Source organism: Gardnerella coleohominis (assembly GCF_002896555.1).
Classification (GTDB): domain Bacteria; phylum Actinomycetota; class Actinomycetes; order Actinomycetales; family Bifidobacteriaceae; genus Bifidobacterium; species Bifidobacterium vaginale_F.
Genome location: NZ_MNLH01000001.1, coordinates 115,343 through 230,685, shown reverse-complemented (window position 1 = coordinate 230,685; position 115,343 = coordinate 115,343). Strand labels below are relative to the sequence as shown.

Sequence of the window (115,343 nt, the reverse complement as noted above, 5' to 3'; positions counted from 1 at the left end):
GCAAAATAAATTCCAATTACTACAGACAATAGAAAAGCAATAATAGTTACGGCAATTTCAATAAGTGACATGGCATTACCTTTCTTAAGTAGCAGCAATACTTTTAGTTTACCATCGTACTAGCATCACAATTATTTGTTTTTCTAACAAACATATTAGTCTTTTATGCTATTTTCTAACTATCTACTAACTATCTACTAACTATTTTCTTTAATAAAAATTTTATAAATCTTCATCGTTTTTCGTTACATCTTTATTAGCGTTAGACAATATTAGATTGTTATTGATGTTATTTCGTTTACGTTTTTTATGAATGCGAATTTTAGGAGTGCTTACTTTAATTGGCTTGGTTCTTTTAGCGGCTCCCAATAAAGTCAAATCGAATTTTACTGAGATAATTCGCATAACAACTACAAGAAGTACAATGCACGTATCGAGAATCATTTCTGTTTTAACGTCAAAAGTTCTACTATGCGCGCCTTTCCATACAAAAACAGTTAAAATGCAACCTATTGCAGCTGGGAACGCATACCAGTGTTTATCTCTTACAACAACTGGAACTTGGTTAAGCATCATATCTCTAATAAGTCCACCTGCTAGAGCTGTAAACATGCCTAAAAATACGGATGCCATTCCAGACATTCCAAAATCCAAAGCTTTAGCAGTACCATTAACAGCAAAAAGCCCAAGCGCTAGAGCATCAAGAGTTAGCATAAGCCATTTCCATTTGTCTATCTCAGGATGCGCAATAGCTACTAATAATCCTGCAGCTAATCCAGTGAAAACGAATCCTCTATCTGCAATACCAACTGGAGGTAATGCTCCAAGCAGCACATCACGCACAATACCGCCGCCCAAAGCAGTAATCCATGATGTTGTAATAATTGCAAAAAGATCATACTTCTTACGTATTGCCCACATTCCTCCAACCATGCCACAGCATCCCATAGCAATATATTCAACGACAAGGAAGAAAATGTTATCGCCTAATGCTCCTTCCACAAGGCTCCTTTCGAAAGAAATATTTCTGATCTTATTAATAATCTTTTAGCATACAATAAGCGCGCCACCTACAAGCTTATACCTTTTGCTAATACGCATTGCTTATATTCTTATAGTTTGACGCGCTTTTTATTCCATTTTTATTCTATTTTTTGTTTTACTTTTACTTTTATTCTATTTTTTGAAATTGCTAAAGTTATGAAAACTCGAGTTTTAAAATTCTACAGTTTCAAAACTTTATAGTTTTATATCCCGTAGTTCTATATTCTATAGCTTTATAGCTCTAGATATTTATAACTAATTGCAAACTTTCCACATCCAATTATGAGTATCTTCTACTTCACCAAGTTGAATGCCGAGCAATTCATCTCGTAATTCTTTTGTAAGTTTGCCAACTTCGCATCCGGAAACTTCAACCTCGAATTTTTCTGATTTAAATCTTCCGATTGGAGTAATAATCGCGGCTGTACCGCATGCGAACACTTCAGTAACTTCACCAGAGCGAATATCTTCGAGTAATTTCTCTAACGGAATCATAGTTTCTGTAACTTCATGACCATGATCTTCCGCAAGTTGAATAATTGAACGTCTAGTTACGCCAGGCAAAATATTTCCTGTTAACGAAGGCGTTTCTAAATGGCCATCCTTATGAAGTGCAAATACATTCATTCCGCCTAGCTCTTCTAGGTATGTCTTAGTTGCAGCGTCAACAAAGCATACTTGCTCACAGCCATGTTCAATACCTTTATATTCGCCAAGTAGAGAAGCTGCATAATTCCCGCCGCACTTAGCAAAACCGGTACCGCCAGGGCCTGTGCGGAACCACTGATCTTCAACCCAAATGCTAACAGGCTTCAAACCGCCCTTGAAGTATGGGCCAGATGGAGAAGCAATAACACAGTACTCAACTTCGTGGGCTTCACGCACGCCAAGGAATGGTTCAGAAGCAAACATGAATGGACGCATGTAAAGTGTGTACTCGCGACGACTTGGAACCCATTGTCTATCTCGCTTTACTAAAGCTGCAACTGATCCAATAAAATCGTCAACTGAAAGTTCTGGCAAATACAAACGTTTAGCAGAATTTTGGAATCTTGTAGCATTAACGTCTGGGCGGAAAAGCCAAATAGATTCATCAGTACGCTTATACGCTTTCAAACCTTCAAAACATTCCTGAGCGTAATGTAAAACGGATGCGCCTGGATCCATTTTCAATGGACCGTAAGGCTCTACGCGACGATCAGACCATCCTTCGCCTTTAGTCCAAGACATGTGGGCCATATTGTCTGAGAAAATCTGACCAAAAGCAGGCTTATCGATAAGCTCATTCCGCTTAGCGTCGCTTGCAGCATTCGGATTAGGTAAAACTGTAAATTTACTTACAAGATCATCTAAATAGTTTGTATCACAATGATTTTCTTGCATTACTAATGAATTTGCTTCTTCCATTGAATCAGTCATTAATGCCTCTTTCTTTCAGCATGTATTTTATAAATGCATTATTATAAAACATTCTAAGCACTAATTTTGAGTATTCGAAAATCAGACGCCTAACTCTCATATGTCTTAGCATCATTCACAATATCATTATTAATCTTTACACGCATATAAGTTATATATGATTAGCAAAAATTATTATTCGAATTCGATATAACAATATATAAGGTATAGATACTGTATACAAATACAGATGATATACGTATATTACAGGTATCACGAGTATTGCGGATATCACGGATATAGATAGATACGCGAATACATACGAAGACACATATATAAAAGAATAAAAAAAGATTTACTTACAACAAATTAAAGTGACAAAAAGATAAAAAAATTAGGCTCGCATAAGATTTACTTACGAGAGCCTAATTAACTAGATTTTCTAGATTACTAGATAACTAGATTAACTAATCTTAATTTTAAAACTGTAAAACTGTGAGATTTAAGCTTAAAATTTAAGATTTACAAAATTTTACTTAGCGTCTGCAGCTGGAGCGGCATCAGCAGCAGCGGCAGCGTCGGCTGCTGGAGCTGCTTCTTCTGTAGCAGCGTCTTCAGGAACAACAACGCTTACAACGGACTCTTCGCCATCCATATCAAGCTCAGCACCCTCAGGAAGCTTTACATCCTTAGCAAACACCTTGGTACCGTCAGTTAAGCCATCAACGTTAACAACCAAGCGCTCTGGCAAGTTAGCAACATCAGCGCGAACCTTAAGTTCCTGAACGTCAACAAATGCAACAGCAGCACCCTTTGGAGTACCTTCAACGAAGACTGGAACTTCAACGTCAATCTTTTCTCCAGCCTTAACTTCGTAGAAATCAATGTGCTCTACGATGCGCTTTACAGGATTGCGCTGAACGTCCTTAACAACTGCGATACGAGATTCGTTGCCGAACTTAATAGTGAACAAAGCGTTAGCGTGACGCAAAGCCAAAGTAGTTTCCTTCATTGGGAGCGTAACGTGAACTGGTTCAGCACCGCCAGCATAAATGCTTGCAGGAATTAATTGAGCAACACGCAAACGGCGAGCAACGCCCTTACCGAACTCATTGCGTTCATTGCCTTCAAGAGTAATCTTTGTAGCCATATCGGTCTCCTTATGGTCTGGTTATTAATCCAGCTTCAGGCGCACCGACGCGCCGAAAACCACCATAAGCTGGCTATCAGCCCAGTCGATAACGGAACTCACCTTTAACTAGCGGTTCCCTCGCCAAAGCAACTTTGCTAGTATAACTAACCGCAAAGACTAAATTTTGAATACAATAAAGTCGAAATTGATTTAATGGATTTAATAAATTTAATATCTGTAATAGCTTGAATATCTGTATTACCTGGAATAGCTACTATATTTGCAATAACTTCACCAACTTCAACAATTGCAATAACGAATATAAATGAACTTATTGTGACAAATTTGAAAATATTTGAAAAAATTTATCACTTTTATTGTAGCAATCATCAATATGCTTGAGCATATGGACTATTATCATATGTATTAGTAATAAAGCGTATTATTTTTGTGCGCTAAGAAGTAGCCGATTTCGGCATGATGAAGGAGCAGATGTGTCCGTCCTTAATACACTCCAGCAGCAGGCATTTAATCTAGCAAGAAAAGCACTGCATATTAGTGGTAACTTTGCACATCCTGTCAGCGATGATCGAGCAGGTGGACCAGATTATCCGGAATTGCATAACGTATCAGAAGGTAGCGTAAATCCGCTCCTTCCAAGAGTTGACGAGTGGGGTCCAGGAATGCCAACCACTACTATGGTTGATCCTGAAACTGGTTTACTGACTACAAGCACTCAAGGAAATCCTCCTTTAGACGATGGAACAAGTATTTACGACTTGTATGCTAATCGTGCATCTCGTATGGGCGATGATCCTCTTTACACTTATAAAAACGGAAATCGTTGGATTACTAAAACAGCTAACGAGTTTCTTTCAGAAGTTCGAGCAGCCGCAAAAGGCTTAATGCATTACGGATTGAAGAAAGGCGATTCTGTATCTCTTATGTGTAAAACATCCTATGAATGGGATGTTATTGATGCAGCTATTATGGCTTGCGGAGGCGTTTTAGCTACTATTTATGACACTGATTCTGCAGAGCAGATTCGCAATATTGTAAATAATTCTGATTCAAGGTTCTTAATTGTTGGAACCACTGAAATGCGCGATAAAGCAGATGGAGCAATTGAAGATTGCCCTACATTGGAAAGAATTATTTGCATTGAAACGGGCGGATTGGCCGAACTTCAAGCTTTTGGATATACAGTTAGCGACGAAGCTTTGGATGCAAGAATTGATTCTGTAAAGAAAACTGATTTATGCTCTATTGTTTATACTTCCGGATCGACTGCAGCTCCTAAAGGCGTTGAAATGACGCATGAGCATTATTGCACTACAGCTCTTAATCTTCCAACTTATTTGCCTGAACTTTTAAGCGAGAAAAATGGATCTGTTTTGCTGTTCTTACCGCAAGCTCACTCTTTTGCTCGTGCTATTAACTACATTGTTGTAGCAAGTTCTTTGCGAATTTATATTGCTCAAGGCATTTCTACTCTTATTTCTGATTTGCAAGTAGCAAAGCCAACCGTAATGATTGTTGTTCCTCGTGTGCTTGAAAAAGTTTATAACGCCGCTTCACAAAAAGCTGGTCACGGCGTAAAAGGATTGGCATTCCAAGGCGCAGTTGTTACGGCTCAGCAGTATATGAAGGAAATTTCAAAGTACGGCAAGGCTAAAGCAATCACTCAAGCTCGTCGCGCTGCGTATGATCAAATGGTTTATCATTCTATCCGACAAGCTTTGGGTGGTCGCGCGCATTGGATTGTTGCAGGCGGAGCCCCATTGGATCCTGAGCTTCTTTCATTCTTCCGCGGTGCTGGAGTGCCTGTATATGAAGGATACGGCTTGACTGAAACTACTGCACCATGCGCATTTAGCCCTCTTGGAGTTCCATTTAGAGAAGGCTCAGTCGGAATCGCTTTCCCTGGATTTACTCTTAGGATTGCTCATGATGGTGAGATTCAGATTAAAGGCACATGCGTATTTAAGCGTTACCATAAGAATGCTGAAGCTACGGAAACATCATTCACTGAAGATGGATGGTATGCTACAGGCGATCTTGGCCGTATTGATAATGAAGGATTCCTTTATATTACAGGCCGAAAGAAAGATTTAATCATTACAGCTGGCGGAAAGAACGTTGCGCCAAGCCCTATTGAGGAAATAATTAAGCGCTGTGAGATTGTTTCGCAAGCTTTAGTACTTGGAGATAAACGTCCATTTATTTCCGCTTTAGTTACTTTAGACGAACCAACTTTGCGTACGTGGCTTAAGAACAAGGGTCTTGACGCTAATATGACTATGGAAGAAGCTGCTCGTAATGCTGTTGTTCGCGCTGAAGTTCAAAAGTTCGTTGACATTGCTAACGAAGGCGTTTCACGCGCAGAATCTGTGAGAAAGTTCATTGTTCTTCCTGAAGAGTTCACTCAAGAGAATGGATTGCTAACAGCATCTATGAAGGTGATACGTCCGCGTGTTATTAAACGATATGCCACGCTTCTTAACACCCAAATGTACACTACGCGCAAAAAGTAGTATTAACTTATGTAATACGTTAAGTTTATTACTTTAGTTTATTGTGCTTTAACTTATTGCTTAAGTTTGCTTTAACTTAGGCGATATTGCGCATTATACTGACCAATAAAATAGCCGCGGTTTGACTTTGTAATTCACTGTCTGCCGCGGTTTTTGTTTATTATATTAATTCTCAAATTTATCCATGGCTATTTGTTAAAATCACAGAGAAAAACTTGATACCCCCCCCCCGTAGAAGAATACAATGTTCTACGTGAGCAAGATTAAAGATAAGATTGCAGCATTTTCAATAATAATGTTGCAGTCTTAACGAATAACTTGCCGAGAGAATATGAAAATCTTCTAATTTACATAACGATTAAGAGGAGAGGTTTTATGAACGCCAAACTCGCAGTAGCAATCTCATTAGGCGCAAGTTCCCTTGCATTATTTGGTATGGCAAGTGTTGCCAATGCTGCAACTACTGAGCCACCATCTAATCCACCATCTGACTCGAATCCTCCTGCAGTGCAGCAGGGAGAAAGTGCTACAGATAAAGCTAAAAAAGAAGCTAAGCAAGCTATTGAAGATGCTAAAACACAGAAAAGCAAAATTGATGAGGACGTAAATAAGGCTGAAAGTGAAGCTAGTGACGCTAATAGCGAGGCACTTCAAGCCAACAAGGAAGTAACTGAAGCTCAGACTGAATTAGACAATAAGAAAAAAGAAGTACAAACAGCTGAAGAAGAAAAAGGTAAAGCTGATAAGGAATTATCTGAGCATCAGACTGCGGTAGATAAGGCTAACGAAGGTGTTAAAGATAAGCGAACTGTTCTTGATCAAGAAACAGCAAACCAGACGGCTGCTGAAAATAAACTGAAAGCAACTCAAAAAGAAAAAGATGCAAAAACTACAGAGCTTGGAACTGCAAACGAAGACGTTCAAACTAAAACAACAGAACAGACTAAAGCTGGAGAAAAAGTAAAAACTGAAACAGGTAATCTGCAAACTGCCAATACTCAGCTTGAAAAGGCTAAGCAAGATAAGAATAAAGCTCAGGAACAAGCAAATCAGCTTTCTGCTACAGCAACTGAAAAAGAGAAAGAGCAAACTGCTGCAGAGCAAGCTGTAAAAGCTAATACAGAACAGCAGGAAAAGATTCAAAAAGAAATAGATAATCTGAACGCTGCTGGTTCCGGATCAACAAATGCCGAGGTGCAAGAGCTAGAGAAGAAAGCAAATGAAGCTAAGCAAGCTTATGAGCAAGCAAATACTACAGCAACTCAAACGGCTCAGGAAGCTAAAAATAAGAAAAACGATTTAGATAACGCTGGAAACAATCTCAACTCAGCAGAAAAAGATCTTGAAAATAACCCAGATGTTAAGAAGTTGGGCGATGCAGAAAAAGCTGTGGAAGCTGCTAAGAAAGCTGCAGATGCAGCTGCTAAGAAAGATACTTCTAAAACTACAGCGAACTTTGCAGGATTCTTGGATTATGTGATTGAAACTTATAAAAATTCTACTAGCAAAGAAGATAAAGCTCTTCTTGAAGACGCTCAGCGCGCTAAGCAGATTTTGAACGGTAAAAGAGTCGAAATCATGAAGCAAGTCCAGAACAAAGGCAAAACAGAAAACGTTCTAGACCGCGTTATAGAAGTACCTATGTGGTATAAGGATCTTGTAAAGCTCGGCAAAGTTGGCGGCGCGGATTCATTGCAAAACATGAAGGAAGCTGCAACTTACTACGATTCGCTCAACAAGCTACGCAAAGAAGATAGCGATAAAAACAGCGCAAATACTGAAGAGAAAAAGGCGTTGGGCGATGTTAACGTGCGTCTTAGCTTGATTGCTGAGTCAATTGTAAACTCCTTCTATTCTGGTGCAAATCATGATCATGCAATAAACCACCCTGGTTATGAGGGTAGCGAAGTGATGGAAACCACACCATACAAAACTGCAGAAAATCTTGCGTGGGGCAATTACGACGGCGATTCTACAAATCACAAGGATCAGGAATATAGCAAGTGCTATGTAACAGTAAATGGCAATACGTCTTGTTCTACTAAATATGGAGAAAAGTATAACGCTCTTAGCGGATGGTACACGGTTGAAAAAGAGCGTTACGACAAGGCTGTTGCAGGAACGTTTGTAACTGGCGAAAAAAATAATGAAAAACATAAGATTTCTGATGCTGGTAAGGAAATGCTTAAGCAGCATCGTTATGATTTACGTCAATACATGTGGCAGCATCCAGAGATTAAGTTGTTTGTAGATGATGCTGATAATAGTAAACTCAAAGATATTTTCTTGGAATCTGTGGGTCATTACACGAATTTTGCTAGCAAAGATATTACTGCTGGCGGATTCGCTGAAAGCGACTTGAGCTTGGAAGAAGCTACAAGTATAACCACAGTAAACGGAAAGTCTACAACTAGCAAAGAAGTTGTCGCGGGAGATGTGGCTGTATGGCACGGAAGCGACGAATCTTCGATTAGCGTTGCTAAATATAAGCAGCTTCTTGGAGATTATGAGAAAAGCCTTAGTGACAGCGCTAAAGAAGAGCTGAAAGAGGATGACAATATCAACAAGCTGAATGCTGAAGCAAATAAAGCAAACTACGATTTGTTTGTTAAAAAGTATGAGCTTCGTAAATTGCATTATGACTTGAATATGAGCGATGCTAACAACTTAGACGCTGCAAATGCCGCTAAACCTGAAGTTGGTTTGCAAGATCAGGAAAAGAACGCACTTGATGTTCTTAAGCAAAAAGCTCAAGAACTTGTTGCGTACTATAGCCAAACTGGCGTAACGTGGGCAGCTCCGCAAGAAATTGTTAATCTACTTCTTAATCAAGCAAGATCTGAAGTGCAAAGAATAGAATCTAAAATTACTGATATTACTAATTCAATAAGCACTGCTGATTCCAAAAAGTCTGAAATTGAGAATCTTAAGAAGGCTGTTGCAAGCGCAAATACGACGTTTGAACAGGCTAAAACTGCTTCTCAGGAAGCAAATAAGGCTAAGGAAGAGGCTGCTAATAAGGCTACTGAGCTGAAGAACGCTTGGGATACCGCTAAGAATGCATACGAAGCTGCTAAGCAGCAAGCTGAACAAGCTGCACAGCTAGGCAAAGAAGCACGCCAGCAACAGATTAATCAGCTTACAACCGAACTTAACGGATTGAAAGAAAAAGCGAAGACTCTGAAGTCACAAGCTGAAACTGCAGAGCAGACTGCTAAAGCAGCTCGCACTGCTGCCAAGGCACAGCGAGCAAAAGTTGATGGCGAAATTACCAATGCTATTACAGCTGCTGAAGCTAATGTAGAGTCAGCCAAGCAGGCCGTCAAAGCTGCTGAAGCTGCCAAAACTAAGGCTGATAAAGAGCTTAAAGTTGCTAATGAGAAGGTAACTACGCTGACTAAGAAGATTGGCGAGCTTACAACTCAGATTGAATCTGAGAATCAGAAAGTTGAAAATGCTAAGAGTGAAGTTCAAGCTGCTCAGACTGCTCTTCAAGGCGCTAAAGATACTCAGAACACAGTAACAGCACAGCTTGAAGCATTGAAAACAAAAGTCACGAAGGCTGGTGAAACCTTAACAAACGCAAATGATGCTGTTAAGACTGCAAAAGAAAATGTTGTTAAGAAGATTCAACTTGCTCAGACTGCTGTAACAAATGCTCAAGCTAAGGTTAAGACTGCTCAGGAAGTTGTAGAAGCTGCTAAAACCAAGATTGAAAAGATACAGAATGATCTTAAGACTGCGGAAGAAAAGTTTAAGGCTGTTGTTACTGACGCAACAACTCAGCAATCCTTCATGCAGTCAACGTTCTTGGCAGCTTATCCAGAGTTTGAAAGCTTCGTACAAACTCTGACAGAAAAAGTTAATACACTGAAAACTACTGCTGCAACACTCACCGAGTCTGCAAAAACACTCGCGACACAGCTACCCGAGTCTGTTGTTACACCATCTGTTGTACCACCAGTTGTACCACCTGCACCAAAGCCACCGGTTGTTGAACCAAGTCAGGGAGGAAGCGACCACAGCAACACTGGTAATACAGGAAGCACAAACAATACCGAAAACACTGGAAACACTGGTAACACTGGAAACAGTAATGTTCCATTCACACCACAAACACCACATGTTAGTGTTCCTGCTGTTGATGTTGAACAACAATCTAACGAGTTCGCTTCAGCTACCGCAGAAAATTACGCTACACAGGCTGTTGTTAAGAGTGAAACTGGAAAGTCTACTAAAGCAGAGCATGCGAATGAGAAAGCTTCAGTGAAAAACACTAAAGCAAACACGCAGCATACACAAAGCACATCTTCTGCTACAAGTACATCTGCAAATCAGAACAGTGCTCAATCACATGATGCAAATAAGTCTGCTGAGAATAAGAATGCTGAAAACAAGAAGAACTCTGAGTCAAAGCAAGAAGATAATAAGCAAGAAACTCAGGATTCTAATAACAATAACAGCACTCAGAACAAAGAATCGCAGAAGGAAGAATCTAAGAATTCTCAAGCTTCTGGAAATCCTGGACAAGCTCAGCAGGAAGGAAATAAGACTCTTACTGTTGCTGCAATAGTCGCATCAGCAATAGCAGGAATCGCGGCAATCGGCGGAGGCATATCTTTCGCACGTCATCGTCGCATGTAGTTGAAAATGTAGGTTCACTCCATAAAAATTGAGTGAATTCATAGAACTAAAACAAAACTAAAACAAAAACCGCAGTCGAAATTATATCGGCTGCGGTTTTTTATAAGCGCTACGCAAAACGCGCGCGTCAAAACACACTAAGTAAAATTAGAATCCCAAACGCTCAAGCTTCTTAGGGTCACTCTGCCATCCTTTTGCAACCTTCACATGCAATTCAAGCACAGCTTTAGAACCAGTAATGCGATTTACTGCCGTGCGCAAACGCTTCTTAACGCGAACTAAATGCTCCGCACGATGCCCAATAATAATCGGCTTTTGCGAATCACGCTCAACATAAACAGACACAAGCACATGCGCTTTGTTGTCTTCGTATTGAGTGCCCTCGCCGCCACCCGGATACACAATATCGTCAACTACAACAGCTAAAGAATGAGGCAACTCGTCATCCAATTCTTCCAAAAACGCTCCACGAATAAGCTCCGAAATCATACTTTCTGGACTTTCCTCGCTAAGCTGATCCGCCGGATACATTTGTGGACCTTCCGGCAAGTTTTGAATCAAAACATTCTTAACTTCGTCGACATTGTCGCGTTCCAACGCACTCACAGGCACAATATCCGTAAAATCAGCAAACTGCTGAATTTGAAGCAAATGCGCAACTAACTCGCTGCGGTTAAGCGTATCGATTTTCGTAACAATACCGATAAGCGGAACTTTCCAAGTCCAATTGCCCTTATCATCTTTTTTAGCAAAATCGGAGCGAAGACGGCTCAGGATTCGCCTGTCTCCTGGTCCTATCTCCTGGTCTGCTGGAAGCAAGAATGCAATCGCATCAACATCTGCAAGCGACTCGTCAACAATATCGTTCAAACGCTGACCAAGAAGAGTACGCGGACGGTGAATACCCGGAGTATCAACCAAAACCATTTGCGCATTATCTGTTGTAACAATTCCGCGAATAGCCTTACGCGTAGTTTCCGGGCGAGAAGACGCAATAGCAATTTGCGTACCAATAAGAGCGTTCATAAGCGTTGATTTACCAACGTTTGGCCTACCAACTACAGCTACGAAACCGGAACGATAACCGTGAAAATCAGGAGTAGAAATCGTTGCGCGAGTTGAAGCATCTAGATTTGCAAACATCTCGTCGTCGAAGTCATCAGTATCGTCAAAGTTGTTATCTAAATCACTATCTACGTCACTATCGAAATCATTATCTAAGTTATCGTCGTTAGCGAATTCACTATCGTCTTTAAGATCACTCATAATTAATCCATCCAAATTCAAAATATTCCATAAAATCAAAACACTACATAAAACATTACATCAAATAAAGCATTACATAAATATTATCTGTTAATATCAAACTTTAGATTTTATTATTTTATTATTCAATTGTTCAATTAGGCTACTAAAAACGATTAGTTTACTAGCCTACTACCCTATTAAGTTAGCCAATTTTATTATTCAATTAACCTATTCAATTAACACACTAACTTCAAAATTTTTAGAATATAAAAGAAATTTCAAATTACGCATTATCTACGCTTCCTCAAAATTCTTTTAAAAATTTTCGTAAAAATTTTAGTCAATATTTTTACTAATACCTTCTGGAATAATTTTCCAATAAGCCTAGATATTAATCTTCTCATAACTTTCAATCCTCCGAATAAAAGCTTCAATATTATTAATATTATTAATATTACTTATCAGAACTACTGGTATTAGTATCTTCACGATTCTCTTGCAAACCCTGCAAATCTCTTTCAACAACTATTGTTGAAACTTTCTTACGCCTTCCAGCAGAATCAACAGCAGTTAGCTTAAGACCTCTTGTTACAGCACTAGATCCAACAATAGGAACATTGCCTAAAAGCTTCGTGAGCAATCCAAATACAGTATCAACATCGTCTTCGTCAATATGTACTTCAAACAAATCTTCAAGATCTGCTATAGGCGTACGCGCAGGCATTCGCCATACTCCATCGCTTATTTCTTCAGGATCAGCGCGTTGAGTACGATCATGCTCATCTTCCAATTCGCCAACAATTTGCTCAATCGCGTCTTCAATAGTAACTAAACCAGCAATACCGCCATATTCGTCAACTACAACAGCAACATGCTGACGAATGCGTTGCATTTCATGGAATAAATCATCCACAGGCTTTGATTCCGGAACAAGCATTGGGTCACGAGTAATCGTAGAAACAGCTCTGCTAGAAGCGGCATGATTAAATACAGTTGCTCTAACAGCATCTTTTAAATACGCTATTCCAACCAAATCATCTACAGAATCACCGATAACCGGTACGCGAGAAAATCCTGAGCGAGAGCATAACTTCAAAAAATCTTCTAACGTTTCGCTATTCTTTACGCAAATCATATCCGTACGCGGAACCATAATTTCACGAGTTAAAGTATCTGAAAGCGTAAGAACATTCCGCATCATTTCTGAAACTTCTGGATCGAAATCATTAGCTTCAACTAAACGATCTATACTAGCTTTTGCCTGATCTCTTTGAATATCCTCTAAAGCTTCATCATCTGAAAGATCAGTATGTTTTTTACGAGATGCCATATCAACATCGCTTGCAACTCTTACACAAGGATTTAAAGCTATTGCGATTAGCACAATACGCGATAATCTCATAAGTTTTGCAACAGGTTGAGCAGCTCCAACAGATCTTGGACGAACAAGAATAGAAATAACAGCGACAATTATTGATATAACAACGCCAATAAGAATAGTCAGCCATAAAGGTGATTTAAAAACACTAGCTATAGAAGCTACTAAAACACCATCTAGCAGATTGCATAATATTCTCACAAAAGCACAAGCACTAGAAGCAGCATAACGATCTGCAATCAATCTTTTCACTCTATGGATTCGGGCTATTTTTCTCATGCGAACTATAGTGCTAACATCATCCTCGTTAGTTTGAGCTTCAATCATCATATTATTCAAACTTGCACGAGTAACTCTAGGTATAGCACCTTCAGCAGCAGCCATCGCTAATGAAAGCCATACTAAAAGCACAGCAACCAAAAATGAAACTACAACAACCGTCCACATTTGCACAGACAATTCTGGAAGCTCAGGAATTTTAAAGCTTTCAAACAAGTTCGTCAATTCTCATCATCGCCTTTGACTGTTATTTTGCCGCTTACTTTGCACGTTATTTTGCACGCTTACTTTTTTCTAGAGTCTGAATGATTTTTATCGTATAAATCTAATTCATTCACAGCGCCTTCAGGAAGAGTTGCGTCATAAAGTTCTCCAGATCTAGCTGCAAAGAAAGTAAGCAATAGCTGACGTTGCAAACCAAACATTTGCTTTTCTTCATCCGGCGTAGTGTGATCATATCCAAGAAGATGAAGCATGCCATGAATAGTTAATAAAAGCATTTCTTCCATTGTGCTATGACCTGCAGCTAACGCTTGCTGCTGTGCCACCCAAGGGCAAATCACTAAGTCACCAAGCATGCCTTCAGATACTTTATCATCGCTTCCAGGAGTAAGCTCATCCATTGGGAAACTCATGACATCTGTTGGTCCTTCTAAATTCATCCATCGCTCATGCAAGCTAGCGATTGGCTCAGGATCAACAAAAGTAATTGATAAATCAGATTGCGTACTTACACGCATCTTTTGTAAAACCCACATTCCAAGATCAGAAAAAATTTTAGGATCAATATTCCATACTGTTTCATTCATAACATCAACGCTCATGATTACTCATTATTCCTCTCGTGAGCACTTTCAGAAATTTTAGATTCAATATTTACATCACCGAGCTGTTCAATATCATATTGTTCTTGAACACGCTGCATATTAGGATCCTGCTCATTATCGCGCTGTTCATGTACGCTCTGGGCATTAAAGCGATGATCATTAACTCGCTGATCTTCTTTTTTAAAAGGCGCTTTTTGATTGCGCTCAAGTCTTTTACGCTCTACAAATGAATCATATCGATCATATGCTTCTACTATACGTCCCACTAACGCATGGCGAACAACATCATCAGCATGCAAATGAACAAAAGCTATATCTTTTACACTGTCTAAAATGCGCTCAATTGAAAGCAAACCAGATTTCGGAACAGCAAGATCAACTTGAGTTATATCTCCAGTAATAACCATAGTAGTATTAAATCCGAGACGCGTTAAAAACATCTTTAACTGCTGCACAGTAGCATTTTGAGCTTCATCAAGAATAACAAAAGCATCGTTTAACGTGCGACCTCGCATATATGCAAGAGGAGCAACTTCAACAATATTTTCATCCAAATAGCGTTTTAATTGAGATGGCCCAAGCATATCTGAAAGAGCATCATAAAGCGGTCTTAAATAAGGATCAACTTTATCGTTTAGTGTTCCAGGCAAAAAGCCCAAGCTTTCTCCAGCTTCAACAGCAGGACGTGTTAAAACAATCCTACGAACTCTGCCATCTTCTAATGCGCGAACAGCTTTAGCAACTGCTAAATATGTTTTACCTGTTCCAGCTGGACCAATACCAAACGTTACAATATTGCAATCCATTGCTTGTACGTATTGGGTTTGACCAGCTGTTTTCGCGCGCACAGGATTTCCTCCTGCAAAAGTAATAACGCCCTTACTCATGCGAGCTCTTCTACTCATAGCACGGCGATGCGCTTCTTCACTAGAAGGCAAAAATTCGCTTGAATCTCTTGAAAATTCATTTTCTGAACGTGAAGCAGAATTGTTAACGCTATAAGATGATGCACTTAAACTATTTGCAAGCACACCACCATTATGACCAATACGATCAATACGCACATTATGTTCATCGTTGCGTAAAATATCTCGCTCTAGCATTCTTTTTACTTCATACGAATCCATAGGATGCTCATAAGCTGCATCAATCATTCGCTGTAAAGCATACTGTGCCTTCGAAGCATCTTCCTCGCTACGAGCATAATGAGATACGATACGAACATCCTGACCATGAACGCTAATATCTACTGAAGGAAAAGCGCTTTCAACATAACGCAAATGAGCATCAGCAGCACCTAAAACTGCAACTGAATTCAATTCGCTAGGAATATGAACAATGCGCGTAGTATTTTTTGTCACGATTTACAAACTACCTTCTACCAATTTTTCGCCAGTCAGCACATGCGCATGCACATGGAAAACTGTTTGACCAGCATCAAGACCAGTATTAAACACAAGTCGGTAATCACCATGGAATGCATCATTTGCAATATTTTGCGCAACCTCAGCAATATGAGCCAAAGTCTCAGGAGATTTGCTAGCAAGCTCAGCAACATTCTTATAATGATTTCTAGGAACAATCAACACATGCACTTTTGCTTGCGGATTAATATCTTTAAAAGCTACGAGTGTGTCATCTTCATAAACTCTACTGCTTGGAATTTCGCCAGCAATAATCTTACAAAAAATGCAATCACTTTCAGTATGATACTTAATATCACTCATGATTCTCCCCTTATATTTTGCTCATAACACAATCAAATGCTTATGCTTACGCATGAAGCATACTTCTTATTATTCTACACAAAACTACACATTTTATTTATAAATATTTGTATTTATATCAATCATTTATATCAATCATCTACATCAATCGCTCATTTAAATCATCCATATAAATCACTCATAACGGCCTAAAACGCGAGAAAGCAATGAAAGCGCTACAGGACCTGCTGCAGATGCTCTAAGAATATTACTGCCTAACACACAGCTTTTAGCTCCGGCATCAACAAACATTGACACTTCATCTTCGCTTATTCCACCTTCAGGGCCAACTAACACATACACAGTGCGCTCGCGGCCATCGGAAAGACAACGATCTGTAAGATTATTTACATAAGATTCGATTTGACTCCAAGAATCAGTAGCATCTTGATGCAAAACTATAACCAAATTTCCATAAACACATGCTCGTCTGCATATTGCAACAACATTTTTGCTTGATACGCAATCACCTAGCTCAGGAATCCAAGCTCTACGAGATTGTTCAGTTGCAGATTGCAAAACTTGATTCCACCGCTTATCGCTGCGCCCTTGCTTCCATTTTGCAATAGATCTATCTGAGCACCAAGGAATTATCTCATCTACTCCAATTTGAGTTGCCATATCAATCGCCTGCTCATCATGACCTGTTTTAGCCAATGCTTGAACAAGAGCTAGACGAGTAGTTGTACGAGGCTCTCTTAAAAATGAATTAACCTTAACTAAACCATTTTCTTCATCTGTAACTGTAGCGTGAATTCTCAAACCTTTTCCGTCAGAAAGCTGTAAAGCATCTCCAGATTTTAACCTCATAGCAGATATAGCATGACGTTTTATACGAGCTGGCAATTGTAAAGTCCAGCCCTCCTCAATGCCATTAGCCAATATAGGCGCATCATCATGATCGATATCTAATAAAAATAAAGCGTCAGTCATAGTTCAAGCCTAACCTTAAGGCTGCACCAACTCTAAAAATGGTTCTGTGCAAGTATTGTGGCAAACTAGAATAGTACGTATTGGAGGTAAAGCGCAATGACTGATAATTTTAGCGATAGCACTGCGCTTGTTACCTTACGTATTTCGCGTTTTATGCCATTTTCTCAAGTAAATGATGAAGATGATAATACTCAAAATGTGCGCAAACGTAGAGAAAGTCCTTTTGCTCGCAGAAAAAGAAGCAATCCTTTTGCAAAAGTGGATTCTTCTGAAAAAAATATAGATGAATCTTCAGAATTTTCTAAACCTTCTGCAAAACGTATTCAAGGCAAGCATTGGACTCAAGATTATAATTTACGAGTTCATTCAACAGATACAATTCTTGACTGCTTGCTTACTATTAAACGCACAATCGATCCAACTCTAGCTTTTCGTTACTCATGTGGACACGGAGTGTGCGGCTCAGATGCAGCAAACGTAAACGGTATGCCAACGCTTCTATGTAGCGCAACAATCGGAGCAAACGCACGTCCTGAAATAAACTCTAATGTACAATCTCGCGGATTTAGAAAAACAGGCACTACAAGCAGTAATGCGCAGGCGGAAAAATCGCCAATTTTGCAGCAAAAATCTAAAGAAGCTATTTCCGCACAAAATAACAGCTTTGGCATTATTGAACTATCTCCACTTTCGGGATTTAGCGTTCAACGCGATCTTATATGCGATATTTCACCTATGATTGCGCAAATAAAACGTTTAGAACCTTATTTGCAAGCTGCAAACATTCCTACAAGAAATAACGAAGGAAAACTCGAGCTTATTGAGTTCTTGCAAAATCCTGAAGAACTTCAAAAATTTGAACTTTTAAGCAATTGCATTATGTGCGGAGCATGCGAAGGAATATGCCCAATTTATGCAGGCGGAGAAGCATTCATTGGTCCAGCTGCTTTAATTAATGCAGCACGATTCATTTACGATTCTAGAGACAGCAAAACAGAGCACCGCTTAGATTTGATTGACGGCAGCGATGGAATAAGCGCATGCCAGTCGGTTAGAGCCTGCTCTAGACAGTGCCCTCGCGGAATTGACATAGGCGAAGAGATTTGGCAGCTTACAACACTTGTAAACGAACGTAAAGCTCAAGATTAGTTAATTAATTTGCTAGCAAAATAAATAACTATATAACTCATATTTCTTAACGCTACTTTTGCTGCTATTTCCTACTTCTTACCACTATTCATTAACTCTATTTCTTACTTCTCAGCTTCGGAAGCATCGGCTCCGGAAGCAATGCGCACAGCCTCTATAGGATCATCAGTAATAGCTAGAAGATTCGGATCAATCGAAGAAATAAATCCTCTACTCATAACACTATTTTTCAGCCAATCTATAAGACCATTCCAATATGAGCTACCAAAAAGAACCACAGGAACTTTTGCAACTTTATGCGTTTGAACAAGTGTTAAAGCTTCAAACATTTCATCCATAGTGCCAAAACCGCCCGGACATACAATAATTCCAGAAGAATATTTCATAAACATGGTTTTGCGCACAAAGAAATATCTAAATTGCATTCCTAAATTAACCCACTTATTCAAGTTTTGCTCATGTGGAAGTTCAATACCAAGACCAACTGAAGTTCCGCCAGATTCAGCAGCTCCACGATTAGCAGCCTCCATAATTCCAGGACCGCCACCAGTAATAACCGCGAACCCGCGTTTCACTAATTGCTCACCCATAAGTCGAGCAGCAGAATATTCAGGCTCATTTTCTTTAACTCGAGCAGAACCAAATATGCTAACAGCTGCACCTAAACCAGAAAGAGCATCAAAACCATCAACAAACTCTGCTTGTATGCGCAAAGCACGCCAAGGATCAGCATTACGCCAGTATTTCTCGCAATTATTGCAGGTATCGAAATCGTGCTTTAATAATATTTCAGTACTACTCTCATTAGGAATCATAGGACCTTTTAATATCGCAGCTCCACGATAATACGTATCGTTCCAAGGCGGTACATCTTTAGAAGAATTTTCCGAAATCATATTATCTGCTTCCAAAACATTCACTCCTTAGATTTTTCCATTCGCTTTGATTGACTATACAGAAGTGCGCCTGAAACTCCTGCAGCAATAAGAGAAGCAACAAGTACTCCAAATCTTGCTTCTCCAGAAAGATCAGCGTCAGAATAAGCTAGAGAGGCTATAAGAAGTGACACAGTAAATCCTATGCCGCAAGCACACGCAGTAGGTAATAAATCGAATACTTTTAAGTTATCTGGAACTTTTAATCCAATAAAGTTCTTAGCGACAAAAGCTGTAAGCATAATGCCCAAAGGCTTACCAATAACTAAAGCAACAGTTATTGCAATAACAATAGGAGAAATAAATAATTGCCAAGTTAAGGTTTCAAAATGGACACCAGTGGCAAATAGTGCGAATATTGGCAAAGCGAAAAGCGAAGAAAGAGGCTGGATCTTTTCACGATATCGTTCAGCTCTCAAAGACTTTTCCCCATGAACCAAATGTGCAGGAGTAAATAAGCCAACCATAACACCCGCCAAAGTTGGATGAACACCTGCCTGATACATCATAATCCACGCAAGAATACCTACTATTGCAACTAAAATCCATGGAACTTTTTTAAGACGAACTAACATAGTCCAAACTAATCCGCAAAGAATTACGCCTACAAACCAATACCAATCTTTCAACGATGAGAAGAAAATAGCTATTAAAGCAATTCCCAGAAGATCGTCAACAGTAGCCAAAGTCATTAAAAAGGCTCTTAAAGCCTTAGGTAGTGCTTTAGCAAACAGCGCCAAAACAGCTAAAGAAAATGCGATATCTGTTGCAGTAGGAATAGCCCAGCCATCTCTTACCATTTCAAGAGATGGAAGAGCGCCAGAAGTAAGACGCATGATTTCTTGATCTGCATGAAACTCTGAAAAAAGCGTAACTGTGCACACGAATAATATTGGAGGCATAATCATACCGCCAACTGCACAAATCATAGGCATTGCAGCTGCGCGAGGATCAGATAACGATCCAGCTACTAACTCATGTTTCAGATCCAAGCCAACAGTAAGGAAGAAAATAGTAAGCAAACCGTCTTGCACCCAATGGCCAATAGACATGTTGATGTTGGTATAAGGTATGCCAACATTAGTGTGCGAGATTGCTTCAAAAACAGGCGCAGTTATAGGAATATTTGCCAACAACAAGCCAGTAAGAGCAAAAGCTAGCATAATTAAGCCAGATAATCGCTCATTATTAGCTATATTGCGAACTATTCTCCAACTGCGTAACATATCTTAACTATTCCCTTCAAACCTATTCGCTAAATAATCAAATTTACAGCACTTTTTAGTATAACTTAAAGGGATAAACCGAGCGAGTCAGTAACATGATAATAAAAAAATCGCGGCACAAACGCACCGCGATTAATTTGTGCGCCAGACAGGATTCGAACCTGCAACCTTCTGATCCGTAGTCAGATGCTCTAATCCGTTGGGCTACTGGCGCATGTTTCCAGCCTCAAGAACCATGTCCTTGTTTCCGGCAACTTGACTAATATACAACTTATAAAACAAAAACACAAACCCCGGCGTGTCGCCAGGATTTGTGTTCATAGAAATCTTCTAACTTTTCTCGCTATTTAGATTCTATTATTAAAATTTGAAGTTAGAAGTTATCACGAGTATAGCTTTTATCTCTATGCTCTAAAACTTGATCGACAATGCCATATTCTTTTGCTTGAGGAGCAGTCAAAATAGTATCAACCTCAATATCTTTACGAATACGATCAATATCCTGACCAGTATGCTTAGCAAGAGTATTTTCTAACCATTCACGCAACCTAAGCATTTCTTTTGCTTGCAACTCGATTTCTGTAGCCTTACCGAAATCTTGCCCCATAGCTGGTTGATGAATCAAAACGCGTGCATTAGGCAAAATCATACGCTTTCCAGAAGTACCTGCAGCAAGCAAAATAGCTGCAGCAGAAGCAGCTTGACCTAAGCAAACTGTTTGAACATCAGGACTGATATATTGCATCGTGTCATAAATAGCAGTCATAGCAGTCATGGAACCGCCTGGAGAATTAATATACATCATCACATCACGATTAGGATCCATGCTTTCCAAAACCAAAAGCTGAGCCATAATATCGTCAGCAGATGTATCGTCCACTTGAACGCCCATGAAAATAATACGATCTTCAAAAAGCTTAGTATACGGATCCTGAGTTTTCATACCATAAGGAGTTTGCTCTCCAAATTGCGGTAAAACATAACGATTCGTAATTCTCTGACTTGAAGAAATACCGCCAAAACCAGCTAAACGTTGTGCTCGCGCAACGAACTTTGCTTCTTCACTTGCCATAATAACTACTCCTCACCTCGCATTGAAGCCGGTGTGGTCACAATCTTATCAACGAAACCATATTCCAAAGCTTGCTGTGCAGTAAACCAATGGTCATATTCGTTATCTCGATATATTTCTTCAACAGTATGGCCAGTTTGCTGTGCAGTAAGCTCAGAAAGCGTCTTCTTCATATCCATAATCAATTCAGCATTGATTCTCACATCAGTAGCTGTACCACCAACACCACCAGAAGGCTGGTGCATAAGCACGCGAGCATGAGAAGTGATAAAACGCTTTCCAGGAGTGCCAGAGCTTAACAAGAACTGACCCATAGAAGCAGCCATACCTACAGCAATAGTTGCAACATCTGGTTCAATAAGTTGCATTGTATCGTAAATCGCCATACCTGCTGTAATAGAACCGCCTGGAGAATTAATATACAACCAAATATCTTTCTTAGGGTCTTCTGCTGCAAGCATTAACATTTGAGCGCAAATAACATTTGCATTCTCGTCTTTAACTTCGGAACCAAGCCAAATAATACGATCTTTTAATAACCTGTTAAAAATCGAATCAGTTTGGGATGGCGCTTCACCCTGTTCCATCACAGGAGAAGTTGTAAGCAAGTTGGTCACTTTATCTCCTTCAATTTGTCAATTGTTTCTACATTATCGTGTGCTCGTGACTGTATTAAAACATATTATCCGTGAAACAAACACAATCTTTTACACATATTTTTTACTCATTCTGTTGCCACAAGTATGCAACATTTAGTATATTTTTAGATAACTTATCAACTCATAGAGGAGAAGTCATGGATTCCAACAACTTGCCAAACAATAATTATTCTCCGGATGCAAAAACAAATAACGGCTATCAAAACAACGGTTATCCAGAAAATTCATACCAGAACAATGGGTATCAAAACAGCGAATATCAAAATAACGCTTATCAGAATAACGGATACCAGAACAATGGATACCAAAACAATTCTTATCCAGACAATTCATACCAAAATAACGGGTACCAGAACAATGGGTACCAAAACAGCTGGAATTCAACAAACAGTTACCAGAATAACGTAAATCCTAATAATGGATATCAAACAAACATATATCAAAATAGTCAACAGCCAGTAAACAACTATGCGTCAAACCAATATCAAAATACAGCAAAAACAAGTATTTTAAATAAACGAAATATTTTTATTGGTTTAGCAGCGATAGTGGCAGCAGTAATTGCACTATCAGTCGGCGGATTTTTAATAACGAATATCTTCTTTAAACCACATTACAATTGCTCTGCAGAAAAAAGCGCAAATATTGAAGAATATCTAAATTGCCACCCTTCAGAAGTGAAGGATTTCAATGATAGAATGAGTAATGATAGTGACTTCTCCACAAAAATTGAAGCTAAAGGTGATACGCTTAATCTGACTGTGCAATTCAAATATCACGTACCTGACGAAGACATTTCATTGTTAAGAGATCAAGTTGCTTCATCTTCTAATAACTTCTCAAGAATATTTCCATCAGCAGAAGAAATTAAAAGTAAGATTAGTTCTCCAATACATTTACACTACACTTTGCTAAATGATGATGGCGGTTTTATTACTGATAAAGACTACCTCGCTAATTAGTAAATAATATAATATGCGCCTCTGTTATCATTAAATAAACAAAGGCGCATATTTTTATTTTCTACTAAAAGTTTTTGACAGTAGCATTATACTTTGCGCAGCAGCGCAAGCAGCAGCACAAGCAATAACCATCGGAATAATCATAATAAGCGGAACATTCACTAATTGCGCCACCAGTAAAAGCGCAAACCATAAGGATTTTCTGCTAGCAGTCAATAGGCTTGCAGCGCCAAAAATCGCAGCAATTATCAAGACATTAGGCTGATTTGATATTGCGCTACCAATTAGCGGAAGTTTTATACTTATAACGCCTACAATCAGCCCAATACAAGCGCCGGTTGAAATACTTGGTTGTAGCACGCCTCCAGAAGCACCGCAGCGCAAAACAAGCAAAGTCATAAACATTTTCATCATTGCAAGAAGCAACAAAATAATCATAATGTTAGAGCTATCTACCGCATACGGAAAGCTAGACATAGAAAACGCAAATTGAGAAAGTGACCTACCATTCCCCATAATATGTGGAAACCAGCAAGCTGCGATACCAATAACTAAGCCAGCTACAGGCATAAAACAAAGCATTTTTACGCCGCGCAAAGCATGAGTGCGACACCAAATAATACCCAATCGAAAAACGTAACCAACTAAGCCGCACGCAGCACCAACAACAACAGCTAAAGCACAAATTTGCCAAGAAATCGCACACGAAAATTGCGAAATATTGTAGTAGCTAGAATGATGCATTAAAAATTCAACAACAAGCGTAGCAATATAATTCATAACAAGCGCAAAAGGCAAGCAATACAAGCGCTCCGAACGCGAAATATTTTTAATTACATTAACTTCTACAGGACCATTTTCACGATTTAGCCATGCGTAAAAACCAAGGCCTTGAGTTTTACTAAGCAAACCTAAAGCAAGCACAGTGCCAGCTAAAGGAGCATGATATACTGCAGACAAACCAGCGCCTGCAGCAGAGGCAATGAGTACGCGCTGAGTTTTAGCAGATATATGAAAAATACTACTGTAACGCTGAGCAATCATTGAAGCCAATTCTCGCGGAGCTACTTCCCTGCCGATTGAAATCCCAGAACCAACAATGCCGATTTGTAACAAAACATGCGCGATAGTAGAAAAAATTGGCATATTGCTTCCGTCAACAGCTTGCGGAATTGTGACAATGCGAGGAGGATTTTCTCTCTTGCGCAAAAAATACCAAGCTATGCTAGCAATAGTCATCGCAATCGTGCAAGATAGCACGTAACGATACCACGGAAGCTCCGAAAATACAGTGTTTTTAGCAGATTCAATTGATCCAAAAGCAAGATATTGTACTGCATAAAGAATAAACGTAAGAGCTGTTGCGCCTAAGCCGGTAATGATGCCAATGAAAATAACAGATAAAATTAGGAAAGCAAAATTTATAAACCTAAAAAGCGCTGTTTTGCTATTGCAACTGAGATTCGTTGCATTAGTTTTGCTAGTACTTTTCATTATTTATACTTTCACTAAATTATATGAGATCAAATTTAAGATCACATTTATATGAGATTACATTACAAATATACGAAAACGAATATATAAGTAAAACATATATAAAATAAATAAGATAAATAAAATATAAGTAAGACCCGGCAGAAAATACTTCCGCTAGGTCTTACTCAGAGCTGTTACTTAAGTAACAGCGTAGAAAAATTAGTTATACTTCTACTTGGAAAGCTCGTCAGCGACTTCTGCAGCCTTAGAAGCAGCCTTCACGCTTTCGTCCTCAGAAGGATCTTCTTCTTCAGAAAGGAATGCACTCAAGTCAATTGTTTCACCATTAGAAACAAACTTCACAGCGCGCATACCAGCAATCAAGCCCTTAGAACGAGCAACTTCCTGCACTGCAGAACCAAGCTGACCATTACGGACGATTGCGTTAATGAACTGGCTTGGATCCATACCATACTGCTGAGCAACAGAAATCAAGAAGTTAGTAACATCAGCTTGAGAAACGGAAACATCAAGGCTTTCAGACAAAGCATCAAGAACCATCTGATCGCGAATTTCCTTCTCTGCAGCCTTTTCAGCTTCTTCCTTCTGCTCATCAGTAGCCTTCTCAGGATCTGGAGTCATGCCCTTAAGATGCTCAGAAACGGCCTTATCCTTAACACCCTTTGGCACAGGAATTTCAACTTCTTCCTGAATCTTAGCAATGAAAGCATCGCGAGCAATAGTCGCTTGACGGCCTTCATTAGACTGCTCGCAAGACTTGCGAATATCAGCCTTAAGCTCATCCAAAGTATCGAATTCGGAAGCTTCCTGAGCGAAATCATCGTTAAGCTCTGGCAATTCCTGAGTCTTTACGGAATTAACCTTAACCTTAACCTGAGCTTTTTCGCCTTCATGCTTGCTATTCTTATACTCATCAGTCTCGAAAATGGCTTCTTCACCAGCAGAAAGGCCTTCCAATGCCTCATCCATTGCTTTAAGAACACGATTAGCACCAACTTCGATGCTTTCGCCTTCGCTGCTTGCTACCACATCGTCACCGAACGAAGAAGTATAGTCGATATTAGCAAAATCACCCTTCTGAATTGGGCGATCTACACCAACAAGTGTTGCGAAACGATGACGCAACGCTTCAAGACGAGCGTTTACATCTTCATCAGTTACTTCAGGCTTTTCAACTTCAATTTCGACACCCTTAAACTTGTTCAACTTGAACTCTGGGCGACGCTCGACTGTAGCAACAAACTTTAACTTTTCGTCACCGTTGGCGCTTGTTGGCACTTCTTGAACTTCGAACTCTGGCTGGTCCATAGGACTAATCTTCTTTTCTTCCAAAGCCTTAGAATAAAGCTCTGGGACAGCAGAATTCACAGCCTCACCGGCAACTGCGCCGAAGCCGACACGCTGATCTACAATCTTCCCTGGTACATGACCCTTACGGAAGCCTGGCACGTTAATCTGCTTGGCAATTTCCTGACGAGCCTCATCCAAGTAAGGCTTGAATTCTTCGAGTTCTACGGTAATGGTGAGCTTAACTTTAGTTGGCTCAAGATTCCTGACGCTGATTTTCACGCTTCATGCTCCTGAAATTACGTTTTTCTAGCTTCTGCCATATGGCACAACCGTTATATGATAGCGCGAGTCACGGACTCAGAAATTAAATCGGCCTGCCAATCTCTAGCGCCTTGCTCAATAAGAAATGAATGAACGTCAATATTCTTAGGATTATCAGTCCAACAAAGGCTACGAATTATTTGAGGTTTAATTAGTATATCTGTCGGAGTATGAGTATCTTCAGATATGCTCATAACAACAGCCTTTACTTTTTTCAACAATGCAAAACGTTTAGGATGATGCTCTCGCCAATATTTCATTGACTTTGGCGCGCCTTGAGTCTCTTGTAAATATGAAGACTCAAAATTATTCATATCCTCTTCAGATTTTTCAATAAATTTATCTTCATTATTGTTCTTAAAACAATCACTATCGGCATCGTCAGTTGAAGATTTATTACCGGAACAGCCAGAATTATCGAAATTATTGGTATTAGAGCTACTACTAGAGCTGTTTGAATCAGAATCAATACTCATTGCGTCTATGCCACTTTTAGCTTTAGAAATAGCTTCTTCAATAACGAGCTTCCAAACATTTGGCTTGATTTTACGCTGAATTGGAGCATATCGCTCGAACATCTTATCTTGCTCACACCCAGTATGAATTCGAACTCTCTCATTAAGAATACGAATTGAACGGAAAGACCTGGAATTGTTTGGCTTACGCTTACTTGCTTCAATAATTGCAGCGTCAGAAAGCAATAGCGTTGGAGCAATGTCGTATCGTCTTGCAAGCTCATCTCTTTTTTGCCACAGCTCTTTAGCTATCATTAATCCGATCTTATCGTGCATAAGAACGCTTATATGAGATATTCGAAGCCATGGACGAGGATGCTTAGCTTTCTTTTTTTCTCCAGCTATCAACAAGTGAGCAAATTCTTCTTCAGCCCATAAAAGCTTGCCCTGCTTTTTAAGTTCCGCACGCATTACTTCTTCTAATTCGATTAGCAATTCAACGTCTAAAGCCGCGTAATTTCGCCAATCTCTAGGAAGTGGGCGGTAAGACCAATCCGCTGCAGAATGTTCTTTTGCAAGAGTAAGACCCAAATAATATTCAGTTACAGAGCTTAAACCGAAGCGCTTTCTTCCAAGTAATTTAGCCGCAATCTCAGTATCGAATAAAGCACGAGGGCGCAAACCAATATCAAAAAATCCTGGCAAATCTTGCATTGAATCGTGAATAATCCAAGGCGCATCTCCTACAGCCTTGTTAAATTCATTCCAATCAGCTCCAAGTTTTGTAAGTTCTATTGGATCCAGTAACCCGATTCCTGCACCTTTGCGTTTAAACTGAATCAGCCAATCTTCATGACCATATCTAAAACCGGAAGCTCGCTCGGCATCTGCAGCTAAAGGACCTGAGCCTGCTGCCAACAAGCTACAATAATCTTTATATGCTTCAAGCGTATCAATGACTTCTGGAACTCCTTCTCTAGGCTCTTTTAAAAGCTTTGGTTCCTCGTTCAAGAACGCCTCCCGATTGTACGCTTAGCAAACACATGCATTTAAAAACTATATGCAATATTACACACATAGTTTGCACATTGCTACAGCGAGTAACGCAACTAGCTATCCTAATTACGAGATTTACGCAACAATAGTATTCCTCGCGTAATCGCAAAACCTAATACGCTTATAACTAAGGTTGGAAGCATTGCACTAAGGAAATATGAAGCATCCATATAGAAGAATCTTAACGATATTGAGCCAATACTAAAGCACACGTTCTCAGCTAAATTCTTAGAACCGCATGGTAAACCAAGAAGATGCAAAGGCACTGCAAAACACACTAAAAGCGCGTCATAAATAATACCTACAAGTAACACAATCCATCCGCCTTTGCCAGCCATGGCAGCGCACACGGACACTCCAGCCATAAGCAAGAATGGGAATATCATGAGCGAAATCATAATACCTATTCCATCGCTCAATAGCACGAGTACTGTAGAAGCAATATAGCCAATAACTAAAGTAAACCAGCAGCCAGCAAGAATCTTATGCTTAGAAATCCAACTATCTTCTTTCATAAAATCTGTTTTACTCAAGCAATACTCTTTAACAGCATCCAAAACGTAATATCCAAAGGCGTAACCAACCCAAGTACCAATAATTCCTGCAAAAGCAATAGATAGAAGCACAAGTATTAACAATCCGAAAGAAAGCTTATCTCCTGCATAAGGGTAAAACGCAAGAAAAATGTCGAAAAGTATGCCACATAACACGCTTAATATAGATGTAATTATTGGCAACGTTAAACTTCTAGAACGCAACATAGAGAATAACGATTGAATAACAAAAAATATTACAACAAGTAAAACTGCTGGACCACACGTAACTGAAATACTTAAATTACGATTATGCACCAACGCATATGGAGCGGAAGCAAGAACAATCACATAAAAAATAAGCGAAACAATAACAGCAATCGAGGCCACAGTATGCGCACGATTCCATGTACAGTATTCCTTCAATTCCTTCAACTTCTTCACGATAAGCTCCTTTGCCTATGCAATATTGAATATTATTGAAATACTATCATAAACAAAAAAATATAAATATAGAAAAATACGCTCTTAACAGAATTATTACAACTTACAGAGCAATATAATTTAAACACTTCGGCAATTCAATGCGCATATTTAGATTTAATACACTACGAAACCGTGGTCTTTGAACTGGTTTACAACTCGCTCTTTAAGTGCTTTAGAAGGCCCTTTCTGATTCTCAAGAGGGTACGGAATTCGAAGCTCATGCCACTTTGGGCGGCCTAGTTGATGGAAACCAAGCACGTCAATATGCTCAACAGCATCCCCAAACGAATCGCAAATCTCTGCAACTTTTTCAACATTTTCTTCGCTGGAAGTCAAACCTGGGACAAGTACAAAACGCACCCAAATCTTCTTACCAGCCTTCGCCAATCGCTGACCAAAATCAATAGTTGGCTGAAGCAATCCACCAGTAACTTCTTTATACGTTTCTTCAGTGCCTGATTTAACGTCAAGAAGACAAAGATCAATGTCTTCAATCATTTCGTCAGTATAATTGCGATTCAAAAAACCTGAAGTATCTAAGCAAGTATGAACGCCCATCTCTTTTGCAGCACGAAAGACTCTAGATACAAAAGCTGGCTGCATCATGGATTCGCCGCCAGAAAAAGTGATACCTCCGCCTGTTGCTTTAAAAAGACTTTGATAACGATCCACTTTTTTAATCATCGCATCCAAATAAACCGGCTTACCGTCACGCATTTTCCAAGTATCAGGATTTTGGCAATACTGACAGCGAAGTGGGCAGCCACTCATAAAAACAGTCATACGAGTGCCAGGGCCATCAACAGAAGTGTTAATATCCCACGAATGCACGAACCCAATATCGCCAGTTTTAAGAGCTACCAGGCGATCTTTACGATCCAGACCAATTGGTGACTCAAATCCAGAAAGACCACCCATTAAAGTTTGACGAGCATACTCTTTCGACTCTTTCAGCATATGCTGAGTTGTTGTACGAAACGCTGTATTTTCAACCATCGGGCAGCCCTCCTGAATAGTAGATTTTTTGAAAACCGCCGGGAGTAACACCTACCCCCGGCGGCTCATAAACACTAGCAAATAATTACAAGCGTTTTATTTTACTCTCGTTACTCTTATCACTCTTATTACTCTGTAACAGATCCCTGATGGAATGTACGAGAAATAACATCGAGCTGCTGCTCCTTAGTGAGCTTTACAAAGTTCACTGCATAGCCAGAAACTCGAACCGTAAGATGTGGGTACTTTTCTGGATGCTCAACAGCGTCTTCAAGCTGTTCCTTACGCAAAACGTTGATGTTTGCGTGATACAAGCCGTGACCGTTTCCAGCATCCAAAATACCTACAAGATTACCAATTCGCTCGTCTTCATCGCGACCTAAGCCATCAGGAGTGATTGTATTAGTAAGCGAAATTCCATCGAGAGCGTCATCGTAGTCAATCTTACCAACGGAGAACATGGATGGAAGCATACCGTGTGCATCCATACCATTTTCTGGATTTGCACCTGGAGCATACGGAGTGCCCTTCTTATGGCCAGATGGGAAGGAACCAGTATTCTTACCGTATTCAACGTTAGAAGTAATGGTCAAGATGGACTGAGTTGGAACAGCATTACGATAAACAGGCAAACGCTTTACCTGACCCATAACAGTGCTTACAACCCACTTAGCCAAATCATCGGCGCGATCGTCGTCGTTACCGTAAATTGGGAATTCTCCAACAGTCTTGTAACCAACGATTAAATCGTCATCGCCGCCCTCAATGTACTCGTACTCATGACCTTCAGTAGTCTTTGCATCCTTGTTGTAGATTGGATAAACCTTCGCGTACTTCAAAGCAGCTAAGGAATCTGCAGCAATAGACAAACCGGACATACCGCAACCAAGCGTACGGTAGACTTCCCTATCATGCAAAGCCATCTCAATGGACTCATAAGCATACTTATCGTGCATGTAGTGGATGATGTTCAAAGCCTCAATATAAGTCTCAGAAAGCCATTCCAAAGCCTTCTCGTAATTGGCCTTAACCTTCTCGTAGTCAAGAGTGCCATCAGCTTCTGGACGAATTGGCTCAACAACACCCTTATCGATAACCTGCATGCCAGTCATCTCATCGCGACCGCCGTTAATAGCGTAAAGCAAAGCCTTAGCAGAATTCACACGAGCTGCGAAGAACTGCATTTGCTTACCGACGCGCATTGGAGAAACGCAGCAAGCAATAGCAGCATCGTCACCCCAGTGCTCACGAATGTCTTTATCGGATTCGTACTGGATTGCAGAAGTATCAATAGAGATTCGTGCGCAGAAACGCTTATAAGCTTCTGGAAGCTTTGGATCCCAGAAAATAGTGATATTTGGCTCAGGGCCAGGTCCCAAATGCTCAAGAGTCAAAGTGTTAAGCAAACGGAACGAAGTCTTGGTTACGAAAGTGCGACCATCCTCGCTGAAACCTGCATCAGACCAAGTTGCCCAGTAAGGATCACCAGAGAAGATTGCGTCATAATCCTTAGTACGCAAGAAGCGCACAATGCGAAGCTTCATAACAAGAGCATCGATGATTTCCTGAGCATCGGTTTCGTTAATTAAGCCAGCCTTCAAATCGCGCTCAAAGTAGCAATCAAAGAATGCAGAAACGCGACCAAAGCTCATTGCAGCGCCATCCTGGCTCTTTACGGAAGCAAGATAGCCCATGTAAGTCCACTGAACGGCTTCCTTAGCAGTCTGAGCTGGACGGCTCAAATCCAAACCGTACTCATTACCCAAATTAATAAGCTGCTTCAAAGCTTTAATCTGCTCATCGTGCTCTTCACGGAAACGAATCCAATGCTCAATTTCAGTCTCAGTGAAATCGTTACGGTATGGAATCGAATCCTTATCGCGCTTCTTGAACTCAATAAGCATATTCACGCCATAAAGAGCCACACGACGATAATCGCCAATAATACGACCGCGGCCGTAAGCATCTGGCAAGCCGGTTAAAATCTTGTTATGGCGAGCAATCTTAATGTTCTTTGTGTAAACGCCAAACACGCCATCGTTATGAGTCTTGCGGTAAACAGTAAAAATCTTCTTAATTTGAGGATCTACTTCCTTGCCGGCTTCCTTAATAGCCTGCTCAACCATACGCCAACCACCGTTTGGCATCATAGCGCGCTTGCAAGGCTCATCAGTCTGCAAACCGACGATTACGTTATCGACTTCTGGGTTTTCAATGTAGCCTGCTGGCATTGCATCAATGCCTGCTGGGATATGAGTTTCAACATCGTATACGCGACGCTCACGCTCAACAGCCAAGTAGTTGTCATCAAGATACTTCCACATATGCTTCGTTTTTTCAGTGGCATTTGCCAAGAAGCTTTCGTCACCCTCATATGGAGTGTAATTCTTCAAAATGAAATCACGAACGTCAATATCTTTCTGCCAGTTGCCGGTCTCAAATCCGTCCCACGCCTTGGTGCGAAGATCCTCTTCACTGAGAACGGAAGCATCAACAGATGTCATTTTAAAACTCCTTTTGTACTCGCAACGCATCTTCACGCTGCATTACTAACAATGTTAGAACATAGGCAAACGCATACACGAGCAGTTTTGGAAAAAATCTAGTGAAATACATCACATTTTATTCACGAAATGCTGTTGTTACTGGCATTCTTCTATCTCTACCAAAAGCAATAGAACTAACTTTCGGTCCTAGCGGATATTGGCGACGCTTCCATTCAGCACGATCAACTAATCGCATAACAGTGTCAACTGTATGCTCATCGAATCCATCAGATAGTAAATCTTCACGACCATGAGCAAGTTCAATATGAGCTTCTAAGACTCTGTCAAGCAATTCGTATTCAGGCAAAGAATCTGAATCCTTCTGACCAGGTCTTAGCTCAGCACTTGGAGGCTTAATAATTGAATTTACCGGAATTAATATCCCATCTGCAGGAGCTTTCGAAATTTCTAAATCTTCAGCGCCAACAATTGGCAACATTCCAAGTCCAATACCATTTTTAGCAGCACGATTGCGCCAACGAGAAAGAGCCCAAACCCTTGTTTTAAACAAATCTTTTATAGGAGCGTATCCTCCAACAGCATCACCATAAATAGTAGAATATCCGCATGCAAGTTCTGACTTATTACCTGTTGCGAGCGCAAGCAATCCTTTTGAATTAGAATATGCCATTACGATTACACCGCGTACTCGAGCTTGCAAATTTTCAGCAGCAACACCTTGCAAATCAAGCTGATTCTGGAAAGCTTTAAAAAGCGGTTCAATTGGTTGCACGTCGTAGTGAGAGCCGATTCTATCAGCTAAATCGCGCGCATCGTCTTTAGATCCATCTGAAGAATACATGCTTGGCATTGAAATTCCCCATACGTTTTCACCACCGCAAGCGTCTGCTGCCATTGTTGCTACTAGCGCAGAATCAATTCCTCCAGAAAGACCTAAGCAAACACCTTTAAATCCGTTTTTTCGCATGTAGTCACGAAGTCCAAGTACGCAAGCACAATATACTTCTTCGTCTGGTTCCAATTCTTTTTCAATAGTTGAAATTTTTTGTTTAGATGCAGAAGAATCGATATCAATGTATGAAATATCTTCTTTAAACATTGCTGATCGTTCTAGCAAAGTACCGTCAGAGTCAACTACGAAACTTCCTCCATCGAAAACTAAATCATCTTGTCCACCAACTTGGTTTACGTACACTAGTGGAGCGTTAACTTCAGATGCTCTTTGTTTTGCTAATCTGACTCTAATATCAGTTTTGCCTTCTTCATACGGAGAGCCATTCATAGTTACGAGTACATTAATTTTATTCTTTGCTAATTGTGCTACAGGACCGCCGTCTTGCCAAATATCTTCACAAATAGCAAAACCTATACGCATATCATCAATTTGTAGGATTTCGCACTTATTTCCAGAAGAAAAGATTCTGAACTCGTCAAAAACTCCATAATTTGGTAAGAAGTGTTTATCGTAGTGAAGAATAACTTTCCCGTCGTGTAATACAACTAGACGATTTCGTGGCTTACCTGAGGATTCATCTAAACCAACAGTTCCAACTACTACGTATAAATCGGACAATTCTTCTTCGCATAAACGCTTTGCAAGAGAAGATATAGCATTATTAGCAGCTTTACGAAAAGTATTCCTTAATGCAAGATCCTCAATAGGATATCCAGTTAAAGTCATTTCAGGAAATACGACTATGCTCGCGTTATTTTTCTTAGAATTTTTGCAGTATTGCAAAATCTTTTCACTGTTTGATTCTATATTCCCTACGCAAGTATCAATCTGCGCTAATGCTAAACGAATTACACTCATGCTTATAAGTGTAATCGAAAAATAAAAATCACTAATAATATTGCAAAATTTATACACTTAATATTTTTTAGTTATCCTTTATTTACAACGTTTTCTAACTGGTCATAAGTAATACAAATATTAAAACAGTAGCGTTAAATGATTTTCTCTCATATATTGAGATTTTGTTACTCGCGAAGGGGAAAAATTGCAGAGAAACAAGAGATAAGAAAAAACTTAAGAAGTGAAGACGGGAACAAAAGACAAAAGAATAAAAGAGCAAATTAAAAAGCAAAATTAAAAAAGATTAAAAAATTAAAAAGCAAAATAATTTAAAACAACAAAAAATAAAAGCAATAACTAAGATTTAGATATAAGGAGAAACGCATGAATAGTAAGAAAATTATTGCAGCAGTTATCACTTTAACTTCACTCGTCGGATTAACTTTAGGCGGATGCGGTTCACGTAAAAATGCTCAGGAAGATAATAAAACTATTATAATTGCCGCTTCTCCTACTCCTCATTCTGAAATCTTAAATAAAGCTGTAAAGCCAATTTTGCAAAAAGAGGGTTATAAGTTAGTAGTAAAGGAATTTACTGACTACGTGCAGCCAAACACAGCTACTGAGGAAGGCGAAGTAGACGCAAACTATTATCAGCATCTGCCTTATCTTGATAATTTCAATAAGGAAAAAGGCACTCACCTTGTTTCAGTAGGTGGAATTCATTTTGAGCCATTTGGATTGTATCCAGGAAAAACCAAGACAATTAAAGCATTAGCAAATGGCGCAACTGTTGCAGTTCCAAATGATCCTACTAATGAGGCTCGCGCATTGCTTCTTTTGCAAGATGCTGGATTGATTAAGTTGAAGAATCCAAATGATATTAACGCTACTACAAAAGACATTACTGAAAATCCTAAGAATTTGAAGTTTAAAGAGCTTGAAGCAGCAACAGTTCCTACTGCTATTAAGGACGTAGACCTTGCTGCTATGAACGGTAACTACGCTATTCAGGCTGGTTTCAATCCAATTAAAGACCCACTTGCTTCAGAAAAAGTTGGAGGCGTTGCAGCTAAAACTTACGAAAACATTATCGTTGTAAAGAAGGGTTCTGAAAACTTTAAAAAAATCAAGGCCTTACTTAAAGCTTTGAAGACAAGCGAAGTGCGCGATTATATTACTAAAACTTATAAGGGTGCCGTACTTCCTGTTTTCTAAAAAATACTCACAATGTAGCCATATAATGCCGCAATGTGTATTCTCCATGTACGCTTGCGGCATTATTTTTATAAGAGTGTAATATACGTAATGCGCGCGCTAGTCATAGTGTTAACTAATAAATAAATATAGTTAAATAAATACAGTTAAATACGATGCTGGATAATAACTTGTGCGTAACGTAATATGAAACGCTGGTATATTTCACGCCGAAAACAATAATCTGTTAAGGAAAAGCATGATTCAGATTGAACATCTTCACAAAAGCTACGGCAAAGGTAGCGAAACGAATGAAGCACTACATGATATTAATTTCACTATTGAATCGGGAGAAGTATTCGGAATTCTTGGTTCCTCTGGTGCTGGAAAGTCTTCGCTAGTTCGTTGCATGAATCTGCTTGAGCGACCAACTTCTGGAAAAATAATTATTGACGGAAATGATATTAGCGAAGTAAAAGATAAAGAACTTGCAAAAGTGCGCACAAATATTGGCATGATTTTCCAGAATTTTAGCCTTTTCCAGCAGCGCACAGTATTAAGAAACGTAACGTTCCCGTTAGAGTTGAACCACACTCCAAAAACGAAACGAGAAGAACGCGCAAACTATTTGCTTGACTTAGTAGGCTTAAAAGATTTTGCAAATCGCTACCCTAGCCAACTTTCAGGCGGACAGCAGCAGCGCGTGGCAATTGCGCGAGCGCTAGCTAATAATCCTTCTATAATGCTTTGTGACGAAGCAACAAGCGCGCTTGATTCAACAACTACTGCACAGATTCTAAACTTATTGAGCAAAATTAACCGTGAGCTTAACGTAACTCTTGTTATTATTACGCATTCGTTAGCTGTAGCTCGTAATATTTGCGATCGAGTTGCAATGATTGATGGCGGACGCATTGTGGAACTGGGTGACACGGATACGCTTTTTGCAAATCCACAAAGCGATATTTTGCGCACACTTATTGCGGATGAAAAGCAGGAAAATCATCGCGAAAAACCTACAAACAAGTCTGCAAACGCGTCAACAAATGAGGCAACAAACACACCTAAAAACGCGCTTAACAATGAGGTGAAATAAAAATGTTAGAAGCTACTACACAATTTATTAATGACTACGGCGACTTACTTATTGAAGGCGTGCAAGACACACTTGTAATGACATCAGTTGCAACACTTTTTGCGTATATTATTGGTCTTCCTATTGGCGTACTTCTAATTACGTCAAACAAAAAAGGTATTTGTCCTAACGCGCCAATTAACACAGTTCTCGGCTGGATTGTTAATATCGTACGTTCAGTGCCTTTTATTATTTTGCTAGTTGCAATAATTCCTTTCACTCGTCTTATAGTTGGAACATCTCTTGGGGTTCCTGGAGCTATTGTGCCTCTGGTAATTACAGCTGCACCATTCGTTGCTAGAGTTGTTGAGCAATCTTTAGCTGAAGTTGACGGAAGCTTAATTGAAGCAGCACAAAGCTTTGGTGCAAGCAAATTACAAATTGTTTGCAAAGTACTATTATGGGAATCTTTACCTTCGCTAATTCGCGGAGCTGCACTTACATTTATTACGCTTTTTGGATTCTCTGCAATGGCTGGAACAGTTGGCGCAGGCGGACTCGGAGATATTGCAATACGATACGGATACCAGCGTTATCAATACGATGTAATGACAGTAGCTGTTATTCTTTGCGTCATTCTCGTACAAATTGTGCAAAGCTTGGGAGATTTTATTTCTCGTTCAATTAATCATCACGAACGCTGAAAAATACAAATATATTAAAACTAATCAAACTGTCTGCGCGAAATAATCGTTCAGACAGTTTTATTTTAATTGCAATCTTTTATCGCAACATACCTATTGCTTATTAAATGCACGTACTCGTGTAAAATATAGAAGTCACAACATTTTTGCAGGGGTGCTTTCTCAAGAAGATTGCTGAGATAAGTTTTTATAAAACTTAACCCTTCGAACCTGTTAGTTAATACAACGTAGGGAGCAACGACTTAGGTATGACTTCGAATTATCCATACGCGTCTATGCGTAATCAATTTAACCTCAGCGCCTGCTTTATTGCAGATGCAAAAACTTGTAATCGTCCTATCACTGATGTAGTTGATGACGCTTTACGCGCTGGAGCAACATTCATACGTCTTCATGCTAATAATGATAATGCCCAGGAACTCACAACTGTTGCTCGTGATATAGCGCAAATAATCGAAGATAATAACAAATGCGACTCGGTCACTTTTGTTATTGATGAACGCGTTGACGTAGCATGGCAAGCAAGAAATCAAGGCATTAAAGTTGATGGTATTCATCTTTCACAAGGAGATATGGAACCTAGAGAAGCTCGTGCTTTGTTAGGCGAAGATGCCGTTATAGGTTTGTCATTAGAAACCGAAAGCCTTGTAAAAGTTATTAACGAACTTCCAGATGGATGCATTGATTATATTTGCGTAACAGCAATGCATAATCCAGAAGAAGGATGCGAAAACTCTACTGCATCTTACGAGTTGGAAGCAAATCATACAACGCTTGATGAAGAAAAAATCAATACGATTTGTAAAGCAAGTGATTTCCCTGTTCTTGTTGGCGGAAGAATTCAACTTGATGATGTAGATATGATTGCACGCACTAATGCTGCTGGATGGTTCGTAGCTGAAGCATTGTATTCTTCGCAAACACCAGAATCAACTATGAGCGAATTTATTGAGCGCTGGAAAGCTGTTCGAGGAGAAGAAAAGCACGGTTATGCCAAGCGTGTAATCGTTCCAGAAAATGCTGAAAACTCTGAAAAGCCTCAAGAAAAGAAGCCAACATTTATTAATGCTAAAGAAGCAAAAGACGCTGCAAAATTAGCAAAACAGCAAAGAGTTGATATAGCTGCTCGTGGATGCACTCAACGAGACAAAGCTCATATTCGTAAGACTACGCCAGTTCATTTTGAATATAAGTATGGTTCTTACGATTTGGAAGTTCCTTATACAGAAATTAAGCTTTCTGATACTCCAGGCGTTGGCCCTAACCCACCATTTAAGGATTACAACACAGAAGGACCTAAGTGCGATCCGAAGGAAGGCTTGGCTCCTCTTCGTCTTGATTGGATTTTGGATCGTGGAGACGTAGAAGAATACGAAGGTCGTAGACGTAATCTTCAGGATGATGGAAAACGTGCTATTAAGCGTGGTAAAGCTTCAAAAGAGTGGCGCGGACGCATGCATAAGCCAATGAAGGCTGTAGATCATCCTATTACTCAAATGTGGTACGCGCGTCATGGAATTATCACTCCAGAAATGCAGTATGTTGCTACTCGTGAAAACTGCGATGTAGAACTTGTTCGCTCTGAACTTGCTGCTGGACGTGCAGTAATTCCTTGCAATATCAACCACCCTGAGGCAGAACCTATGATTATTGGTTCTCGCTTCTTAACTAAGCTCAACGCGAACATGGGCAATTCTGCTGTCACATCTTCTATTGACGAAGAAGTAGAAAAGCTTACCTGGGCTACTAAGTGGGGCGCGGATACCGTTATGGATCTTTCCACCGGTAACGATATTCACACGACTCGCGAATGGATTTTGCGTAACTCACCTGTTCCAATTGGCACTGTTCCAATGTATCAAGCTTTGGAAAAGGTTGAGGATGACGCTTCTAAGCTCAGCTGGGAATTGTTCCGCGACACTGTTATTGAGCAGTGCGAGCAGGGCGTTGACTACATGACTATTCACGCAGGTGTACTTCTTCGCTACGTGCCTCTTACTGCAAATCGCGTAACTGGTATTGTTTCTCGAGGCGGATCCATTATGGCTGAATGGTGCTTGCAACACCATCAGGAAAGCTTCTTATACACTCACTTCGAAGAATTATGCGAGATTTTCGCCAAGTACGATGTTGCGTTCTCTTTGGGTGACGGCTTGCGTCCAGGAAGCTTGGCTGATGCTAACGATGCTGCTCAGCTTTCCGAGTTGATGACTCTTGGAGAGCTTACTAAGATTGCATGGCAGCATGATGTTCAGGTGATGATTGAAGGCCCAGGACACGTACCATTCGACACTGTCCGTATGAATATCGAGATGGAGAAAGCAATTTGCCAGAATGCTCCATTCTATACTCTTGGACCTTTGACAACCGATACAGCTCCAGGATACGATCACATTACTTCAGCAATAGGCGGCGTGGAAATCGCACGTTACGGAACAGCTATGCTTTGCTATGTGACTCCTAAGGAGCATTTAGGCTTACCAAATAAAGATGACGTTAAGCAAGGCGTAATTGCATATAAGATTGCCTGTCATGCGGCTGATCTTGCAAAGCATCATCCGCATGCTATGGATCGCGATAACGCAATCAGTAAGGCTCGTTTTGAGTTCCGCTGGTTGGATCAGTTTAATTTAAGTTACGATCCTGATACCGCTATCGCTTTCCATGATGAAACGCTTCCGGCAGAGCCAGCAAAAATGGCTCACTTCTGTTCCATGTGCGGACCAAAATTCTGCTCTATGGCTATTTCACAGAATATTCGTAAGCGTTTCGGTGGAGCAGCTCAGCAAGAGCAGCTCGTCGAAGAAGCCCGTAGCCAAGCAATTGCAGACGGCATGAAAGAAATGAGTAAGAAGTTTCAGGAAGCTGGATCTTCACTGTATCAAAGCATCTGATATTTAAAAATGTTAGTTAGGTATATTTGCGTTGAGAATATGCCTAACTAAAGTCTTTGATACTGAGAAGTAAAGTTACTGATATTTCAAAGCGAGTCTTTAGTTTAAGTTTCTAAAGACTCGCTTTTTATTAAATAATTTTAAAGTAAATGTCAAAAATAAACGTCAAAAAATAAACGTTAAAAAAGTAACCGTTAATTAATCTCGTTCCATTTTCCTAAGTCTTGGCTCAGCACTATCTTTAGCGCCCGTAATCCTGTAAACATCAAAAACACCTTCAATCTTGCGAATAGCGGCAAGCAAAGTATTCAGATGCTGAGGATCTGCCATTTCAAAAGCAAATTGGCTTGTAGCAACTCTGTCGTCTCCAGTAGCAATAGATCCGGAAATAATATTTACTCCGTGATCAGAAAGCACTTTAGTAACATCTGAAAGAAGATGCTGACGATCCAAAGCTTCAACCTGAACTTTAACCATGAACAAACCCTTATCGCTTGTCCATTGCACAGGAATCACACGCTCAGACTGAGTTTTTTGCAAACCAATCATATTCTGGCAATCAGTTCTATGAACAGAAACGCCTTGATTACGCGTAATAAAACCAACTATATTGTCTCCAGGAACAGGCATACAGCAACGCGCAAGCTTAACCCAAACGTCACCAACGCCTTTAACTGATACACCAAGAGCGCCATTAGTTTTACGCGCACGCTCAGGTCTTCTTAAAGGCAAAGCTTCCTGCTCAACCTCTTCATCAACCTCATCTGCACCAGCATCTTTAACAAGTCTAGAAATAACATTCTGTGTTGAAACTTGACCTTCGCCAATAGCTGCATAAACAGATTCAACATTAGGTGCAATATTCAACTCATCTGCGACGCCAATTAAAGCCTGCGGAGTCATCAAAGTAGAGATAGGCAAGTTACGCTTACGCATAGCACGAGTTAGCTCATCCTTACCCTCTTCAATGGCCTCAGAACGACGTTCCTTGCTGAACCACTGACGAATCTTATTACGAGCACGAGGAGACTTTACGAAGCTAAGCCAATCTCTAGATGGGCCAGCAGTATCTGACTTTGACGTCAAGACTTCAACAGTATCTCCATTAACAAGCTTAGTATCAAGAGGCACAAGACGGCCGTTAACGCGAGCGCCCATCATGCGATGACCAACTTCAGTGTGCACAGAATAAGCAAAATCTACTGGAGTTGCGTCTTGAGGAAGAGCAACAATACTCCCCTTAGGAGTAAAGACGTATACTTCTGAAGCTCCTAAATCTTGTTTTAAAGATCCTAAAAACTCATCCGAATCAGGTGTTTCACTAGTCCAATCGGCAAGCTGCTGAATCCACTTAAGATTATCTGCTTCGCTAAGTTCTTTACGATCTTCCTTTTCACGCTTTAAATCATCATTGTCTGGCTTACTTAAAGCGCGACCAGCCTGACCATTAGCTTTATACTTCCAGTGTGCAGCAATACCAAATTCAGCACGCCTGTGCATATCCCATGTACGAATCTGAATTTCAACAGGCTTTCCGCCAGGCCCTACAACAGTAGTGTGCAAACTTTGATACATGTTTAGCTTAGGCGTTGCTATATAGTCCTTAAAACGCCCAGGAACAGGGCTCCAGCGCGCATGCACGGCACCTAATGCGGCATAACAATCTCGAATTGAATCAACAATTATTCGTACGCCCACAAGATCATATATATTTTCAAAATCATGGCCTCGAACAATCATCTTTTGATAAATCGAGAAATAATCTTTTGGACGGCCTTTAACAGAAGCTTTAACATGCTGCTCAGCTAAATCTTCGTTGATTTCTTCAAGAATCTGGCGTAAATAAACTTCACGCTGACCAGCCCTACGAGCAACTAAAACAACGATTTCATTGTAAATTTTTGGATATAAAACCTTAAAACTTAATTCTTCAAGCTCTGTTTTAATCGCATTCATACCAAGTCTATTTGCAAGAGGAGCATAAACATCTAGAGTTTCACGAGCTTTTTTATGCGAGCTTGATGCTTTAACGTACCTCCATGTACGAGCATTATGCAATCGGTCTGCAAGCTTTACCACTAAAACTCGCACATCCCTACTCATTGCTACAACCATTTTTCGTATGGTTTCAGCTTGAGCGTTATCTCCATATTCCATATTCGAGATTTTGGTAACACCATCAACTAAACCTGCTACCGTATCTCCAAAATCAGCCCTACACTCTTCTAGCGTATAGTCTGTATCTTCAACCGTGTCATGCAATAATCCTGCTGCAACAACTACTGGTCCCATGCCAAGATCTGCAAGAATTTGCGCCACTGCAAGAGGGTGAATAATATATGGCTCTCCTGATTTACGACGCTGACCCGTATGCTGCTTCACTGCTCTCTTATAAGCACGATGAAGTATATCCATATTTTCACCGGGATGATGCCATTGGCACATTCGTAAAATTGGGCACAATGGGTTATTAGGTTCATTACTAATTTCGCAACCTAATTTATTAGCACCCTTTATTTCTTCTTGCGATTCGCCCATCGTACATCACCTCCCGTTTAACACTATCCTACATGTTTCAACAAAATCCGATAACTAAATTGTTGAATAACATAAAAAATATGGATATTCTTTGAACAAATGATAATAAATTCAAAAAATATCAGTAAATATTGTAAAACTTACGACAAATCCGACAAGCGCAAGCAAGTCGGATTTATAAGCATATTTATTTATTGCAATCCTGTTGAGCCAAAACCTTTATCAGATCGGTCTGAAGAAGGAAGTTTTTCAGCAGGAATAAAATCAGCCTTTACGTATCTTTGAATTACTAATTGAGCTATACGATCTCCTCTATGGAATTCAGCCGTATGCTCAGGATCCAAATTAATAAGCGGAACCTTAATCTCACCGCGATAACCAGCATCCACAGTTCCAGGAGCATTCAAAACAGTAACTCCTTGCTTAACTGCAAGACCAGAACGCGGGTGTACAAGGGCAACGTATCCTGCAGGCAACGCAATCGCGACTCCAGTCGGAACAAGCGCACGCTCAAAAGGTTTCAAAACAAAATCTTGAGTAGTACGCAAATCCGCACCAGCATCCGAAGCATGAGCATAATGAAGAGGCTCCATCGGCTCAGAATCATTATCGAGATAACTAATAAGCACCTCTAACTGTTCTGGTCCGTTATAAGTTTCATCATATGCCATTAAGCTGCGCACTCCTTGCAAATAGGATGGTTTTCAGTAGAAGATTCAGCAAGCTGACTGCGATGCTTAACCAAGAAGCATTCTGAGCAAATAAATTCATCACCTTGCATAGGAATTACTGTCACAGATGCATCTTCACCACTAAGATCTGCACCAGGCAACTCATAATCTTCAGCAATAGCATTCTCATCATCGTCAATCTCATTAGAAGAGTTCTGCGAACCCTTGATTAACGCTTGCAATGACTCTTCATCCTCATCTTTACTACGAGGGGAATCATAATCTTGTGCCATTATGGTCCTTTCGTTCTCTAAAGCTTCTACGCGCATAGCATACATGAATGCCACCCCGCACAGAATACACGTTTTTAAATATATGTAAAATGTTAAAGAATGCAGAGTATAGACTAAAGTATATAGATAGTATTGTTGGAAGCGAGGAAAGTGGTGTACAATGCTTGAAAATCCGCCAAAAACGGCGAGTTTCGATCATGTGGATGAGAATGGCGATTTAATTTTTATTTTCGAAAACACGCCGTTAAAAATTTTCATGGACGACACGCTGAAGCACGCCATAACAGAATCACAGCGCATTAAAGATAAAAGTAGTGAGAAATCCGAAGAAGGAACCTCAACATCTAGTGCGCTTCCTATATCACAAATTCAAGCCCTTATTCGAGCAGGTATTGACCCAGCTCATGTCTCGCAACGCTATCATATTAGCGAATCGCAGGTTAGAAGATTCTCTGCTGGCGTCGAAACAGAAAAGCAATACGCTATAGAGCAATTCTTAGCTGTTCCAGCTCCTAAGCAAAGTAATATGCGAACTCTTTCAGATTTAATCGAGCGAACACTAGCAAAAGCTCGCATTGGAATGGAAACAGTGAAATGGAAAGCCACTCGTAGAGGACTTGAACCATGGCGAATTGTTGCTCAATTCAACACTGCTACTCGAACAATTAAAGCTGAATGGACTTGGAACATGCATGACAATACTGTTTCGTGCATGAATCCTTCCTCTAGACTTTTGCTTGGCGAAGAAATAACATCTTCAGCTCACGTAAATACAAATAAGTCTTCATTCACTACTCCTTATCGAGATAATGTAAATGCGGCTTTTCCTTTTGAAAATAGTGAACTTCCTGGAAATTCAATACGTTCAGCAAGAATTGAACGCGCTATTTCTCAATGGGAGCTTAACGATAAAAACTCTAACGCAAATTCATTAGCAGTTTCTAACGATGCAAATCAATTTGATTCCAGTGAAGATTCACAATTAAACAATCAAAATGAAGTAAACACTCTTGCGGATTACGTAAATAAATCATCCGCATCCGCGCCAAAGAATTCTTCAAACGGAAATGAAAAAGTTAGTGCACCTTCCAAACTGAATGTGAAAGCAAATCATAGTTCCAACAGAGGCAATACATCAGCTAAAGTTGGAAATAAATCTGATAATGCTACAAACACCAATATTTCTGACACTAATTCTGATTCAGAAAGCGCTTCGAAAATAGCAGAAAGCTCTAAATCTTCTAGATACTCTCAAGAAGATTTATTGCTACAAAAAGATGACATATCAAAATTATCAGCTTATGAAACTTCACAATTAAATGCTCAAGAAGCTTCAAATAGTACAATAAAGCATTCCAATAAGCGCACTAATTCTCAAAAAGCTGAAATAGGTACAAGCGCAAACAACGAAAAGCATGATTCTAATAAAAGCCAGAATCTTTCAGATGCTTCTACCCTGATTTCAGCTGAAAACACGAATGCGGCTGAAAAATTAAATAACGAAGAAAAACAACGTCCTAATGAGCATAAGAGAAAAAGCGGAAGATCTGCTGTTCCTAGCTGGGATGAGATTTTATTTGGAGAAGGATGATTTTAGAAAGCTATCTATAAAACATCTAAATACCTTGCTTAATCACAAAGTCGATTAACAAAATCAGTCGACCAAATCAATTAAGCAAGGTATCTCCATTTCAAGACGCGTCATAGATCCATGCACACTTGGCAAACTCATAGCTTTTTCAGATTGCATTCGAGAATCAACTATTGTAACGCGATTCTTAGCTTGAACAATCACATCACCTAAAATTTCACGAGCTCTACTACAAACATCACCAAAAACACCATCTGAAATAGCTTGATCTTTAGTTCTAACTAATGCTTTATCTTCTAAAACATTCCTCCAATTTTGAGCTAACTCATCTGCGCTAACACCATCCTGTGCGTAAAGCATTACGGATCTAGGCTCTCCAGCAACTAAAGAAACACCTTTCATTAATTGTGCATTCTTAGCTATGTCAATGCGCTGATTAGCGTCAGATTGAATCATTCCATGATCAGCAGTAATAATAATTAAAGTTCCACTAGCACACTGTTTACGCAATAATCGCAATTGCTCATCAACTTGCTCAAAAGCAGCAATCCATTCTCCAGAATCGCAACCGTAATTATGGCCAACCTTATCTGTATCACGCAAATACATATAAGTAAGTCCAGGTTCAAATGTTGTTTTAGCAGCAGCGAAAATGCGAGCGCGCGGAGTTCCACCAGTTATATAATTTGCTCCACGTAATGCAGCAATAGTAAGAGGAGAATTTTCAAATTTAGGAAGACTTACACTATCAGAGCGAACACCTTGCTTTGATAATAATTCAAAAATAGTTGGCTGACGTTGCAAATCTTCTGGATTCGGGGCATCACGAAATTGAATCAACTGAGCTAAAGCGCCCGTTTCATGATTTTTTTGAGTATATCCAGTCATACATGTAAGACCTGGGCAAGTTCCGGTTCCAAAAGTACTCATTGCTGCAACTGTTGTACTAGGCAAACACGAATAAATCGGACGCTGATTTAACGGTTCTTTCATAAGCGAGCGAAGATAAGGAGCATGCCCAATTCTATTAACAATATTCCAATAACCTAAACCGTCAACAAGCACAACAATTGCTTGACGCGCACATGGAATATTTAAAGCTTTTCGCAAAAAAGAAGAATCTTCATGAATAGCAGTTCTTACTGGAACACCAATCGCATCGCAAATTGCAGGAAGAACAGACGATAAATGTAAAGCACCGCCAAAATTATAAATAGACGACGACTGCCAATCGCCATATCCAACTTTTTCATCAAATCGCAGCAACTCTTGCAAAGACAGCATTTCAACGCTCATACATATCATTGAACCACTTTATGAAGAAAACACACAAGTTTAACTAATCAAGCACATCAAGCACATCAATTACATCAATCGCATCAATCACAAGTTTCATCAAACAATTAAACTATTCCAACACCTTGTGCACATAAATTGCTATTATGATACTTTGTAAAATCATTCCAAGGAGTTACATCATGCCTTCACGCCGTCATTCAACAGCACCTGCTTTTGACCCAAGAAAAGTTAAAGAGCATATTGTTGAAACGCCGCTCAATGAAGAAATGAGCAAGTCGTTCTTGGAATATGCTTATTCCGTTATTTACGCACGCGCTTTACCTGATGCACGAGATGGTATGAAACCAGTTCAAAGAAGAATCGTGTATCAAATGGGCAATATGAATTTAAGCCCTGATCATGCTTATATGAAATCCGCTCGAGTAGTCGGCGAAGTAATGGGTAAATTGCACCCTCACGGCGATTCTGCAATTTATGAGGCAATGGTTCGTTTAGCTCAGCCATTCTCTTTGCGACTCCCTCTGGTTGATGGACACGGAAACTTCGGCTCCTTAGACGACGGTCCTGCAGCTTCGCGTTATACAGAAGCGCGTTTAGCACCTGCAGCTTTAGGCATGAATGCAGATATTAACGAAGATACAGTTGATTTTGCGCCAAACTACGATAATAAGCTTAAAGAACCAACAGTTCTTCCATCCGCAATACCTAATTTACTTGTAAATGGAGCTTCTGGAATCGCAGTTGGCATGGCCACTAATATGGCCACTCACAACTTAGGAGAAGTAATTGCAGCTGCAAAGTATGTGATGAAGCATCCTGACGCAACTTTAGATGATTTAATGCAATTTATCCCAGGCCCGGATTGGCCAAACGGAGGAATTATTGTTGGTAGATCTGGAATACGCGAAGCATATGAAACCGGTAGAGGCGCTTTCACTACCAGATCCCAAACGCATATTGAAAATATTACCGCTCGTAAAAAAGCGATTATTGTAACTGAACTTCCATTTATGGTAGGACCTGAGCGAGTACTTGAGCGAATTTCTCAAGGAATTAAAGCTCATAAACTTGACGGAATTTCTGGAGCTATCGATTTAACAGATCGCCATAATGGCACTCGCTTAGTAATAGAAATTAAAACAGGATTTGATCCAAACGCAGTTCTTGCGCAACTTTTTAAGCACACTCCACTACAAGAAAGCTTCACGATTAATAATGTAGCTTTAGTGGACGGAAGACCGCATACTATGGGATTGCGTGAACTTTTAGACGTGTGGATTTCTCACCGCAGAACAGTAGTTCGCAGACGTAGCGAATTTAGAAGAACTAAAGCACAAGAACGCTTACACTTAGTTGATGGCTTATTACTTGCTTTACTTGATATTGATGAAGTGATTCAAGTTATTCGCTCTTCAGAAGATGCTGATAGCGCTAAAACTAAATTAATTAAAGTTTTCGATTTAGACGATATTCAAGCACAATATATACTCGATTTACGTTTGCGTAGACTTACAAAAATGAGTCGCATAGAACTTGAATCCGAACGCGACGATTTACTAAAGAAAATCGATGAATTAAATAAGATTTTAAGTTCTAATATTGAGCTTGATAAAGTTGTTATAGCAGACATGGATTCCGCTGTAAAGCAATGGGACACTCCACGAAGAACTATTCTTTTAGACGAACAAGAAGATGGAAGTTTCACCACAGTTCAAACTCGAAATACTAAAAGTTCAGATGCAGATATTGCTATGGCAGCTGTTCATGAAGCTAATAAGTTAACTTCCGTCCAAGCAGATGTTGCAGCAGCGAATGCAGCCCGTCTTGCTGGAGAATCTAATGCCGCAGCCGCAGCATTGCAATTAAGCGATGAGCCGTGCGCAGTTGCCTTAAGCGCATCTGGATTAATAGCTAGAACAAATATAGATACTTTTAATAAGTGGAAAACAAGCTCTAGAAATATTTTCGATACGCCTTGCCACAATATGTTTGTAACTACAACACGCTCAACATACGCCCTGATTACTTCAGCTGGCCGACTTGTTCTTGCGCATGTAGCTGATTTGCCTCAACTTAATTCGAACGTAAATGGTGAAGATTTACAAACTGAACCACTGCATCTATCTAGCGGCGTTAAAGCAAATGAATTATTAACATCAACTCAAAGCACAAGCCCAGTTGATGGAGAAAACGTTGTTTCTGCGCTATCACTTAATCCAGATAAACCAGAACCAATCGCTATGGGAACAAAAGACGGCGTAGTAAAACGCTGGAATAGCGATTCCCCTACTACCATGGATTCTTGGAGCGTTATTGATTTAAAGCCTGGAGATAGTGTAATTAATGCGGCTATTGCGCGCGACGATGACCGTCTAGTCTTTATTAGCTCGGATTCTTCATTACTAACTTTCGAAGCAAAACAGGTGCGACCACAAGGAAGAACAGCTGCAGGAATGGCAGGCATTCGTTTAGCAGATGGATGTATCGTATCAGCATTCTCAGTAGTTTCCAAAGATAATATTGCATGGAACTATGAAGAAGGCGATAATGGATTATTCTGCGCATCCGGAACTATTGTTTTCACAGCAGCAGGAGATGAAAATGCTCTGCCTGGCACAGATAATGGAGCAGCTAAACTAACGCCACTAGCAATGTATCCAACTAAGGGACGTGGAACTGGTGGAGTACGATCGCAAAGATTCTTGAAAGGACAGAATACTTTGTTACACGCGTACGTTGGAAATTATCCACTTTATGCTGTTACTCCTGGTGGCTCAAATGTTGAATTACCTAAACCAGATATGCGACGGGATGCTTCTGGAACAGAGCTAGTTTCCCCTATTGCACATATTGGCTAGATAGAAAGTTAAAAATAAAAATCGCGGTTAGCAATATAACAAAAATGGTGCCTTCATTCTAATAACGAAGGCACCATTTTTATATTAAGTTTAGATTATTTTTGCATTATAACCTTAGACTCATGCATTTCTTCAAGCAAATCTTCCACCAAATATTCATCACTCATGCAATGCATATCCGAAATACCGTTACGCATCACGTGGAAAGCGTTTGCTTAATGTCAAAAGCTTAATAGGTGGGTGCATTTTTGCCCTTATGTAGCAGGGCTTAGCGTAGTTAAACGTTAAAAGGTTTAATGATTGGTTTCTTTAGGCTGGTTTCTTGCAGTGTTAAATGCGGTTTTGCTATTTTATCAGTTATAACTTATAAATTATTGATCTTCTCATTAAATTTCACTTATAAGTGTGATAGACTGTAATTGGTTAAGGAATGAGGGTGAAATTTTATGATTAAACGCGAACTGTATATGAGCCGTATTCGTCCATTCATTGGAACTGATTTGATTAAGGTTATGACTGGTATACGCCGGTGTGGAAAGTCGGTTATGTTGAAGCTGATTCAGCAGGAGCTTACAGAATCTGGTGTTAGTTCGACGCAGTTTATTTCAATCAACTTTGAAGATATGTGCTATTCGCATCTTCTAACCGCTCAGGCGTTGAACGATGAGATTGTTAAACGTGCTAAAGAGATTGGTGGTAAGGTTTACCTCTTTTTTGATGAGATTCAGGAGGTTAAAGATTGGGAAAAGTGCGTTAATTCTTTACGTGTTTCTTTGGATTGTGATATTTACATTACTGGGTCGAATGCGAAGTTGTTATCTGGCGAGCTTGCTACTTATTTGGGTGGTAGATATGTGGAGTTTGTGATATATCCTTTCTCTTTTGGGGAGTTTATGGAACTGTATCACTCAGTCAGTCCCAATGCATCCAATCAGCAGTGTTTTCAAGAATACTTGCTTGCTGGGGGCATGCCTTACCTTGCAAATCTGCGTTATGTAGATGCTCCATCTAAGCAGTATCTTCATGATTTGTTTAATTCGGTTCAGCTTAAGGATATTGTGAAACATAATAAAATTCGTGATGTTGATTTGCTTGAACGAATCATTGCTTACGTGATTGCTAATGTTGGAACGACTTTTTCTGCAACATCTCTTGCAAAGTTTTTGAAAAACGAGCATCGTACTGTCGCTCCAGAAACGATTTTGAACTATATAAAATACTGTTGCGATGCGTACTTGTTCTATCAGGTAAAAAGAGAGGATTTGCAGGGCAAGCAGGTTCTTTCTTCTAATGAAAAGTACTATATTGCTGATCATGGTATTCGCGAGGCTATCTTCGGTGGCAATATGCGAGATATTAATCTTATTTTGGAAAATATTGTATATTTGGAATTGCTTCGTCGAGGTTATGAAGTGACTGTTGGCAGAATGGGTGACAAGGAAATTGATTTTGTATGCAGTAAGCGTGGTGAAAAACTGTATGTTCAGGTCACTTATTTGCTTGCTTCACAAGAAACGGTGAGTCGTGAGTTTGGAGTGTATGATGCTATTCGCGATAATTTCCCGAAATATGTTGTTTCTCTTGATGAGTTTGATATGAGCCGAAATGGGATTAAGCACAAGAATATTCGTGATTTTCTTTTATCTGATAAATGGAACTGAAAAAACCTGAGTATGGTTAGGATGCTTAGTTAAGGTGTTGGTTTTAGCATAAACACATGTTATATTTCTGCGTATTGTAAGTGGATGCGAAAAAGCTCGCACCTATTGAAAAAATTAAAAATTTTTTCTTTAATAAGGCTTCTGCTTAGTGTATTAAACATTAAACAGAAGCCTTAATTATTAACAAAACGTAAGCAATCAAAACTACGTATTATTTACCACTTATAACTAGTTTCTGCGCTTGCACGTTGCAGAAAATGATTTAGCTAGTCCGGCGATACCAGCAAAAAGCGAGGCAATTGCGGAAGAGAGAACTGTGGTTGTGGTTGAACCGGTTTGTGGAAGATTCTTAGCAGCATGCTTAGCTTCAGGCTTAGCTTCAGGCTGTTTCGGTTGCTCCGGTTGATCAGTTTGATCAGGAGCTGGCGCTGGCTCAAGTTCCTGCTCTGGCTCAGGCTCAGGAACCGGTGTTGGTTCCGGTTCCGGCGGCGTTGGAGGAGTCGGTGGTGTTGGCTTCTTAGTAACAGTTACTGTGGCAGATGCTGTTGCAGTAGCGCCACCATTATCCGTTACGCTAAACGTAATCTTATAGGAGCCAACTTTAGTATTATCAAAGCCACCGTTATCTGTTAGCTTTACTTTACCGGTTATATCACCATCTTCCGGATCTTTAGCAGACACTATAAGACTATTCAAATCAATCGAATCGCCTTCAGTAATCGTTTTATCTTGCAATTTAAGAATTGGAACCTGATTTAAAACAACAGCATTCAAATCATAAATAGCATAAACTGTCATATCGCTATCTACTTTAGTGCCAGCAAGAAACTCTGAGCCTTTACCATCAGAAGAAGTATTCCACATCATGAAAGAATACCCATACTTCGAAGGATTAGCAGGCATAGACTGATCACTAATAGACTCACCAGCTTGCACTTTTACTTTCGCATACTCACTTCCCTCGTTTATAAAAGTAACTGTATGACCAGCTTCTTTTATCCACTTCGGGAACACAACGAAAGTGTGATTTGTAGAGCAATACTGTGTACCGAGTTTACTACCAAACGTATTTACACCCTTGCTATCTCTAATTACAGCAAAAAAATATGGATAATCAATAAATGGCTTATTACCAAAATCCCAATACGCAACGGTTGTACTCTTAATAATCTTTTTATCATCATCATCCATGCGATCATATGACGTGTATGGATAACCATTCGACTTTTGCGCAACATAGAACTGCCAACCAACAAACTTGTAACCTGGTTTCGTAGGATTAGTTGTCGGGAATTGAATAGCATTATCTTTTACACGAATACGCTCAAAAATATTGTCATCATTATACTTGAAATTCCAGTTACCATCAGATCTATAGCTTCCATCAGCATTTTTTGCCTGCTCATACGAAAAGCACTTGTCTGCCACAGACTCATCCTTGGCATAAATAATTTCCAAGGCGTTAATACGGAACAATTTATTCTGATACGTTTTATTCGACCCTTTAGATGGAATCCATTTAAAATGACTTATATCGCCTTGAAATTCTTTTCCTTCATCTGCGGAAACATTATTATACGTCACATAATACGGGCTTGGAATTGTTCTGCCTACCACTGACACTTCGTACTCATGGCTTGAATCATAACTACCCAAGCTTTTTGTTGCGCTCGTAGCAGTATCAGGATTATAAGTGCCAGCAGTCGTTGCTACTATCTCGTTATCAGTTAAATCTTTTATCTGAAACTGGATCTTTGAAAACGCATCTTTAACGTCTTTTCCAATTTTGTCTGAGTTAGGACCAGGCCAATTCACAAAATTCAGTTGACCAAAATCGCTATTACCATTAATCAATGCATTTTTATTATCACTGTTCATGGTTTCAAATACAAGGCTAACCTTAAGCTCAGTTGTTTGTGTTTGAGGATCATGAGTTGGATTAACAACCGGCTTACCACTAGCAAAAAGCGCTTGATTAAAAATCGTTGGAGAAACTGAGTTTTCACTAACTTTAGACTTTGAATCAATGTTTGATTCAGTCTCTGTATCAGTATTTACAGCAGAATCTACATTAGATTTAGCGGTAGTCTTAACGACAGTGTTTACATTAGTATTTGTATCAAGCTTGACATCAGACTTTACACTACTCTTAGTCTCAAGCTTGGATTCAGTATTTGTATCAGAATTTGATTTCGAATTCGTTTCAGGTTTTATGTTATCTTTATCAGAAGAATCGGAAGAATCAGAAGACTTTATGCCATTCTTCCCAGAAGCATCGGTTTCTTGAGAAGAGCTATTTTCAATTAGGGGGGGGGGTAGTGACTTTTGCAGTAGAAACACCCGAAATATTAGGAGTAGAAACCTCAGCCGCATTCGCAGTCTGCGCTACGCAAAAAGCGCAAGCAGCAGTAGCAATACTCATCATTGTTGTAGACAACACAAGCACAGTTCTCTTGTTCATTTTTCCCTCTTATAAAATAAACAAATTTAAAAAACTTATAAAATAAAAATCACACAGCTGCAATCTCATCCTAAGAATGCAACCTCACTGACCAATATACCACAATTCAATATAATGTTTATACAAAATTATGAATTAAAAAACGTATCGAATAATTAAGACTCATGCATTTCTTCAAGCAGATCTTCCACCAGATATTCATCACTCATGCAATGCATATTCGAAATACCGTTGCGCATCAAATCGTAAGTAACCGAATGGTAAAACACGTCAAGCGCCTGCTCATAGCTCAACCCAGCACGCTCAGCAAGAAGACTTACAACTCTCGCATACTTCATTTGCAACAAAACAGGATTCGCATTCAAAATCCATCACTCCCCTAAATGTTTGCCACACCTTTTTCGCGCATGAAGGAAATAATATCGTTTGTAATATACTCTTTGCCTTGAGTATGTAAAGCATCATATGACGGAACAATATAAGACATAAGAATATTACTTTTCTTAGTCAAAGCATCATACGTATCGCGAGGGTCTTGATTAAGTTTCTTAGCAACATTTTCAATACAAAATATCGCAAAATCAAGCTTATCTCTATCAAAGGCCTCTTGCTTATTGTCATTCATCTTCAAGATCTTTCAAGAACTCATCAAATGAACTGTATTTTTTCACATTAGGATCATATTTAAGTTGTTCAGCTTCTTCAAACGCAGCAAGCGTATCAGCATTAGGAATATGATATTTCTTGCAAAGAGCACAATCTGTTGTAGATAGATCAGAAATAGAATCTAAATCAGGCATACAACCCTCCTACTGCAAATATTTGTTACTGGAAAAGACAAAATCAGCAACAATAAAAATGATACAATATTCAAAAACATAAGCAATACTGTAAGTAATCAAATGAGTTCAACGTCTTATTTAGACTAAATAAAAGTTTCAAATTTACATTTTATTGCATATCATCTTAAAGCATAAAAACAAGCCAAATAAATAAGGCTAATAAATTTTATTTTAGAGTGCTTATGAAATTATTTATGCATCAATAGATGCATTTTTCTTGATAAACACACTTATTTTTTGTATCATAAGAGCGGGGGTGGTATATGAACAAGAACTATAATCAGAATTACACAAAAGAAGAAATTTCAGCAATACTTGCAAAGATAAAAGACTGCATAAAGAATGACCGTTTTACCATCTCGTTAAACGAAAATCGTCAAGAAAACATAAACTTCATTCGAGAATACAACATGCGATCGGATATTCAGAAAAATATACTTCTCAACATAGAAGTGGAAGATTTTTGTCATTCGTTAAAAAACAAAAAAAGAGGCTATGAATATGAAACGCTTTACGTATTCGCACCACGCGTAAAACTATCACACGTAGGTAAATGTGAGATGGTAAACATTTACACGAAGTTTAATATCATTACTATTTCTCAGCAAAATAGAACAGTTGTTATTTCATTCCATAAAGCAAATAAACAGATAGATTATTTATTTAAATAATCTAATAAACAACTCAAAAATATAATAAATCTGCTAATTTTCAATAAAAGGCTCATAATGAAAGATAATAAGACATTTTGCGAAGAATGCAGGAATGATGTTGAGTACTCAACAAAATCCGTTCCAATGACTGCATCTATTAAAGGAAAACAATATTCCTACACTGGCACAGAAGCACACTGCAAAGAATGCGGTTCTGCCGTATATGTATCCGAAATTATTGACGCGAATCTTCGAGCATTGTATGACGAGTATCGTAAAGAAAACAACATCATTCCGCTTGACGAAATCAAGAAAATCCCTGCTAAATACTCAATAGGCAAACGTCCGCTATCACTACTGCTCGGTTGGGGTGAACAAACGTTTTCTAGATTTGCGGATGGAGACATTCCTTCAAAACAATATTCCGACATTTTGCAACATATCTATAACAACCCGGAATATTACTTGCAATTATTAATCAGCAATAAGGATAATCTGAAATCTGCAATTAGTTACGAAAAAAGTTATAAGGCAACACAAACACTAATAAACGAATCACAAAATAATTCTGCAAACAATAACTTTGATAGCAATAAGTCGAGTGACAAAATAAACAATGTAATACAATACTTGCTTATAAAGTGTGAGGATATAACTCCCCTAGCATTGCAAAAGTCCTTATACTACATTCAGGGTTTTCATTTCGCTTTTTATAAATCGTTTATATTTACCGATGATTGTCAAGCATGGGTTCATGGACCTGTGTATAAAGACGTCTATTTGCGCTATAAAAACTACACTTTTGATCCAATAGATTCACCAACGACAGAAATATCAGGAATTAAATCATCAGAGAAATTAGATGATTACAGATACGCTCAAAAAAGTGACATCACACGACTTACAGCAGAACTAACAACCACACTATCTACTACCGAAAAAGCAGTATGCGATAGTGTTATTGATAATCTTTGCTGTTACAGTGGTAAAGAACTTGAACGATTTACGCATCATGAGGAGCCTTGGATACTTACTCGCGGCAATCTAAAAACTGATGATTCATCAGATAAAATAATCAGCAAAAAGATAATTGGCAAATACTTTACGAAAATAAAAGAAAAGTACAATATGATAAATCCAGATGACATTCGCCAATATGCGAAAGATATGTTTGCCAGTAAATAACTAACTAAATAACTAACTAAATAAATAACTAAATAAATAACTAAATAAATAACTAAATAAATAATCTACATAAAAATCCTCCTGCAGTAATTCACTAGACAGGAGGATTTTTGTGTAAGTAATTTACACACAATCGATACTCGTGAGTAATTCACGTTCAATATAATTTATTTCACTTATAAACAAAGCGTTTATATAGCAAAATCAGGTATCGATTTTGGAGCGATCGAAGTCGTCCGCGTTATCAACAATAAACTGCTTGCGCGGAGGAACATCATCTCCCATTAGCAAATCGAATACTTCGCTCGCCTGCTGAGCATCTTCCATGCGAATCCTTCTAAGCATACGAGTTCTAGGATCCATAGTGGTGTCTGCAAGCTGATCCGCATCCATCTCGCCCAAGCCCTTATAACGCTGAATATCGCTGTTAAAATCAATGCCCTTAGCTTGCAAATCATCAAGCTTTCCAGCCAATTCGTCGTCTGAGTAAGTATAAATGTACTCGCCCTTGTGCTTTCCAGCGAGAGCAATTCTGTGAAGAGGCGGCACTGCAGCATAAACATGACCGTGCTCAATAAGCGGACGCATATAACGATAGAACAGCGTTAGCAGCAAAATACGAATGTGCGCGCCGTCAACATCAGCATCTGTCATCATAACAATCTTGTTATAACGCGCTTGCGAAATATCAAAACTTGCTCCCGATCCTGCTCCAACAACCTGAATAATCGCAGCGCACTCTTTGTTTGAAAGCATTTGTGCAAGACTTGCTTTTTGCACGTTCAAAATCTTACCGCGAATCGGAAGAAGCGCTTGGAAAGCAGAATTTCGAGCAGCTTTTGCAGTACCAAGTGCAGAATCACCCTCGACGATGAAAAGTTCTGCAACATCGTCGTTTCCAGGCTGGCAATCAGAAAGTTTTGGCGGCATTGAAGCAGACTCAAGCGCATTCTTTCTGCGAGTAACTTCCTTAGTTTTACGCGCTTGAATACGCGCATGCATTTCAGAAACGATTTTCTCTAAAACTCGCGCAGACTGCTCTTTGAACCCTCGCTTAGATCCGGAAATCATTTCTCCGAATTGAGCGTCAGTCATTTTAGTAACGATTGGCTTAACTTGAGCGGTTCCAAGAACATCCTTAGTTTGACCTTGGAATTGAGGTTCAGCAATGCGAACAGTTATAACAGCAACCAAGCCTGCTGTAATATCATCGCGTTCAATTTTCGTATTCGAATCTTTAAGATTTACTTTTAGCTTGCGAGCGTTATCTTCAACAGCTTTACGAATCTGCTTAGTCAATCCTTGCAAGAATCCGTCTACGTGCATGCCTCCGCCAGGAGTTTCAACAACGTTCACGAAACTGACAATCGTTGAATCGTAGCCGTTCACCCAGCGCATTGCAATATCAACACCACACTTACGCGTTACTTGCTGAGCATGTAAATCTCCTGCAGAATCAACAGCTTGCGTTTCTTCTACATAAGTATCTTCGCCAGAAATGCGCCAAATATCCGATACTGCTTCACCTTTTGAAAGAAAATCAACGAAATCTTTGACGCCACCATTATGCAAAAATTCAACTACTCGAGGATGATGCTTATTTTGCATTGAGTTAGCAGACTCAGTATTTGCAACAGATTGCGCAACTGATTCTTCAGATTCAGCCTCTTCAGTCTCATCTTCAGACGCGATATCTTCAGAATCATCTTCAGTATCAGCTTCATCTTCTAATGTTGCTTCAGATTCTAAGCCATCAGATTCTAATTCTTCAAATTCGGACGCAGAGTCATCGCTATTATCAGACTGATTTTCAAGAAGATTATTTTCTTCAACATTATCTTCTACAACAGTACCTTCTACAACATTGTCTTCCGTATCTTCCGGCAAATCAATTTCTTCAATATTTGCCGATTCGCCTTCAGGCACATGCTCGTCAATAACAGTAATTTTTAAGCCTGGAACCAGGAAACTTGTTTGACGTACGCGAGCAATAAGCTGCTCATAACTAAAGCGAGCAGTTGAATTAAAAATCTCAGGATCAGCCCAATAGCGAACTCGAGTACCTGTAGTTTTTGGAGAAACAGTGCCAATAATCTCAAGCTCAGTAGGCTTGTTCTTGCGCGTACGCTTAAACGGAGAAGCTGGAGACGGATGCATTGGATCTGCATCACTATAAACTCCAGGATGCCCCTGATGAAAAGCCATGTGGTGTGTTTTGCCATCACGATCGACTTCAACATCCAATCGCAAGCTTAAAGCGTTTACAACAGAAGAACCAACGCCATGCAAACCACCTGCAGCATTGTACGAAGCGTTACCAAACTTAGCGCCAGCGTGAAGTTTAGTAAGAACAACTTCAACACCTGTAAGTTTTGTTTTAGGCTCTACATCTACTGGAATACCACGGCCGTTATCCGCAACTTCAATAGAACCATCGTCGTGAAGAGTAACAGTAATATGATTGCAGGCACCAGCTAAAGCCTCATCGACAGCATTATCAATGATTTCCCAAAGGCAATGCATTAAACCTTGGCTATCAGTTGTACCAATATACATACCTGGGCGCTTTCGCACAGCATCCAAGCCTTCAAGCACAGTCAGACTGTCGGCATCATACTGTTCTCGATCTTTATTAGAGACCACTTTTACCCCTTGCATGGATTAAATATACAACCGATTATTTTAAGCAATAAGTGTCGTACTATCACTAAAAGTAACAATACGACACTTCGCATATAACACTACTCAATCACTGATCTAAGAAGTCACGCAAAGTTTGCGATCTAGAAGGATGACGCAACTTAGACATTGTCTTAGACTCGATTTGACGAATACGCTCACGAGTAACACCATATACTCGACCAATATCGTCCAAAGTCTTTGGCTGACCATCTTCCAAACCGTAGCGCATTTTAATAACGCCAGCTTCCCTAGGAGACAAAGTTTCAAGAACTTGCCTAAATTGTTCCTGAAGAAGCGAGAATGCCACAGCATCCGATGGAGCGATTGCATCAGTATCTTCAATTAAATCGCCAAACTCAGAATCGCCATCTTCACCCAAAGGAGTGTGCAAAGAAATTGGCTCACGACCATATTTCTGTACTTCTTGCACCTTTTCAACAGGCATATCAAGCTCGCGTGCAAGCTCATCTGGCGTAGGTTCGCGACCAAGATCTTGAAGCATCTGACGCTGAACTCTAGAAAGCTTATTAATAACTTCCACCATATGCACTGGAACTCGAATAGTACGAGCCTGATCTGCCATAGCACGAGTAATAGCCTGGCGAATCCACCAAGTAGCATAGGTTGAGAACTTAAAGCCCTTCTTCCAATCGAACTTTTCCACTGCACGAATTAAACCGAGGTTACCTTCCTGAATCAAATCAAGGAAAAGCATGCCTCGACCGGTATAACGCTTTGCAAGAGAAACCACAAGACGCAAGTTTGCTTCAAGAAGATGATCTTTAGCTTTCTTACCATCTGCTGCAGCCCACTTAAGCTCGCGCTTACGCTTGAACTCCATTTGGTCAATTTGCGTATCAAGCAAATGCTGAGCATACAAACCAGCCTCAATACGCTCTGACAAATCAACTTCCTGCTCAGCATTAAGCAAGCTCACGCGACCAATCTGCTTTAAATAATCCTTAACAGGATCCGCTGTAGCACCAGTAGCGATTACGCGGCGCTTAGGATTACCAGGAGCAGAATTTAAAGGATCGTCGTCATCATCATCGCGTACAACAAACGCACCTTTAGCTTGCGGAACAACAGGCTCTTCGGCTTTTGCATTATCTTCTGAATCTTCATTATCGTCGATATCTGAATCATCAAAATCAGCATCTACGTCGTCATCAACGTCTAAACCGTCTACGTCGTCTACATCATCAACGTCAACGTCATCAATATCTTCAGGATGAATATCGTCGAGATCATCCAGCTGCATACTCAAATCATGATCGTCAACATCATCAACGTCAACGTCATCATCGCCAACAGAATCTAATGAATCAGGTCCATCTTCATCGTGAGAATCATCATTAAAATCAACATTCTCATCTTCATCTAAATCACTAATTTCATCATCTTTTTTAAGCGAACTCGAAGATTTAGACGTTGCGGAAGACGAACGCGTACTACTTTTATGAGTACCGCTAGTCTTACGAGTTTTTGCTGGCTTATCTTCTTTAGTGGTAAGTTCGTCAGCTTCTAGTTCTTCACTCGTCAACTATTCCTCCTGATACAACCATTGTCATAAAAATTATATAAAGGCATAGTTATGGCAATGTCAACTTTGTGCGTCTTGCTAGTTAACCACCTTCTAAAGACAATCTAGCTCCTTAATTTTTAAACTATTCCTGATAAGTCAGCGAATTTTATCCTTTTTCAGCCATTGTGGTTCAACACCGTTTTCATATGCAGATTTAACAATTCTCGCCATTGAACAATCCTCGGAAGCATTTAAAGCAAGATTTACATAACGCTCGACTTTTCCTAAGCTAAACCACCATCTCAGATACGCAATCAATGCATAAATATGCGCTGTTAATTCAGAATAACCACTCATGATGTAGGCCATAGAAGTTAAAACGTCAATAGCATTATTCACTCTGCGAATGTCTTGGATATGATCGTAATAAGTAAATTTACTTTCTAAACAATCCCTAAGATGCTGTGACATTACTTTTGTATGAGGTTCGAAAGCCAAAGAATACAATGACTTATACTCATACCACTCGTGATAATCATCTAGAATAGAAATAAGCATTGCATCGCGCACATTTATATTACTAGTCATAACTAATGGCAAATATATTAAATCAATTCCGCGCAATCCTATATTTTCACTTGAAGTGCATTCATTTTTAGAAGAATTTTCTTCGATATCAGCTTTCTCATAAGAAAACATTTCATACCAGTTACTTAAAGCTTTTTCTCCGCAAATAATATTTGCTTCTGACTCTCCACGCATTTTAACTAGACTTTGATAAGCATTTATTCTATCGGATACAAGAAAGCGCAGATTTTTAATCCACTGTGAATTTTCGGAATTATTCTTAGATATGAAAGACTGTTGAAATACATGTGACAAATTTTTTTTAAGGAAATCATAATAGTCAGAAGACTTGCTATCTAAGTTATCGTATTCTTTTGCATTGATTGGTTCATTGTCCAGATCAACACATTCATACGTATAGATATGGCTATCAGATTTATCGATAATAATTCCAGTTGTAACAGTCATAATTCCCCCTAAACATCCCCATGTTTTACGTTTTATGTTTTATGTTTTACGTTTTTACGTTTTAGCCAATGATTATTTTTTTAAAAGCATAATCAAGCTTTAGTTAAAAAGTTTCTCAACAAAATTTTTAATTAGCAATAAAAAATCATCATTGTGGTCAGAAGTTCAAAAACAAAATAGAACCAAAACAAAATAGAACCAAAACTAGAACCAAAACTAGAACCAAAACTAGAACCAAAACAAAATAGAACAAAAACCAAAACAAAAATTAAAACAAAAAACTTAAATATAAAGTATAAAATTTGTACACGCACGTAGGATAATGTCTAAACCCTGTGGATAACTTCATATTATGGATATTGATGCGGAACTTAAGCAAATAGAAAGTCGTATTGGTGTTCTTATAGAGCAGCAATTCGAGTCTCCGGCATGCAAAAACCTTCGTTCAGCGTGCAAAGACACCATGCAAACAGTGATAGACCAAGCTTTTACGTCTAGCGAAGGAGGCAAGCGTCTACGCGCATTGTTGGCGCTATGCTCTTACGATGCTGTGCTAGCAACTAAATCCAACGCGCAAAACTTAGATTTTGAACCTTCTTTAGACGATCCTAAACGAATGTCAATGATTGACATGGCGTGCGCTATTGAGGTTTTCCAAACAGCTGCACTTATCCACGACGATATTATTGACGAATCGTCATTAAGACGAGGCAAGCCAAGTGCTTACTACGCTCTTACGAACGTTTATGACAGCCAGCAAATAGGCACAGGATTAGGCCTTATGCTCGGCGATTTATTAGCTTCTGAAAGTTTTGATATAGCTCGAAACAGCGCGAATAATCTTAGTAATACTCAAGAACTTCTCGCAACGTTTGCTGATACTCAAAGAAATGTTTGCTTAGGCCAGGTATTAGATCTTTCAATCGAAATGATGGATTTGAGTGATCCTAAGACACTCGCCGACTCTTCTGTTAACGTGTTCCGTTGGAAGACCGCAAGCTATACAACTGTTGCACCAATGCACTTAGGACTTCTTGCTGCAGGATTTACAGTTGAGCAAGCGCATGATTTTGCTTATAGCGTTGGAGAGCCTTTGGGAATTGCATTCCAGTTGGCAGATGATTTGTTAGACGTTGTTTCAGATCCTAAGCATACTGGAAAACCAGTTGGTGGTGATATTCGCGAAGGTAAGCGCGCTACACTTCTTGCAGACGCTTTGCAGACTAGCAACGAATCTGATCGCAAGTATTTGCAAGAAGCTTATACTAAGAAAACTCGCGACGATGAAGACGTCAAGAAAGTTATCTCAATCTTTCATACAAGTGGTGCTATTGATAAGTCTAAAGAGCGAATTAAGGATCTTTGGAATAAATCTCAAGAAGCTCTTGACAATAGCGATTTGAATGAGTGCGGCAAAGATATTATGCGCCAGATTATGAATCGCTTCATCCCTGAGCAGTGGAGAAAGTAAAAACTTAAGAAAAGTAGAATATATAGCGTGTTTTTATTGTAAAAAAGCAATAAAAATGCGCTATATCTTTATTTCTCTACCCACTTGCCTGTACACTCGTAAATAGTGAATAGCGTTTGCGTATAAGGATTTGCAATAATGAGTGAAGCTACACAAGCAGAACCTGGCATGTACATTGAGAACAGATACCGTCTAGTACAGAAAATAGCTGAAGGCGGAATGGCTACAGTTTATCAAGCTCAAGATGAAAGACTTGGTAGACCTGTTGCCATTAAAATAATGCATACGCAATTGGCACAAGGCGTTCATAGAGAACAATTTATTGCTAGATTCAGGCGCGAAGCCACATCTGCTGCCTCAATAGCAAATCCTCATATTGTACAAGTTTATGATACTGGCGAATACGAGGGTCTTGATTATTTAGTTATGGAATATGTTCATGGCGTTAATTTGCGTTATGAAATGAACATGCATGGCACTTTTACAGTAAAAGATACTTTGCGCGTATTAGCCGAAACTCTTGATGGATTGGCTTCAGCTCATCTTGCTGGAGTTGTTCACAGAGATATTAAACCAGAAAATATACTTATTAACGATCGCGGCCACGTGCAAATAACAGATTTCGGCTTAGCGAAAGCTATTTCTCAAGCAACTTTATCTTCTACTGGATTACTACTTGGAACGGCAGCTTATTTGGCTCCAGAGATGATTGAAAATAATATTGCAACTCCTCAAGGCGATTTATATTCAGCTGGAACAATGGCGTGGGAAATGCTAGCTGGCAGAGTTCCGTTCACAGCTGATAATCCTGTAACTTTAGTTTTCAAGCATGTGCATGAAGATACGCCTTCTATTTCCACTGTTTGCCATGAAATAAATGCTGACGTAGCGAAATTCTTAGAAACACTTACGTCTAGAGATATGAATTTGAGGCCTAGCGACGCTTCAGAAGCATTGTTGCAATTAAAAGAATTAGTTAAAAAGCTTAATCCTCAAGACTTTGTGTATAGGCTTGCTCCTACTGAATTAAACGAGTCTTATGATGATATAGATAGCAATAAAATTGCAAATTTGGCCGATAAAATCAACAACAAAGACGACAACAGTAAAGCCGGCGACAGTAATTCCAATAGTGATGCCAGCAATAAAGCCGAGGACAATTCCGACATCAAATCAGACATCAAAACTGCTGAGTTAAAGCAAAATACTGATTTTATCAATACCGATGCTGTTCCTAACGGGAACGCAGATAATTCAGCAGAAACTCAAGCAATACCATTATCAAATACAAAATCAGATAATTTAGCTTACGGTAAGACATTTAAAACTTCCCAAAACGATCCATTGGAAGCCTTTAACGACAACAATCTTCCAACAATCTCTTTGCAAAAAGCAAAAATACTTAATGAATCCATCAATAGCGAAGAAAAACAGAAAGAAAAGTCTCACAAAAAGAAGATTATCATTATTTCAAGTTCAGCTGCGGCTGCTATATGCGTTTGCGTTATAGGAGGATTGTTATACTTCTACGGTCCTAACAGTTATTGGTCTTTACCAAAGCCTAATGATTTGCAATGCTCGCGCACAAAAGCTTGTAAGATTACTAATGTTCAGTGGAAAAATTACGAGAAATTACTTAAAGCTTCCGGCATTCCTTATAGCATGGATTTAGCTTATAGCGATGACATTGAATCTGGATATGTGATTTCTACTACCCCAGATATTGTCGGCGGTCATGTTGGAAAGCATAACAACGATATGCTAAAAGTTGTTGTTTCTAGAGGTATACGTCAATCTACGATTCCTATTGACATCATGACTATGTCTAAAGAAGAAGGAACTGACCCTATTGAAGCATTGCGAAAAGCAGGTTTTACAGATATTTTGCATCGCGCTTCTCTAGATATGTATTCTTTGGAAGTTCCTCAGGGAAAGATTGTTGAAATAACTCCTGATCCTGGAACAACAATGGATCATAATAAGCCTGTAACTGTAGTTATTTCTCGCGGTCCTATGCCTGTAGAAATGCCTGATATAGTTAATAAACCTAAGACTGATATACAGCAAACTTTAGATGATTTAAAGCTTAAAGCAGATTATAAAGAAGAATATAGCGATACTGTTGACAAGGGAAACGTTATTAGCGCATCTAAAGATAAGGGCGCGCAACTTCATTGGGGAGATAAAATTTCTATTGTTGTTTCTAAAGGACCTAAGACAATAACAATGCCTGATGTTCGCGGAAAGAACACTAATGAAGCTCGTAAGATACTTGAAGGCCTAGGACTAAAAATCAGGATTTCAGCGCCTTTAGGTGACTACACACATGTTGTAAGATTACAATCGGCTGCTCCTGGAAAAGAAGTACCGCTGAAAGATAGCAACGGGAATCCAACTGTTATTACTCTTACAGTTGTGTGAGTCTTACAAAGTCTTACAAAAACTTACAAGAAAGCTTACAACAAGACTCTCAGTAAAACTTACAAGAAAGCGTTACAGAGATTTACAGTCTGTAACGCTTTTTCATTCACGAAAGCAAGAATACCTAGATTAATCAGATTTCTACGCTTTCACAGCCTTTGCTACGCATGACTGCTCAAACTATTTAGCTTGCTCGGAAAGATTATCTTCAGCCTGCTGAGCTTCCTTCATGCGCTTCTTAACAACTTGAGCGTACTCATCAACATATTCTTGACCGCTCATAGCTTGAATTGCTCTAGTGATACTATCTGTAACTTCACGCAAGCGCTCGCGCGTTATTTCTTCACTACTTTTTACAGGCTCAACAATAATTGGCTTACCATAAATAGCACAAGTCTTACCTTTTGAAGGAATAACTTGTCCTTTAGGCTGCAAGTCGCGAGTACCAATAATTGCCACTGGAATAATAGGGCAACCTGTTTCTAAAGCTAAACGAGCTGCACCAGTATGTCCCTTGTATAATCTTCCATCAGGACTTCTAGTTCCTTCAATATGAATTCCAAAAAGATGACCTTTTTCAATAATCTCTCTAGCATGATTCAAAGCGCCAAGAGATTTTGAACCTCCAGAACGATCAACAGGAAATACGCCTACAGAAGTAAACCACCACTTTTTAAAGCGACCTTTAAAACCTTTGCCTTCGAAATATTCAGCTTTCCCCATAAAATGAATCATTCTTGGGCAAGTTAATGGAAGCAACGCGTCATCGATAACAGCTAAATGATTAGCTGCAATAATCGCTCCACCTTTTTTAGGTATGTTCTCTACACCTTTAACACTCGGATGAATCCTCATACGAGCTATGAAACCCAACCCCTTTACAAAAAACCAATAAAGCATGCTAAAACCTTTCTGCGCGCACGCAAGATATTAAGAACTTGTTTAACACGCTATCAAGCAGACTTGCTACAGTATAACTCATGACATCATCTAAGGATACCAACTCCCCTCGCCTGGGAAACAATAGTGGAAAAGATAACAATTCACACGACTTGCAAGATGATTGGTCGAATTTCTTGTCTGAGCACGCTGAAGATTTTAAAGCTATAGAAAAATCTAAAAACGCAAAAAACTTCGAAAAATATGTAAAGCGAGAAGAAAAACGCAATATTAAAGAAATTAAAGAACAAGAAGAACAGGCTCGTAAAAACGCACAAAAAAATTTAATACGCGAACAAGAAGAATTTTTATCGCACGGACCAAGAGATAATATTCGCTCTAGCTGGTTAGACGTCGATAGCACTATGGATAAGTACGGAGATGATTTTATACCACCAAATCCGCGTTTTAATAACATTCGCTTATCAATCGTAATTTTGTGGATCATGCTATTAGTTGGTATAGCAGGCATTATTACAAGCGCATTTATACCGATTATTGCTTATATAGCAGGATCAATAAGCATAGTTTTAATAATAATTGGCGGATTTGGATTATTGATGATACGAAAAGATTCACATAACGAAAATAACGAATATAGCGATTACGGAAAAGGCGCTAGGGTTTAGATAGTGCTTATATCGCGCAATATGGCACTTTAAACGGATAAACATCCATTAGATTAGAAAAAGTAAAGACCAGCTGAAAACAGCCGGTCTTTACTTATTTTTATAAATTATTATTATTATTCTTCAACTTCGTTTTGACCATGGCACAACTTGTACTTACGACCAGAACCGCATGGGCACTCATCGTTCTTGCCTGTGCCTGGGAATGTGCGGCCATCAGCCCACGGAGTCTTCCACTCTTCTGCCTTTGGACGCATACTTGCTGGGACTTCACCTTCAGCATGGCTCAAAGGAGCAGGTCCTACGATAGCGGAGTTTTCTTCGGAATCTATTTCAGCAGAAGCTTCAGCAACATCGTTATCTACATCACTATCTGATTCAACTTCTTCTGTAGAAGCAATCTGATCAATATCAATGTGGAATAGAAGCTGAATTGACTCTTCCTTAATGGCTTCAATCATAGAATTGTACATCTGGTAGCCTTCACGCTGGTATTCAACCAGAGGATCACGCTGACCCATACCACGAAGACCAATACCATCCTTCAAATAATCCATCTCATAAAGATGTTCACGCCACTTGCGATCCAAAACAGCAAGTACAACGCGACGTTCAAGCTGACGAATATTATCTTCGCCTAAACGATCTTCGAAAAGACTATATGAATTCTTAGAGTTTTCAACAATAAGATCACACAAAGCCTTAGTAGCTTTTTCGCCCTTAAGCTTTTCTACTGTTGCACGCACTTCATCCCAATTAAGCGTTACAGGCATAACAAGGTCAAGAGCATTCTTCAAACCATCCCAATCCCAATTCTTAGGCTTATCGGAACGATTTTGAGCTCCACGAACATAGCTTTCAACAGTATCAGAAATGAACTTCAAAATATCGCTATGAATGTCTTCGCCTCTAAGAACCATCTGGCGCTCAGAATAAATAACAGTACGCTGCTTATTCATAACGTCATCGTACTTCAAAACATTCTTACGCATTTCAAAGTTTCTAGCTTCAACAGACTTTTGAGCTGTACGAACGCCGTTAGAAACATACTTGGATTCGATTGGTTCACCCTCAGGCAATCCCTTAGACATAACACGAGCTACAAGCTGAGTGTTAAACAAGCGCATCAAATCATCTTCCAAGCTCAAGTAGAAGCGAGATTCACCAGGATCGCCCTGACGACCAGAACGGCCTCGAAGCTGATTATCAATACGACGAGATTCGTGACGCTCAGTTCCAAGAACATACAAGCCGCCAAGCTTCTTGACTTCTTCATGCTCGTCTTTAACTTGCTCTTTAACTTCAGCCAAAACACCAGGCCAACGCTTCTCGTACTCTTCAGGAGTATCGTCTGGAGAATATCCATCAGCCTTCAACTTTGCATCAGCCAAGAACTCAACGTTACCGCCAAGCATAATATCAGTACCACGGCCTGCCATGTTAGTAGCAACAGTAACAGCACCCTTACGGCCTGCAACAGCAACAACAGCAGCTTCCCTTGCATTCTGCTTAGCATTCAACACCTGATGAGGAATACGAGCAACATCAAGCAAAGAAGAAACAATTTCTGAAGATTCAACAGATGCAGTACCGAGAAGAACAGGCTGACCTTTAGCATGTCTCATTGCAACATCGCGAATTATTGCAGCAAGCTTTTCCTTCTTAGTGCGGAAGATCAAATCATCCTTATCCATACGAATAACTGGACGATTAGAAGGAATTGGAAGAACACCAAGCTTATAAGTACCCATAAATTCTGCAGCTTCAGTTTCTGCAGTACCAGTCATACCAGCAAGCTTGTCATACATGCGGAAATAATTCTGCAAAGTAATAGTTGCGAAAGTCTGATTTTCAGCCTTAACTTCAACGTTTTCCTTAGCTTCGATTGCCTGATGCAAGCCATCGCTGTAACGACGACCAGGAAGCACACGACCAGTATGCTCATCAACAATCAAAACTTCACCGTTTGTAACAACATAATCGCGGTCACGTAAGAACAAATCCTTAGCCTTCAAAGCATTATTCAAGTAACCAACAAGTGCTGTATTGCTTGGCTCATAAAGATTATCAATACCCAAATAATCTTCAATCTTAGCGATACCAGAATCGAGAATACCAGCAGTCTTCTTCTTTTCGTCAACCTCGTAATCTTTATCACGATCTAACTTCAGAACAAGCTTTGCAAACTCACGATACCAGCGAGTCACATCTCCTTCTGCAGGACCAGAAATAATCAATGGAGTACGAGCCTCATCGATAAGAATAGAATCAACCTCATCGACTATTGCGTAATGGTGTCCACGCTGTACAAGCTCACTCTTCTCCCACGCCATGTTATCGCGCAAATAATCGAAGCCGAACTCGTTATTCGTACCGTAAGTAATATCAGCATTGTACTGCTTACGACGCTCTGGTGGCTGCTGATCTGTAATAATGCAGCCAACGCTCATGCCAAGGAATCGATAAATTCGACCCATCAATTCACTCTGATAGCTTGCAAGGTAATCATTAACGGTGACAACGTGTACACCTTTGCCTTCCAAAGCATTCAAATAGCTAGGCAAGGTAGCAACCAAAGTTTTACCTTCACCTGTTTTCATTTCTGCAATATTGCCCCAATGCAATGCAGCACCACCCATAAGCTGCACATCAAAGTGACGCTGACCGAGAGTGCGCTTAGAAACTTCTCGCACAGTAGCGAAAGCTTCAGGCATAAGCTTATCAAGAGATTCACCGTTGTCTAAACGCTGCTTGAACTTGGCTGTTTGACCCTTCAATTCTTCATCGGAAAGCGCAGAAATAGTTTCTTCTAACGCATTCACAGCCTTGGCTACGTTTTCAAGGCGTTTCAACTGACGGCCTTCGCCCATTCGCAAGGCTTTGTCGACGATATCTACCACGTTTCACTCCCTTAGGTCATGTCTGCACCGACGGCCTAGACGGCACAGACGAAACTGTGCCCATATTACGCGACAGCTGGGATTTTTTGAATATAGCGCGTTGTTATTTAAATATAACAATACTTTTACTTAAAAATATCAGCATGAATATAGACATAAAATACGCAATATACATAAAAGACACATATAAACACAAATATTTTAGATAACAAATATTTATTACTTCTTTTCTCATGCATAATGCCCACTAAGATCAAACCTAGCGGGCATTACACATGTATATTTTATATACAATTATTGTAGAACTTTTCTATCTGAAACCTACCTATGCATCACTTCTTTACATTTTCTGGAGTATCAATCTCAAATACGCCATAGCTCCAACCATGCCTACGATATACAACCGATGGACGCATAGTTTCTTTATTAACAAACAGGAAGAAATCATGGCCAATAAGTTCCATCTCATACAATGCTTCATCAATACTCATTGGCTCAGCAATATGCAGCTTGCGACGAATCACAATAGGAGTGCTTCCTACACTGACTTCAACCGATTCACCAGGACCAAGATCCGAAGCAACAGCTGCATCAGCACTATTGGTTTCTTCTTCATCTGGTTCTTCTTCAACTTCTTCAACTGGAACATCAGCCACACCCAAATCAACCGGAGTCATCTGAGCATATCCGCGACGATGATCCTTGCGACGATCACGAGTACGACGTAAACGCAACGTAAGCTTATCTAAAGCCATATCTAATGCGCTATATTGGTCTGTACTCGCTGCTTCAGCGCGAATAACTGTACTTCCTGCAATAACGGTAATTTCTACTCGTTTTGCCGTATCTGCCTGCCTTGGATTACCCTCATGCGAAACAACAATTTGTACGCGCTGTGCATCCGGGGCAATGGCGGTCACACGACTCATCTTGCTTTCCACAACGTCACGAAACTTTGGCTTAATCTGCGTATGACGTCCGGTAATGACGATTTCCATGCGAACCTCCTTAAAATAACCCGAGCACTATACTCGGTCTGTATGCACATCGATAGCCACGATGCCATCGATATATTCATTATATAAGGTTTCTTCTTAACAAACTAGCGCGTTTTATAAAAATAAAAGATTATTACATTTGCTAAGGAATTCCTATTGAATTTACTAAGTGATGCCTATTGAGAGTAAAGAAATACATATTGATAGTAAAGGAACCCCTATTGATAGCAATTGCTAAAAAATAACTACAAAAAAATAATTTTTTACGATTCTAACTAAGTCTGCTATACTCAGGAAGGTTGAGGTTTCACGATGGCCGCGGTCGCAATGTTCATTCGGAGTGACTGAGGAACTTCCGGGCTCCATAGAGCACAATGGCGGATAACGTCCGCCCAGGGTGACCTGAGAGATAGCGCAACAGAAAATAAACCGCCTAATCGTTTTTTAAGTGCGTTTAGGTAAGGGTGAAATGGCGGTGTAAGAGACCACCGGACTTCTGGTAACAGTTAGTCGCATGGCAAGCCTCATTGGGAGCAAGGTCAAGCAGAAGGCATTAAGGGCTGCTCGCCCAAGTCTTCGGGTAGACTGCTAGAGTTTGGCGGCAACGTCAAATCGAGATGGATGGCCATCCGTGTGCATTTATGCACATGACAAAACCCGGGGTATGTGAAACCTCACCACTCAACTACATTGTCACTTAAACTATTTGTTAGATTTTAGGCGCATCATAAAAATCAGAAAACACTGCTAAACAGTTTGATAATAAAGAATCTTCTTTAAAATCGCTTTTGACATCATCTAATATTGCGCACGTTTGCATACCAGCTTGTTGAGCTGAATATAAAGCTTTAAAAGAATCCTCAAAAACAATACAATCAACCGGATTAACACCAATTTCACGCGCTAAATCTATGTAAAACTTCGAACTGTTTTTACCAACACTATCTAAATCTTCACCAAAAAACATAGTATTGAAATATTTAAATATTCCAGTGCGCTTCAACGAAGGTTCACACAAAGATTTAGAAAGAGTAGTGACAAGAATTAGATTGATACCTTTACTATCCAAATTCTCAATATAGCTTTTAGCACCTTTTCTAAGCTGCAAACGATTAGCATACGCGTCAAACGCCATTGCAGACCATTCCTGCATCAAATCTTCTGGAGAATCTTCAAAACCAAAACGTTCAATAACATAATCAGCAACTTGCTTAGGAGTCATAGTAGCTGTAACTCTAGCAAAATCTTCCGGAACGCTAATACCCCTTTTAGCAAAGCTTTCATTGTCAATATCATCCCAAACGTGCAAAGAATCAATCAAAGTTCCATCAAAATCGAATATTGCAGCGCGAATAGGAAGATTACTTTTATTAAATTCCATTAACAAACTTTCTGCTAGTATCCAAAAGCTCTTTAGCATGCTCCAATGATGCTTGAGATTGACTTCCAGAAAGCATCCTAGAAATTTCTTGTTCCCTTTCAGAATCATCTAATTTGCTAACAGTAGTATCTGCAATTAATGAAGAATCTAAATCATATTCCAATACACTATCTAGCACATCTTGAGAAGTATTAGAAACATCAGTGATTTTCTTACTAACAACAAACTGAGCATCCGCAAAAGAAGCGACTTGAGCTAAATGCGTTACAACAATCACCTGAGCACTTTTAGCGAGCTGAGCTAATCTCTTGCCTAATTCAACTGCAGCGACACCGCCTACGCCAGCGTCAACCTCATCAAAAATAAAAGTCATAGAACGATTATCGTCATGCTTAAACCTAGCAGCTACAAGTTCCATAGCAAGCATAAGTCTACTCAACTCGCCGCCAGAAGCACTACTGCCCATTGGCAAATACGCAGAACCCGGGAAAGGCTTAAAAAGAAACTCAACATTATCTAAACCGTGCGAATCCAAAGATACCTTTCCTGACTCTTCAGATTCACGCTTTTCAACTTTAATTGCAAGCACAGCATCTGGCATAGCTAATGATTTAAGCTCTTTAGTAACCTCCGAAGAAAACTTTTCTGCAGCATTCTTTCTAGTCTCATAAAGCTTATCAGCAAGATTTTTAGCCTCAAGATATCGTTTTTCGCATAATTCTTTTGAACGCGCAACTGCTTCAGGTGAATCATCTAAATCTTCAAGCTCTAATTGTGATTTTTTAGCCCACTCTAAAACATCTTCAATTTGAGGACCCCACCTACGAGTTAACTCATTTAAATCATGAATGCGCTCATTTATAACATCTAAATCTTCTTGACTTTCATCGATATCTAGCTGCTGAGCCAATTGCATTACGATATCAGAAATTTGAGCACAAATGTCATCAAGCTGATTTGCAATGTCATTGTAATTTCCGTCAACTCGTATAGAACGCACAGATTTAGCAGCATTATCTATTAAATGCAATGCATCAACAGAATCCATAGCTCCATAATCTATTTGACTTGCATCCAAAGCAGATATAGCTTCACTAACACCGCGAATTATTTGAGCAGCATTCTCAATACGATCTCTTTTAGCTTTAAGATCCTCATCTTCATGCGGCTTAGGATTAATTTGACGTATTTTTTCTAATGATTCACGCAAATAATCAGCACGCTGACGTGAAGATGATTCCTGATTTATAAGACGATTATAGGATTGAATAGAGTCTTGAAAAGCTTTAAAAGCTTCCGAATATTCCTCTAATTCTTTAAAATTGCACGCAACTGAATCTAAAAATTCTCTTTGCTTTGTGCTTGACGCAATTCTTAACTGATCACTTTGACCATGAATTGTTACTGTTTGTGCACAAACTTGTTCCAATAATGATTTAGGAACACCACATCCAGAAATAGCTGCCCTCGATCTTCCAGTTTTGGGAACTGTACGAGAAACATAAATATCTAAATTAGAACTATTATTTTCTGATTCCTCTGGATTAATCCCGGATTCATGCAATAAATCAGCTACAATGCTTGACTTCGAAACAGAAAATACGCCTTGAACCCAAGATTCATCAGAAGATGACGAAACTCTTGAAGAATCTGCTTTAGCTCCAGATATCAACTTTATAGCGCTTAAAAGCATTGATTTTCCGGCGCCAGTTTCACCAGTTATAGCAGTCATGCCACATGAAGGAGTAATAACAGCATGAGAGATTGGTCCCAAATTTCGTATTTCTAGTTCTTCAAGCACGATATCACCTACAGGCTTGTATCACTAATATCAGCAATATTAGTGGTGTTAGTATGCTTACAATTACTTATATTAATTTGACTATCTTCATAATTCCTATCAGTTTCATTATGAAGATTTGCTTCATAATATTTAGGCTTAGCCGCTATTTTACGACGATTTTCACGCCATCCAACAACAGGTAAATCAAACTTCGTAACTAATCTTTGAGTAAACGGAACTCCAGAAAGACGAGCTAAAAGCAATTCATCTTTAGATTGGCGGATTTGGATTCTAGAACCCTGCGGTAAAGCACGCTGACGTCTGCCATCGCAGCAAATCCATCCACCAGACGATGATTCTTCAAGAATATTGATAGTAAAAGTAGATCCCGAACCAATAATAAGCGGACGAGCAAAAAGCGCATGTGCTGCTAAAGGCACTAATTGCAATGCTCCAACATTTGGCCACATAATCGGGCCTCCTGCTGAAAATGCATAAGCAGTAGAACCTGTAGGCGTGGAAACTATTACACCATCACACCCAAAAGATGACATTTCTACGTCGTCAACTTGTATTGAAAGCTCTACCATACGGCCCCTGTCAGAACGATCAAGAGTGATATCGTTCAAAGCCCAATCGCTTAAAGGTTCACTAGCTCCAGGAAGCCACACATCTACATGAGCTTCCATTCTACGCTCCAAAAAATAATCTTTTTGCGCAATTCTATGAATAGCCTCATCTATTTGAAAACTTTCAAATTCAGCTAAAAATCCAACATGCCCAAGATTAATACCAATAATTGGCACAGGAGTACAATGCACTAATTCAGCTGCTTGAAGCATAGTGCCATCTCCCCCAAGCACCACAACAATTTCAGTATTTTCATCAACAACACGAGTTGGAATTTGAGCAAAATCAGACGCGGCAGCACTATTAAAAACGTCTACACAAAAACCAGCATTAGCAAGTTGATTTTTAACTTGACTAACAACATCACTTTTGCTGTCAAGACGCGCATGCGTGACAACAAGCGCACGACGAATACCCGAAGCAAAATCGCCCATGAATTGTTCCGGCATTACACAGCCCCCTCACACTGTTAGCAACAATAGTAACTATTGTAATATAGTCACTATTGTAATTAATACATGAAATATTGGGCACAAAAATATTTAACTAAAAATAAAAAAACTAAATGCTTAATCTACAACAATTTAATTTCTGACAATCGCGTATAAAAGATATTCAATATTCCCATGTGTTCCTTCTATAGGAGATTCATGAGTACGGATAACGTTCAAACCGTTATTTTCAGCGCAATCTTTAACTGTATTTAAAGCTTTGATTCTAAGACTTTCATCGTTTACGATTCCACCTTTGCCAAGATTACCTTTGCCGACTTCAAATTGTGGTTTAACAAGCAAAACTACATTAGAATTAGCTTGAGCAATACGAGAAATCACTGGAATAACAAGAGTAAGCGAAATAAAAGAAACGTCAGAGACAATCAAATTTGGCTTATAAGGCAAATCTTCATCATGAACATCTCTAATATTTACACCACTCATCTCAATAACACGAGGATTATTTGCGATTTTAGGATGCAACTGGCCGTGTCCAACGTCTAACGCTATAACAGATTTAACACCTTTTTGTAATAAAACATCGCAAAAACCTCCAGTTGACGCGCCAATATCTAAAGCCAGAGTATTTTGATCAACTTTTAATCCAGAATTTTCAAATAATGAAAAAGCTCCTTCTAATTTAAGCGCGCCTCGAGAAACATATTTAAGGCATGAACTTGCATTATCAGAGTTATTAATGGTTATTTTTTCTGAATTTTTAACTAAAAAAGATGATTTTTTAATATTACAATTATTTACGTTTACTACTCCTGATCGAATAAGACGCTGAGCTATAGTTCTACTTTCAGCTAAACCGCGATTTACAATAGCTAAGTCAAGACGCTGAGCCAAATCCTGACTTTCAGCCAAATCCTGACGTTGCGATAACTCTTGACTTTTAGCCAAATCCTGTTCAGAATTCACAAATAAATTCCGATTTTCTCTCATAATCATAGAGAAAACTCCGGCAAAATATAATCGTCAAGCACTTTACCGCTATCTTGCAAACTCCAAGTCAGAGCACAAGCTGCTCGCAAAGCATTGCAATCATTAGTGTTATTAACTTCAATAGTATTATCCACAACTCTTGCTACAGCATCTTCACAAGTAAAAGTAGTATCATCAACACGTTCAGGCGCATTGTGAGATTCGTTTAAGCCTCGCAAGTCTTTGGAAACAAAACTTGGACGCAGATGCTTTGGCGCAAGCATAAGCATACGAGGATCTGTAACTCCAGTAAGAACAAGCAAAGAGTCGTAACACCCTCTTGTACCGGCTTCAATATCAGTATCTAAACGATCTCCAACCGCTAATGAATTCTCAACACTAATTACAGGATTACCAGACTCGTCTTTTTCAGTGTATTTTGCATATTCAGCATCATCATGCTTAGCATTAGAAGCAACCAAGAACCTCGCTTCATCATACATTGCAGATTCTGGCTTTCCAGCAGATGCAATAGGCTCTACACCAGTAGCATTAATAACAGCTTGAATCATGGAACCGCAGCCTGGAGCAATACCAAGCTCTCTTGGAATAGTTAAATCGCGGTTGGTAACAAAATATTTTGCGCCGTGTTCAACAGCAAAAGAAACTTCCGCCATTTCTTGCCAAGTCATTTGAGGATACCAGCCTTGAATAACAGCTTTAGGATTATCTTCACACGAATCTACAAGCTCTAATCCTACGCGTTGTACTTCTTGACGCAGATGCTCAGCACCTAGAACAAGTACTTTAGAGCCTTTTGGAACATGGCGAGCAACCATTCTTGCAGCAACAACAGAAGACGTTATAATCTGCCATGGCTCTACTTTTAAACCAAAACTTTCCAACTGCTTTGCAACAACAGATTGAAAACGCGAAGAATTATTAGTCGTGTATTCAATAAACATACCGTGATTTTGCGCGTTAGAAATTGCTTCAGACGCATATTCAACAGCATTTCCGCCCCTATACACAACGCCATCCAAATCAAGTAAAGCTAAGCTAAAAGCCTCGCTTAAAATGCGCTTTGACGATGAAAAATTCGTTCGTTTATTAGATTCCATAAAACTAACCCCGCATGATTTGCATGATTTCAATGCACATGATTCGCATTTTAATCCTAATAATCCTAAAGTAGTAGCAAATATTCGTAAAGTAACAATTGCCCGGCTTACCATACTTAACATACAGCAGCCGGGCATAAAATAACGAGTCTAATTACTCCTCGGAAGCATTAACAGCATTCATCTCAATAGTTTCAGTATTGTCTGCACTATCTAAAGTGTCTTCACTATCTAAATCATCTTCACTACTCGAAGTATCTGAATCTTCCTCAGAAGAATCTTCACTAGAATCTTCGTCAGAATCCTCGTCAGAATCCTCAGGAGCGTCTTCAGGAGCATATTTAGCATCTTCTTCGCTCACTCCAATATCTTCTAACAAAGAATCATTGAAATGCTCTAAATCATAGTCAATAACAATATCTTCTGGATTAATTTCCTCATCGTCAGAATCAGCGTATTGCTCTTCCAAGCGATCCAATAATCCTTCTAACTCAATAGCTTCATCACTACGACCAGCTTCTTCCAAGAAGTATTGTTCTGCTTGAATAGCTCGCATGCGATACTCGCCAGGCAAACCTTTAGAGCGACCCATAACATGAACAAGCTCTATAGCTTTATCAATACGATTTGTATCAGCTAAAACTCCAGCATAAACTAAGAACAACTCAGCTTTTACTTCTCCAACAACAGATTTCGCATCATCAGACATGCAAATCTCTAAAGCTTTATCAAGATTGCCCATGCCGCGTTCACAATCGGCAATAAATGGCAAATAATCAAGATAACCATTCATTCGCATAGCAGTGCGAAACTCTCTAGCAGCAAGCTTATAATCACCTTGACGGTAAGCAATAAATGCAAGAGTCTCACGCGAAAAATCAATACGAGAAGCCTGCTTAGCAGCCCATTGAGCGTGCTCTAAAGCTAATTTTGGATCTTCTTCTTCCAAAGCATATGCTGCAAGAATATGCAAACCAATATTTTCTGAATGCTCCTTAGAAAGTCCACGCAAACGCTCTCGTGATTCCTTAGAAAGCATGGAATATTCTAAGCCCTTAGGCATCTTAGGTTCGCCAGGACGACGCGCAGTATAAGGATTTTGCGAAGGATAAGAAATAGTTCCATCAGAATTTCTACGAGGACCATTTTCATAACTAAAATTACGACGTTCATTGCGGTTATCGCGACGATCAAAACGATCGCCATCCTTCTTAAAACCGTCACGCTTGAAGCCCTCGTGCTTTACGCCATCCTTATGGAAGCCATCGCGACGCGGCTTGCGATTATCATGACGATCATCTTTATGATTAAAGCGATTGTCATCAAACTTTTTATAACGAGGATTTCCACCCTCGCTATTTCTATTTTCATTTCTTGAACGATAGTCATTATTTCGTTCAAAACGATTATTTTCACCACGCTCTTCACCATGATTAAAGCGACGATTATCGCGGAAATCTTCTCGACGGTTGTCGCGACGATCAAAACGATCGCCATCCTTCTTAAAACCGTCACGCTTCATGCCGTCACGCTTAAAGCCATCCTTATGGAAACCATCCTTATGGAACGACTTCTTAAAGTCACCGCGACGATCTTCATTACGATCAAAATCGCGACGATCCCCATCTTTCCTAAAGCTATCTTTCTTAAAACCGTCGTGCTTTACGCCATCGCGCTTAAAGCCATCCTTATGGAAACCGCCCTTATGGAAGCCATCCTTGTGGAAACCGCCATGTCTCTCAGCGCTTCCACTTTTGGCACCGTTACGATGACCACCAAACTTTCCATGTCCACCACTAAACGACTTACCACCGCTTCGCGAGAATCCACGTTCTTCGCCCATTATTGGCACCTCTCATATACATGCTTAAAAGCAATTCAGCATATTGCATAAGCACAGTTATTTCATCAAATACCAAATGAAAGTCGTAAACAAACAAAGTCCTAAACAAACACAGGTATCTATTTATTTATTATTTATTATCTTATTTAATTATTCGCACACATTATTGTTATCTATACTGTTAAAACAAGTAATATTACTTGCAAGTAACAGCGCCAATAGCTTTCTTACCGCGGCGAAGTAAAGCGAAACGATTTTGCAAGAACGAATCTTGACTTAAAACATCGTCAACACTATCAACACGCTCATTGTTTAAATACAAACCGCCTGCTTCAATAGCGCGACGAGCTTCGGAAATAGTGCGGAACAATCCAGCAGAAACTGCAGCCTCAACAACACGATCTCCAGCATTAGCTTTAGCGAAATCTAAGCTACCATCTTCAGCCTTAACTTTAACGCCATCTAAAGCAGCTTCAAGAGTCTGCTCATCAATATTGCTAAGATCTCCACGACCAAACAGAGCAGAAGAAGCTTCAATAGCCTGATTAGTTAAATCCTCACCGTGGACGAAACTTGTAACTTCCCACGCGAGCACACGCTGAGCTTCACGGCTTCCAGGATCATCCTGAATTTGTTGAGCCAAACGCTCAATTTCATCTTTTGGCAAGAAAGTGAACACTTTAAGCAACTTAACGACTTCATCATCCGGCTGATTAAACCAGAACTGGTAGAAGCGATAAGGGCTAAGCATAGAAGGATCAAGCCACATGGCATTACCTTCAGACTTGCCAAACTTACGACCCTGATTATCCGTAATAATTGGGCTAGTAAATACGTTTACTGAAGCTCCGCGAACTTTACGAATCAAATCCATGCCGGAAGTGAGATTACCCCACTGATCCGAACCGCCAAGCTGCAAAGTCACGTTGTAATTATCAAACAAGTACAAGAAGTCGTTACCTTGCAAAACCTGATAGCTGAACTCAGCAAAAGAAATACCTTCATCAGAATTTAAGCGGCGAGCCACAATATCCTTAGAAAGCATTGTGCCAACACGGAAATTCTTACCAACATCACGCAAGAAGTCGATAGCAGACATCTTAGAAACCCAGTCGTAATTGCTAACAAAACGAACAGGATTTTCACCCTCAAGAGGCAAAATTCGACCAATCTGCTTGCGCAAACGTTCAGCCCAGCCAGCCACAATATCCTTAGAATTAAGCGTGCGTTCGCCACTTTGACGAGGGTCACCAATCAAACCAGTAGCACCGCCAACTAACGCAATAGGATGATGACCTGCAGCCTGCAAATGACGCATATTAATAAGCTGAACAAGATTACCAATATGCAACGAAGCAGCAGTAGGATCGTAACCGCAATAATACGTTAATGGTTCTCCGTCAAGCACTTGAGCAAGTTGCTTCTCATCAGTAGATTGTGAAATTAATCCACGCCACTTAAGCTCTTCAAACAAGGAAGTAAAACCAGCTTCCTTGTAATTCCTGACCTGAGCCATTCGTATCTCCTTATTGCATTCTAATAAAACACGAGTAGACAATAATACGTCTACAAGCCATTCAATTCTGTCAGCAGACGACGACACTTAATAAAGAATTAAACTAATTTTTTGAAGCCATATCGATAAGCCAATCAGCTCTGTTTTTTGCCATCTCATCAGATTCGCAAATAACCATAACTGTATCGTCACCACCAATAGTTCCAAGAACACCTTTTAATGGTTGCCTATCAATAACACTAGCTACATATTGAGCAGCTCCAGATGGAGTGTGAATAACCAATAAATTATTTGCACGAGCAACTTGAGTTACTAATCCAGACAATATGCGACTTACTTGCTGTTCTATGCGCAAAGAATCTACGTTATGCCCGTGAGACGTTCCATCCCCCAAAACATACGCAATTCTACCATCGTGAAGACGGATTTTTACAGCATTAATTTCATCTAAATCACGACTTAAAGTAGCTTGAGTTACTTCAATTCCATGACGCGCAAGAACTTGAGAAAGCTGAGATTGTGAAGTAATAACATCAGTAAACAGCGCTTGCTCAATAAGACTTAAACGTGCCGCGCGCGTCTGCGGACGCTGCCTATAGCTATCTTCCTTCGAAGAATCTTCACTAGAAAAATCCTCGACAGAAGAATTATCGATAGAAGCATTACCTACAGAAGAACCACCTTTAAAAGAAGATGCATTTGAAGGATCCATCGATTCTTTTGAATAGGACTTCGACACGTTAAAACCTTTCAAAATAAATTTATAGAATAAGTGGAGCTATAGAATATACCATAACTCCACTTATTTTAGTCAATATCAATAGAGATTTATTAATAAATTTTCGAATAAATCTACTAAATCCACTAGATTTACCAAATCTGCTAAATCTACTAAATATTCGCTAAAATATCCAATTTTTAGTTATCGAGAAAATATTAACAAAATCCACTACAAGTTTGTTATACACGCAATGTAGCTGTTATACACGCAATGTAGCGTGCAAAACAGACGCAGCCTTCGTAATTGATTCACGAACAGCTTCCATTTCATCACCTGAAAGCGTCCTATCTGCAGCTCTGAAAGTCACAGAATAAGCAAGAGATCGCAAACCTTCACCAAGCTGTTCACTTTCATAAACGTCGAACAATTCAACTGACTCAAACAAATCACCAGAAGCTTTTTCTATAGCTTCTTGCAATGTTCGAGCACTAAGTGAAATTGGAGCAACAAAGGCAAAATCTTGCTTTACAGGAGGGAACGTAGAAACAGGTCTTGCTTGAACAGGCTTAGCTTGCATAGCGTCAAACAATGCAGTTAAATCAAGCTCAAAAGCAGCAGAATGCTTTGGCAAGCCTAAATTATCATCAACCTGAGGATGCAATTCTCCAACAATACCAATTTCAACATCATCTGCACCATCAACAGGAATATACACCTTCGCGGTACGACCTGGATGCCAAGAAGCAGGAACATCATCAGCATTAAGCTGACGAATATCAAAAGCAACACCGATTCGCTTTCCTAAGCGATTAACAGCTTCTACAGCATCGCTCCAATCAACTTCCCTATTATTTCCAAGCCAACCCGTTTCTTCAGCCTTACCAGTCAAAAGAGCTGCAACATGCAAAGGCTGCTCAGGCAAACCAGCATCCAACGCAGCAAGCTGAGCATCCGTAGGGCGAACCGAGCCAGGCAAAGCAGGAATTGCCGGAGCATTAGGATCTGCAAAATACACGTGACCAAGTTCATAAAGCGAAACATTATTCAAACCACGGCGAAGATTCCTGCGAACAGTACCAGCCAAAGTTGTAAGAACATCACGACGAAGCCAAGGACGATCTCCAGCCAAAGGATTTGCAATCAATACACTAACTTTGGAAATCTCATCAACATCTTGACGGAAAGCATCAAAATCTTCCTTGCCAACAAACGGGTAGCTCAAAGACTCAACCAAACCCATTTCAGCAAGCTCATACGCAATAGCCCTACGAGTAGCCTGATCTTTCGTTAAGCCAGTTTTACCAGTAACAGGAACAGCTGGAACTTTAACAGGAATCTCATCGTAACCGACCAAGCGTGCGATTTCTTCAACCAAATCGCATGGAGCATTCAAATCAGGACGCCACGTTGGAGGCAAAACAGAGAATGAACCATTACCGCCACCAGCAACCGAGCAGCCAATATCCGTAAGAATATCGCTAATACGATTCAAATCAATATCAAGACCAGCTACACGCTTTACTTCATCTGCTTTAAAAACAATAACATCGCGAGGCTGCGTATTGTTTAAATCACGAGGATGACTAGATGGCTCGCCACCGCCAAAATTAGCAAGAAGCTTAGATGCCATCTGAGCTGCAGCAGGCTGCAATTGCGTATCAACACCGCGCTCAAACCTACGTGAAGCTTCAGAAGGAATCTTATGACGACGAGCAGTACGAGCAATAGAAACAGGATCAAAGTGAGCTGCTTCAATCAATACATTCTTAGTCTCACTCGTAACTTCTCCATACATGCCACCCATTACGCCAGCAAGACCAAGAACACGCGAACCATGATTTCCACTTGGAGAATCACAAATCACTAAATCCTCATTATTTAATTCGCGATCTTTGCCGTCCAAAGTAGTTAAATGTTCACCTGAACGCGCGCGACGAACAACAATCGGAGACTCGATCTTGTCTAAATCATAAGCGTGCAAAGGCTGACCCAAATCCAACATAACATAGTTAGTTACGTCTACGGCTAAGGAAATACCACGCATTCCAGCTCGAGTTAAACGACGACGCATCCACTGTGGGCTTGAAGCATTAGCATCTATATTCCTTACAGCGCGAGCATAGTAACAATCGCATCCTACAACGCCATGAATAGGATTATTATCTTCTACGCTAACCTCAATATCGGCCGCTTCTGCTGATGTAACACTATCTAAGATTGGAACATTCTTATTTAATTCTTCAACAGGATCTTTATAAACTGCTCCAGTTGAATGGTGATATTCGCGAGCAACACCTCGATAAGAGAAAGCATATCCGCGATCAGGCGTTATGTTAATCTCCAAAATCGGCTTATTAAGATGGAGCAATTCCATAGCGTCATCGCCAGGCTTTAACGCATCATACTCAGCATTAGAGAAGCCATACTCTCGCAACAAAATAATTCCGTTGTGGCTATCTCCTAAACCAAGCTCACGTTCGGAAGCACACATACCATCAGAAATATGTCCGTAAGTCTTACGCGGCTCAATTTTAAAATCTCCAGGAAGAACAGCACCAGGAAGAGTAACAACTACCTTTTCACCAGCAGCCATATTAGGAGCGCCACAAATAATGCCACGAGGAACTTTTTTACCGTTCTCGTCAACATCGTTGTATTTGTCTCCAACGTCAACATGACACCAGTTAATAGTTTTACCATTCTTCTGAGGCTCAGGAGTTGCATCTACTACGTAGCCTACAACAATAGGACCAGTAACCTGAGAAGTATGAATTTCTTCTTCCTCTAAACCAACACGAACTAAATCTTTAGCAAGCTGTTCGTATGTTAAACCTTCTGGCACTTCAACATGATCTTTAAGCCAGTCAATATCTACCATTGGCATGAGTTTTACTCCCCCATCACAAACTGTTCACTGAAGCGCTTATCGCCTTCAACCAAATCATGCATATCGTTAATGTCATGTCGAAGTAGCAAAGTTCGCTCCAAACCTACTCCGAAAGCAAAACCAGTATAAACTTCTGGATCTAAGCCAGCGGATTTAAGAACATTCGGGTTCACCATTCCGCATCCGCCCCATTCAATCCAGCCTGGACCGCCCTTTTTATCTGGGAACCATAAATCAAGCTCAGCACTTGGTTCAGTAAATGGGAAGTAGCTTGGTCGCAAACGGCTCTTTGCATCTGGACCAAACATAGCAACAGCTAAACGATCAAGCACACCCTTTAAATCAGCCATGCTCAAATGCTTATCCACTGCCAAAGCTTCACACTGATGGAAAACTGGAGTATGCGTTGCATCAAGCTCATCAGTACGGAACACTCGCCCAGGAGAAGCAATGTACAGAGGAACTCCGCGCTCAATTAACGCACGAACCTGATCAGAAGAAGTTTGCGTGCGCAAAACCATGTTTGAACCGACAAATCCTGCAGCATCCTTAGCTTGATTGCCTTGCACGTAAAAAGTATCTTGCATTTGACGAGCTGGATGATCCGGACCAAAATTCAAAGCATCAAAATCGAACCACTCAGTTTCAACTTCAGGACCTGCAGAAATCTGCCAGCCCATAGAAACGAAGAAGTCCTCAAAATCCTCAATAATACGCGAAATAGGATGACGCGCACCCAAAGGTTTACGATTAATCGGAAGAGTCATATCAACAGTCTCTGCAGAAAGCATACGAGCTTCTTCAAGAGCTTTAATACGATCAGAGGACTGCGCAAAAGCACGGCCAAAATCAGCTCTCAACTGCGACATTAACTTTCCGACTTCTTTTTTCTGGTCAGCAGGTAAACTACCAATCTCTTTACTGGCTAAAGTCATAACTGACTGAGAACCTGCATACTTAGTTTTCGCTAACTTCAAATCTTCCATGCTTTTAGCTGAATTAACACAAGCAATGCCCTCTTCCACTGCTTTTTTTACAGCTTCCACATCAAACGTATTATTACTCGTCACAGCACCCTTCCTATCCAAGTACTAACAGTTATTTAAATAACGTTACAAAGCTACATTTTTCGCGCATGACTAGACATAGCCAAGCCCATAAGCATCACCGCTGCGCTAGTAGCCAAATTCATAGATTCAGCCTTACCGTAAATAGGAATAACAGATATTTCGTCTACTTTATTTAAGACACTAACAGGCAATCCTCTAGCCTCATTACCAAACAAAACAGCAAGCGAAGATTCCATAATATTATTGTCGTCAAGAATAATAGGAAAATCTTTAGGCTTACGCTCGTCCGTACCATAAATATCTGCCGCTATAATTCTTATTCCAAGTTTTTTCGCCCAATCAAACCATTCATTTTCACTTATTGAAACAACTGGCAAATGGAATAATGAACCTGCAGTAGAACGAATAAGTTTAGAATTCCAACGACTTACGCAATCATCAACGAATACTACAGCATCGCATCCAGCTACGTCTGCTACTCGAATAATAGCTCCAGCATTACCAGGATCTCTTACCTGCCAGCAAGCAGCAATTCGCAAAGGTTTAATATGATTCTCGTCTAAAGGATTCTCGTCTAAGGACTTTTTAACTAAAGAATTTTGCAAGTTATAAAAAGAGCTAGTATAAAAATCATCTAAAGACTTCGAATTTAAAACAGCTACTATTCCTTGAGAGTCACTACTAATCTTGCGTATAACTTCAAGACTTACAGGATGAACATAGCATCCTTTTTCTAAAGATTCCTCAACAATAGCGCGAATAGTATCTGTAGAATTATTTTCATTCGAATCAGAAGAATGATTATTCGTAAAAGACTTATAATCGTTTACAACATTTTCTGCAACATAAATATCGCAAATAGAATCTGCAGCATACCGAACTGCCTCGCGCACACTTTGTGGACCTTCAACCAAAAATTTATGCAAATCATTGACTTTGCCACGCGTAAGAGCAGCAATACGTTTCACTCGCTCACTATGAGGATTATCAATTAATTCTTTTAAAGGCATGTATATAACTCTACTTCAAAAAAAACTTCAAAAAACTTCAAAAATCACTCAAGATTTCACGGCTGATGATGCTCTGAGGAACTAGGAGTCGTATACCCTTCTGGCTCCAATTGAAAAGTAGTATGCGAAACAGATACTGGGAAATGTTCACGCAAACAATCTTGGAGTTGACTAAGAATTTGCGCACACTGCTCAATCGTCAAATCCTTCTCAACAACTACATGAGCCATAAAAATAGGCATACCCGTAGAAACAGTACTAGCATGCAAATCATGAACAGCTATAACATGCTTCACGCCTTCCAAATGCTTACGTACTAAATCTAAATCCAATCCTTCAGGAGTTTGCTCTAAAAGCACCTTTATTGCGTTCTTCAATAACTTCAACGCTCTAGGAATCATCAAAATCGCGATAATTCCACCAGCAACAGCATCAAAACCAGTCCAACGCGTGCTCATCATAACAATTGCCGAAATCACTACTGCAACAGATCCAAGAGCATCATTCATAACTTCAAGGAACGCAGCACGCATATTCATATTGTCATGAGAACGAGAAACTAAAATAACAATAGATCCAACGTTTGCAGCCAAACCAAGTAAACCGAAGAAAAGCAGCTGATTAACATCATGAATACCATCATGACCGTTCCCAAAAAGACGCATACATGCTTCAACAAGAGCATATACGCCAACAAAAAGCAGAACTAAAGCACCAGCCGCAGCAGTTATAACTTCCAAACGAGCCCAACCCCAAGTACGCTTTCCATTTGGTCGACGCTGCATAAGAATTGCAGTAACAGTAGATGCCACGAGCACAGAAATATCCGTAAGCATATGTCCTGCATCAATAAGCAGCGAAAGAGAATTCGTGAGGAATGAGCCAACTACTTCTGCAATAAAAACTATTGACGTAAGAGATAGCGTTAATATTAGACGATGCTGATGCGAGCGATGCAAGCTACGCGATGCATTCGAATCCTGTGAAATATTATTATTCGAAATATTATTATTGTTCGAAGTATGATTATTATCCAAAGTATGATTATGCAATCCTCAAACCTCCAATTGTCACGTTAAATATTCAATATACCAGTTCTATTCGCTTTAAGCTTTTTAGCGTGCGTATTTCATAAATCTTATAAGCGTAGTTATTATTTTATGCAATACAAGCGAGCATAAAATAAAGCAAATCCTTCTACGATACAAACGCATCTTTAGTATACAGCTGTGTACCTGTATATCTGTATATCTGTATATCCATATATCCATATATCTGTATATCTGTATATCTCTATATACATACAGATGTATCTCTATGAAAATAGTCAGATAATCAGCAATATCGTTAAGTTAGTTTAAATGCCTTCCATGCGGCTCAATATTTTTACGACGATTGCGGACCATTGTAATAATCATTGTGGCAATAACAGCCGCCGATAATATCATCGCTATAAGGAACAGCGTCATCCAAAGCGGCCATTGCACGTGATCCTCCGGCGGCTTCACAGGATCCGGCAGCACACGATACCCTGTCACCAAAAGCCTATGAGAGTTCACACCATACGGAGTGCACGTGAGCAGCGTCGCCAAGTCGCGCCCTTTTTCGCGCTGAAGCAAACTAATATCGTGCGGCTCAACCACGCTTATGCGGAACACTTTGTATCGCAAAGTCTCGCCTTGCACGTCAATGTAGAAGTAGTCACCCTTCTTTAAATTCACCAAATCGTCAAACATTGTAGCGCTCGGCAAACCGGTATGCGCTGTCACAACAGTGTGACGATTCTTACCACCAACCGGCAAATCCGTGCCATATAAATGGCCAGCCCCATGCGCTAAAACATCCATCGTAGTGCCATGATAAATTGGCATTTTTACGCCAATCTTCGGAATTTTCACGATGCCCATAACGCCCATTGGCTCATCTAATACTTTTAGATACTCCTTATATTGCGGAGTTTTAGTAATATCATCCTGATTATCACCACCGTATGGGTCGCGCGTGAGCATAACCTTGCGATGCTTATTATAAAGTTGCGCGGCTCGAATATTAGCACGACGAACATCAATAGATTGATGATTATTATACTTGTCGTACGCGTTAGAAATCTCCTTTGACACGCGATTATTCCAAAGCGTGGAACACACAGGATAACTGAAGCACAAAATGCCTGCCAGCACGAATGCGATTGGCTCGACGATTTTACGAATCGTAGACTTTTGCTTGGATTTGTGGGCGGCGTGAGGTTTTTGTGCTGAGACCTCTGGTGAGTTTGTTACGTTAGCTGCGGTTGCTGCATTAGTTGCGTTAGTTGTTTGTGAAGATTGGTTATTCTGGTTTTTAAAAAGCTTGTTTTGCGAAATCTTGTTGAGAAAAGCATATACTTTCGTAACAGCGCTGTTTAATTTCATGCTTCCTCGTTTCGTTGGATTTAGATTTGATTTACGATTTATTTATTTTTGCTCGCTATCTCGCTTACGAAACTCACCTTGAATGTCCAATGGACTTTCAACGCAAGCTCAGGCGAGCAGCAATTATCCGTGAGGGCAGACGTTACGCTCTCATGAAACAGAATTTTATAATTTTCCTACATAGTGTTGCTGAGCTCTCGGAGTTTCTCTCATCGCAAGATTTTTACATTGCTCTAAGAGAAACTCCGACAGCTCTTGGCATGTTTAGTCTTTTAATCTTCGATTAATCACCGAGATTTTTCAATTTTTCTTCTTCGCTCAATGAATCACCACTTCGTGCTGAGGTTCATTTCGCTCTGGGCGAAAAATCTTAAATCTCTGCCTAGTGAATAGCAAAGCAGATTCAACCAAACCCTCACTAGATCTAGCGAATCGACTTGCATAAGCGCTTGGAGCACATGAATATTGGAGCCGAGAGCAACAAGTCGCACCCAGCTCCAATATTTATGCCATGCAAACAGATATTTACATTCATGCAGAAGCGACTGCTGATTTGCTCAGCAGTCACCAACTACAATCAGGCAGCCTGCTGCTCTTCATCCTTCTTGCGGTTGCGCAAGAAGATGAACATACCAACAGCAACCAAGCACATGCCGGCAATAGCGAAGATGATTATGCCGTAAGCACCGGTCTTTGGAAGCTTGAACCAGAAGTCGCCGTCATTGCTTGGAACGTTAGCGATTGCATACTCATAAGATGTATCATTGCTGGTTTTAGCAGTAACTGTTACCTCGTATACTTTTTCAGAACGAGCAAAGCCATCTGGAGCTTTAATCTCCACAACGTAGAACTTTTCGCCTTCCTTAGCAACGTAGTCAGCAGTCTTGCCATCTTTACCTGTAGTGGTGATGGTGCCTGCATTATTATCAACAGCAGCACCAGCAACAGGCGTTGCGTCCGCAAAACCAGTCATTGCACCAGCACAAGCACCCTGAGCGCTTGGATCTTTGGCGCATTTATCTGCATCTGTCTTCTTGGATTCAGTAAACACCTTGAACTGTGCATTTGAAAGAGGCTTCTTCGTTTGGGAATTCTCGGTTGTGCCGTCGTACTTGAAGATGTGGAACTTGTGCAACTTAGTCTCAGTAGTCTTACCGGTAATATCTGGAACCTTACCCTTGCCACCAGGGTTGAAACCGTACTTGTTTTCAAGAACAGTCTCGTCAGCTTTTGAACCGTATGTGCTCTTCAACTTAAACTTCAAAGTCACCTGAACACGAATATCGGTATTAGCGCTAGTGCCGAACTTCTTTGCAATCTTGTCTCTACCAACTTCAGTGAATTCGAAAAGAATACGCTTACGGGTTACTGCAGTGCCCTTATCAACTTCAGAGTCTGAAACTTTCACAGTGTAATCACCAGTGGCACCATTATCAGTACTCTTGTCAAGAGGTTCAGGATTAGTTGCGCCAGTAATAGTCTTAAATGAACTAGATTGCGCGTCATATTCGCCGACAGTAACCGTAGCATCAGGAGTGTAAGAGTTCTCACTAATACCTTCATAAGCATCGATTAACGCGTCATCCCAAATCTTAAAGCCATTAATATTGGAGCCAGTAAAATACGTAGACTTAGTTCCAGAGGTTTCAGTCTTAGTTTCCGCATCGGCAGGAAGCGTAACTTTAGCGGTAATCTTGTATGGAAGCGTATCGCCAACGCCAACAATGTCGCCGGTAACAGCATCCTTCTTAATACCTTCTGTAGCATTCCAGTTCTTTGGAGAAACCTTCACGATGTAGTTGTACTTGTTGTTTGTATCAGTTGCACCGCGCGTGATTTCTGGAACTGTAATGAAGAACGGGCTGAACTTAGGGCTATAGCCAGCTGCATCGCCTTCTACCTTAGTTTCGGCAACATAGTACAAGCCGAGAGGAAGATCTGTAAACTTAGCAACACCATCTACCTTGTCATTGGTATCGAAAGTGTCGTTCTTGGTAGTCTCAGACTTAGCATGGTTAGTTGCGTCACCAAATGTATTGTCGAACGTAACCTTGCTTTCAGGATTGCCGGCCTGAGCAGCTGTATTAAGTTCTCCCACCTTAGACGCCAAAGTAACCCAAGCATCCTTATCCTTAAGATCAAGAGTTTGGGCACTAGTGTCAGTAGATGGTGCTAGCTTCGCTACTTTCTTAATAGTGAATGTCACATTATTAAGGCCTTTAGGCTTTGCAGCGTCATCGGTCTTATGGATGAGGATGGAACCAGTCTTGTTGGCAGCAGCTTTATCCCATGGTGCAGGATCAGTACTAGCTGCTTCAGAACCCGTAGCAAATGCCACGTTGTTTGCCACCACGGCGCCGGCGACGCACAGCGTGCCAACCATTGCGAGCGAGGCGAATGCCGCCACGCATTGTTTAGTGAATTTATTCACTTTCTTCTCCTTTGTTCAGTGCCCTTGTGGGCAGGTTTGTGAGAGGAATTACGGTTATTGTTTTATTTTGTGTTGCGCACGGTCGGCGGAGTCATCGCAAAGCCGCATGAACTCTGTCGGCGGCTACGATTTGCGCCGCGCGCAGCAAGATTAAATCCGAACCATGCTCCGGCATAATTACCGTTACTGTGTAACGTCACTGTGTACCATCACTACGTAACGCGTAATGCCATTGCCAGCACATGGAACGTTGATACTGCAGTTTTTAAGCTGCAGAAAATTTTCATCAGCATCGCCACCTTTCGCCAAGTCGCCTTAAAGCGCGAAGCTTTTTGGCAGTTTTGCAGATAAAATCTTTAAGCAGTGTCTTACGCAGCAACGCATCAAGCATCGCGTGACCCCACTTCGTCTGATCAACGAAGAACGCGCCGCACATAACGCACATGCCGATTATCATCAGCACCAGCAGCGCCATATTCATCCCATCGCCGCCGGTCTTTGGCAGAGCGAATTTAGGCGGATCTATCACGTTCACGTCGAAGGAAATTCTGTTCCAATCAACAGCAGACTTTAATCCTGTAAGCTGAACCTTTTTCATATCTATAGATGAACTAAGCCCATTAAACACCGTCAGCGCATTCGGCTTCAACGCAAACACAGCGCACGTGTACTTTCCAGCCTTTTGAGGTACGCCAGCAATATCGTCTTCACTGCGAGACACAGCGCTTTCTATGCTGTCCTGCTTCCCATTCTTCGTGAAGCCATACAGCAAGTTAGCTATGCACTTATCACCGTTCTCACTGCAAGACTTTCGCTGATCAGCAGTTGCAAAAGCCCACGGCTTTACACTTTCGCCGTAATCCTGGTTCAGGTGCATATTGAGCGTATCGTCAAGCCCGTGGCTCCACTTTTGCTCGCCTTGCTTAGTGCACATCATGCGCAATGAAATATTGCTACGATCCTTCAAGCTCCACGCGCGCACATACGGATTCTTAGTAAGGCTCGTGCCGCTCATAACGGTAAGAGAATTACCTCCACCAAGCGTGTCAACAGGATCAGCGTCTTGGGATCTGAGCAATGTCATCTTAAGATCCTTGTCAGCTCCACTGAAACCTGCAACTGTAACTTTCGCATACACAGGCTTGCCGTTGTTACCAGAATCCGGGTCGTCCGAATTGGAGCCATCCGGGTAATGGATGACAATCTCTTTCAAGTACGCTTTAGGAGCAACAGATTGATCTGGGTGGAAGGTCACTTTGCCGTAACGCGTGCCGTCATCCTTGGAACTGTGCTTGCCATTCTTTTGCTTGGAAGGATTGTCAGGCTTATTGCTCTGCTCACCGGTTTTATCGGTGGCGTTGCCAGAAGCCCAATACGACCAGTCTAAAGACACACTGTTGCCCTTAGTGCCGTCAGCATTTACCTCAAAGCCGTTTGCGGCATCCTTAAACTCAAACCAAGTTCCGTCCGGAAGCGCGCCAGCCTTAACAGCATCCTGGTATTTATCCGCACCGTTAGCGCTCTTAACGCTTTGCGGCACAGCATTCTCAACCTTTTGACCAGCCGTAACGCTCACATCAACATACTTCGGGTTGTAGAAGTGGTTGTCGTTGTGAATGTGGATTGGTATTGAACGATACTCGTAGTCAACACCTTTAACCGCGTCTTTTTTACCAGTATCACCATCAAGCTTCCACTTGAAGTTTTTCAAAGGATCAGTATCACTTGGCGTTACTTTGCCGCTTTTATCTGGCTTAATTGACTTAATAGCCTTATCAAAGCTATCTAATAATTTGCTACCCTGCTTAATCGCGTAAACTACGCACTCATAGTCGCCGGATTCGTTAGCCTTGCCAACAAGAGAGGCACGCGTACGCTCAGTCGTATTCCTGGAATTACCATTAATCACATAATCGTCATACAAAAGCTTCGCATCGCACTGTTTTTTATCCCCATAGCACTGATGCTGCTTTTGAGGATCTTCCTGATGATCCCAAATAATTGGATTCTCCATAGTAATGCCAGCAATACCATTCCAAGTGTATTCAGACGTAGTATCAGCAGTATTATCCTTGTGAATAATCTTATGACATATTGTCCTAAGCTCGATTTTGCCAGGCTTATGAGTAGACCATAAGTTAAGACGGCGAGGATGACTATTGGTAAGAGGATCACCCTTCTTAATCTTAATAGTCTTATCAGCCCAGCCACCATTGTTAAAATTGTTCGTTACATCAAAACTCAAATCGCCAGGATTATAGTCGTGTGGTACAACGTTTACTTTCGCATACACTGGGTTACCATTGTTACCAGAATCCGGGTCTTCCGAAGTAGAACCATCGGGGTAATGAACGATTACTGGAGCATTATCACTCCTGTTAGCGTTAACCCACCTATGAGGATGGAAAGTCACATTACCAAACTGACCAGTGCCATTCTTAGCTAATTTCTTACCGCCTTCATTCTTGACATTATCGTCATCATTTTCAAAGAAAGCATAGTTGAGAGGTTCAGCTCCATTAGGCTTTTTATCCTTCGTATACTGCTTAAACTCGAACCAAGTACCGTCAGGCAAAGACTCATTGTTTTTCACATCATCCTGATTATTCTTCGCACCATTAGCGTTCTTAAAACTCTTTGGCAGATTAGAAGTCCCAGTTTCACCAGCCTGTAGCTTTTTAACCTCTTCATACTTCGGGTTGTAGTAGTGAGCGTCACTATGCACATGAATTGGGAAGGTTACCGAATCCCAATCGACGTGCCTTTGAGTGGCTTCAAGAGGTTTATCTTTATTCTTTTTATTTGTTAAAACTCCATTAACAACATCTTCCAACTTGCGATTACCAGGGTTATCTACAAAACTCTTTACAGCTTTATCAAACTTTTTCTGTAAATCACCATGCTTACCATCTTTATTTTCAAGGTCTTTAATAGCGTACACAGTGCACACAAAGTCGCCATTTTCCTCAACCTTGCCATGTAACCAACCCCAAGTGCGCTCTACGGTATCATGCTCATCACCATATAAGTAAAGATTAGGCTTGCAATTGTTTTTATTTTTATTGCACTCGTTCTTCTGTTTCTCATTAGCTCTCGTCCATTGTGATGGTTGATCAGTAAAATCGCCATTTGTAGTATTATCTTTTCGACCAGCAAGTGTCAGACCATTAATACCGCCAATCTTATAACCTGAGCGCTTATTATCTGCACCCAACTTATAGCAAAGCATGCGCTGATAAATTTTTCCTGGCTTAGCACTTGACCAAGAGTCAAAGAACATTGGCTTATAGGTATCATCAGACTTGTCACCTAAAGTATCACCTTTACGGAAACGCATACCGTTTTTATCATTGTCCGCAATTTGCCTTCCGCCACCATATTGAGAATAAACTTTGAGCTTTAAATCATCATCTTGGATATCTTGATCAGTTACTTCCACAGGCGCATATACAGGCTTGCCAAGATTACCAGAGTCTGGATCTTCAGAAGTGGAACCATCTGGATAATGCACAATTACAGGAGTGTTATACTTTCCAGTGAGGATACCGTTATTTGGCGCAAAAGTAACTTTGCCATACATCTCGTCAGAAGTACTATCTTCAGGCTTATCCTCGTCTGATTTCTTGTTACTTTGCTTACCTTCAAAGCTAGACCATGAAAGCTTATCTTTTGAATCCGTATGTTTTGAGTATTTCTTTAACTCAAACCATGTGCCTTTTGGCAGCCTTGTACCATTCGGCACAAGATCATTTTGACTCTTGTCGTCATCTTTCACGCCATTAGCACCACGCTGGCTTACCGGAGCAGCCGAGGTAACTCCTCCCTTATGCCCAGCCTTCACATTCACCTTTATGTATTGAGGGTTATATTTGTGAGCCAAAGAATGCGCAACAAAAGTTACTGTCTTAGACTGCCAGTCGTATTTTCTAGTATTATCATTCAGACTAAAGTCATGTTTTTTTGCTTTGGCAGCATTATCAAAATCAGTTTTTGCTTGGCTTCCATCTCTTAAAGCAAACACGCGGCAAACGTACTTACCGCCCTTATTAGGCGTGCCAGAAATCTCACCACGCGAACGTTCAATAGTAAAAGCGTCACCATCATACAACTTTGAATTATTACACGTTCCATTAGTGAAGCAAGATTCCTGCTCCTTATCATCAGCGTGAGGCCATTTTTCAGTCTGCTTAAAAGTCAAGCCGTTAATAGTATTATCGTTATTCGTTTTAGACAGGTCGCTAAAGGTATAGTCTGACTTTTCTACTTTCCCACTTTTTTGCGTTGTTTCCTTCCAGCACAGTGACTTCAACGATATTTGACCAATTTGATACTGAGCCCACGAATCAATCCAAATACTTGGTTTGAGTGGATCTTTAACAGTAATAGTTACAGAGCCATTATCTCCTAAATTAGATCCTGCATAACCGTTATGAATATTCAGCTTCAGCTCAGAATCTTTAGGATTTGGACGCTTAAGATTAACCGAAGCATACACTACGCTCTTAGCAAAATCACCGTTTTTATCAGCATTACCTGCGTCACCATCAGTAGAACTAGAACCATCCGCATAATGAACTACTACAGGAGTAATATACTTCTTGACAGGCTCCCTCCATTTGTTTGAATAAAAGCGGACTTTTCCATTATTTTTATCTTGATTTTCTATGCGCGACCAATCAAGAACAGGATCGCTCCTATTATTACCATTTACATACTGCTTAAGTTCAAAAGTAGCATCTTCAGGAAGATCGCCAGACTGAATAATATCCGAGTGTTTCTTGCTTGCGTCCTTAACGCTTTGTGGTTTGACAGTGTAAACAATCGGCGTAACATATCTCTGATTATCACCGGTTTTTTCTGTCAGATCAATTGGGGTGTAAACAGGGTTGTACAGCGAGGCTTGCGAAACAACCTTGATTTTAGTTGGGTGCTGCTCCGTAACAAAAGAGCCACGATCATAATACTTGCAGTTATACGGATATCGAGAAGGATCAGGATAAGTAATTTTTGTACCAAATTCAAGAACTTTACCCTTATCTTCTTTTCTAGGGTTATAAGTTACATGACCAGTTCTGCTATCAATATACACAGAGCCCTCAGGCATCTTAGATGGAGAACTAACTACTTTTACACCATTAGGAATTTTGTTAGTAAGCTCATATTTTATGCCAAGATTGGTAGGCAAATTAGTAGTCGTACCACCATCGTATTCAAAACTGCCATGCGAAGAATCACCTCCCCACTCACCGGTTCTTGCAAACGGTTTCACTGTAACAGGGCGATGATATGTAGTAATAGGAATATTATCTTGCCCATACTTTTTATCATCCGAACTATTGTATTGAGGGTATGAAATCTCATCGCCATTTGTCGGATTCATTCTTACTTGATGCTCAACGTAATCAGGAATACCATCACCATCAGTATCAAATGGACCCATAGCAGCCCACTTGTTACGTTCACTATTCCCCCAATAACCTGCACCTACACCAGTTTTATTAGAATCCCAACCAGCAATAATAGGTAAGGTTTCTGGATTAACACCATCTTCAACAAATGCTTCTATATGCCACTCATAAGAGAAAGTTGTATCACCCTGAGCCCAATCAAGAAATACGCGACCAAATTTATTGCTGGGATCATTCGAATTATTCGGATTGCCTCGCCACTTGCGAATCTCACAAAAACCGTATTTCTTTCTAATTTCGGGGTCTCCACAGGTAGCATCATCGCTTTTACCAAGTTTTTCTCTACCTAACGAGTATTTCCAAGCCTCATTAAAATAATAATCGCCATCAGCGTAGGTATAATTATGCTTAGTACTATTAGTAAATTCACTTGGTCTTTGACTATTATATTTTACTTCTCTTTCAAATTCCCAATGACCCTTTTTTTCTTTTTCATTATATACAAATTTTCTCTTAATAGCAGTGCGAGTTACGCGAACTGAACTTTGATGCGAAGCATCACCATCCCTAAGACCTTTTGGAAGAAAAACTGTCAAATCTGGCCTACCATCCCACGGCGAACCATCTGACTTTGCATTTCCTTTAGGAGGCACATTGAAAGATAAAGAATTTAATCCCATACCATTCGCATTGAAGGTAATATCCCAACTGATTTTAGTTCCACTTTTGCCATAATCACTATCCCACTGATTGTATTGAATATTAGGATAGCTAATAGAAACATCACGAACAGCATCACCAACCCAATAGTCACCATCAGTAAAATATCCATTGCCAGCGTAATCCCACCAAGCCTGAGTTGCGTTAGCTTCTTTTACCGGCGGCACAACAAAAGTTGCGAAAAGCGTGGCGGCTGCTACGAGCATTGCGAAAAGCGCACGGCGGAAAGTACGGAGAGTGTGTGATGGGCGATAAGCAGAAGCATCAGAGTTAGAGGTTGCGCTGGCGGTGCTGGAGGTAGCGTTGAGCGCCCCATCGCGCTCGCTGGTCTTATTCCAAGCCAAAGCGCGCGACGCAAGACGACCCACGCGTGATGCGAATCCACGGAACTTTGCTGGTAACATTTTCTCGCCTTCCTAGTCCTCCACTGCAGCAAAAGCCGCAGTATATCTCAAATTCCAACTCTCTGAGTGTTAAGCTTCAAACACTCAGCCTGCATACGATGCCGATGTATGGCAAATCAAAAACCTTGCGCACTCGCTACTACGAATGCAACTAACTGAGCCAAGCACAGGTAGTCAGTATAAAACATATACGTATGCCTTATATGCAGGCACGGCTTCCCAAAAAGCCTCTAACAGTTCTACCCCCCCCCATAGCAAAATTCAAGTAAAATCTGCACATTTTTTAATATTCGTAAAAATTACTAGATTCTATAAAAACCACAATAAAATACGTTACAAATATATTAAAAACTTGATATCTTTCGCTTCTTTTAGCGTACAAATATTGCACCCGGCGTGTCACAAACACAATATACAGTTAGCTAGATAAGCATAACCACAATATACAGTGATTTTGCATACATTAATCTCAATCTAATTCCGTGTTGTTTCGGATTATTTCCCAAAAAACAACTAAAAACAGAGCTATAGTCTAAAAACATCCCAGTTTTTAACAAAAAACGTTGCACAGCAAAAGCCATGCAACGTTTTATTCGTGCCTCCGGTGGGACTCGGACCCACAAGCCCGTAAGGGCGTCAGATTTTAAGTCTGATGCGTATGCCAATTCCGCCACAGAGGCAACAGACATACATTATGCCATATTAATTACATAAACACAACTCAGCGTGTGGCGAATGATTGTCTTACGAATAATTGTCTTGCGAGTCAGCGCGTGGCGAATGATTGTGTGGCAAGTCAGCGTACCAACTCAGCATTTAGCAACTCAGCGTGTGGCGAGTAATTTTCTGCCTAAATCAAGCGTTATTCCATCGAGTAAACCATGCTCACTAGCCACAAATGTGTCTAATACCCCACCATGATCCTCATATGCTGCTTTAGAAACACGCTCAAGCACACGGCTCCAAACAATAGCTCCACCGCCAACAACATCAATACGTCCAGGGTGAATTGTTGCATACGTACGTCTACGATCTCTAGGCATATGCAAGAATCTATCGTTAACTGTATAAGCTTGCTCTAGCCCAATATGTGCGCCATCAACTGCACTATGATCATAATGCTTCAATCCTAAAGCGAGCGCAGCCATTGTTGTAACTGAACCTGAAACTCCAATAATAGTATTTGCTTTACCTACTGGGACGCATCGTAAAGCTTCGTCAATATTAGCGTCGATATCAGCAATCGCGGTATTAATTTCATCATCAGTTGGAGGATCAGTGTGAAGATGTCGTTCAGTCATTCTAACTGAACCAATATTCATTGAATACGCGGCTGTAACTTCCCTAATATCATTATTTACTCCATCTCCGCCTAAAACTAATTCAGTAGATCCACCGCCCAAATCTACTACTAAATAAGGCGCAGGTAATTCATCTCTAGAAACAACGCTAGTAGCTCCAAGGAAACTTAGTGCAGCTTCTTCTGTACCACTTATAACTTCAGGACGCACGCCAAGTTCATCTATCATCATTTGCTCAAAGATCTCACGATTTTCAGCATCGCGCGTTGCAGACGTTGCAACAAATCTAATACCATCAACAGGATTGTCTTTTAAAACTTGCGCAAATTCGTGAGCTGCAGCTTTAACTCTCTCTAATGCTTCAGTTGAGAACTTATGAGTTTCATCAATGCCTTGCCCTAATCGCACAACTCTTAACATTCGCGGAACAATATCTGTCATACCGTGATCGTTTACACGAGCGATTTTTAAACGAATTGAGTTAGTACCGCAATCAATAGCTGCAACGCACACAGATTTTTTCGATTTTTGCGATTCTGTATATTTCATATTTTCCACAACATTCTTAGAATTATCGCTATTGGAACTACTAGCATCAGAATTATCGCTATTATTTATTACTTCGCTATCGCACTCAGTTGAATCATCACTCCAAGGAGTTGTACAACGGCAGATACCGGGATCAAACTCATTACTGATTCGAGCTAATACCATGTCTCCAATTGGATTAATCCCACTACCCATAACAAGAGTTTGAGCAAGAATCGCGTGTAAACACTTAACTCTTACAGGCATACCTCCGGCGCTAACATCAGAAATATGCTCTTCACTATCCGAAAGTCGAATTGCTAAATTATGCCTAAATAACTTATAAATTTCATGAGCTTTAGCATACTGTTCAGCAATATTTGCATCATTTTTCAAAAGCTCATTACATTCACGCATAAAGCCTTCAGCTTCAATATGTGATACAGCTTTCACTGCTTCAGGACTAGTTAAATAGAATGTAGTAGGAAAAGGAGTTCCATCTTCTAAGCAAGGACGCGTAATAACAGCTAAAGGTCTTCCGCACACACAACGAGCTCCTACAGAAACCATTCCTCTTGGAAAACGCCCTAGTTGTCTGTAAACCATATCTTTATCAACGTCACTTGCAGGATTATCACAGAAGCGATTTATTGCAGCTTCTACATCAAATACCATTACTAACTCCTGTATTATTTATACCTAAAACATCTTCGTATTATTTAATCTTAACAAAAACGAATACAAGCAGGTTACACGCTAATCCAATGTAAAACTATCGCAAAATAATCACATGTTTTACACAAAAATTAACAGTTACATCAGTTACCTCAGTTTCAGTTACCTTAGTTACTTCAGCTACCTTAGCCTTAGTTTCAGTTACCTTAGCCTTAGTTACTTCAGTCACCTTAATTATTCGTACGAGTTATATTACTATCCGCATTTTTATCCGATGAATGCTCAACCATATTTTCTGGCTTGTCAGCTTTGTGCAAAGCATAAGACAAATTACTATACCAAGGAAGTGTAGTATGGGAAGCACTATTGTAACTGCCTTCAGCAAAATTATTAGTAGCTTTGCCAGTAACAGCTTCAGGATGTTCAACACGAACAGCTTGCTCTCCTGGGAAAACAAACCCCAAACGATCGCGAGCGCGAGTCGCTACATATGCTTTATCTTTCCAACGGTCAATATTATTGAGCAGTGTATTTTTACGAGTTTGCAATGAAGCTTCTTCATTTTGCAACGTATGCAATTCAGCTAGGCTTAACGCATAACTGCGAATAGTTGAAATAAGCTCTATAGAGCCTAAAATAACAACAGCAAGCATAATTGCAAACACTATTGGACCAGAAAAAAATTTAAAACTCTTTTTCTTGTCTCCATTCGTATTAGCGTTGACAAGCATACGACGTTTTCTTGCACTCATAACTTATAACCTACTTGGCATATTCGACGTGTGCTACAAGTAAATATAATTCTTTAAAATAAAACATTTTACTTGAACCAGTAGTTACGGTTAATAACGTCAATCATATCCACTAATTGCTTTGTTTCAGCTATATCATGAGCGCGAATTACGCGACCGCCAGCCATAAACATCGCTGTTTCCGCGACAAGAGTTACAGGCAAGCGATCTTCTTTATCAAGATTGAATAACTTTTTACCAAAGCCTTTTCGAGAAATTGCAACTAATATTGGACGACCGAAACGATTTAGCTGATTAATATTACGCATCATAGCGTAGTCTTGCTCACCATCAGCAACTTTCGCGTATCCAATACCTTGATCGAGAATAATCCTATCTTTATCAATTCCACCATCTATAAGCATACGAAGATTATTGGTAAAGAATTCACACATAACTTTTGTTAAATTATCATATTCTGTATCTCTATTGCTGTGCATTGTAACTAAGCCAACATTAGATTCAGCCATCAATTTTACTTTTTCAGGATCTTCAAATGCGCGAACGTCGTTAACAATATCTACGCCAGCTTCAATTGCTGCTTTCATAACTGGAATTTTATAAGTGTCTACAGCAACAGCAATTTGAGGATAATTATCGTGAATATAACGAATCGTTGGGATTACACGACTAATTTCTTCTTCAGGAGTAATTTCTACATATCCTCCTGGCTTAGTTGTTTGACCTCCAACTTCAATAACGTCAGCTCCAGCATTAATGATTTCTTCTACATGCTTTTTAATTTGCTCTTCTGTTTGATATCTTCCACCGTCATAAAAAGAGTCAGGCGTAATATTCAAAATTGCGTAAACAATTGGCTTGTCAATAGTATCAAAGCGGAAACGTCCAGCTTTCCAAATAATAGTATTTTCGCGCGCAATAGAATTAATGCTTTCTAATAGATTAGAATCATTATTCCACGTTTTTTCACATGCGTTTATAAAAGGTTTAATGGCAATAAGCGGCAATAAAAATTGAACAGACGACTCTTTTACTTCATAAGAAGTATCAAAATGATCAATGAAATCAATCACCTTTTGCATGCAGTCAGAAGGTATATCATTCCAGTTCAAAACTAATTTTTGCTCTTTTTGTACTTGATCAAGAAGAACTTTTTCTGCAAGACTTGTGCCAGTAATATCACGTTCTTTTGTAATATTCATAACTATTCCTATCTTTATGTCTAAATACCTAAATAATCATATACTATTTGCAAGCTAAGTATACGGATTTGCAATTTTGTTTCTGGATCACACACATCATAAATACAAATAAATATGAATGAATATAAATAAATATGAATGTGATAAAACGTCTTATTTAATTAAAAACTTCACTGCCTTCAACGATTTTAATCCAATGAGAATCATTAAGATAAGATAGTTTTTCTTCAAGTAAGTCATGATAGTCAGAATCATCTTTGCTGATTTCTAATAGCGGAACCAAGACAAATTTGCGATTATCGCGCTCTTTATGAGGAATAGTTAAATTATCGCTTTTAAATACGCATTTATCGTAATCAATAATATCTAAATCGATTGTTCGAGGACCCCAATGAATAATCCTCTTTCTGTGTAAACGCTGCTCTATCTCATGAATGAAATCTAAAAGTTCATAAGGAGTTAAGTCTGTTCTCAGCCTAATTCCAATATTATAAAAACTATCTTGCTCAACGTCTCCAACTGGTTCAGTTTCGTAAACAGAAGAAACTATTACATTACTTATATGAGTATTTTCTTTCAGCATTTTAACTGCTTGTTGTAAATTATTTAAACGATCCCCAATATTGCTTCCAGAACTTATATATACTAACGAACTCATACATACCCCCCAAATTGTTTTATATTTGTTTTAGATTGTCTTATTCAGTTTTATTTATTGCTTTAGATATTTTAATTCAGTTTTATTTTTATATAAAACGGCCAGCCACCGAAGTGACCGACCGTTTAGAATATTCAAATTAGCTTATTGTAGCTTATCAAAATGCAATTCAAAACTATGAAACTACTTAACGTACTTCTTGCAAGCCTTGAATGCACTGTAACCAGCATACTGAGCGGTAGAACCAAGCTCTTCCTCAATCTCAAGCAAGCGGTTGTACTTAGCAATACGCTCGCCACGAGCAGGAGCACCAGTCTTGATTTGGCCGGTGTTCTTAGCAACTGCAAGATCAGAAATGGTGGTATCTGGGGTTTCGCCAGAACGATGGGAAACCATGGAAGTGAAGCCATTCTTGGTTGCAAGCTCAATAGCATCGAGGGTTTCGGTAACGGAACCAATCTGGTTCAACTTCACGAGCAAGGAGTTAGCTGCTCCAAGCTCAATACCCTTAGCCAAACGCTTTGGATTAGTGACGAGCAAATCATCGCCAACGAACTGCAAACGATCACCAAGACGCTTGGTGATTTCTGCCCAATCATCCCATCCTTCTTCCTGGAATGGATCTTCGATGGAAACGATTGGATACTCGTTGATAAGCTTCTCGTAGTAATCAAGCATGTAAGCAGATTCGCGCTCTTCGCCATCGAAACGATACTTACCAGTTTCCTTGTTGTAGAACTCAGAAGAAGCAACATCAAGAGAAATACCAATCTGCTTGCCTGGCTCATAACCAGCAGCTTCGATTGCATCCATGATGTACTTCAAGGAATCCTCATTGGACTTCATCTTTGGAGCGAAGCCGCCTTCGTCGCCAAGACCAGTAGCCAAGCCTTCCTTCTTCAAAACGTTCTTCAAGGTGTGATAAACCTCAACGCCAGCGCGCAAAGCATCGCTGTAGGTTGCGAAGCCGTATGGAGAAATCATGTATTCCTGAATATCGGTTGCGAAGTCAGCGTGAGCGCCACCGTTCATGATGTTCATGTTTGGAACTGGAAGAATGTGTCCGTTAGTTCCGCCGATGTAACGATACAATGGAAGCTCTGCAGATTCAGCAGCTGCATAAAGAGCAGCAAGAGAAACGCCGAGAATAGCGTTTGCGCCAAGCTTGCCCTTGTTTGGAGTGCCATCGAGCTCAATCATAGTTTCATCAAGAGCGCGCTGGTCAGTGGCATCCATGCCAATAACCTTAGGTGCGATAACCTCATTGACGGCCTTGACTGCTTCCAAGGTACCCTTGCCTTGGTAACGGGACTTGTCACCATCGCGACGTTCCCAAGCCTCAGCTTCACCAGTTGAAGCACCAGAAGGTACTAAACCAATGCCCTGAGCGCCATCTTCAGTTTCCAAATAAACTTGAACAGTAGGATTTCCACGGGAATCCAAAATTTCGCGTGCATATACGCTTTCAATAGCTGCCACAACTACTCCTTAATACTTATGGGTTGTGATGACTCTTTTAACATTAGTGCGTTTTATGGACGTTATAGATTCTTCCATTGTGTTTATGCCGTGAACGTTCACAATATCTTGATTTACTTCGAGTCAAATTAGCAGATCATCGATTTTTACACGAATATCGTTTATAAATATCGCTTTTAAATAATACTTGTCCATACCCTTAATAGATAATGACCTCAGACACGGGGTGCGCAACTACATCGTGCCAAACAACAATATGTACAGTGTTGCGCTGAGAATACACTCGTCGAACCTGATATAGCTAAAACTATCGAAGGGATTGTCGCATGACTTACAGTTCGCCTAATAAAGCGAAGAACATATTGAAGATTGCGTTTAAAGCGGTATCTTCGTGCAAAGTGTGGATTTCAACTATCCTCATTTTGGTTTTGTGGTTTTTCACAACTCTTTCTCCAATCGAAGACCGTTCTTTGCCATCCCCATATGAAGTAATACAAGCTTTTATTGATTTAAACAATGAAGGCATATTATTAAAATCCTTAGGAATAAGTATTTTACGAGTTCTTCTAGGACTTTTATTAGGAATTATTTTTGCTGTTCCAGCAGGAATACTTGCAGGAGGCAGTAAGCTTGGCAATATTGTAGTTGATAAACCAAGCCACATGTTGAGGTCAATTCCATTCCCGGCTTTAGCTCCAATATTAATAATTTTCCTCGGAATAGATGAAACGATGAAAATAGCGCTTATAGCCGTTGGTGTTTTTGGACCTATGTACGTTAATATTCGCGATGGAGTGCGTAATATTGATCCAAAACTTCTTGAATTAGCGCAGGTTTATCACGTTAAAAAATCTACTATTTTTATATCTATTTTGCTTCGCGGCACACTTCCAAGTTTTATGACAGGTTTGCGATTTGCAATATCTGTAGCATGGGTTGCATTAGTGACTTGCGAAACAGTTAATTCTTCTATTGGAATTGGATACATTCTTTCAAGAGCACAAGAATTCTTTAGGCCAGATCAAATGATGGCATGCGTTATTATGTACGCAATTGCAGGTCTTGGATCTGAGCTTACTGCAAATATATTAGAGTATCTTCTTATACCTGAACGCAGATTAGATAGAAAATCACGCAAATAATCTAGTAATATCAACATTTTTCTAAAATTAACTACTTTTTAAAATGCATTAAATTGCTTTTTAAGAATTAGTCAATATTTAGAATCAACAACCAAATAATAACAACCAAACAAACAACAAACAATAACAACCAAACAAAAGGAGCTATATATCATGGCTAATTTAAAAATGCGATTTTCTAAAAAGAGCATTATTGCATTAATCTGCGCTGCTTGTGCAACTGTATCTCTTGCAGCTTGCGGAAGCTCACAAAAATCATCAACCGCTTCTTCAAAAGACGCTGGAACTATGAGAGTTGCTTATCTTTCTACAGCAAATTATTTAACTACTTTGAAAAATGAGAAATTCCTTCAAGATGAATTTGGCAAATCTAAAGTAGTTTACACTGGTCCTTACACTCCAGTTGATGGTCTTACTGCTGTGATGAGCGGAAATGCAGATGCTACAACCACTGGAACTGGACGCTTCATTGATTTGATTGCTGAAGGACAGCCATGGGTTGCTTTTGCACTCGAATATTACAATGGTGATTCTCAAGGAATCGTTGCATCCGCAAAAAGCGGCGTGAAAACACTAAAAGACTTGTATGGCAAGAAAGTTGCTATTATTCACAACGGTGACACTGGCGATTACATGCTTCACCGCGCATTCGATAAAAGCGGCTTAGACGTTTCTAAGGTTAACAAAGTTGAGATGAGCCCTAAGAACTTCCAGGCAGCATTTACTTCTGGACAGATTGACGCAATTTCCTCATTCGATCAGAATCTTGCTGCAGCAATGACAACTCCAGGCGCAAAATTGCTTGTAAATGCTAAAAAGTACGGCAATATGAACGTCACTATTCACATTGTTTCCAAGAGCTTTGCCCAAAAGCATCCGGATCTTGTTAAGAAGATGTACAAGGCTCTTGTTCGCGAAGCAGAAAAGTCTCATAAAGAAAACAATGTTATTGGAAACGCTTACAAGCAGCTCGGAGCAAGCGAAACTATTATTAAGCAGATTGAAAAGTTTGACAATCCAACTATTCGCCCAATCGATGAAAAAGGTTTGGAAATGATGGAAACTCAAGCTAAAGAATACGTGAAATATGGTTTAATTAAGCAAGCTCCAACGAATTTGAAAGATTCCGTAATGGATTGCTCGAAGTAAATTAATCCATATATCTATAAAACACATATCAGTAAAAACAAAAATTAAATATAAAAATAAAATAATATATAACTGATTAATCAAAATTAAAACAAAGTTATATAAATATTATATAAACATGATTTAGAGCAACGCAGTAGGAGTAAATATGAACACTCAAATAGAAGAAAACTATGAGACTAAAGATAACTCTTACTGCGTTACTCTAGAACATATTGGCGTGACTTTTAAAAATAACTCTAAAATATTGCAAGATATAAATCTAAATATTAAAAAAGGTGAATTTGTATCTCTAATCGGACGCTCAGGATGTGGAAAAACCACTCTTCTTAAAGTTATTTCAGGATTAATCAAACCTGATTCTGGAACAATAAATGTCACGCAACATCAAGCAATAGGTTTCCAAGACGCGAGATTAATACCATGGCTAAAGGTAAGTAAGAACGTAGTTTTCGGCATGCAGGGAAACAAATCAGAACTAAAATCTATTGCAGAAAAAGCTCTTAACGATATGCAACTTAATAATTGCGGGTCAAAATGGCCATCTGAACTTTCAGGCGGTCAAGCACAACGAGTCTCATTAGCTAGAGCTTTAGTTCATAATCCTGAATTACTACTTTTAGACGAGCCTTTCGGAGCATTAGACGCTTTAACTCGTTTAGACATGCAAGATTTGCTTGATAATCTAAGGCAAAAACATGGCTGGACCACAATAATGGTCACGCACGATATTTCTGAAGCAGTAAGACTTTCTGACAGAATTCTTATGATCAAAGACGGAATCATTGAGAAAAACTGGAATATTAATCGAAGCCAACTTGATGCACAAAAGCGTCCAAATAATCACGTTGAAATAGAAGACGAACTGCGCATGGCATTGCAATAAATATTTTTAATACTTATATTGCAACAGATATTACAAATCAGATATTACAAATCACCACGCTAAATCTTCAAGTAATTGTTTAGACCACTTAAGAATATCTGATTCATTCATAGAACTAGATCCTAATGATGATTCAAATGGAGCAGGAATAATCAGCATATGCGTAAGTGGACGATACTGTACTGACTTATAAATCCTCTTTAATCTCATCGACAACGATTCTTTAGGATTCATACCTATAACTCTCACAGATTTACCTTGCGAAGCTATTTGAGTAATGCCCAATTTACTAGCAGCAAATCTCAATCGAGCAACATCACACAAAGCTTCGAAAGCTTTAGGTGGCTCACCATAACGATCAGATAATTCTTCTCGAATTTCTTGCAAATCTTCATCACTACGAGCAGCAGACAACTTTCTATATGCTTCTAATCGCAACTTATCGCTATCAATATAAGAAGTAGGAATAGAAGCTTCTATTGGCAAATCAATAGAAGTTGATACTTCTTGAACATGTTCTGGTTCTTTATACTTTTCAACAGCTTCTGAAACCATGCGAACATAAAGATCAAAGCCAACTCCCTCAATATGCCCACTTTGAGCATCACCTAATAAATTACCAGTTCCGCGTAGCTCCAAGTCTTTCATAGCAACATCAAAACCAGAACCTAAAGCCGTATGCTGTGCAATAGTTGTTAACCTATCATGAGCTTGTTCAGTCATAGGCTTAGACGGATCATAAAGGAAGTAAGCATACGCTCGCTCACGTCCTCTGCCAACTCGTCCACGTAATTGGTGAAGCTGACTCAAACCAAAACGATCAGCATGGTCAACTATAAGCGTATTTGCATTAGAAATATCAAGACCTGTTTCAATAATCGTAGTGCACACGAGCACGTCAATATCGCGATGCCAAAAATCACGTATCACAGAATCAAGCTGCTTTTCGCCCATCTTTCCATGAGCAACACCAACTCTTACTTCAGGAACAAGATCATGAATTTTTGCAGCAACGCTAGCAATATCTTCTACACGATTATGCACGTAAAACGCTTGTCCCCCACGCAATAATTCGCGCTTAATACAAGCCGCAACCTGCTTTTCTTCATAAGCTCCAACATACGTTAAAACAGGAAGTCTATCTTCAGGAGGCGTAGCTAAAGTAGACATTTCGCGAATACCAGTTACTGCCATTTCTAAAGTTCGAGGAATTGGAGTAGCAGAAAGACTTAAAACATCTACATTCGTGCGCAAAGCTTTTAACGTTTCCTTATGTTCAACGCCAAAACGCTGCTCTTCATCAATAATAACTAAACCTAGATCTTTGAATTTAATACTAGGATTCAGCAATTTATGAGTACCTATTACAACGTCTACACTACCGTCAGCAAGACCGTCAATAGTTTGTGAAATTTGACTAGCTGTTTGGAATCTACTCATAGAAGCAACTTTTACAGGGAATCCTTCGAATCTAGAAGTAAAAGTTTCATAATGCTGTTGAACTAAAAGTGTAGTAGGAACAAGAACAACTACTTGCTTAGAATCTTGAACAGCTTTGAAAGCCGCACGCAAAGCGATTTCAGTTTTACCAAAACCAACATCGCCGCAAATCAAGCGATCCATAGGAATCGACTTTTCCATATCTGCTTTAACTTCATCAATAGTAGTTAACTGATCAGGAGTTTCTTGATAAGGAAAAGCATCCTCTAGCTCTTTTTGCCATGGAGTATCTTTGCTAAAAGCAAAACCTTTTGAAGAAGCACGCGCAGAATATAATTTAATCAAATTTTCTGCAATATCGCGCACATGACTTTTAGCTTTAGCTTTAGTTTGAGCCCAATCGGATCCGCCAAGCTTATTCAGCTTTGGTATTTCTGCCCCAATATATTTACTAACTAAATCAAGCTGATCTGTTGGAATAAATAATTTATCTGCTGGAGCATTTCTCTTACTTGGAGCATATTCAATAACTAAATACTCTCTTGTTGCATTAGAATCACCTGTTGAGATGCTTCTCTGCTTCATACCTATAAAACGACCTATGCCATGTTGCTCGTGAACAACAAAATCGCCAGGCTTTAATTCAACTAAATCTATTGATTTTCTTCTACGTTGAGGAGTTTTTAACTGACCAGAACGAGCACTATGACCTGTTAAATCGCGCTCAGTAAGAATAGCAATCTTAGCGCTTTTATCAATGAAGCCATCCGATAAGCAAGAAGTCACTTTTTCAAAACTAGCTACACCAGTTTCGTGAATAGCTCTAGCTAAACGAGATAAAGTACCTGCAGCAGATGCAGTAATAATAACTTTGTATCCAGAATCAATTAATCCAGCTACACCACCAGAGATTTTATTCTCATCGCCGCGAAATTCTTGTGCTGCTTCAACAGGCAAAACAATATTATTGCGTAAACTTCTATCAATGCTTGCACCAATACCAGAACCAATGCCTGCTCCAATACCGTCGCCAATGCCAACATCCATACCAAATGACGTAAGATTCCACACATCGTGATTTGCATACGACAACGAGTTAATAGAATCATCAAAATCAAGAAAACTTGCTTGATCAAAACTGATAGGAGCACCAGCACCATGACCGGATGCTGCAACATGCCAACTAGCAGCTAAAAACTCATTTGCAGTCTGAGCTAAATCTTCTGCAGCTCTTCTACATTTTTCTCGATCAGATAGCATGATAATCGCATCATTAGGAAGCATATTAAATATTGGTTCCATATGCTTTACAAGAGCTGGCATTAAAGACTCCATACCCTCAACAGGTATAGAATTCGAAATGGATTCCAACATATCTTCAGCGTTAGGAATTGAACCTATAAGATTCTTAGCTCGCAATCGAACTTCGTCACTGAATAATAATTCACTACAAGGAGTAGCCCACGCGCTTTTAATATTATCCCCATAAGTACGCTGATCAGAGGCATGGAATTCTTTAATCGTATCTATTTCGTCACCAAAAAATTCGATACGAATCGGATGACTCATAGTAGGTATAAAAATGTCAATAATTCCGCCTCTAACAGCAAATTCACCGCGCTCCATAACTAATTCCACGCGCGAATACGCTTGTTCAACTAGTCTTCGAATTGCATCTTCCATTGCAATTTCTTGACCACATCTAAACACTAAAGGCTCAACATCACCTAAACCAGAAACAACAGGCTGTATAAGTGAACGAACTGGAACTACTAATATTTTTATAGGACCAAACGTTAGATCTTTTTCATCAGGATGGCATAAACGGCGAAAAACAGCCATTCTATTCGCAACAGTATCCGCTCTAGGAGAAAGACGCTCATGCGGTAAAGTTTCCCAAGCTGTTAGTTGCTCAATGTCATGAGGATTACCTTCATACCATGCTCTAATAGACATAACTGTATCTTGAGCATCACGACCAGAAGGAACAACAAAAACAACAGGCTTACGTTTAGATACAGCTGAAGCTATAGCAGCTCTAATTCCTAAAGGAGCTTTAATATTAATACAAGACGAGTCTGATCCATTCAAATCACGACTTATCTTTTCGCTAGTATTATCTTCTCTACGATTATTTTTTAAACTTCCACTTTCTAAACTTCTATCGTCATAATTGTTGAAATCTAAACAATCGTCAATATCGCCTGAAACTAGCGAATAAAATACTTTATCTTTATCACATAACTCTTTTAATGCATAAGAAAGTTGAGGTAACTTACTCGTATTAGTAGTTGTGCTCGTATTTGTATTCACACGCGTATTTGTATTCGCACTCTTACTTATACTCGTACTAGTATTCATAGAAGATTTTTTATTTAAAGCCGCAGAATTCGCATCCTCATCGACCATTGAAATGCTCCTGAGTCAATGAAAGACCGCGGAAAATAATACTTTCTACAGCATCAGCCCCATCAGCTAAAAAGTTAGGAAGCTCAGATTTTTGAGCTGCAGCAAATCCGCCCAACACCCAATTAACAGTATTATCATGAGCGTGAGCACCACGCTGAGCATGACCGACACCCATTCTGACTCGCGCGTATTGAGGAGTTCCAAGAGAGCGATCGATTGAGCGAATACCATTATGTCCGCCGGCAGATCCTCCTGCTTTTACTTTAATACGCCCAAAATCTAAATCCATATCGTCATGAATTATCACAATATGATCTGGCTCAATCTGATAATAAGAACTTATTGAGGATACGGCTGCTCCAGAATCATTCATAAAAGTCAATGGCTTAGCTAAGAAAAACTTGGCATTTTTACCATCTAAATTCATAACACCTTTGCCAAGCTTAGCTAGACCTTTATTATCCGAAAGGGATACCGACCAGCGCTGCGCCAAAACATCTGCCACCATAAACCCCATATTATGGCGAGTTCCTTCATATTTTGCGCCAGGATTTCCTAAGCCCGCAATAAGCCAAAAATCTGATGCCATACTATCCCCGTTTTCTTCACAATCACTGTTACAACTAAATAACAGTCATAACTAAAACTACAAAACACCAAACAAGAAGGGCGCATCAATGCATCGCGTACATCGACGTTCTGCAGATACGCCCTCGCATACCTTTGCCTATTCTAGCAAGATGGTAGTCAATAGTAAGATAATGTTTTAATTATTTTAAACTATTTCAAAAATTCATCCGTAGAAAGCTTTTTAGCATTAGGTACTTGCTTAGTTACTTTACCTTTAGAATCGGTATAAGCGCCTTCTCTACTTAAGAAATCAAAGTAATCTTGAGCGCCTTTAACATCAGTTGTTCCAAACACGAATTTACCGCTCTTAATATCGGCCTTGCTTCCCCAATATTCGCCGTCAACAATCATTTTCATACTGCGTTTAACGAACTTTGGATCAAGATTTGCCTCTTTTGCTTCTTTTACAAGAATATCTGACGCTTCATCAGGATGCTCATAAGCGTATTCATACCCACGCTTTGCAGCTTTAACAAAAGCACGAACAAGCTTAGGATCTTTATTCACAGTCTTCTTATTAGTTATTATGCCAATAGTATCTGGCTGACCTGGAACACCGTAATCGCCCTCTTTAAAGCAACGAAGCTTTGGACCAAACATTTCAGACTGCACGCCTTCCCAAGTGCCGTAGAATCCACCAAAATCAGCTTTACCAGATTCAAGAGTCCTGAAAGTTGAAGTACCAACAGTAACTTTATCGAATTTTCCTTTGCCTCCATCGTGCTGAATCATTCTACGAATTACAGCATCACCTTCAGCTGATCCGAAAGTAGCAAAAGTACGACCATCAAAATCTTTTGGAGAGTGAATCTTGTTGTTTTTATCAAGCGAACACCAAATAGCACTCGGCTTTTGCTGAACTTGCATAACCTCTTCAAGATTTGCTCCCTTAGTGGAAAAATCAGCAACATTAGTTAATGTACTAAGCGCAAAATCAGCAACACCACTATCAACCGCATGCTCGGATCCAGTTTGAGCAACAGCCAGAATATCTACATCTAATCCAGCATCCTTAAACCAACCCTTATGTTTTGCTACATAAATACCAATATGATTAGTATCAGGAGCCCAGAAAAGCATAAAAGATACTTTTCTAAGACTCGAGTTTTGATTACTGCTAGATCCACATGCTGCAAAAGAAAAAACACAGCACAATGAAAGAATAAACGCAAGAGTACGCTTTAAAACACGCATATTCATGAGTTCCCTACTTTGTTTTACTTACCATTTTCTGGGAAATGCAGCACAGACTCGGCAGAAAACGGTATCAAGGGCCTAGCCCGCGCCGTTCAATGCCCCCGAGCAGATTAGAATCTACCGCGGTTTGCCACACATTGACTCACGAAACATTTAGATTATGCACGATTCAAAAGACAAATTCGTATTAATTGTCAAAATAAATATTTTTAAACATTACTGGTTGTGCGATACTAATAGCTGGTTGTGCGGTACTAATAGAATGTGTGTACTAAACTGATTTTGTTTTTATGCGATTGGGGCAGCAATCGCAAGTTTAATGAAAGGAATCAATCTCTATGACGCGCTCGCGTTTAAAAAGCATGCTATTAAAATATCTGCCTACACCGATAGCAGTAGTGTTTTTACTACTTTTATGGCAATTTGCGTGCGAATATTTTAAAATATCAGAGAATTTGATTCCAACTCCGATTTCTGTTATTCAAGAAACTTTTGAATCTTTCCCATACATGTTGCCAGCGATATTAGCTACTACTCAAGAAGCTGTTATTGGTTTCGGGATTTCAATTATAGTTGGAATACTTTTAGGAGTACTATTCCACGTTGTTAAACTTTTAAAATACGCGTTATTCCCACTTTTATGCGCTGCGCAAACAATGCCACTGATTTCAATCGCACCAATTTTTTTGATTTGGTTCGGCGTTGAAATATCAGGAAAAATAGTAATAGTCATGATTTTTAGCATGTTCCCTATAGCTGTACAAACTATACGAGGACTTGACGCTGTTCCAAGTTTTTATACAGATGTTGCTTTAACTTGTGGAGCTACTCACACTTGGACTTTATGGCATGTTAAATTACGAGTTGCAGCTCGTCAAATTTTCGGCGGAATACGAATTAGCGCAGCATATGTTTTTGGAACAGCTGCTACTGCTGAATATCTTGGAGCTAGAAACGGCTTAGGAATTTGGCTTCAATTTGCGTATAACTCGTTTAGAACTCCTCCTATTTTTTCCGCGACTATTGTATTAATAATTCTTACTTCTATTTTGATGCTAATTATTAAAACTTCCGAAAGAGTTCTTTTAGGACCAGTAGAAGATGATGAGGATCCTGATAATCAGCTTTGATAGCACAATTTAGCCACTAATACTTAAATTGATATAAATACTAAAACTCGATTATCTAATACCAAAACTCGACTATTAAATGCGATACTAAGCGATTAAAAAAAAACAAAATTAATGCCGGTACTAAAAAGCACCGGCATTAACATTAGTTGTGTGAATTTATTAATTTTATTTAGTTTTATTCACATTTATTTGGCTTTATTTACCTTTAGATTCTTCTTGAATAGCCTCATTAATTGCGTCGCTTAACTCTTTTTGAGCTTTTCCATAAGCTTCCCAATTACCTGAGCGCATAGCAGAATCAGAATCCTTCAAAGCTTTAGCTGCACGCTTAAGCGCCTCTTTAGCTTTGGTACTCATAGAACTGTTTTTCACAGCATTCTTAGATTCTGAATTATTAGAGTTATCCTTAGAATCCTTAGAAGCAGAATCCTTCGCATCCTTAGAAGCATGATCCTTAGAATCCTTAGAATCCTTCGCATCCTTAGAAGCTGCAGAATTATTTGAAGCATCTCCAGCTAAAGCACCAGAATCGCCTCCAAATACTTGATCTAGAGCTTCATCTAATGTATCCGCAAATCCAACTTGATCTCCAAACGCAACCAAAACCTTCTTTAACAAAGGATAACTTGTAGATCCGCTTGACTGCACGTAAACAGGCTCTACGTAAACAAGCCCTCCACCAAGAGGCAAAGTTAGCAAGTTTCCACGCTTAACTTTCGTTGAACCAGATTCAAGCAAATTCAACTCTTTAGAAACATTCGCATTAGCGTTGAAATTATTTTGAGCTTGACCAGGTCCTGGAACATTAGAAACTTTAGGCAATTCCTGCAAACGAAGCTTACCGTAATTCGGACCAATCTTTCCAGGAGTATCCCCAGCATCAGAATCAACAGACAAGAAACCAGTCAATATTTCACGCGTGATTTTACCAGCTGGAATATAAGTAGAAACAAGCGAAAACACTGGTTTCTTTGCATCTCCAGTTTGCAAAGTCAAATAATATGGAGGTTGCAAAATATCTTCTTTTTGTGCTTTCTGAGATTCAGTAGGATCCACAGGGGTTTGCCAAAAATCTTCTCCAGAGAAGAATTGGCTTGCTGTATCCACATGATACTTTGCAAGCAAATAGCGTTGAACTTTAAACAAGCTTTCTGGATAACGCAAATGCTTCATCAAGTCACCAGAAATCTTAGAAATATCGTGATAGTGACCAGGGAAAATTGAACGCCATGCTTTAATCACAGGGTCTTTTGTATCCCACACATACAAATCAACAGAACCATCATAAGCATCAACTGTAGCTTTTACAGAATTGCGAATGTAATTTGCTCGTTGATTAGTCAATCCCTTAATAGAATGAG

79 protein-coding genes, 2 tRNA genes, 1 other RNA gene, 1 pseudogene and 2 riboswitches (2 of these 85 running past the window's edge) are annotated in these 115,343 nt (G+C 39.7%); of the genes and pseudogenes, 21 read left to right on the top strand and 62 right to left on the bottom strand.

The annotated features are described in order from the left end of the window. The 4 genes from BFS05_RS00820 to BFS05_RS00805 form a co-directional block, all read right to left on the bottom strand. Positions 1–71: the start of a hypothetical protein gene (locus tag BFS05_RS00820; protein ID WP_103084177.1), read on the bottom strand. The gene continues 415 nt to the left of window position 1, outside the view; only the first 71 of its 486 coding nucleotides appear in the window; it begins with the start codon at positions 69–71; its stop codon lies beyond the left edge, outside the window. A gap of 151 nt (positions 72–222) precedes the next feature. Further along, positions 223–1,002, bottom strand: coding sequence for a trimeric intracellular cation channel family protein (locus tag BFS05_RS00815; RefSeq protein ID WP_103084176.1), 780 nt, complete (start codon positions 1,000–1,002; stop codon positions 223–225). Between the two features lie 297 nt (positions 1,003–1,299). Continuing rightward, the gene (locus BFS05_RS00810; protein ID WP_103084340.1) at positions 1,300–2,427 is read right to left on the bottom strand and encodes a branched-chain amino acid aminotransferase; all 1,128 of its coding nucleotides are present in this window, start codon (positions 2,425–2,427) and stop codon (positions 1,300–1,302) included. A 547-nt stretch (positions 2,428–2,974) separates the two neighbouring features. Next, a complete protein-coding gene (locus BFS05_RS00805; RefSeq protein WP_103084175.1) occupies positions 2,975–3,592 on the bottom strand; it encodes a 50S ribosomal protein L25/general stress protein Ctc in 618 nt (205 codons plus the stop codon). 476 nt (positions 3,593–4,068) lie between these two features. Between BFS05_RS00805 and BFS05_RS00800 the strand changes: the two genes are divergently transcribed. Next, positions 4,069–6,108 carry an AMP-dependent synthetase/ligase gene (locus BFS05_RS00800; RefSeq protein ID WP_103084174.1) on the top strand — a complete coding sequence of 680 codons (2,040 nt, stop codon included), beginning with the start codon at positions 4,069–4,071 and terminating at the stop codon, positions 6,106–6,108. 375 nt (positions 6,109–6,483) lie between these two features. After that, the gene (locus tag BFS05_RS00795; RefSeq protein WP_103084173.1) at positions 6,484–10,752 is read left to right on the top strand and encodes a coiled-coil domain-containing protein; all 4,269 of its coding nucleotides are present in this window, start codon (positions 6,484–6,486) and stop codon (positions 10,750–10,752) included. Between the two features lie 147 nt (positions 10,753–10,899). On the opposite strand, the gene era is transcribed toward BFS05_RS00795, so the two are convergent. The 6 genes from era to BFS05_RS00765 form a co-directional block, all read right to left on the bottom strand. Beyond that, positions 10,900–11,895, bottom strand: coding sequence for a GTPase Era (gene era / locus BFS05_RS00790; protein WP_258004183.1), 996 nt, complete (start codon positions 11,893–11,895; stop codon positions 10,900–10,902). A gap of 559 nt (positions 11,896–12,454) precedes the next feature. Further along, positions 12,455–13,825, bottom strand: coding sequence for a hemolysin family protein (locus tag BFS05_RS00785; protein ID WP_103084338.1), 1,371 nt, complete (start codon positions 13,823–13,825; stop codon positions 12,455–12,457). Positions 13,826–13,941: 116 nt separating this feature from the next. Further along, positions 13,942–14,481, bottom strand: coding sequence for an rRNA maturation RNase YbeY (gene ybeY / locus BFS05_RS00780; protein ID WP_103084172.1), 540 nt, complete (start codon positions 14,479–14,481; stop codon positions 13,942–13,944). A 2-nt stretch (positions 14,482–14,483) separates the two neighbouring features. Next, complete coding sequence (locus BFS05_RS00775) at positions 14,484–15,845, bottom strand: PhoH family protein (RefSeq protein WP_258004163.1); 1,362 nt, start codon at positions 15,843–15,845, stop codon at positions 14,484–14,486. 3 nt (positions 15,846–15,848) lie between these two features. After that, complete coding sequence (locus BFS05_RS00770) at positions 15,849–16,211, bottom strand: histidine triad nucleotide-binding protein (RefSeq protein ID WP_103084171.1); 363 nt, start codon at positions 16,209–16,211, stop codon at positions 15,849–15,851. 174 nt (positions 16,212–16,385) lie between these two features. Next, positions 16,386–17,183 (bottom strand): 16S rRNA (uracil(1498)-N(3))-methyltransferase, encoded by a 798-nt coding sequence (locus BFS05_RS00765; RefSeq protein ID WP_103084170.1) that lies wholly within the window; start codon positions 17,181–17,183, stop codon positions 16,386–16,388. 96 nt (positions 17,184–17,279) lie between these two features. Here BFS05_RS00765 and BFS05_RS00760 point away from each other — a divergent pair, with 96 nt between their 5' ends. Then, complete coding sequence (locus BFS05_RS00760; protein ID WP_103084169.1) at positions 17,280–18,332, top strand: succinate dehydrogenase/fumarate reductase iron-sulfur subunit; 1,053 nt, start codon at positions 17,280–17,282, stop codon at positions 18,330–18,332. A gap of 104 nt (positions 18,333–18,436) precedes the next feature. On the opposite strand, the gene BFS05_RS00755 is transcribed toward BFS05_RS00760, so the two are convergent. The 5 genes from BFS05_RS00755 to BFS05_RS00735 all read right to left on the bottom strand — a co-directional run bounded on the left by BFS05_RS00755 (position 18,437) and on the right by BFS05_RS00735 (position 22,182). Next, complete coding sequence (locus BFS05_RS00755) at positions 18,437–19,228, bottom strand: LOG family protein (RefSeq protein ID WP_103084337.1); 792 nt, start codon at positions 19,226–19,228, stop codon at positions 18,437–18,439. A 20-nt stretch (positions 19,229–19,248) separates the two neighbouring features. After that, positions 19,249–20,493 carry a Na+/H+ antiporter NhaA gene (locus tag BFS05_RS00750; RefSeq protein ID WP_103084168.1) on the bottom strand — a complete coding sequence of 415 codons (1,245 nt, stop codon included), beginning with the start codon at positions 20,491–20,493 and terminating at the stop codon, positions 19,249–19,251. Between the two features lie 140 nt (positions 20,494–20,633). Next, a tRNA-Arg gene (locus BFS05_RS00745) sits at positions 20,634–20,707 on the bottom strand. A 159-nt stretch (positions 20,708–20,866) separates the two neighbouring features. After that, the gene (locus tag BFS05_RS00740) at positions 20,867–21,565 is read right to left on the bottom strand and encodes an ATP-dependent Clp protease proteolytic subunit (protein ID WP_103084167.1); all 699 of its coding nucleotides are present in this window, start codon (positions 21,563–21,565) and stop codon (positions 20,867–20,869) included. A gap of 5 nt (positions 21,566–21,570) precedes the next feature. Beyond that, positions 21,571–22,182 carry an ATP-dependent Clp protease proteolytic subunit gene (locus tag BFS05_RS00735; protein ID WP_103084166.1) on the bottom strand — a complete coding sequence of 204 codons (612 nt, stop codon included), beginning with the start codon at positions 22,180–22,182 and terminating at the stop codon, positions 21,571–21,573. A gap of 179 nt (positions 22,183–22,361) precedes the next feature. On the opposite strand from BFS05_RS00735, the gene BFS05_RS00730 reads away from it, so the two are divergent. Continuing rightward, a complete protein-coding gene (locus tag BFS05_RS00730; RefSeq protein WP_103084165.1) occupies positions 22,362–23,186 on the top strand; it encodes a hypothetical protein in 825 nt (274 codons plus the stop codon). 54 nt (positions 23,187–23,240) lie between these two features. On the opposite strand, the gene BFS05_RS00725 is transcribed toward BFS05_RS00730, so the two are convergent. The 7 genes from BFS05_RS00725 to BFS05_RS00695 all read right to left on the bottom strand — a co-directional run bounded on the left by BFS05_RS00725 (position 23,241) and on the right by BFS05_RS00695 (position 34,140). Then, positions 23,241–24,680 carry a chloride channel protein gene (locus BFS05_RS00725; RefSeq protein WP_103084164.1) on the bottom strand — a complete coding sequence of 480 codons (1,440 nt, stop codon included), beginning with the start codon at positions 24,678–24,680 and terminating at the stop codon, positions 23,241–23,243. Positions 24,681–24,893: 213 nt separating this feature from the next. Next, the gene (gene tig / locus BFS05_RS00720; RefSeq protein ID WP_103084163.1) at positions 24,894–26,252 is read right to left on the bottom strand and encodes a trigger factor; all 1,359 of its coding nucleotides are present in this window, start codon (positions 26,250–26,252) and stop codon (positions 24,894–24,896) included. 53 nt (positions 26,253–26,305) lie between these two features. Then, entirely contained in the window at positions 26,306–27,760 is a 1,455-nt protein-coding gene (locus BFS05_RS00715; protein WP_103084162.1) for an HRDC domain-containing protein, read from the bottom strand. 107 nt (positions 27,761–27,867) lie between these two features. Further along, on the bottom strand, positions 27,868–28,782 hold the full coding sequence (locus tag BFS05_RS00710) for a hypothetical protein (protein ID WP_103084161.1): 915 nt from the start codon (positions 28,780–28,782) through the stop codon (positions 27,868–27,870). 156 nt (positions 28,783–28,938) lie between these two features. After that, a complete protein-coding gene (pflA, locus tag BFS05_RS00705; RefSeq protein WP_103084160.1) occupies positions 28,939–29,820 on the bottom strand; it encodes a pyruvate formate-lyase-activating protein in 882 nt (293 codons plus the stop codon). Between the two features lie 128 nt (positions 29,821–29,948). Beyond that, a complete protein-coding gene (gene pflB, locus BFS05_RS00700) occupies positions 29,949–32,324 on the bottom strand; it encodes a formate C-acetyltransferase (RefSeq protein ID WP_103084159.1) in 2,376 nt (791 codons plus the stop codon). 118 nt (positions 32,325–32,442) lie between these two features. Further along, entirely contained in the window at positions 32,443–34,140 is a 1,698-nt protein-coding gene (locus BFS05_RS00695) for an NAD+ synthase (RefSeq protein WP_103084336.1), read from the bottom strand. Between the two features lie 366 nt (positions 34,141–34,506). On the opposite strand from BFS05_RS00695, the gene BFS05_RS00690 reads away from it, so the two are divergent. The 4 genes from BFS05_RS00690 (at position 34,507) to thiC (ending at position 39,992) form a co-directional block, all read left to right on the top strand. Continuing rightward, complete coding sequence (locus tag BFS05_RS00690) at positions 34,507–35,340, top strand: MetQ/NlpA family ABC transporter substrate-binding protein (protein WP_103084158.1); 834 nt, start codon at positions 34,507–34,509, stop codon at positions 35,338–35,340. Positions 35,341–35,578: 238 nt separating this feature from the next. Further along, entirely contained in the window at positions 35,579–36,415 is an 837-nt protein-coding gene (locus tag BFS05_RS00685) for a methionine ABC transporter ATP-binding protein (RefSeq protein ID WP_103084157.1), read from the top strand. 2 nt (positions 36,416–36,417) lie between these two features. Continuing rightward, positions 36,418–37,098, top strand: coding sequence for a methionine ABC transporter permease (locus BFS05_RS00680; protein WP_103084156.1), 681 nt, complete (start codon positions 36,418–36,420; stop codon positions 37,096–37,098). 140 nt (positions 37,099–37,238) lie between these two features. Then, a riboswitch (TPP riboswitch) is annotated at positions 37,239–37,349 on the top strand. After that, a complete protein-coding gene (gene thiC, locus BFS05_RS00675; RefSeq protein ID WP_103084155.1) occupies positions 37,347–39,992 on the top strand; it encodes a phosphomethylpyrimidine synthase ThiC in 2,646 nt (881 codons plus the stop codon). Its footprint overlaps the riboswitch before it by 3 nt. Positions 39,993–40,190: 198 nt before the next feature. On the opposite strand, the gene BFS05_RS00670 is transcribed toward thiC, so the two are convergent. From BFS05_RS00670 to BFS05_RS00660, 3 genes are all read right to left on the bottom strand, one after another. Next, on the bottom strand, positions 40,191–42,530 hold the full coding sequence (locus tag BFS05_RS00670; protein WP_103084154.1) for a RelA/SpoT family protein: 2,340 nt from the start codon (positions 42,528–42,530) through the stop codon (positions 40,191–40,193). Between the two features lie 191 nt (positions 42,531–42,721). Further along, complete coding sequence (gene dut / locus BFS05_RS00665; RefSeq protein WP_103084153.1) at positions 42,722–43,201, bottom strand: dUTP diphosphatase; 480 nt, start codon at positions 43,199–43,201, stop codon at positions 42,722–42,724. Then, positions 43,201–43,494, bottom strand: a complete 294-nt coding sequence (locus BFS05_RS00660) for a DUF4193 domain-containing protein (protein ID WP_103084335.1) — start codon at positions 43,492–43,494, stop codon at positions 43,201–43,203. The genes dut and BFS05_RS00660 overlap by 1 nt, the downstream gene beginning before the upstream one ends. 160 nt (positions 43,495–43,654) lie before the next feature. Between BFS05_RS00660 and sepH the strand changes: the two genes are divergently transcribed. Further along, entirely contained in the window at positions 43,655–45,085 is a 1,431-nt protein-coding gene (sepH, locus tag BFS05_RS00655) for a septation protein SepH (RefSeq protein ID WP_103084152.1), read from the top strand. Positions 45,086–45,148: 63 nt separating this feature from the next. Here the strand turns inward: sepH and BFS05_RS00650 are convergent, their stop codons facing one another. After that, a complete protein-coding gene (locus BFS05_RS00650; protein ID WP_103084151.1) occupies positions 45,149–46,381 on the bottom strand; it encodes an alkaline phosphatase family protein in 1,233 nt (410 codons plus the stop codon). A gap of 182 nt (positions 46,382–46,563) precedes the next feature. Between BFS05_RS00650 and BFS05_RS00645 the strand changes: the two genes are divergently transcribed. Continuing rightward, positions 46,564–49,242 carry a DNA gyrase/topoisomerase IV subunit A gene (locus tag BFS05_RS00645; RefSeq protein ID WP_103084150.1) on the top strand — a complete coding sequence of 893 codons (2,679 nt, stop codon included), beginning with the start codon at positions 46,564–46,566 and terminating at the stop codon, positions 49,240–49,242. Positions 49,243–49,688: 446 nt separating this feature from the next. Further along, positions 49,689–50,903 (top strand): ATP-binding protein, encoded by a 1,215-nt coding sequence (locus BFS05_RS00640; RefSeq protein ID WP_103084149.1) that lies wholly within the window; start codon positions 49,689–49,691, stop codon positions 50,901–50,903. A gap of 228 nt (positions 50,904–51,131) precedes the next feature. On the opposite strand, the pseudogene BFS05_RS00635 reads toward BFS05_RS00640, so the two are convergent. The 4 genes and pseudogenes from BFS05_RS00635 to BFS05_RS00620 all read right to left on the bottom strand — a co-directional run bounded on the left by BFS05_RS00635 (position 51,132) and on the right by BFS05_RS00620 (position 54,164). Further along, positions 51,132–53,364: pseudogene (locus BFS05_RS00635) on the bottom strand (InlB B-repeat-containing protein). 155 nt (positions 53,365–53,519) lie between these two features. Beyond that, entirely contained in the window at positions 53,520–53,702 is a 183-nt protein-coding gene (locus tag BFS05_RS00630; protein WP_103084334.1) for a DUF3791 domain-containing protein, read from the bottom strand. 41 nt (positions 53,703–53,743) lie between these two features. Next, positions 53,744–53,989, bottom strand: a complete 246-nt coding sequence (locus BFS05_RS00625; RefSeq protein ID WP_103084148.1) for a DUF3791 domain-containing protein — start codon at positions 53,987–53,989, stop codon at positions 53,744–53,746. Then, on the bottom strand, positions 53,982–54,164 hold the full coding sequence (locus BFS05_RS00620) for a hypothetical protein (protein WP_103084147.1): 183 nt from the start codon (positions 54,162–54,164) through the stop codon (positions 53,982–53,984). Before BFS05_RS00620 ends, BFS05_RS00625 begins: the two co-directional genes overlap by 8 nt. Before the next feature lie 305 nt (positions 54,165–54,469). Between BFS05_RS00620 and BFS05_RS00615 the strand changes: the two genes are divergently transcribed. After that, positions 54,470–54,877, top strand: coding sequence for a hypothetical protein (locus tag BFS05_RS00615; RefSeq protein WP_103084146.1), 408 nt, complete (start codon positions 54,470–54,472; stop codon positions 54,875–54,877). Positions 54,878–54,934: 57 nt separating this feature from the next. Continuing rightward, positions 54,935–56,044, top strand: coding sequence for a type II TA system antitoxin MqsA family protein (locus BFS05_RS00610; protein ID WP_103084145.1), 1,110 nt, complete (start codon positions 54,935–54,937; stop codon positions 56,042–56,044). A gap of 204 nt (positions 56,045–56,248) precedes the next feature. Here BFS05_RS00610 and BFS05_RS00605 read toward each other — a convergent pair whose 3' ends face one another. The 3 genes from BFS05_RS00605 to BFS05_RS00595 form a co-directional block, all read right to left on the bottom strand. Continuing rightward, positions 56,249–58,687 (bottom strand): DNA gyrase/topoisomerase IV subunit B, encoded by a 2,439-nt coding sequence (locus tag BFS05_RS00605; protein WP_103084144.1) that lies wholly within the window; start codon positions 58,685–58,687, stop codon positions 56,249–56,251. 106 nt (positions 58,688–58,793) lie between these two features. Beyond that, positions 58,794–60,269, bottom strand: a complete 1,476-nt coding sequence (locus BFS05_RS00600) for an RNA polymerase sigma factor (RefSeq protein WP_103084143.1) — start codon at positions 60,267–60,269, stop codon at positions 58,794–58,796. Positions 60,270–60,407: 138 nt separating this feature from the next. Beyond that, a complete protein-coding gene (locus BFS05_RS00595) occupies positions 60,408–61,286 on the bottom strand; it encodes a hypothetical protein (RefSeq protein ID WP_103084142.1) in 879 nt (292 codons plus the stop codon). 352 nt (positions 61,287–61,638) lie between these two features. Between BFS05_RS00595 and BFS05_RS00590 the strand changes: the two genes are divergently transcribed. Continuing rightward, positions 61,639–62,757 (top strand): polyprenyl synthetase family protein, encoded by a 1,119-nt coding sequence (locus tag BFS05_RS00590; protein ID WP_103084141.1) that lies wholly within the window; start codon positions 61,639–61,641, stop codon positions 62,755–62,757. Between the two features lie 138 nt (positions 62,758–62,895). Continuing rightward, positions 62,896–65,178 (top strand): protein kinase domain-containing protein, encoded by a 2,283-nt coding sequence (locus BFS05_RS00585; RefSeq protein WP_103084140.1) that lies wholly within the window; start codon positions 62,896–62,898, stop codon positions 65,176–65,178. 180 nt (positions 65,179–65,358) lie between these two features. Here BFS05_RS00585 and BFS05_RS00580 read toward each other — a convergent pair whose 3' ends face one another. Continuing rightward, complete coding sequence (locus BFS05_RS00580; RefSeq protein ID WP_103084139.1) at positions 65,359–66,078, bottom strand: lysophospholipid acyltransferase family protein; 720 nt, start codon at positions 66,076–66,078, stop codon at positions 65,359–65,361. An 80-nt stretch (positions 66,079–66,158) separates the two neighbouring features. Between BFS05_RS00580 and BFS05_RS00575 the strand changes: the two genes are divergently transcribed. Next, the gene (locus BFS05_RS00575; protein WP_103084138.1) at positions 66,159–66,746 is read left to right on the top strand and encodes a hypothetical protein; all 588 of its coding nucleotides are present in this window, start codon (positions 66,159–66,161) and stop codon (positions 66,744–66,746) included. 116 nt (positions 66,747–66,862) lie between these two features. Here BFS05_RS00575 and secA read toward each other — a convergent pair whose 3' ends face one another. Both secA and hpf read right to left on the bottom strand, forming a co-directional pair. After that, positions 66,863–69,646 carry a preprotein translocase subunit SecA gene (gene secA / locus BFS05_RS00570; RefSeq protein ID WP_103084137.1) on the bottom strand — a complete coding sequence of 928 codons (2,784 nt, stop codon included), beginning with the start codon at positions 69,644–69,646 and terminating at the stop codon, positions 66,863–66,865. Positions 69,647–69,978: 332 nt separating this feature from the next. Further along, positions 69,979–70,644, bottom strand: a complete 666-nt coding sequence (hpf, locus tag BFS05_RS00565; protein ID WP_103084136.1) for a ribosome hibernation-promoting factor, HPF/YfiA family — start codon at positions 70,642–70,644, stop codon at positions 69,979–69,981. 300 nt (positions 70,645–70,944) lie between these two features. Between hpf and rnpB the strand changes: the two genes are divergently transcribed. Further along, positions 70,945–71,325, top strand: an RNA gene (gene rnpB, locus BFS05_RS00560) — RNase P RNA component class A. A gap of 28 nt (positions 71,326–71,353) precedes the next feature. Here rnpB and BFS05_RS00555 read toward each other — a convergent pair. The 22 genes from BFS05_RS00555 to eno form a co-directional block, all read right to left on the bottom strand. Next, a complete protein-coding gene (locus BFS05_RS00555) occupies positions 71,354–72,025 on the bottom strand; it encodes an HAD family hydrolase (protein WP_103084135.1) in 672 nt (223 codons plus the stop codon). Next, positions 72,015–73,826: a DNA repair protein RecN gene (gene recN, locus BFS05_RS00550; RefSeq protein WP_103084134.1), complete on the bottom strand. Its 1,812-nt coding sequence runs from the start codon at positions 73,824–73,826 to the stop codon at positions 72,015–72,017. Before recN ends, BFS05_RS00555 begins: the two co-directional genes overlap by 11 nt. 8 nt (positions 73,827–73,834) lie before the next feature. Next, positions 73,835–74,887 (bottom strand): NAD kinase, encoded by a 1,053-nt coding sequence (locus tag BFS05_RS00545; protein ID WP_103084133.1) that lies wholly within the window; start codon positions 74,885–74,887, stop codon positions 73,835–73,837. Positions 74,888–75,022: 135 nt separating this feature from the next. Further along, entirely contained in the window at positions 75,023–75,802 is a 780-nt protein-coding gene (locus BFS05_RS00540) for a TlyA family RNA methyltransferase (protein WP_103084333.1), read from the bottom strand. A gap of 80 nt (positions 75,803–75,882) precedes the next feature. After that, on the bottom strand, positions 75,883–76,980 hold the full coding sequence (locus BFS05_RS00535; protein WP_103084132.1) for an HAD-IIA family hydrolase: 1,098 nt from the start codon (positions 76,978–76,980) through the stop codon (positions 75,883–75,885). 154 nt (positions 76,981–77,134) lie between these two features. After that, complete coding sequence (locus BFS05_RS00530; RefSeq protein ID WP_103084131.1) at positions 77,135–78,823, bottom strand: hypothetical protein; 1,689 nt, start codon at positions 78,821–78,823, stop codon at positions 77,135–77,137. A gap of 196 nt (positions 78,824–79,019) precedes the next feature. After that, entirely contained in the window at positions 79,020–80,339 is a 1,320-nt protein-coding gene (tyrS, locus tag BFS05_RS00525; RefSeq protein ID WP_103084130.1) for a tyrosine--tRNA ligase, read from the bottom strand. Between the two features lie 103 nt (positions 80,340–80,442). Next, positions 80,443–81,051 (bottom strand): arginine repressor, encoded by a 609-nt coding sequence (gene argR / locus BFS05_RS00520; RefSeq protein ID WP_103084129.1) that lies wholly within the window; start codon positions 81,049–81,051, stop codon positions 80,443–80,445. A gap of 268 nt (positions 81,052–81,319) precedes the next feature. Beyond that, positions 81,320–83,944 (bottom strand): phenylalanine--tRNA ligase subunit beta, encoded by a 2,625-nt coding sequence (gene pheT / locus BFS05_RS00515; protein ID WP_103084128.1) that lies wholly within the window; start codon positions 83,942–83,944, stop codon positions 81,320–81,322. A 5-nt stretch (positions 83,945–83,949) separates the two neighbouring features. Further along, positions 83,950–85,017, bottom strand: a complete 1,068-nt coding sequence (gene pheS / locus BFS05_RS00510; protein ID WP_180978546.1) for a phenylalanine--tRNA ligase subunit alpha — start codon at positions 85,015–85,017, stop codon at positions 83,950–83,952. A 50-nt stretch (positions 85,018–85,067) separates the two neighbouring features. Beyond that, positions 85,068–86,027, bottom strand: a complete 960-nt coding sequence (locus BFS05_RS00505) for a TrmH family RNA methyltransferase (RefSeq protein WP_103084126.1) — start codon at positions 86,025–86,027, stop codon at positions 85,068–85,070. Between the two features lie 56 nt (positions 86,028–86,083). Next, positions 86,084–87,031, bottom strand: a complete 948-nt coding sequence (locus BFS05_RS00500) for a cation diffusion facilitator family transporter (protein ID WP_374703751.1) — start codon at positions 87,029–87,031, stop codon at positions 86,084–86,086. 348 nt (positions 87,032–87,379) lie between these two features. Further along, positions 87,380–88,438 carry a class C sortase gene (locus tag BFS05_RS00495; RefSeq protein ID WP_103084125.1) on the bottom strand — a complete coding sequence of 353 codons (1,059 nt, stop codon included), beginning with the start codon at positions 88,436–88,438 and terminating at the stop codon, positions 87,380–87,382. 577 nt (positions 88,439–89,015) lie between these two features. Beyond that, positions 89,016–90,869 (bottom strand): SpaH/EbpB family LPXTG-anchored major pilin, encoded by a 1,854-nt coding sequence (locus tag BFS05_RS00485; RefSeq protein ID WP_258004160.1) that lies wholly within the window; start codon positions 90,867–90,869, stop codon positions 89,016–89,018. Positions 90,870–91,155: 286 nt separating this feature from the next. Beyond that, entirely contained in the window at positions 91,156–97,401 is a 6,246-nt protein-coding gene (locus tag BFS05_RS00480; RefSeq protein ID WP_103084123.1) for a Rib/alpha-like domain-containing protein, read from the bottom strand. 596 nt (positions 97,402–97,997) lie between these two features. Then, positions 97,998–98,081: transfer RNA gene (locus tag BFS05_RS00475), tRNA-Leu, on the bottom strand. Positions 98,082–98,225: 144 nt separating this feature from the next. Beyond that, a complete protein-coding gene (locus tag BFS05_RS00470) occupies positions 98,226–99,905 on the bottom strand; it encodes a DUF501 domain-containing protein (protein WP_103084122.1) in 1,680 nt (559 codons plus the stop codon). 97 nt (positions 99,906–100,002) lie between these two features. After that, positions 100,003–100,134 carry a hypothetical protein gene (locus BFS05_RS06940; RefSeq protein WP_258004159.1) on the bottom strand — a complete coding sequence of 44 codons (132 nt, stop codon included), beginning with the start codon at positions 100,132–100,134 and terminating at the stop codon, positions 100,003–100,005. Between the two features lies 1 nt (position 100,135). Continuing rightward, entirely contained in the window at positions 100,136–100,657 is a 522-nt protein-coding gene (locus BFS05_RS00465) for an FtsB family cell division protein (protein WP_103084121.1), read from the bottom strand. Positions 100,658–100,725: 68 nt separating this feature from the next. Next, on the bottom strand, positions 100,726–101,859 hold the full coding sequence (folP, locus tag BFS05_RS00460; RefSeq protein ID WP_103084120.1) for a dihydropteroate synthase: 1,134 nt from the start codon (positions 101,857–101,859) through the stop codon (positions 100,726–100,728). 157 nt (positions 101,860–102,016) lie between these two features. Beyond that, on the bottom strand, positions 102,017–102,517 hold the full coding sequence (gene folK, locus BFS05_RS00455) for a 2-amino-4-hydroxy-6-hydroxymethyldihydropteridine diphosphokinase (RefSeq protein WP_103084119.1): 501 nt from the start codon (positions 102,515–102,517) through the stop codon (positions 102,017–102,019). Between the two features lie 183 nt (positions 102,518–102,700). Then, positions 102,701–103,996 carry a phosphopyruvate hydratase gene (eno, locus tag BFS05_RS00450; RefSeq protein ID WP_103084118.1) on the bottom strand — a complete coding sequence of 432 codons (1,296 nt, stop codon included), beginning with the start codon at positions 103,994–103,996 and terminating at the stop codon, positions 102,701–102,703. A 212-nt stretch (positions 103,997–104,208) separates the two neighbouring features. Next, positions 104,209–104,333, top strand: a riboswitch (TPP riboswitch). Between eno and BFS05_RS00445 the strand changes: the two genes are divergently transcribed. The 3 genes from BFS05_RS00445 (at position 104,323) to BFS05_RS00435 (ending at position 107,173) form a co-directional block, all read left to right on the top strand. Then, the gene (locus BFS05_RS00445) at positions 104,323–105,138 is read left to right on the top strand and encodes an ABC transporter permease (RefSeq protein WP_103084117.1); all 816 of its coding nucleotides are present in this window, start codon (positions 104,323–104,325) and stop codon (positions 105,136–105,138) included. It overlaps the preceding riboswitch by 11 nt. A 153-nt stretch (positions 105,139–105,291) precedes the next feature. Beyond that, entirely contained in the window at positions 105,292–106,287 is a 996-nt protein-coding gene (locus BFS05_RS00440; RefSeq protein WP_103084116.1) for an ABC transporter substrate-binding protein, read from the top strand. Positions 106,288–106,435: 148 nt separating this feature from the next. Beyond that, on the top strand, positions 106,436–107,173 hold the full coding sequence (locus BFS05_RS00435) for an ABC transporter ATP-binding protein (RefSeq protein WP_103084115.1): 738 nt from the start codon (positions 106,436–106,438) through the stop codon (positions 107,171–107,173). 51 nt (positions 107,174–107,224) lie between these two features. On the opposite strand, the gene mfd is transcribed toward BFS05_RS00435, so the two are convergent. The 3 genes from mfd to BFS05_RS00420 all read right to left on the bottom strand — a co-directional run bounded on the left by mfd (position 107,225) and on the right by BFS05_RS00420 (position 112,852). Beyond that, entirely contained in the window at positions 107,225–111,022 is a 3,798-nt protein-coding gene (mfd, locus tag BFS05_RS00430; RefSeq protein ID WP_258004158.1) for a transcription-repair coupling factor, read from the bottom strand. Next, positions 111,012–111,611, bottom strand: a complete 600-nt coding sequence (pth, locus tag BFS05_RS00425) for an aminoacyl-tRNA hydrolase (protein ID WP_103084114.1) — start codon at positions 111,609–111,611, stop codon at positions 111,012–111,014. Before pth ends, mfd begins: the two co-directional genes overlap by 11 nt. A gap of 191 nt (positions 111,612–111,802) precedes the next feature. Further along, positions 111,803–112,852 carry an ABC transporter substrate-binding protein gene (locus BFS05_RS00420; protein WP_103084113.1) on the bottom strand — a complete coding sequence of 350 codons (1,050 nt, stop codon included), beginning with the start codon at positions 112,850–112,852 and terminating at the stop codon, positions 111,803–111,805. A gap of 335 nt (positions 112,853–113,187) precedes the next feature. Between BFS05_RS00420 and BFS05_RS00415 the strand changes: the two genes are divergently transcribed. Next, positions 113,188–113,979, top strand: a complete 792-nt coding sequence (locus tag BFS05_RS00415; RefSeq protein WP_103084112.1) for an ABC transporter permease — start codon at positions 113,188–113,190, stop codon at positions 113,977–113,979. Positions 113,980–114,177: 198 nt separating this feature from the next. Here BFS05_RS00415 and BFS05_RS00410 read toward each other — a convergent pair whose 3' ends face one another. Then, positions 114,178–115,343: the 3' end of a UPF0182 family membrane protein gene (locus BFS05_RS00410; protein ID WP_374703750.1), read on the bottom strand. 1,942 nt of this gene lie beyond the right edge of the window; the window shows 1,166 of its 3,108 coding nt (coding positions 1,943–3,108); its start codon lies off the right edge, out of view; the stop codon is at positions 114,178–114,180.

Excerpts from the sequence above, each read along its gene's own strand:
- BFS05_RS00810 (WP_103084340.1), bottom strand. The coding sequence starts at position 2,427 with ATGCAAGAAAATCATTGTGATACAAACTATTTAGATGATCTTGTAAGT.
- BFS05_RS00805 (WP_103084175.1), bottom strand. The coding sequence starts at position 3,592 with ATGGCTACAAAGATTACTCTTGAAGGCAATGAACGCAATGAGTTCGGT.
- BFS05_RS00795 (WP_103084173.1), top strand. The coding sequence starts at position 6,484 with ATGAACGCCAAACTCGCAGTAGCAATCTCATTAGGCGCAAGTTCCCTT.
- era (WP_258004183.1), bottom strand. The coding sequence starts at position 11,895 with ATGTTTGCAAATCTAGATGCTTCAACTCGCGCAACGATTTCTACTCCT.
- BFS05_RS00785 (WP_103084338.1), bottom strand. The coding sequence starts at position 13,825 with ATGTGGACGGTTGTTGTAGTTTCATTTTTGGTTGCTGTGCTTTTAGTA.
- ybeY (WP_103084172.1), bottom strand. The coding sequence starts at position 14,481 with ATGAGCGTTGATGTTATGAATGAAACAGTATGGAATATTGATCCTAAA.
- BFS05_RS00770 (WP_103084171.1), bottom strand. The coding sequence starts at position 16,211 with ATGAGTGATATTAAGTATCATACTGAAAGTGATTGCATTTTTTGTAAG.
- BFS05_RS00765 (WP_103084170.1), bottom strand. The coding sequence starts at position 17,183 with ATGACTGACGCTTTATTTTTATTAGATATCGATCATGATGATGCGCCT.
- BFS05_RS00760 (WP_103084169.1), top strand. The coding sequence starts at position 17,280 with ATGACTGATAATTTTAGCGATAGCACTGCGCTTGTTACCTTACGTATT.
- BFS05_RS00755 (WP_103084337.1), bottom strand. The coding sequence starts at position 19,228 with ATGATTTCGGAAAATTCTTCTAAAGATGTACCGCCTTGGAACGATACG.
- BFS05_RS00750 (WP_103084168.1), bottom strand. The coding sequence starts at position 20,493 with ATGTTACGCAGTTGGAGAATAGTTCGCAATATAGCTAATAATGAGCGA.
- BFS05_RS00740 (WP_103084167.1), bottom strand. The coding sequence starts at position 21,565 with ATGGCAAGTGAAGAAGCAAAGTTCGTTGCGCGAGCACAACGTTTAGCT.
- BFS05_RS00730 (WP_103084165.1), top strand. The coding sequence starts at position 22,362 with ATGGATTCCAACAACTTGCCAAACAATAATTATTCTCCGGATGCAAAA.
- BFS05_RS00725 (WP_103084164.1), bottom strand. The coding sequence starts at position 24,680 with ATGAAAAGTACTAGCAAAACTAATGCAACGAATCTCAGTTGCAATAGC.
- pflA (WP_103084160.1), bottom strand. The coding sequence starts at position 29,820 with ATGGTTGAAAATACAGCGTTTCGTACAACAACTCAGCATATGCTGAAA.
- pflB (WP_103084159.1), bottom strand. The coding sequence starts at position 32,324 with ATGACATCTGTTGATGCTTCCGTTCTCAGTGAAGAGGATCTTCGCACC.
- BFS05_RS00695 (WP_103084336.1), bottom strand. The coding sequence starts at position 34,140 with ATGAGTGTAATTCGTTTAGCATTAGCGCAGATTGATACTTGCGTAGGG.
- BFS05_RS00690 (WP_103084158.1), top strand. The coding sequence starts at position 34,507 with ATGAATAGTAAGAAAATTATTGCAGCAGTTATCACTTTAACTTCACTC.
- BFS05_RS00685 (WP_103084157.1), top strand. The coding sequence starts at position 35,579 with ATGATTCAGATTGAACATCTTCACAAAAGCTACGGCAAAGGTAGCGAA.
- BFS05_RS00680 (WP_103084156.1), top strand. The coding sequence starts at position 36,418 with ATGTTAGAAGCTACTACACAATTTATTAATGACTACGGCGACTTACTT.
- thiC (WP_103084155.1), top strand. The coding sequence starts at position 37,347 with ATGACTTCGAATTATCCATACGCGTCTATGCGTAATCAATTTAACCTC.
- BFS05_RS00670 (WP_103084154.1), bottom strand. The coding sequence starts at position 42,530 with ATGGGCGAATCGCAAGAAGAAATAAAGGGTGCTAATAAATTAGGTTGC.
- dut (WP_103084153.1), bottom strand. The coding sequence starts at position 43,201 with ATGGCATATGATGAAACTTATAACGGACCAGAACAGTTAGAGGTGCTT.
- BFS05_RS00660 (WP_103084335.1), bottom strand. The coding sequence starts at position 43,494 with ATGGCACAAGATTATGATTCCCCTCGTAGTAAAGATGAGGATGAAGAG.
- sepH (WP_103084152.1), top strand. The coding sequence starts at position 43,655 with ATGCTTGAAAATCCGCCAAAAACGGCGAGTTTCGATCATGTGGATGAG.
- BFS05_RS00650 (WP_103084151.1), bottom strand. The coding sequence starts at position 46,381 with ATGAGCGTTGAAATGCTGTCTTTGCAAGAGTTGCTGCGATTTGATGAA.
- BFS05_RS00645 (WP_103084150.1), top strand. The coding sequence starts at position 46,564 with ATGCCTTCACGCCGTCATTCAACAGCACCTGCTTTTGACCCAAGAAAA.
- BFS05_RS00640 (WP_103084149.1), top strand. The coding sequence starts at position 49,689 with ATGATTAAACGCGAACTGTATATGAGCCGTATTCGTCCATTCATTGGA.
- BFS05_RS00630 (WP_103084334.1), bottom strand. The coding sequence starts at position 53,702 with ATGAAGTATGCGAGAGTTGTAAGTCTTCTTGCTGAGCGTGCTGGGTTG.
- BFS05_RS00625 (WP_103084148.1), bottom strand. The coding sequence starts at position 53,989 with ATGAATGACAATAAGCAAGAGGCCTTTGATAGAGATAAGCTTGATTTT.
- BFS05_RS00620 (WP_103084147.1), bottom strand. The coding sequence starts at position 54,164 with ATGCCTGATTTAGATTCTATTTCTGATCTATCTACAACAGATTGTGCT.
- BFS05_RS00615 (WP_103084146.1), top strand. The coding sequence starts at position 54,470 with ATGAACAAGAACTATAATCAGAATTACACAAAAGAAGAAATTTCAGCA.
- BFS05_RS00610 (WP_103084145.1), top strand. The coding sequence starts at position 54,935 with ATGAAAGATAATAAGACATTTTGCGAAGAATGCAGGAATGATGTTGAG.
- BFS05_RS00595 (WP_103084142.1), bottom strand. The coding sequence starts at position 61,286 with ATGACTGTTACAACTGGAATTATTATCGATAAATCTGATAGCCATATC.
- BFS05_RS00590 (WP_103084141.1), top strand. The coding sequence starts at position 61,639 with ATGGATATTGATGCGGAACTTAAGCAAATAGAAAGTCGTATTGGTGTT.
- BFS05_RS00585 (WP_103084140.1), top strand. The coding sequence starts at position 62,896 with ATGAGTGAAGCTACACAAGCAGAACCTGGCATGTACATTGAGAACAGA.
- BFS05_RS00580 (WP_103084139.1), bottom strand. The coding sequence starts at position 66,078 with ATGCTTTATTGGTTTTTTGTAAAGGGGTTGGGTTTCATAGCTCGTATG.
- BFS05_RS00575 (WP_103084138.1), top strand. The coding sequence starts at position 66,159 with ATGACATCATCTAAGGATACCAACTCCCCTCGCCTGGGAAACAATAGT.
- hpf (WP_103084136.1), bottom strand. The coding sequence starts at position 70,644 with ATGGAAATCGTCATTACCGGACGTCATACGCAGATTAAGCCAAAGTTT.
- BFS05_RS00555 (WP_103084135.1), bottom strand. The coding sequence starts at position 72,025 with ATGGAATTTAATAAAAGTAATCTTCCTATTCGCGCTGCAATATTCGAT.
- BFS05_RS00545 (WP_103084133.1), bottom strand. The coding sequence starts at position 74,887 with ATGCCGGAACAATTCATGGGCGATTTTGCTTCGGGTATTCGTCGTGCG.
- BFS05_RS00535 (WP_103084132.1), bottom strand. The coding sequence starts at position 76,980 with ATGGAATCTAATAAACGAACGAATTTTTCATCGTCAAAGCGCATTTTA.
- BFS05_RS00530 (WP_103084131.1), bottom strand. The coding sequence starts at position 78,823 with ATGGGCGAAGAACGTGGATTCTCGCGAAGCGGTGGTAAGTCGTTTAGT.
- tyrS (WP_103084130.1), bottom strand. The coding sequence starts at position 80,339 with ATGGCTCAGGTCAGGAATTACAAGGAAGCTGGTTTTACTTCCTTGTTT.
- argR (WP_103084129.1), bottom strand. The coding sequence starts at position 81,051 with ATGGATCCTTCAAATGCATCTTCTTTTAAAGGTGGTTCTTCTGTAGGT.
- pheT (WP_103084128.1), bottom strand. The coding sequence starts at position 83,944 with ATGCCAATGGTAGATATTGACTGGCTTAAAGATCATGTTGAAGTGCCA.
- BFS05_RS00505 (WP_103084126.1), bottom strand. The coding sequence starts at position 86,027 with ATGCCTTTAAAAGAATTAATTGATAATCCTCATAGTGAGCGAGTGAAA.
- BFS05_RS00495 (WP_103084125.1), bottom strand. The coding sequence starts at position 88,438 with ATGAAATTAAACAGCGCTGTTACGAAAGTATATGCTTTTCTCAACAAG.
- BFS05_RS00480 (WP_103084123.1), bottom strand. The coding sequence starts at position 97,401 with ATGTTACCAGCAAAGTTCCGTGGATTCGCATCACGCGTGGGTCGTCTT.
- BFS05_RS00470 (WP_103084122.1), bottom strand. The coding sequence starts at position 99,905 with ATGGTATTTGATGTAGAAGCTGCAATAAATCGCTTCTGTGATAATCCT.
- BFS05_RS00465 (WP_103084121.1), bottom strand. The coding sequence starts at position 100,657 with ATGAGTGCAAGAAAACGTCGTATGCTTGTCAACGCTAATACGAATGGA.
- folP (WP_103084120.1), bottom strand. The coding sequence starts at position 101,859 with ATGAATATTACAAAAGAACGTGATATTACTGGCACAAGTCTTGCAGAA.
- folK (WP_103084119.1), bottom strand. The coding sequence starts at position 102,517 with ATGAGTTCGTTAGTATATATAAGTTCTGGAAGCAATATTGGGGATCGT.
- BFS05_RS00445 (WP_103084117.1), top strand. The coding sequence starts at position 104,323 with ATGACTTACAGTTCGCCTAATAAAGCGAAGAACATATTGAAGATTGCG.
- BFS05_RS00440 (WP_103084116.1), top strand. The coding sequence starts at position 105,292 with ATGGCTAATTTAAAAATGCGATTTTCTAAAAAGAGCATTATTGCATTA.
- BFS05_RS00435 (WP_103084115.1), top strand. The coding sequence starts at position 106,436 with ATGAACACTCAAATAGAAGAAAACTATGAGACTAAAGATAACTCTTAC.
- mfd (WP_258004158.1), bottom strand. The coding sequence starts at position 111,022 with ATGGTCGATGAGGATGCGAATTCTGCGGCTTTAAATAAAAAATCTTCT.
- pth (WP_103084114.1), bottom strand. The coding sequence starts at position 111,611 with ATGGCATCAGATTTTTGGCTTATTGCGGGCTTAGGAAATCCTGGCGCA.
- BFS05_RS00420 (WP_103084113.1), bottom strand. The coding sequence starts at position 112,852 with ATGAATATGCGTGTTTTAAAGCGTACTCTTGCGTTTATTCTTTCATTG.
- BFS05_RS00415 (WP_103084112.1), top strand. The coding sequence starts at position 113,188 with ATGACGCGCTCGCGTTTAAAAAGCATGCTATTAAAATATCTGCCTACA.